A 115343-nucleotide genomic window follows, 5' to 3' on the forward strand; every position below is an offset into this window, starting at 1 on the left:
CTTAAATCTGTGTCCACCGCGTTCCAGCAATTGGCAGAAATGCCTGGAAGTCGGCGTAAGACGCGCCAACTAAGCAATTTTACGCTAACTCGAACTTTTTCCAGCGGGCCTAAGCTGGCTGCTTTTGACTTTGGAAATCAGCATGTTTCAATCATAATTAATACATAACAATCATCGACCTAATGCGTTTAGTTGTATTATTCCATTCACGAATAACATATCTGCGCAATCCGAATTGAACCCGCTTACGAGTGGCCGTATGATGGTCTTGTAAACTTTAAGGGAGATGAATGAAATGGCAGAACAACCATGGGATTTGCGTCGCGTGCTTGATGAGATCAAGGATGATCCAAAGAACTATCATGAAACTGACGTCGAAGTTGATCCAAATGCGGAACTTTCTGGTGTTTATCGGTATATCGGTGCTGGTGGGACCGTTCAACGGCCAACGCAAGAGGGTCCAGCAATGATGTTTAACAACGTTAAGGGGTTTCCTGATACGCGGGTCTTGACTGGATTGATGGCGAGTCGCCGGCGCGTTGGTAAGATGTTCCACCACGATTATCAGACGTTAGGGCAATACTTGAACGAAGCAGTCTCTAATCCAGTGGCGCCAGAAACGGTTGCTGAAGCGGATGCGCCAGCTCACGATGTCGTTTATAAAGCGACGGATGAAGGCTTTGATATTCGTAAGTTAGTGGCAGCACCAACGAATACGCCCCAAGATGCTGGACCATATATTACGGTCGGTGTGGTGTTTGGCTCAAGCATGGACAAGTCTAAGAGTGATGTGACGATTCACCGAATGGTCCTTGAAGATAAGGATAAGTTAGGGATTTATATCATGCCTGGCGGTCGGCACATTGGTGCGTTTGCGGAAGAGTATGAGAAAGCTAACAAGCCAATGCCAATTACAATTAATATTGGTTTGGATCCAGCCATTACGATTGGTGCAACTTTCGAACCACCGACCACGCCATTCGGTTATAACGAATTAGGTGTTGCTGGTGCGATTCGGAACCAAGCTGTTCAATTAGTTGACGGGGTGACCGTCGATGAAAAGGCGATTGCGCGTTCTGAATATACGCTTGAGGGGTACATTATGCCTAACGAACGTATTCAGGAAGATATCAATACGCATACGGGCAAGGCGATGCCTGAATTCCCGGGTTATGATGGTGACGCCAACCCAGCTTTACAAGTGATTAAGGTGACGGCGGTGACTCATCGGAAGAATGCCATCATGCAAAGCGTGATTGGACCATCCGAAGAACATGTCAGCATGGCGGGAATTCCAACTGAAGCTAGTATCTTACAATTGGGTAACCGTGCCATTCCTGGTAAAGTGACGAATGTTTATAATCCGCCGGCTGGTGGTGGTAAGTTGATGACCATCATGCAGATTCACAAGGATAATGAAGCGGATGAAGGAATTCAACGGCAAGCTGCCTTGCTTGCGTTCTCAGCCTTTAAGGAATTGAAGACTGTTATCCTGGTTGATGAAGATGTTGATATTTTTGATATGAATGATGTGATTTGGACGATGAATACCCGTTTCCAAGCCGATCAGGACTTGATGGTCTTATCAGGCATGCGGAATCATCCGTTGGACCCATCGGAACGCCCACAATATGATCCAAAGTCGATTCGTTTCCGTGGGATGAGTTCTAAACTAGTGATTGATGGCACCGTACCATTCGATATGAAGGACCAATTTGAACGGGCCCAATTCATGAAAGTGGCTGACTGGGAGAAGTATTTGAAGTAACGTCATCCATTGCACTTGATGAGCGTATTTTTATCGCATTGAACCAAAATTTAATCTTACAAAGAGCCGCCAGACCAACGGAAGTGTGCTGGTCGGGGGGCTTTTTGCTGTCAAAATTGAAGGGAGCATGTAGCTCGTGAACAAGAAAACGATTGGCTTTTTCAGCGGAATCGCCGTATTTGCCATTATTTACTTCTTGCCGATTGCCGGCTTGTCAGCTAAGGGTCAGATGGACTTGGCACTTAGTTTGATGACGGTCGTCTGGTGGGCCACCCAAATCGCGCAACCCGCGTTCGTTGGTGGGATTTACTTAATGTTGCTCATTATTATGAACGTGGCGACACCGTCACAGGTCTTCTCGTCGGCGTGGACTGGTTCAATTATGTGGCTCGTAATTGGGGCGTACTTGATTGCGGGAGCGGTTAATGAATCTGGTTTGGGTCAACGCATCGCGTACGCATTCATTATCAAGTTTGTGCGGAGTTGGAAAGGGATTGTGATTTCGATTTTTGCCCTGACCTTTATCCTCGCACTCCTGATTCCCCATCCATGGCCTCGGGCGTTCATGATTATGTCCGTCATTACGGTGGTCGCGGAAACGGCGAAGATGCCCAAACGCGATTTGGCTAAGCTAGGCCTCGCTGTCTTTGCTGCGTCCTGTCCACTATCCGGGGTCTTTTATACTGGTGACACGTCACTAAATCCGTTGGCAGTACAGGCCTCTGGTCAAAGCGTCAACTTTGTCTCTTACTTTATCTACATGGGCGTGCCCATGATCATTGCGGCCATCTTAACCATGTTTCTGTTCTTATTCCTCTTCAAGCCTAGTCAGGAAGTCCACATCGATGTGGAAGCGTTAAAGCAACAACAAGCCCAGTTGGGTGGTATGACGGGGAAGGAAGTTCGAACAATTATTTGGCTGATCATTGCGATTGCACTCTGGTTAACGAGTGGGATCACCGGTTTGGACGTTGGTTGGTTGACGTTGATCGTTGCGCTGATGATGAGTCTCCCGGTAGTTGGCGGGATCTTGACGGCCAAATCATGGGAAGGTGTTCCCGTGAACGTGCTCGTGTTCTTGACTTCGGCAATCGCAATCGGGAATGTCGGTGGTGTGACTGGCATGAATAATTGGATTGCGAAGACCTTGATTCCAAGCAACTTGCCAACTAATATTTATTTATTAGCGATTGTGATTACTGTTTTTGCCATGATTATCCACATGTTCATGGGTTCTGTCATTGCGGTGATGGGGATTACGATTCCGGCCTTCGTAGCGGCCACGGCTCATATGGGAATTTCACCCTTGGCCGTATCGTTACTAGTCTTCTCGGTGACAAACTTGCATTATATTTTACCGTTCCACAACCTCGCTGTCTTAGTTGGAAGCGACCCCGATACTGGTGGGGGTTACACACAAAAAGACGTGATGCGGTTAGGAATCCCACTGACGGCGGTTGTCTTTGTCGTTGCGTTAGTTGAGATGTTCTGGTTCCACCTCGTTGGGTTGGCATAAGCGGATAAGTTTAAAAAATACCCTTTTCAAACGGCCGGTTGGTCGGATGAAAAGGGTATTTTTTAAACTTGTTGATTTTCCTGGGCAGTCACCGTCAAGTAGTCAATTAAGTCGGTGAGTAACTGGTTCCCCGTTCGCTGGGGATATACAAAGTTCAGTTGACTGATGAACGGGATGGCGAGTGAGCGCATGACCACGTGTTCAGTCATGAACGGAAGTACCGATTGTTTAAATAAGAAAGTCACGTTATTTTGATTGAGAATGCCCAGGAGCGTTTCAATATGCGTACTTTCAAAGAAGAATTGGGGCGTCATGCCTTGCTGAGCAAAGAGTGCGTTGATCGGTTCGTAAACACCGGAGCCCGGTGGTAACGTTGCAATTTTCTGCCGCGCTAAGTCTTGAATCCGAATGACTGGCTGGGTAGCTAGGGGGTGATCACGCGGTAAAATAATTTTGAGTTCGTCAGCGAGTAGTGGTTGTTTTTGAAATTCGGTGGGTTGCAATTGGGTCGTCTGAGTATCGCGAATGATGGCCGCTTGTAGCTCACCACTCAGTAACCGTTTGACGATTTGGTCGCCCTCATCCTCGATGATTTTGATTTCAGTATCAGGATGCTGAGTATCAAAAGTGGCGATCTTTTTGGCAATGTTATATTGACCTGAGATTGGAATGGCGCCAATGATGAGCTTGGCAAATGTCGTTGGCCGATTCGGTGCCAAATCGTGCATCATGGTCTCATAGTCTGTAATCATTTTATGCGCATGATGATAGAACGTTTCACCAGCTGGCGTGATTTGTAGACGGCGCTTGTTGTGTGTATCTAGTAGTTTAATGTTCAGTTCGTTCTCAAGGGCTCGCATTCGTTTGGACAATTCCGATTGTGATAAGTGGAGTTCTACGGCAGCGTTAGAAATGTGGCGTAAATCGTACACCATCACGAATGCTTGGAGGTCATTAATGGTCATAGCAGTCACACTTTTCTTTAGGTTAAATTCTATTCTAACACCGATGGCGGGGCCCACCTAATTAAGTAACGGTATAAATTAGTATTAATATTGTGAGGCCGCTACGGTAATCGAAATATTAGTTATTTTTTTTATTGAGAATGGGTCACTAATGAAATCATGGTGCGGGTTAACATTTGTTAGCGGTGATGATTATTCGTTACCGTTTAATTGTGGATGGGGACTCGTGTTGAGGGAGGCAGTAATGACATCTAGATATAATTATTTTGGTGATGTGGATGAAAGTTGTTGAGTGGTTGGTGATTACAAATACGCTGAATCACTAGCTTTCCTTGCTTTTGAAATTGAATCCGGCAAAATGAAATAGTTCCAGCAGTTTCATATTGATCATCATGCTGGTCATGGCTGGGCAATACTTTTTAAAAGGGGATTAGTTTAGTATGTCAAAAGCGCTTAAGATAGTGATGGGAATCACCATGTTAACAGGGGGCATCATGGCCCAGAAAATGACGGTACATGCAGCCGAATCTAACACTCGAACCGGTCAGGCAGTAAGGATGAATGGCACGGTCAGTTTAGCAAGTCAGGTCGAAAATAACCCAGCTGTTAAGGCGGCCCACTACCAGGTAACGCAAGCGGTGCAAGCATTAACCATGGCTACTACGGCAGTCAAAACGGCTATGAGTGATCTGCAAGCGGCGCAAACCACGTTAGACGCTGCCAACAAAACGTTAGCCAAGAATCAAAAGATTCAGACGCATATGGGCGTACTTAAGCAAGCAGCCACTGACCGGCACGTCAAGGCAACGAAAGCACTTGATGAACAATTGGCAACTAAAAAGACAAGCCAAACTGCGGTAACGACGGCGCAAGCGGCAGTGACTAAGTCACAAGCTGCTGTTCAAGTAGCCCAGAGCAACTTCGATAAGGATAACAGTGCGGCCAACAAAGTCACGTTACAAACTACTCAGGCAAAGCTGGAAACGGTGCAAGAGACGTTAACAGCGGCACAAGCTAACCTTGATAAGACTAATGAGCACGTGATGATGGCAGAAGAAGAATTAGCCAACGCCAAAATTGAAGTCAGTGGCACGAGCCGCGACTTCCAAATGGCACAAAGAGATTATGATATTGTTCAGCCCCAAGCAGCAGTTAATCAGGCGAAAGCAGCGGTGACAGCTAAGTTGCAGCGCGTTGCGGGTACTCAAGATCAGGTCGTTACTGCACAGCGGGAATTGTCCCAAGCTCAAGCTGGATTAACGACCGTGCGCGCCCGGACCTTGGCAACCTTAACAGCAGCGGCCGAAAAGCCAATGACTGAAAAACCTGTGGGCGAACGACCAGTCGTTAGTCATTCAACTGGCACGTCAACCAGCACTAATCAGTCGGCGGCACCACAAGCGACCCCGGCCAAGCCCACTCTTAATCAGTCAAGTTCAGCTTCCGTCCCAACAGCGCAGCGGGTTGTTACGACGCAGCCACGACAAGCCACAACGGTATTGCGGACGACGACGAGTCCGGCAATGGCTAAGCCAGTGACTCAGCAGACGGTGCCAACGACCGCAACTAAAACGGCCACGTTACCACAGACTGGTGAACAAACCAATCGAGTTTTGACCGTATTGGGCTTCGTATTATTGGCCGCAACTAGCTTATTTGGTTTTAGCAAGCAACAACGGCGCCATAAAACAACTGATTAATTAACAAGTGTGTGGGCACAATTCGATTTCTCAATGATTATTTCGAAGTGCAAGACTAGTCCAATCGGTTACTTTAGTCTGAGCGACTAAATTGACGGCGGAATTAATGGCGATTTAAAAAAGTTCTTTCGGAGTTTTAGTTGTTCCTGAAAGAACCTTTTTGCTGGGAATGATTGGTATCGTTTAGTTAATAATAATATGCTAAGAACGCCAGTTTTTCGGCCGGAAATACTTGCTTGAAAGTAGCTGCTGGACTACTATAAACATGGTTTCAAAGAGCCCAAGAATTTTACTAAATAAGGAGTTGAGTTTGTGATGATGATGACGGGAATGATGGTTCTATTTGTATTGTTAGTTGGTTTAGTTTTAAGTGGGATTTTCTTCCGATATATGGATACAACTGCCGGTATCTCATTCAGCTCACTGAAGTTCGCTGATTTGCGGATGGAATTGTTAAACTTGGTACTCGTTATTGGACTATTGCTGTGGGCACTGGTTTTAATTCGTTAAAGCGACAATTAAACTTATCAACTTAGCTATTATTGCGAGTCCGGTTAACGCCGGACTTTTATTTTGGCTTGTGATTGACGAATTATGTTAGTGCGGCCGCCAAAATACTTGCGCTTCAACGTGGAACACCGCTATTATGGATAAGTGATTATTATCTAGAAGGGAATGAATAACTATGACGCAGTCGCCATATTGGCAACGGATCGCGGCCAAAGCTCAGGCCGCCCAGCGACCGTTTTTTAGTTTAGCACCGATGGAAGCCGTGACCGGCTCCGTTTTTCGCCGGGTCGTGATGCGCGCTGCGGCCCCCGATGTCTTTTATACTGAATTTACGAATGCGTTAAGCATTACCCACCCGAAGGCTAAGTTTACAACGCGGGGACGACTATATGTTGATGAGGCCGAGTCGCCCCGACCAATCGTTCAACTTTGGGGCAATAGTGGTGAGGACTTTACGAAAGCGGCCCATGAAGTGAAGAATCAAGGTTATCAAGCCATTGATCTTAATATGGGCTGCCCAGATATGGCGGTCATTAAAAATCATAGTGGTAGTGATTTAATCCGACATTTTGATCGTGCCAAAGAAGTGATTGAGGGCGCACGTCAAGCAGAGCTTCCCGTTAGTGTTAAGACGCGGTTGGGCTTTGACGATGTGCATGAGTACGAGACTTGGATTCCATTTTTGTTGCAACAGCAGGTTCCCGTGTTAACGGTTCACGTGCGTACGAAGATGGAGATGAGCAAGGTACCAGCGCATTATGAGTTAATTGATAATTTAGTTCAAATGCGTGATACTTTGGCACCAGCGACGCTATTACAAATTAACGGGGATATCCTGGATTATCAGGCTGGTCTGAAGCTTGCCAAAGCCCATCCAGGAGTCGATGGTATCATGATTGGCCGCGGTATTTTTCAGAACCCATACGCTTTTGAACCGATTCCCCAGCCTCATTCAACGCGTGACATGCTAGAATTGTTACGGTATCAAGTAGATCTGTATGATCAATTTATTGGCTTAGGTCTACAAGGGCATTTCGCACCGCTTCAACGCTTCTTTAAGATTTATGTTCGCGGTATGCGTCATGCGGCCGAATTGCGCAATGAATTAATGCAGACGAAGACAACGGATGATGTCCGTGCGATTATTGATCGCTTAGAGGCTAAGCTACCAGCGGATTAGGTCGCGTTATTTTAACTAAAACGGCTATATTTTTGCCATTTAGCTGTGCTTGATTAAAATGGTTTTAATGTCGAACGTACCGCATCTAAAGTCAACTGCAAATTAAATGCTAGCCTGTAAGTGGACCATAAAATAAGCTAGGTCCTTCAAGAAGTTAATTTCTTGGAGGACCTAGCTTATTTTGTGGTCTAAATTATTGTAAACCGGTCATCGAGTAAGGTAACTTGTTCAGGTGATAAGCCAACGATTTGAAGCTCACGTTGTTTAGTCACAAAAATGGCGCCGTAAATATCGGGTCGCTGAGTTGCCCAATCGGGAATCGGTTGGCCCGCAAAGAAGAGCCGCGTTGTTTCGATTTCACCATCAATGGAAGCTTTCGAGAAAACGGTGACACTTTCAAGGTCGTTTTGTCGGGGATAACCCGTTTGCGAATCTAAGATGTGGTGGTAGGACTGGCCGTTAAATTCAAGGTGCCGCTCGTAAATACCGCTGGTCACGGCCGAGCAGGGGCCAATCGTAACGCTGGCAATCGCGTTACCGCGGTCAGTGGTGGGATCTTGGATACCAACGCGCCATTGCCCATCCGGATGAAGTGGGGACGTCCCCACCATTAACAGATTACCACCTAGGTTGATCATTCCGGCCCGCTGTCCAAATGCTTCCCAGTAATCTTGAATGCGGTCGGCAATGTAGCCCTTGGCAATTGCGCCTAGATCCAGCTCCATTCCCGTGACCTTGAGAAGCACACTGAAATCAGCGTCATTACAAATGACGGCTTCGGGGTCGATCAAGGCCAATCGTTCGTTAATTGCAGACTGTTCAGGGACGTGCGCGTTAGTAAAACCAATGTGCCAGAGTTTCACGAGCGGACCAATCAACGCATTGAAACCAAAATGTTGTCGACTGAGTTCGACAGCTTGCCGAACGAGTGTATAGGTGGCGGCGCTCACTTGAACGGGGTGTTGGCCCGCCGCCTGGTTGATTGCCATGACCTCAGAAACAGTCCGGTTGACAGTCAAGCGGTCTTCATATTGGTCGATAAGATCGCAAGCAACTTGTAGGTACTGGTCACTATCACTACCAAAAAGGGTCAAATCAATGTCGGTACCGAGCGCGTGATGAGCTTGGTGTCGACGCTGCTGAGCGAGTGCAGGAATTGCTGTCTCGCCATTATAAGCTAAAGTTGTCATAAAACCAGTCCTATCTTTCATAAATGTCAACAAGTTCAGCAAACTGAACATTTATTCCCGCTCAGTTAGAAGTAGGCACAATTAAATCAGTTTCCCTGCACAGTGATCTAATTCGTGTTGAATAATTTGTGCTGTGAAGTCGTTGAATCGTTGTTGTTGCGGTTTAAAGTGTTGATCTTTATATTTCACCGTGATTTGGTGATAGCGGCTAGTCGGACGTTCACCAGGTAAGGACAGGCAGCCTTCCTTAGTCTCGTAAGTGCCGTGATGATCAATGATCTTTGGATTGATCATTGCAATTGCAAAGGGACCGAGTTGCACGACAATAATTTGTTTGTTGACCCCAATCATATTCGCGGCCATTCCAACGCAATTATCGGTGTGTGCGGCGAGGGTATCCAGTAAATCAGTCAAGACTTGAGTGTCTGCAGGGGTTGCTAAGTCAGCAGGGACACTAAGCGCGGCGGGATCATGCACAATTGGTCGAATCATTTGATGTTCCTCCATTGATTAGTCACATTAATTTAATTATAGAGAGCACGGTTGACAGAAGCAAGCCGTTCGCTAGTTGTCAGGCCCTAAAAAACACACCACACTCACACAAGTCAACGTGCAAATGTGGTGTGGCCTTCAATTAGTACGACAATTTAAATGTTGGCGTTAAGGTGCCCGCCTTTAAGGCGTCATTAGTTGTGGTGGGAACCTGGTTGTGTTCAGGCTGCCAATTTGGATCTTTAATCAGTGCGATATTAGTCCCTTGATAATTCATGGTCATTTGATTAGCGTCGTTGAGGGTCAGTTTTGCAACATTGTGATCGATTGTGAACGTGGCACGTGTATCACTTAACGTTAACGTTGCGCGACTACGAATGGGCGTATGTCCGCGTCGGAACCAAGCAACTTGATGATTGGTACTGAGGTACAGACTCATTGCTGGTCTAGCGCTGACCCAGCGACCTAAGAAATCCCGAGTCGTGACTGAGCGAACGGCGCTGACTTTTGATGTTGCTGGTTGAACGGTGGGCGTTTGTGTGTCAGTGGCAGAATGGCATCCTGTCAGTAGCCCTGTCAACAACAAGCCGACGATTATTCCCCTGCTTTTTTGCATAATTATTCTCTCCTCCAATGTCCACATCCCTCAATGAGGACTTAATTTCATTATAGCGAATCCGCCGCATGAGTTAAACAAAATAGTCATAAGTTAATCAGTTTACAACAACTTGGTTGTGTTCAGCTTAATTTTTAACGAATTAAAATTCGGTTTATGGCGTGTGAAAAATATTGAAAGCAAGCCGTATCAAGGTTGGTTCGGTAGTTAACGAGATTGATTAAATATTCTGATATTAGATAAAAAACAGTATAAAAAATATTTTTTGAATATTCCAAAGACGCACTAACCGGACGATTAAAGCGATTTGGTGTACACAACTGAAGGTGACAGTTAATTTTGGCAATGGGCAAGTTAATGGAAATGAGCTACTATATATAGTATTGATTCAAACAGAACGCACTATCAATTGTATTCAATCAATGACTTTGAAAAGTGGGGAATTAAGATGCTAACAACGACAACTAACGATATATTAGACCAATTACGGCCACTGACCGTCACAAAGCGGGGTGGCGCACAAACGCAATTTCATCCGTATAAAATTGACTTTGTCTTACGACGGTTGTTAGCGACTGATGACGAGGTACGGGTCGTCAAGCAGGCCCTTGTTGCCCAGTATCAAGATGCTGACAACATTGATACTCGGGAGCTACGTAGTACCATGATGCAGATTTTGAATGCGCAAGGCCTGACCGCGGCAGCTAAGGCATATCAGGATTACTTTGAAGCTGAACAGCAGCGGTTTGCGGCAGCAACTAATGTTCAAGGACGGATTGAAAAGTTGTTTGAGCGCGATGCCAGCGTTGTGCATGAAAATGCAAATAAGGATAGTACGATTTTTAACACGCAACGCGACTTAGAAGCCGGTGCTGCAAGTCGCGCCATGGGCTTGAAGATGCTACCAGATGTCGTGGCTAAGGCGCATCTGCGTGGCGATATCCATTGGCATGATCTCGATTATTCACCAGTCACGCCTGAAACGAACTGTTGCTTGATTGATTTTGACGGCATGTTCAAAAATGGGTATAAGATTGGGAACGCCGAAGTTGCCTCACCCCGGTCGATTCAAACGGCCACAGCGCAAATGGCGCAGATCATTGCCAACGTGGCTTCATTACAGTATGGTGGCTGTTCCGCTAACCGGGTCGACCAATTATTGGCTCCCTATGCGGCAATCAACTATCAAAAACATATGACTGATGCGAAAAAGTGGGTCCCTGCTGATCAGCGGGAAGCTTATGCGAAAGCCAAAACTAAAAAAGATATCTATGACGCGATGCAAGCCCTTGAGTATGAAATCAATACGTTATATTCGTCACAGGGCCAGACGCCGTTTACCACGGTCAATTTTGGTTTAGGAACTAGTTGGATTGAACGAGAAATTCAAAAGGCGATTCTCCAGATTCGAATCAAGGGACTCGGTAAGGAGCACCGAACTGCGATTTTTCCTAAATTGATCTTCACGATGAAGCGGGGGTTAAATTTAAGTCCGAATGATCCCAATTATGATATTAAAATGCTCGCGATTGAGTGTTCGACCAAGCGGATGTATCCCGACCTTTTAATGTATGACAAGATCAAGGAATTAACGGGGAGTTTTAAGACGCCGATGGGGTGCCGGTCCTTCTTACAAGGTTGGCGTGATGAAAATGGTGTCGAGGTAAACTCGGGCCGGATGAATTTGGGCGTGGTGACAGTCAACCTGCCACGAATCGCGTTAGCCGCACATGGGGACCAACAGTTGTTCTGGGAAATCTTCGAGGAACGGATGGCGACTTGTCATGAAGCACTCGCGTACCGTATCGAACGAACGAAGGAAGCTAAGCCGGAAAATGCCCCACTCTTATACATGTATGGGGCGTTTGGTAAGCGGCTACCAGCAGGTGGTAATGTCGATGAGCTCTTCAAAAATCAGCGGGCGACTATTTCACTGGGATACATTGGAATTTATGAAGTCTGCACGACCTTCTTTGGTCCGAACTGGGAACAAGACGAGCACGCGTTAGCTTTTGCGGAGACCGTGGTGAAAGCGTTACGGGATAAGTGTGCGCAGTGGGCGGCTGAAAGTGGCTATCATTATAGTCTGTATTCAACGCCGGCTGAATCGTTGACGGATACGTTCTGTCGTGACGATATTGCGAAGTTTGGCCGGATCGCAGATATTACGGATAAGGAATATTACACGAATAGTTTTCATTATGATGTCCGTAAGCACCCGACGCCCTTCGATAAATTAACTTTGGAGGAACGTTTTCCACAATATGCGTCAGGCGGCTTTATTCATTATTGTGAATATCCTAATTTGACTCAGAATCCTAAAGCCTTGGAGGCCGTCTGGGACTGGGCCTATGATCATGTCGGCTATTTGGGAACGAATACGTCGATCGACCAGTGTTTTAAGTGTGGGTTTAAGGGTGAGTTCAAGGCCACTGCCCGTGGGTTCGTCTGTCCAGAATGTGGCAATCACGACCCTAAATACTGTGATGTTGTTAAGCGGACGTGTGGGTATCTAGGTAACCCACAACAACGACCAATGGTACATGGTCGCCACGTTGAAATCGCGTCCCGTGCTAAAAATATGTCTCCGGAGATGATTAAGAATGCCGCGCGCTACGAAAGGACCAAACAATCCGATGCCCAAAGAATGGCTGGCAGAGGACTTAAGTGAACAATATGTTGCTGATTATAAGGCATTTAACTTTGTTGATGGGGAAGGAATCCGCTGTAGCTTGTACTTGAGCGGCTGCCCATTCCACTGTCCAGGCTGTTATAATGTGGCGGCACAAAATTTTCGTTATGGACAACCGTATTCACAAGAATTGGAAGATCAGATTATTGAAGACCTTGGGCAAGATTATGTGCAAGGGTTGACGTTGCTAGGTGGTGAACCGTTTCTAAATACTCAAGTCGGCATTCGGATTTGTGAACGCATTCGCTCCGAATTTGGACACACGAAGGATATTTGGTCGTGGTCAGGTTATACTTGGGAAGAATTGCAACAAGACTCTGAGGATAAACTGAAGATGCTATCATTAATTGATATCTTGGTAGATGGGCGCTTTTTACAAGATAAGATGGATCTCTCGCTACAATTTCGGGGGAGTTCCAATCAACGTATTATCGACGTTCCTAAGTCGCTAACAGCTGGTAAAGTCGTCATCTGGGATAAGTTGGTTAAGTGAAATTAAGACTGGTAAAAAGAGCGTTATGACGAGGTCGTCACGACGTTCTTTTTTGTTACGGTCAATATAACGGTTACATATAACCCTTAATAATTTTTTTAATTAAAGTCTGTAACTATGTCTCGATATTTTAGTTAAAAGCGGTTATACTTTACAGGAGTTGTCAATTTATATTGACATAAAGAAATCATTAAAAGCGAGGCTTCATGAATGTATCGTTTTTTTGTTCAACCCCAAGTTGATCACAGCCATCGAGCTGTTTTTGGTTATGAATTACTGTTACGTAAAGAGATGAATGGTCACTGGGCCGTTCCGAAGTCGTTCACTGAATTATCATTAGATAAACAAGCTGAATTATTAGAACAACTTGCTAGTCAATTGCAGACGAAAGCGACTAATCAGGTGTTAGCCCTTAATTTAAACCGGCAACAAGCTGAGGACGACCTGATGTTAGGGACGATCATTTACCTAAAAAAAAGGTTGAATCCGGCCGCGCTGACGATTGAGTTGACAGAATGTCCTTCATTAAACGAGATTCAAAAATATAGTCTCTTTTTCCACCAACATGATATTAAATTAAGCATTGATGACGTGGGGACGGGCACGAACACGTTTGAGAATATTCGCCACGCACTACCGTTTGTTGATCAAATCAAGTTTGCGATGCAAAACTTACGGATGAGTGGGCAAGCGGAGCGCATTCCTCATGAATTAGCATTTTGGCGTGATATTGCTCAGTCTTACCATCTGGAATTTATTCTGGAAGGTGTCGAAGACCAGGGTGATCAAAAGATGGCCGAACAACAAGGTATTGAATGGCACCAGGGTTACTATTATGGGAAACCGCGGTTAGTCGATGATGGTCGGCAATTGGTCAACGGCGGATGCTGAGAAAGGATCCTTACGATGACATGGTCTAATTGGCGAATTTCGCCGTTCGTAACGAGTATTTTCTTTATATTAGGTGTTCTAACACTTTACTGGGTCCTCTTTAATTGGATTACGACGTGGTTTCATGCCCGTCACATTAACATTGACGATGATACCGTCAATGCTTGGCACGGTGTGATTTACATGTTGGTCTTTGTGTTTGTCATGCAACTGTCGGTCGTCGGTAAAGCAGATAGTTGGGAGTTTGTTAACTTTCACTTGATTGCCGTCGTGTTCTGCTCGTTTTTTTTGAATATTCGAATGCCGTATTATTCATTGTTACCTGTGGTCATAGTGTACATGGTTTTCGACCAGTCGATTTTTTACTGGGAATCGTGGAGTTACGCCGTCGTGTTCGTGCTATTTTTCTGGAGCATGAATTATCTACGGCTGTGGGTACCTAAGCATCGGTATCCTTGGCTATATTACTATGGCGCGGTCGCTTTTTACGGCGGAATCTTGTGGGGCCTGATCAAGCTTAAATATTCGCTGGATTGGGACAATACTTTACAAGAATATGGCTACTTAATGATTTTTGCAGGATTATTGTACGCCTACGTTAATATGCTGACCCAAGATAGTGAGATTAAATTACGGTTGGCCCAGTTTGCGAGTCACGACGCTTTGACTGAGACTGAGAACTTTGCCGCTTACACGGAACATATCAAATATTTATTCGATGATAGTGCCAAGAACAATCTCAACTTATCGATGATGATGTTCGATATTGATCACTTTAAGCACGTTAATGACACGTACGGTCACCTTGCAGGGGACCGCGTTTTGCAAGAAGTTGCCGCCACGGTCACGACGGTCTTGGCCGCCAATGACGAGAAGGTCAAGCTGTATCGCACCGGTGGTGAAGAATTCAATGTCCTGTTTCCCGGTTATGATCTGGCTAGTACAAAAGTGATTGTCCGTCAGGTCTTTGAAGCAGTCAATCATCTCGTTGTTAAGTATGAAGACGAGGAAATCAATGTGTCGATTTCGGTTGGTGTCTCGACACTGCATCAAGCCGATGGTAGTCCGATTGATTTGTACAACCGTGTTGATCAGAACCTCTATTTTTCAAAGCGGCACGGGCGGATGCGTGTTACGGTTGAATAGTGGCTGAGATTAAAAATAAATAACGTTGACTTGTTGAGCTCCCGGAATAAAAGCCGGAAGCTCTTTTTTGCTCGCAATCGGTCTGACTGAAATTGTAGGCCTAACCGTCATTGCCTGATTGACGTATTGGGGAAACATGATGTCAAATCTACAAGATTGATTGAGTGCGACATTGGGGTTATGGTGGCCAATTTCAGCTATTTAGTAGCATCGTTCGTTAATTGAGTTTACGAATTAACGCTAACAGATGTAAACCTTAATCGAAACCGTTAATTATGCTGGCATTCTAGTTTAATTATGGTATGGTTTATGTTGTAAAGATAACAGTCAATGACTTAAACTAATTGACTTACATATTAAAGAAAACAAGTTTTTTACGTTACGTTTGTTAAGGTTATTTAAATACGAATGGTTGCCAATTTATAAAGTAAGGAAGTGAGAAGTGTGCCAGTGGTCATTAGCTCATTAATTCCCGTAGTTGCGCCGGTTAAACGCCAAGTGATCAATGTGACGACCCTTGCAAATACGGTTCACTTATATGGGTTACTAGGATTTAAGCAGCAAATTATACCGGCAACGGATCAAATTGTTGCGCCCTTTGCTGGGGTTATCACAGCCGTGGCAGCCAATCAACGGTTAATTGGCTTTCGAGCGGCCAACGGTCTGGTGGGCTGGCTACGGATTGGTCAATTAACCAGTGCTTTGGAATCGCCTACATTTAAGTTCAACGTTAAACCGGGTGACTGGGTGGTTGCTGGGCAGATGTTGGTTGAAGTGATTTCACTACTGACACAACGGCTCCAACCAGTTAAAACGACGGTGGTATTGACGATTAGACATGCGGTTGTTCGTGTTCGAGAACGGTTGCTGGCAGCAAGTAATCAAGTCGATCCGATGGGAACTGTTATCTCAGGTATTACGACCAGTATGGCTGGTAATCATCGGGTCGCAACGATCGGGCCACCCCAAGGTAATTAATTGTTTGACAATAAGCAATCGACGTCCTAGATACGGGGTGTGTCTAGACGTCACGCTTCGACGCAGCCCATTGAATGGGCAGTAGTGGCTGAGGTGTGCGTTTTAATAACGCAGTTAGGGGCAGTGCTGGACGCATGAACAGTACTGGTTCACAAGGTCGCCGTACTAGGAGGTACGGCGTCGCTGATGTTATAAGGTATTAAGATTAAGTAGTTGTGGGTAGCAGTAATTGGTCAGCGATTAAGTTTTGGCAGACTTATAAGCACAACTGCTATCACGGGTACGATTAATTGGGTGCTAACGTAAGTATGGTTACCTAGTTAATTAAGTTTCGTCGGTCAAAGGTTAGGCCGGTATTACCGAGATGGTTGTGGGGGTATAACTACTTCGGCGATCGTTTGATGTCGTGTTATGTTCAAGATAGGTCAATTATTTGGTTTAAGAACGGATCACTTGCTTTTACTTGGCAGTCCAGTTTATCATGACGGTAAATTGTGAAGGAGTGATTCGGCATGAATTCAGCGACATTTAATCAAACTGAATTAGCAAAATATAATGGTCAGGATGGTCAACCCGCATACGTGGCGGTTGATGGTGTCGTTTATGATGTAACGGGGGTTGCAGCATGGGCTGGCGGTAAGCATCATGGTAATCTTGCGGGGCAAGAATTAACTGCAGTCATCGACACCAAATCACCACATGGACGTAAAGTGTTAACGGGACTGACCGTCGTTGGTCAATACGTGACTAATTAAATTATTGAAGACTGGTTGATTGTGACCAGTCTTTTTTTGTGTGGATAGGCGGCTGTTGTGATTGCTTAAACGAGCTTTCACACCAAAATTTTTCGTACTGCGAGGCAAGTATTGACCAATTTTAGGCGGCTGTTTGTGGGTTTGAGACATTGTGTAAAATAAGTGCGTGATGATAATCGATATTCCAAGTAAACGAATAGATAACAAAAATACTAACTTATGATTAGTTAAGACCTGTAATGGTTGCTGGCACGTCTATTGACAGTCATCCACTGTTTATATAACAATACAAGATAAATTATATAAAGAGTTGAATGTTGTATGAAAAAGCGTGAAAATAGAATTGAATTAAAGGAAAGTTAATAAACTATATTTTAGGTGGGTAAATGATGGAGCGAAAACGGACGAATTTTAAAATGTACAAAATTGGCCGTCGCTGGGCGTTTGCATGTGCCGTTATCTTGACGATGGGCACAACAACGCTGGTGGCTCGGGCTGATGATGGAACGACTGCAACGGGGACTGATACGGCATCAACCAGTTCAAGCACAACCAAATCAGTCACGGCTAAGACACAAACTTTGAAGACTGCGGCCACAACTGAAGCGGATGTGACTAACCAAAATCAGCCGGTTTTAGATACCGATGGTTCGAATTCAAAGACTGCTGCTGGCACAGTGGCTGGAACTAAGGCGGCAACGGATACTGATACAAACGCTACCACCAATTTGGATGAGACAACTAGTGCCAATACTGAAACTGGTTCAGATACGACAGCTGGTTCAAAGACGGCAAAAGAGACGAATGCGACAACCGGTTCAGAGTCGACAAAAGAGACGTCGACCACAACTGATTCTGCCACTGCAACGGCTGCGCGGACAACAACCAGTTCTAATAAAGGTGCGACTACTGACTCAGCTACCAGCAATGATACCGCGGCAACGGCTGCTAAAACTACCGATGCTAGTGCTAAGATTGCCGGTACGACGACTAGTGATAGTGTAGCCCAGCAAACGACGACAACTAAAGACCAGTCGACGACAACTGCAACGCCCCAGACCGTCGCGGTGGCGCTTAGTCAAGCTGTGACCCATGCAAACGATGCCGTTGCCGATGGTGGTAATGTGACGGACGATTATCCGGATCTACATAACATGCTCGGGGTTTCGTCCCAATTCCATATTTTTGCACGGGAAGCGGAACTACATGCCCATACGAATGGGAACGTTGCGGTGCAAAACTTAGTGGGCAACGTTAACTTTGGTACGAACATTATTGAAGAATTATTAGATAAAGATATTTCGTATATTCAAAATATCAGTAATATTGCTGGGAGTTCGTTTGTTTCGGCTGGTGAGACGCGGAGCAATAAAGTTATCTTTGGCGAAAATATTGAGATTGATGTTTCGAATCCTAATCGGCCGATGGTCAACGGGGTCTATATCGACCATTTACTTGCCTCTGAAGTTTATCAAGACAAAGATGGTAACGTCTATATTGATTTTGACAAAGAGTTTGCTAAGTTGGAAAAATTGAGCGCTAGTCTTAGCGAAGCGTCCGCGAACGCCACCTATACGAGTGACAGTTTTGAAGATATGAATCAGCGGGTCATCGATGTGACGGATATGCAACCTGATGCGGATGGACACATTGTGATCAATCTGTCAGCGGATGTTTTAAACACGAGTACGCCGCTGACAATCAAGGGACTATCGGCAGATGCGGATGGTAATACGGTCATTATTAATGTTGATACGGCAGGTGCGACCAACTATCAAGTTAACTCGCAGATCAAAATCATTTATGATGACGGTACGGAGCGGAATAATAAAGAAACTGAAGACTTTGGTGATAACCATTTGCTTTGGAACTTCTATGATTCAACCGCGAGTGACAAGTTAGCAACTGGTGTCATTAGTGTCGACCGGCCATTTCAAGGCAGTATTTTAGCCCCAGCGGCGGAAATTGATGCAAATCAAAATATTGATGGCAACATCATTGCTAATAAAGTCAACGTGAAGGCGGAGACCCATCGTTGGGATTTACAGGATAATGTTGATAATGAAAATGATCCAGAACCAGTTCCGGACTATGAGAAACCGGTACATCCAAGTATTGATGCCGAATTACCAGATGGTGGCGAGGGCGAAGAGCCAGAATACGACAAACCGGTACATCCAAGTATCGATATTGAAATGCCAGATGATGGCGAAGAAGAAGAACCAGAATACGACAAACTGGTACATCCAAGTATTGATATCGAAATGCCAGATAATGGCGAAGAAGAAGAAGAGTACGACAAACCAGTTCATCCAAGCATCGATGTTGAAATGCCTGACTTTGACGAGATTTAGGACGAAGAAGAAGCTGAAGACGCAGAAGAAGAATTTGAAGACGATATTGAGGATGAAATCGAAGCTGGTGTGACGCCAGACGAAGTTGTCGACCAAATCGAAGAAGAAGTCGACAATGAAATTACAGCTGACTGGGTCACGGACGAAACTGCGACTGAATTGGAAACGGCGTTTGAGGAAGTTCAAAAAGAAGCAGTGGTTGGCGATCAGATTAAGGATGAGGAAACACTGATCAACTTGATTGACCGGGCAATCGCACAAGCTAAAGCGCATCATAATACGGCGTTAGTAGCGCAATTACAAGCTCTACGAACTAAGGTGGCTAGCGCGTTGGCAGTGGCTAAGGGGCAAGCATTACCACAGACTGATGAAGCGCCAAGTCAGATGATTAGTTTAGCGGGAATCGCATTAGCAAGTACATTAGTATTAGGTGCTGCAGCGGTTAGCCGGCGGAAGCGTCAGTATTAAGCTTAAAATTGTATTTTGAAGCAACTGTTGATTCGGCAAGTTTAATCTTGCGAATCAACAGTTTTTTTGCATAAAAAAGTCACTAAACCAAATTGGTCTAGTGACGCTCAATTCTCTCTACTCCATGACCGACCTAATCTCTTGACCCCAAATGCGCCACTAGTGAAACGTGGTATAAATGCTAACCCCCATTAGCATTTATGATATTTATTATAAATAATTCAGCACATTAGTCAACTTTTATTCGAATATATTTTTAATTTATGTTGAAACCTATTCACAGATAAATTTAATTGACCGACTGAATTGGTCTAAAGTAAGTAACCATAATAAAAAGCTGGATGGTCCGGATGACCATTCAGCTAAGTAATGTTGGTAAGGTTTAATTACGAATTAATTCATTGAAGTTAAATTCGTTCGGAATAAAGTGGGATTCAGTGTATTCAACCTGGCGTCCTTCATCGTTAAATGCGATGCTAATCATATTACCGACGCAATTATTATCACCGAGCGCTAGCTGAGCTTTGTCGAGTTCGTTGGCGGATTCGACTCGTAGCATTCTTTTAACGACAGCAATTTTCAGACCATTTTTTTTGAAGTGTTGATAAATTGAGTGTTGGGCAATGGTCTTAGTCAGAGTGGGAGTGCGCTGGGCGTTAAAATAGTTAATGTCCAGCACTGCCCGAATACCGTCTACGATCCGAACCCGTTGAATAGCATACACTGGAATACCCACTTCAAAAGCGGTATGTGTGCTAAGCGGCTGGTCAACGATTCGTTGCTGAAAGGCCACGACCTCGGTCTGATAATCGAGGTGGCGCTCCGCGTTGAGGCTCTGCAGACCGTTGAGATTATTTAAAGCCAGATTGAATTGCTGGGTTTGTGGCGTGTGCTCCAATAAGACCACCCCGCGCCCCTTAACGCTGTAAACTAGGCCGTCTTTGGCTAGTTGTGCGATTGCCTTACGAACAGCATAGCGACTGCTATCAAATTCTGTAATTAATTCGTCTTCAATGGGTAATCGCATCTTAACGCTGTAGTGTCCCGTGAGAATGCGGTCCTTTAAAACGTGATAGATGTCGCTGAATGTTTGTTTCCCCATTTTAATACCCCCGCTCATCATATAATTAATTTAATTATAGCAAATAATAGTCATTAGCGAGTAAACAAGCGAATAAATATCGATATTTATTCGAATAAAAATTGACAAGCAATCATGTGACCTACTATAATGAAAGCGAAATCAAGTCGGTAATACGGGAGTAGGAGGGGGAACATATGCAAGTTGAACAGCGCACATTAAATACTGCGGCACACCCATTTCAGATCACGGCGTATTGGTTAGACCAAATTAGTGATTTTGAAACAGCTGTTGATTATCCAATCATGATTATCTGCCCGGGAGGTGGCTTTACTTATCATTCTGGGCGGGAAGAAGCGCCAATTGCAACCCGGATGATGGCCGCCGGAATGCATACGGTGGTCTTGAATTACCAATTAATTGTGGGAGATCAGTCCGTCTATCCTTGGGCGTTGCAGCAATTAGGTGCAACAATTGATTGGATTACGACCCAGGCGTCCGCGCACCATGTTGATTGTCAGCGGATTATTCTTGCCGGGTTTTCGGCTGGCGGCCACGTGGTTGCGACTTATAATGGTGTTGCGACCCAACCAGAATTGCGCACACGGTATCATTTGGATCATTATCAAGGCCAGCATGCTGCCATTATTTTAGGCTATCCAGTCATTGATTTGACAGCGGGGTTTCCCACGACTTCGGCGGCGCGTAATCAGATTACCACGGATGCCCGGTTGTGGGCAGCCCAGCGCCTAGTCACACCAGCTAGTAAACCCGCTTTTGTCTGGCAAACGGCGACGGATGAGTTGGTCCCGCCAATCAATTCGTTAAAATATGTGCAGGCCATGCTACAACATCAGGTCGCAACTGCGTATCATTTATTTGGTAGTGGGATTCATGGGTTAGCGTTAGCCAATCATGTGACGCAAAAACCTGGCAAGGACAAGTATTTGAATGACCAGGCTGCAATATGGCCACAATTAGCATTGCGGTGGTTACAAGAACAGGGATTGTTAGCTGGTAATTATTGAAAATAAATCTGGGCGATCAGTCGTGCTTCACTGATCGCCCGTTTTTTGTCAACGATCCTGACACCAATTAATTTTCTGCGGTATAATAATACGAATAAGCTTATTAAGTAAGAAGGAGCGATTGAGATGGCAACAAATCAACACTTGGTCATTATTTCCTTAGATGCGTTAGGATTTCGTGATTTACGCGAACATCAAGCAGAATTACCCGTTCTGAGTGGATTGATGACCGGTGGTACTTGGGTCAAGTCGGTGACAGGCATTTATCCAACACTGACATATCCGTCACATACCACGATTATTACGGGACAGTATCCCAGCGTGCATGGAATCGTTAATAATACTAAGTTACAACCGACACGCCGTTCACCAGATTGGTATTGGTATCAAAAGGACGTTCAAGTACCAACACTATATGATTTGGCACGGCAAAAGAAGCTAACAACGGCGGCTTTTTTATGGCCAGTGACGGCTGGCAGCAAGATTACATATAACCTTGCCGAGATCTTTCCTAACCGCATTTGGACGAACCAAGTTCTCGTCTCGTTGAAGGCGAGTTCACCGCTCTTCTTACTCGCGATGAATCATAAGTATGGGCATCTTCGTAATGGGATTAAGCAGCCCCAACTAGATGAATTCATCACGGCTTGTGCAGTCGATACGTTAACGAATAAGAAGCCGAACCTAACGATGATTCACTTAGTCGACATGGATAGTATGCGCCATCGCTATGGTGTGCGATCCAGTGAGGCCATGGCAGCTTTACACCGGCTAGACCGGCACGTGGGCCAGTTGATTGACGCGACTAAAGCTGCGGGCACGTTTGCGGATACCAACTTTGTTATTTTAGGTGATCACTATCAAATCAATGTGGATCACATGATTCATTTAAATACGTTATTCGCTCAGCAGGGCTGGTTGACCGCACGTCAAGATCAGACGTTTGAAGATGACTGGTCCGTGATGGCGAAGACGGCGGACGGCTCAACGTACATTTATACGCGACCGGAATTTGACCAGTTAGATGAATTGAAGGCCCTGGTTAGTCAGGTGGAAGGTGTTGAGACCATCATTACTGGGGAGGCAGCTGCACGTCGTGGTGCCGACCCCGCTTGTGCATTGATGGTTGAAGCCCAGGAAGGCTATTATTTTACTGATGAAAGTCGACGACCAACTGTGGTTGAACCCGTCCATCCAGCGACACTCGGACAACCAGACCGTTACCACGGGGTTCATGGATATGACCCGACTAAGCCTGACTATCAAACGACCCTGTTATTCAATGGACCAGCAGTTAAAGCTGGTGGGACGATTGAAACGGCTAACTTAGTCGATGAAGCGCCGACATTTGCGCGGTTACTCGGATTGAATTTCGATGGCCCCATGCCGGGACATTGCCTCGATGGTGTTTTTAAAGACTAGACAAAAAAGAGAGAGAGAGGAAAAGCGGGCGGACATCAGCACCACTAATATTGTGGTTAGTGCTCGTTCCGCCTCCGATTGCGATCAGAGGTTCCCGCGAAGTAACTTAATGAAATTTAATAAACAGCAGTGGGGTTGGATCTTTTACGATTGGGCCAACTCGGGCTATGGCATTATTGTCACAACGGCGGTGCTACCCGTTTACTTTAAGGCAGTTGCCCAAAGTAGCGGTGTGACACCGGCTAATGCAACGGCTTACTGGGGTTATGCCAATAGTATTGGGACCTTACTAGTTTCGATTTTGGCGCCCGTCCTAGGTGCACTAGCAGACTATCCCCATGCCAAGAAACGAATGCTCAACATCTTTTCGATACTTGGAATGGTGATGACGCTAGGGCTGAGTGTTGCCCCGACTAGTGCCTGGAAGTGGCTATTAGGTATTTATATTTTATCAATTATCGGTTATTCCGGTGGTAATCTGTTTTATGACAGTTTTCTGACTGACGTGGCGCCAAACGATCAGATGGATCGATTATCGTCATATGGTTATGGGTTTGGCTATCTCGGTGGTGTCTTGGCGTTTATCTTATTCTTGGTCTTACAATTAACCAGTGGTTTTGGTCAATTATCAAGCTATGGGGTCGCGCGGTGGAGTTTTGTCTTAGCCGCTGCGTGGTGGATTATCTTTTACATTCCTTTGTTGAAAAACGTTCACCAAAAGTACGCGTTAGCACCCAGTGCACATCCGGTGCGTTCAAGTTTTCAACGGGTATGGTCGACTTTGAAACACATCCGGAATTATCGCGCTGCGGCGTGGTTCTTGGTGGCGTACTTCTTCTACATTGATGGAGTCGACACGATCTTTACAATGGCAACTTCGATTGGGATGGATATGGGAATTACGACGACCACGTTGATGATCGTCTTGCTGGTTGTTCAGCTAGTCGCGTTTCCGTTTTCACTGCTTTACGGGTGGTTAGCGAATAAAACGTCGACCCGGACGGGCATCTTGCTTGGCATTATTATTTATTTAGGTATCTGCTTGTACGCGTTGCGGTTGAATAGTACGACGGATTTTTGGATTTTAGCCATACTAGTTGGAACCAGTCAGGGTGGGATTCAAGCGCTCAGTCGTTCGTACTTCGGTCGTTTGATTCCTAAGACTAGTGGGAGTGAGTTTTTCGGCTTTTACAATATTCTCGGTAAGTTCTCAGCCGTGATGGGCCCCGTCCTAGTTGGAATCGTGACCCAAATGACGGGGAAGTCAACGATTGGTGCTGCTTCTTTAAGTATTTTATTTGTTGTTGGATTAGTGATTTTCTTGGCTCTACCGCATTTGAACCAGACAAAGTCGGTTTAAGCCAGGGGTTGTTTTATATCATGTAAAAAGAACTTCTTCTAATTTGGAGAAGTTCTTTTTACGTTGCTCAAGCTCAGACCATCATGAGTTATAAATTCATTTCCGTATTCCGCTGTAATACACGCAAGATGAGATAGTAGCCAATACCAATAAGTAACCAAATTCCGCCAATTTCTTTTGCTAATACGTTTAAATTAATCATAACGAAGCTAATAATGATAAAACCGATAATTGGTACAATGAGATGATGCCAATAGTCATGGGAATGTTGCTTGATAAAAAAGTGGTTAATAACGGCAATATGAATCACTAGAAAAGCGGTCAGGGCACCACAATTGACGATTTCAGAGAGTGTCCCACTGTCATTCATAAAAGTTAACCCGACAAGCAGTGAAATAACAGCTACTAGTAAGGTACTCATATATGGGGTCTTGAATCGGGGATGTACACGGGCAAGAACGTGTGGCAAATTGTGGTCACGGGCCATTCCGAATAGGATTCGTGAAATTGCAGCTTGGGCAGCTAATGCATTGGCAAATCCCCAAGAGAGAATGGTGACAATAGTGGTTAAATCAGTTAGGAATGGGCCACCGACCTTGCCGGCGACGACGTAAAATGCAGTATTTAGATCGTTAAAAGAATGCCAGTTAGGAATGATTAGAGCAGCTAAGTAAGTCTGAATGATGAATAATGCGCCTACAATTAATAGCGACCATAGGATACCTTTTCCCACAGCCTGATTACCACCAGTGGTTTCTTCCGCTAGGGTACTAATGCCGTCGAAACCTAAAAAGCTGAGAACTGCTACTGAAGTGGCTGTCATGACAAAATTAAGATTAAAGTGACTCGCGTCATAAAATGGTTTTAGTGTGAAACCATTTCCGATTCCCCGCATTAAGCCATAGCTCCCGAGGATAATGAAAAAAGCAAGTACAATTAATTCACCAATGAGAAAAATTCGATTTGCAATAGCAGTGAAGGCGATGCCTCCAACATTAATAAGGGTATTGATTGCAATAAAACCAACCAGCCATAGCCAAGTTGGAATGGTTGGTAGGAGGGATTTTAATGAATTGGCAGCGATGATGTAGAGTAATGCGGGGACAAAGATATAATCTAAAATAATCATCCAACCAGACAGAAAACCAATTGATTTATTGATGCCAAGTTTTGCATAGGCATAAACTGATCCAGCCACGGGAAAGGCCTGTGACATTTGTCCGTAGCTGAGAGCGGTAAAGAACATCGCCAGCATCCCAATGGCATAGGTCAACGCAATCATACCTTGTGAAACCGAAATAACAGCGCCATAAATCCCCATTGGTGCGATTGGCACCATAAAGATTAGGCCGTAAATAACCAAATCTTTAACAGATAGTGTTCGTTTTAATTCTTGTTGATAGCCAAATTCGTCAAGGTTAGTATTAGATGAACTAGGGGTGTGTTTTAAATCCATAGGCAATTTCTCCTCAGTATGGCATAAAGTCAGGGCATTGAGATGGTAAACGAGTGAGCGTAGATGTTTTCATAAAGTGGCACTGTGGTTGCTGGCGTTGACAATTAGTGAGGCGTCGTTTGTCGCAACTGACAACGGTGCTTTGTTAGCGGCCCAATTGATCAGAAAAATAGTTTCGTAGATAAGTAAAGAATACGGCTGGATTGTCGACCATATGATTATGCCCACTGTCCGGTGTTACGACTAACTTTGCGTTCGGCATGCGCTGTTGCATTCGTTCAGCCGTTGCTAGTGGCATGGTTTCGTGATCAGCAAACATTAACAGTGTCGGTACTTGGATTGTTGCAAGTGTATCCGAGAAGTCCCAGTCATCAAGTACCCCATAAACGACAAACTCGTTGTCGCCTTGAAAATGGTTGTAAACGGGCTTGGCTTGAATATCGAGTTGATGTTGCATCATACTGGGGTGACGACGATTGATATATTGGTGGTAGAGGTGTGTTATTAATTGGCGATAGTGGGGGTTATTCCATTGTTGACGTTTTTCAATTGCGAGCATAAAGGCATTTTCAGCTGGTGAAAACTCCGCGGTGCGAATTGCGTGCATCCGCTTTAAGTAATCGGCAATATTGTCGATCATGCTAATGATGATTAGCCCGTCAAGTTGGTCTTGATGATCTGCTGCGTATGTCATTGCGAGCATGCCACCCCAGGAGTGACCTGCGAGATAGCAGTGTTTATACCCTAATTGTTGGCGAACCTCATCAACCTCGCTCAGGTAATAATCTTCGGTGAGATACTGTTGTCGGATAGCATCGTCGTCCCAGTTAGGGGTGTCGGAGTATCACGAACCGAGTTGGTCATACATCGTCACCTCAATGTCGAGGTCGGCTAATTCAGGACCAAAACGTTCAAAAACTTCATGAGTATCTCCAGGGCCACCGTGAAGGCAGAGCAATTTTGTGCGACCGCCTAAGTTACTAGTGTGGCTCCAAAGATGATACCCATTACTAAGCGTTAAAATTCGTGTCACGTTTTTCATTAAAATGCCTCCTTAATTATTTGGTTGACATAGACGATACGCCAAAAACTAATTATTTTCAAATCTAATTTTAATAAAGACGTCTGCTCACCAGTATCAATACATACTAAAAATCATACATGTGGCCAGGTGTCACCAGTTTTTGATGGGGTCTGTGTGTGCACTTACGGCTCAACTCTTACGATTTGTAAACTAAGTAACTTAGTGCTAACTGAACGAGCACCTTCAAGGTTGAGTAACCCTGAAGAACCAGACAGGGCTATATCAAACGGCAGTTTCTCTGGGCCTTGCAGATTGTTGGTCTTTGGGACTGGCGCAAGTGAGACTGTATTATTCAGCAAGCCTTGGGTCAGTTAATCAGTATGTGTGATTAAGAAAAAGCCTGTTCCAGTCTGGCATAATTTATTGCCAGGCTAGAACAGGCTTTCGGTGTTAAAGATGTTTGTGAGACTGATGCGATTGGCGATAAGTCTGGGCTTGCTTAGTGCGAACGTTACGAATTGCAAATAACGTATTATCAATCCGGGGGTGATGATGTGTTTCTAAGACGCTGACTTCATCAAGCAATTGGTTGCCAATTTGCCAGTCGCCAAAGTAGAGATTCCAGATGCCAAGCCAGAATTGTTGGCTCAACCGCCCATCCCAGTTTAACTGGTGACTGTCGATGGCAGTGAACTTGGTTTTCAGATTTTGAGCAGATTGAAAATCATGAAAGTTCAATTTAGTTTGAAATAGTGATCCATAAAAATTGAGTAAGTCGTTGCTGACGTGAAAGGGATCGCCCCAAGCTGTTTGATAACTGGCACAATTGGCGGCCATACGGGTTGTCAGTGGTGTTAGTGCGGCCAAGCCGTCGATGGATGCAATAATTGGAATTAGAACGGGCACTAATTTTAGTTCCTGCAGGGTCCAAGTCTTGGCCTGGCGCAAGTGATCAAAAGCGGGCTGGGTCGTGGTTGTCACGCCGACTGAACGATGGTCATAGGATAGCATCAAGATGCTGGCATAACTGGCGATGAGTTGTTCGTAGGCGTGGGGGCTGTGTCGATGTTCGCGAATCCAAGTGGCTAGGGCGGGAAAATTTAGCGTTTCATAAGCGTGACGAATTGTCCAAAGGGCCTGGTCATATGCTGATGGCTGGTAGTTTTGGTGTATGAATCGTAACTCGTCGGCTGAAATTGCTAAGTTATCCAGAATTGCAAAGAGTTTACTGGCGCCAATATCGTTGGCACCACTCTCAAAGCGTGAGGCGAATGAGCGCGAGATAATACCGCTATACACTTCTTGTTGAGTTAAGCCCTTACTTAATCGAATCTGATGAATAGTTTCTCCGATGTTTGTCATCTAGCACTCCTTAATGTGGCATATATGCAACCTACTTGCTGATTGTACCACGGTAATGACGAGTAAGCTAAGTCCATTATCTTAATGGGAGATGGGTTAATGCTGACTTTATTAAAAAATCGGACCCTCCAAACGATTGCTAGTGCAAATTTTTTTACGACGCTGGGGGTGAGTCTGTTCAATATCATTTTACTCACGTACGCAAAGAATTTTCCAAATCCACATTGGTTTGTTGCCATCGTTTCGGTGGTGACAGTTGTGCCGTACGTTTTCGGGGGATTAACGGGGCGACTCGCTGATCAGACGCGCCGAAAAACTAACTGGCTGATTGGTACTAAGGTCGTTCAAGCGGGGTTATATCTCGTCTTGGCCCAAGTGATTACTCAGCAAACGGTGGTTGTTTTCTACGTGGTCGTTGCGATTAATTTTATTTCGGATCTACTAGGTCGATATGGTGGCAGTATTTTGACAATTGTTATTCAAGACCGGATTGGGCCTGACGATCGCCAACAAGTGATGGGGCTTAATGCGAGCGTAAGTACACTTGTTGAGCCACTGGGTCAAACACTAGGGGTCTTGATTATCGCCCAGTGGCATGATTATGCGTTAGCTGGAATAGTGAATGCGATGACTTTTATTGGGGCCGCTAGCTGCTTGTTGGCCGGACGTTCAGCGATTCAGTCGACTCCCAAAGTTGCTGTACGACCACGACATATTGAGGCCTGGCCCGTGATTCAGCGAGTGATGCTGACGACGACTAGAATGGGCGCAGTCAGTTATCTGGGTATTCTGATGATTTTAAACGTCGCAACGATGAGCATTGATGCGATTTTGAACTTAATGTTTATTGACTTGGCGGCCCGCATGCCCGTGAGCTATTCGGTCGCAATTTTAATGGTCAACGTGGTCTTTGTTACCGGAAGCGTATTGGGTGGCATTACTAAAAATACTTGGTTTGATCGGCTCTCATTGTTTCAATTGTTACTGGCAGCGATGCTAGCGCCGATGCTGACCTATGTGATTTTACTAGTCGTTCCACAACTAATCTTGATTCTTGGGGGCATGTTTGCAGTGGGCTTCATGAGTGGCAAACTGGACCCGAAGATGTTCGCCATCATGATGCCACAAATTGACCCGCACTTAACAGGGACGGTCTTTGGTACCATCAGTTCGATTGTGACGTTGGCGGCACCCGTTGGTAGCGTCGGCATCGTTTTATTATATAACTTAGTTGGTGCGACGGCGGCGTGTTCGGTGATGATTGGTGTGAGTGCGCTGGCGTTGATCTGGGCAGTGATGGCGCACAGGCAGTGATTAATTGTTAATCTTTTGTTATTGATATTTCAATTTGGTGTTAGGATGTGGCTATCAGCTTTGTGATGACTTACGAATGGATTTAGTGAAATGCAGTGCTCAAAAAGACATCTTGGGACGGCTGACTAACTGAAATGGTACATTAAGGAAAAGGACGTTAGTTTCGTCCGCTTCATTGGCACCATCGCAGCACAACAAAAGCGTGTCTAACCCCTAGCAAGTTGACTAGCTGGGGGTTAGACACGCTTTTTGATTAAATATTCGATAAGACCGTTGTGATGAATGAGGTCGGTCATCAGTTCATTGGTTAAACGTGGAATAGGGCCAAATGCGTCTTCAAATATTGCCCTGTTACACTAGTTGGATTTTGACTAACGGCTAATGGGGTACCGGTGGCGACAATGTTACCACCGTTGATACCGCCCGCGGGTCCCATATCGATAACGTAATCAGCGTTGGCGATTACGTCGAGATCGTGTTCGATGGCAATGACGGTTGCCCCTTGCTGAATCAGTTGGTCAAAGACTTTGACGAGTTGCTGAATGTCGAGCGGGTGCAAACCGACTGAAGGCTCATCGAAGACAAAGAGCGTTCCCGTTTGGCGTTTGCCAATGCGGGAGGTGAGCTTCAGGCGCTGAGCTTCGCCACCCGAGAGTGCCGGCGTACTTTCACCTAATAGTAAGTAGCCTAGTCCCATATCATGCAGAATCTGGAGTGTATTAGCGATGGCGGATTGCGCTTTGAAAATTGGTAGGGCCTCGTCAACCGCGAGATCTAAAATATCCGCAATCGAATAGCCATGCCATTTGACGGTCAGCGTCTGTTTATTGTAGCGCTTGCCGTGGCATTGGGGGCAGACTTCGGTGATGTCTGGCAGGTATTGCACATCTAAGGAGATTTGGCCCGTACCACCACAAGTTGGGCAAGCACCCGCAGCGACGTTATATGAAAATTGGCTAGCGGTCCAACCGTTTGCTTGTGCTGCTGGGGTGGCGGCGAATAATTGGCGTAGATGGTCGAGAATGTTGGTATAAGTGGCGACCGTTGACCGTACATTCTTACCAACGGGCACTGAGTCGACGGTAACAACGTGTCGAATGTGACCATTGTCAAAGGCCTTAACGTGGGTTGGGAGTGGTCGCTTTTTAGCTGTGGCAATCAGTGCTGGAATCAAACTATCTAGTACCAGAGTCGTTTTACCAGCGCCGCTCATACCCGTGACGGTCGTGAAACGGTTTTTGGGAATGCGCGCCGTAATGTCTTGGATGTTAAAGTGATGAGCCACTTCAATAGCAAGGGCCCCCTTTTTCCAGAGCGCATCGTCGGTTAATACGGGGCGTTCACGCAGCGTGGCAGTACCGGTGAGAAATGGCGCAATTAAGGACTCTTTGTCCTGCTTGATGGCTGCGACAGTGCCTTGTCCGACAACGGTACCGCCGTGCTTACCAGCCCCCGGACCAATCTCAATAATATCATCAGCTGCACTGATAATACTAGTGTCGTGGTCAACCACCACAACGGAATTTCCTTGGGCGACTAGCCCGCGGAAAGCTTTGATTAGGCCCGCCACGTTAGCTGGATGAAGTCCAACGGAAGGTTCATCAAGGATATATAACACGCCAGTCGTGGCGCTACGCAAAGTGCGTCCGAGCTGAATGCGTTGTAATTCACCAGTTGACAGGGTCGCGCCGGGGCGACTGAGTGTGAGGTAGTCGAGTCCAAGTTCTTCCATGGGTTGCAGGCTGAGTAGCAATTCATCAACAAGGGATTGTCCAAGATGATGCATCTTAGTAGGTAGCCACGGGACAATCGTGGCCGCAAAATCATGCAAGGCGGCGACAGTCATATCACTAACCGTCGCAATGTTTTGACCATTTAATTCGTAGTTAAACAACTGAGGATTGAAGCGTGATCCGTGACAATCTGGACAAGTATCAAACTTGTAAAAGCGATTCAGCCGAGTAATTGCCCGTTCATTTTTGGTCGTCGCCATACTATCTTCAACGGCGGCAAAGGCGTTCTCGTAGACAGCGTTGTCCATGTGAAAGATTTTACCTTTAGCGCTTGGAATGTTGATGGCAACGGTTTGCTTAGGACCATGCAATACGCGTGTTTTATCGGCTTCACTAAGGTCTTTATACGGAATATCGATGGGAATCCCAATTTCGCGTGCAACGATCGGCATAAAGTTACGTCCAGGCAGGTGCCAAGAAGCAACGGCCCCTTCTTCGATAGTTTGATTTTCATCCGCAATAATGAGTGCCGGGTCAATTTGGCGAACTTGGCCTAGGCCACCGCAAGTCGGACAGGCCCCACCTGAATTGAAGGCGAAATCTTCGGCGCCGGGCGCTCTGAATTTGACGCCACAAGTCGGACAGGTGACGTAACCATCATTTTCAGCCACATCGAGCGTTGGTGGCATGCGGTGACCATTGGGGCAAACTGCTGAGCTGAGTCGTGAGAAGGCTAGCCTTAAGATATTTAAGCTTTCAGACATGGTGCCGACGGTTGAACGGACGCCGGGAACCTGGGGGCGTTGGCGTAGCGCTAATGCGGATGGTAAGTATTGTACTGAATCAACACTGGCTTTGCCGACCTGATTGATTCGGCGGCGGGTAAAGGTTGACAGGGCGTTCAAGTAGCGGCGGGCCCCCTCAGCGTACAGGACGCCCATTGCGAGTGATGACTTACCGGACCCACTGCGACCAGTGATCGCAACAAATTCGTTGAGTGGAATGTCGATATCGATATTTTTTAAATTATTGACGTGTGCACCTCGCACTTGAATGTGAGTCGGTAACGTGGTTTGTGGCATGACTAAAACCCCTTTCGTGTCACTTTCTATGCTACAACAAAAGGACGGCTTTGCCTAAGAAAGCGGTGGCAGTATCTCGCGCCCCACGGCCGGGGGAGTATGATAAACTAGGGCTAACGATTATTGGAGGGGGCGATGGTGAGATGTCGAAGAAGCGACGATTAAGTTGGCTGAGCGTGCTCGGACTATTGGCAGGATTTTGTTGGTGGTTTAGCTTAGCAATGCGCGCAGCTGCGGATTATGATATTGACCAATATCAAGTTAATGTAGCCATTCAACGTGATGGTAGTGCGAATGTAACGCAAGCGATGACTTATCAATTTGATGACGATTATCATGGGGTATTTAATGTTCAAGATTTGAAAGGTATTCAGGGGGCCCAGTTGGAAGGGGTCACGACGCAACTGAATGGTGGGACCACGGTGACGGCGGCGCCAAGTGAAACGGGGGCCAACAGCACGTATCAGTTGACCCAAAATGCTGACCGGATGCGTGTCAAGCTCTACCGGCAAGTTCAAGAAGATGATAAGTTACGGGTTGTCTATCGGTATCGGCTTAAAGGGGTCGTAACGAACTATGCAGACACGGCCGAACTGAATTGGAAAGTGATTGGTAGTGGCTGGGATGTACCACTGAATAATGTCAAAATCGTGATTCAGTTACCTGCCAAGAATGTGAGCGCGTTACAAGCCTGGACGCACGGACCGTTGAGTGGTCAGACGAAAGTTGAGCGCGCGGCAGGCCGGGTGACGATGACGTTGGGACATAATCCCGCGAACCAATTCGTTGAAAGTCACCTACTATTTCCAACCACGGTCACGGCGACGAATACGCGGACGAATACTGCCAAGCGAAAAGCGACGGTCCAAAAACAAGAAGCTAAGTTGGCACAGGAAGCTAATGAAAAACGGCGACGTAATCAGTTACTGCGTCGTGTTATCTTTGGTGCCGCAGTGGCTGGTTGGTTATTGGTCATGATTGGCTATCTTTGGTGGCTGGCTCGTCATCCGGCTAAGCCACATCAGCAGCCGATTCCCATCAATCATTCATTTGACGTGCCACCAGTAACACCAGCAGTTGCTGAGTCATTGTGGGCACAGCGGTCGCCGAATACGGATGCTTTAACGGCTGAAATTTTGCGAGCAGCAGCTAATCACGAAATAACGATTGAAACGGTTGCGGGTCACCGAAAACCGGATGTGCGGTTAACGCAATTGAAACCAGTGACTAACTCATTTTTGGCTCACTGTTTTGATAAAATCGCGGTTGACGGGCAGTTCATGCTAACGGATCTCAAAAAATATGGGAAGCGTGATAAAGCTGGTCGGTTGGGCAAATGGTTTAGCCGCTGGCAGACCGAAGTAGACCAAGACGTGGCGGTCTATCAAGACGAAACTAATTATCGGCTTCGTAATCAATGGCTGATGGCAGCAGTTGTCGTGAGTGTTATGGGGATGATTGCCACGGGTGCTGGGTTATTAGTTAGTCCGAAGGTCGTGACCCTGATGGTGATTCCAGCGGTAGTGGCCGCGGTGGCTTTCTGGATCGGCTGGATAATTCAAAGGCGGCGGATTGCCATCAATACTGACGCAGGCTTGGAATTACGTAATCAAATCAATGGACTACGCCGCATGCTTAAGGATATTGGGCACTTTAATACGGCCCAAGTCGGTGATTTGATTTTGTGGGAACAAATCTTGCCATACGCCGCGGCTTTTGGACTAGCCAATCAAGTGACTAAGCAATTGGCGATTGATTTTGGTACGGAAGCATTGGCTACGGGGATGCTCGTGTATTACCCACTCTTCTATGCGAATGGTGGGCTGGACTTCGATTTGTCCGGTGCAATCAACGATAGTTTTAGTGGCGCCTTAGATGCCTCTGGAAGCGCTAGTTCGGCGTCGGGTGGTTCAGGCGGCTTCTCCGGCGGTAGTTCTGGTGGCTTTGGCGGTGGCTCCGGTGGTGGTGCCTTCTAACAAAGTATCAGAAAAGACTTGTACTTTGCGGGCATAATCGGTAGGCTAAGGGGTAGAAAAGGCTTACATGAAATGGATGATTAGTAATGACGATTAAATTAATAGCAACGGATATGGATGGGACGTTTTTAAATGATCATGGTGATTATGACCAGGAGCGGTTTGCCAACGACTATGCGGCGCTACAGCGGCGCGGTATTCAGTTTGTGATTGCCAGTGGTCACCAAGCGGCGGAACTAGCCACGACCTTTAGTGCTTACCCTGAAATGTGGTTGATTGGTGGTAACGGCGCGGAACTGTGGCAACGAGAAGCGGGACTCAAAGCTGCGACGTTCAGTCCCCAAGCGACTCAGCAAGTGTTAGCGGCCCTGGCACCGTATCCTGAATTACAAGTGGCATTGTGTGGCACCCAAACGGTCCATGTGTTGGCGCACGCGAACCCGCAGTTTGTAGCTAATATGCGTGACTACTATTACCAATTAGAGACATGTGCGGATTTAACCACAGTTACTGATCCGGTTGTGAAGTTCGACGTTATTTGTCCCGCGGCAATGACGGACCAGTTAGTATATGAACTTACCCCTAAGCTCGCTGGCATTGCCGTACCCGCTTCAGGTGGTCAGGGCAGTATGGACTTGATTCAGCCGGGAATGCACAAAGGCCGCGCCCTCAAACAGCTTGGTGAACAGTTGGGTATTCTGCCGGATGAGATGTTAGTTTTTGGCGACGGCACCAATGATTTTGAGATGTTTCACTATGCGACCCATGCGGTTGCAATGCAAAACGCGCCTGAAAATGTCCAAGCCAATGCGACAGCGGTGACAGGTACCAATGTGGACAATGGTGTATTGGATTATATTGAACAACATATTTTGAGTTAACTTTTGTGAGACCAGTATTTTGCTAACTTGGGTTACTTGGTGTGCGTGATGATCGTCAGACGGGGCTTTGGTCGCGCAAGCCTGTTCACTAGACATGGTTAAAACTGGTGTTTACGGGTGGGGTTAATTTGGATTGTTTATGAAAATGATGAGATGCTTTCAGAAAATCACGTATGGTTTTGATTGCCAAACGAGCTGAAAGCATGCTAAAATTAAAGTTATATAATTAACGACACAGAGGTCTGGAAGGTTTGTTTAATTCCGACCTCTTTTCTATCGGACAATTTCACTTTAAAAAAGAAGAGGTAATGGAATGCTCACCGTAAATAATGTTAGTATGCAGTTTTCAACACGTAAGCTTTATGAAGATGTCAATTTAAAATTCACGCCGGGAAACTGCTACGGCGTTATTGGTGCCAATGGTGCTGGTAAGTCGACGTTCTTAAAAATCTTGGAAGGTAAATTACAACCGACTACTGGGACGGTCTCGATGGGGCCTAACGAGCGGATGTCTAGCTTGAATCAAAATCACTTTGCTTTCGAAGATGAAGAAGTGTTAGCAACTGTTATTCGTGGTCACGAAAAGTTATACGAAATCATGACTGAAAAAGATGCGTTGTATGCCAAGCCTGATTTTAGCGATGAAGATGGGATTCGGGCCGCTGAATTAGAAGGCGAATTTGCCGAAATGGATGGCTGGAACGCAGAGTCGGAAGCGGACCAGTTGTTACAAAACCTTGGTATCGATGAATCAATGCAACACTTGAAGATGAGCGAGTTAACTGAACCGCAAAAGGTGAAAGTCTTATTAGGTCAAGCGCTGTTTGGAAGCCCCGACGTGCTATTACTGGATGAACCGACGAACGGGTTGGACGTCCAATCAATTAGCTGGTTGGAAGACTTTTTGGCTGGTTACGAAAAGACGGTCATTGTCGTTTCTCATGACCGGCATTTTCTAAATCAAGTTTGTACCCACATGTGTGACGTCGACTTTGGCAAGATCACACTATTTGTTGGGAATTATGATTTTTGGATGGAATCTAGCCAGTTAGCGGCCAAGTTGCAAGCGAATGCCAATGCCAAGAAAGCTGACCAAATTAAAGAGTTGCAAGAATTCGTGGCGCGATTCAGTGCCAATGCTTCGAAATCTAAGCAAGCCACCTCACGGAAGAAACAATTGGAGAAAATTACGTTGGATGATATCAAACCATCATCACGTAAATATCCGTTCATTAAGTTCACGCCAGACCGTGAAATCGGTAATGACCTTGTGAAGGTCGAGAATGTCTCCAAGTCGATTGAAGGCGTTAAGATTCTTGATAACATTAGCTTCACGCTCCGTCCCAATGAAAAAACGGCGTTGATTAGCCGCAACGATTTGGCAACGACAACGCTGATGCAAATTATTGCTGGGTCGATGGCACCAGATAGTGGCACGGTGACCTGGGGACAAACGACTTCGCGGACTTATTTGCCTAAAGATATTAATGAAGAATACGCGGGTAGTGAATTGCCAATTATTGATTGGTTACGCCAGTTTGCATCGAAAGAAGAAAGTGACAATACTTTTTTGCGAGGTTTCCTGGGTAAAATGTTGTTCTCTGGTAGCGATGTTGAACGACCAGTGAACGTGCTATCTGGTGGTGAAAAAGTACGGGGAATGTTATCAAAGATGATGCTTAGTCGGGCTAACGTCTTATTATTAGATGATCCGACCAACCATTTGGACCTGGAATCCATTACCGCACTGAATGATAGTCTGATTGATTTCAAAGGCGCCATCGTCTTTACTTCTCATGACCATGAATTTATTCAAACGATTGCCGACCACATTGTCGAAGTGAGTGCGAAAGGCGTTGTTGATCGTGGTGATACGACTTATGATGAATACTTGGCCCATGAAGCAACACAGGGCCGGGTGCAAGATCTTTATTAGTTAGTCGTGGAATCCGATAAATCTAAACAAAATCACGTGTGAGCGTCCCCCAATCTGGTATGATTAATGCATATCAGATTGGGGGATTTTTTTATGACGCCGGAAACCGAACAATTATTACGACGCTGGTACATGGGGCAGCTCATCGTGTTATTTGGCGCGGCCTTTATTCAACTATTTACGTTTGATGGTGGTGTGTTTTTCCCAGTTGGTGGTATGCAGTTGCTGATATGGGGACTGTTAGCCTGGTGGCCAGCTGCCGAGGAGGACCAAGCACAGTGGCGGCGTTTGCGACATGTTAATTATTATGTCCAAACAGTACTGCAGTTCACACTCTTGCCGATTTTACTGGCGAACCTCGTGGCTTGGTTAAGTCAGCTGTCATGGTTAGACGAGCAGGGATTGATTGCTGTGGGGATGGCTTATTTAATGGTCGCATTCGTACCGGTGGCAGTGGTGGTCACTAAACCGATCGAATCTGTGATTGGCCGGATTGCGGTCCTAATTACGGCTATTTTTAGTGGTGTCGTCAGTGCGCAGCAGACTTTTTTGATTTTACCGAATCTGCAAGCACCATCAGTATTCGAGATGGTCAGTGATACTGGTATTTTAGGCGCCCTGGGCTTTGTGATTGCTGTTGGGGTCTTACTGCGGGGATGGGGATTGACGGGCCCATCGTGGCGGTTTAATCGTCAGGCCCAAACTAGTTTAGTGGTTGGGCTGATCGTGGTGGGAACGGCTTTTAGTCTATGGAATGCCTTTAGTGCGGGTGGTTCATGGGCGACGACGTTCACACATTGGGACTTCCAGCTACGGTTAGCGACTTGGAAAATGTTTTTGAGTGGGTTAGAACCGGGAATCGCGGAGGAATGGTTGTATCGTTTTGCCGTTTTAACCTTGTTATTACAAGCTTTTCGGCATCGGCGTCGCCAACTCGACTGGGCAGTGTGGCTAAGCGGTGGCCTATTTGGAATGTGGCATATTACAAACGTTTTTGCGGGCCAACCCTTGTCAGCCACGGTTGAGCAAATCATTTTTGCAGCGACACTAGGCTGGTTTTTAGCCTCGACGTACCTGTACTCAGGTAGTATCTTGCTGCCGATGGTGATCCATGCTGCTATTGATATTTTGAGCATGATGGCATCAGGTAGCCAGACAATGGTTAAGCCGGATGCGTTCGAATGGCAAACAATCGGTGCTACTGTCATTATTTTTGTTGGCATAACGATTTATTTCCTGACCGGTTCTCGGCGACAAGTTATTCAAGCACATGTCAATCAACGGCTTTCAGTTCAATAAAGGCCGACTGTTAAGACCATAGTGGGCGACTTTGTTCGTTAAAGATAAACTGGGTGTCCGTAGCCAGAGACGATTAAGCAATACCAGGCTAACTTTTAGTTGGTTTAGACCAGTTGTAACATTTTTGTAATCTTCGTGTTATCTAAACGCAATGCTGGCTCGCTATACTAAAGACAAAGTTATGAAGCAATACATACGCTTTGTCAGCGGATTTAGGTTGGGAGCCGGATCGATTTACTTTGTCAGGACATTGTTAATAAGCAATTATTGATAGTGATAAGTAGCTCAGTTAGCTGAATCATAACGTTTGACAAGCATTTATACCTCTCGGGATGGGCTGGGTCCATGACGAGGCACATACACAATGGCAAGCTTGGGGTTTGCAAGTCGATCAGAGAAAGGGACGGTTGGTTACCGGCCCTTTTATTGTGGTTAAAATTTGCGAGAATTGGATTTAGGAGGACGAAATGAGAACGCTGCATAAAACGTTAACACGGTTATTACAGGCAGACTTGATTCCGATTGCGCATGTTTCATTTAATGAGATGTATACCGGCTATAGTCGCCGCTATGACACCGTAGTTTTTGTTAAAGTTTTCAGTCCGAATCACGAACGTAAATTTAGAACTGAGCAGCAAGTGACAGCGCAACTCACAGACCGGGTCTTAGCCAGTTTTCAATTAGCAAGTCGCGAGTGGGTGTTGGTGTTGCGAGATTGGCAACTAACTCCTGTACCGACAACTTTGACTCCAGCGCTCGTTTACCAAATGGGTCAGGTAGTCTCCAGATTTCACCACGCAATTCAACTTCCAACAACCGCAGACCTGATGCCGGTTCTGGATTTCGATGGGATGGCCGCCAGGGTTGAGCGGTTAAAGACTAGTCCCCATTACGACGCGCTGGTGTCCTTATTACCATACTTTCTCGACCACCGGACGATGATTATAACCGCACTAGCACCGCAACCAGTCATGACACTGCATGGGGACATGGGTACTCGTAACTTTCGCTACCATCATGGTCAGCTTGTTCTGATTGATTTTGAACGAGCCCGTCACGGGTACGCCCTCGAGGACTGTTTGAAATTCTTTTTTGAAGATCTTCAACAATCTGCAACGTTGATTCAAGCTTTTTGGGCTGGTTATGGGACAGACTTACAAATACCACCATTAGTGACACAGTGGTTACTGTTACAATGTAGTACTGGGATATTTACGTACGTTAATCAGATTACTGACCCCGATTTGAAGCGGTAGGAACTGCGATGCTGGCACAGGTGACTTTGCCAAATCATTGAGAGTGGAACGAAATAATTTACATTTGCCAGTAGATTATTATAATTAACGAATCAATAATAATTTGGAGATGGCAATTTGACTCAGTTTGAAACGGAACGGTTGATATTACGACCAATGACAGCGGCGGATCATGATGCGTTAGCGGACATGATTTTTGATCCGCAGGTTGTCGCTTATTTACGTTACCGACGGGTTCAGAGTCCGGCCGCGTTCGAGCAACTGTTTACGACGCACTTTTTGGCAGACACGACCACTGTTTTTGGCATTGAACGTCGCCGTGATCATCAACTGATTGGGTTTTATGAGTTTCATGGTAGTGGTGCGACTGGTGAATTGACGTACGCTTTAAGCCCAGCTGCGTGGGGGCACGGTTATGTTGCGGAAGCCGGCAATTGTTTGATGCATTATGGGTTTGAAACGCTGAACTATGAGACCATCGAGGCTCACTATGCGAGTGCCAACCCTAATTCTGGCCGAGTGATGGCTAAGATGGGCATGCAAGCGGCTGGAGAACTGCACACGTTTACCAGTGATAAAGGTGAAGTGATCCACGTCATGCGGTACTTACTGACCAAAGCAACCTGGCGCCAACTTAGTGCTTGACCTGAAACGCGTTTCAGCAGCTATACTAAAATTGCTGCGACAGCTTGCAACACACGCTTAAGACTTATGACCACCATTCTTTCAGCCAGAATGGTGGTTTTTTTAGCTGTCGTTGTCCCTAAGTGAGCTAAAGTCAAGGACGGCCAGCTTCGGTTCGCTGGAAAAGGGGCCGTTTAATGTAAGTTTATATGTCCACGAATGTGATTGTTGTTAGGGTGGTTTTTCGATATAGTAGACCTATGAATTGAGAGGGCGTGATCAAATGACGGCAACAATTACAATTCGACCGCTTCAGCGCGCAGAATTAACGACGCTATGGCAACTAGGTTTTAGTGATCCAAATGCGGAGTGGATGCGCTGGAATGGACCGTATTTTCATGACCAACTACCGATTCAAACAGACTTTGAGACAATTATTGGCCCCCGTGATTGGTTGATTCGACCGCGTAACTGGGTCATCACACGGGATGGTGTGATTGTCGGCAGTGTTAATTGGCACTTTGTGGATGGTTCCCTCAAACGCTGGTTAGAGGTAGGCATCATTATCTATAATCAGGAGCATTGGGGTGAGCATATTGGGCGCACCGCGTTGACTAAATGGTTGACCTACTTATTCCAAGAGGAGACGACTTTGCCGCACATTGGATTGACAACGTGGTCGGGGAATACGCGGATGATGCGGTTAGCGGAAGCCGTGGGATTAAAGCAGGAGGCCCGGATTCCACAAGTTCGTTATTGGCAAGGGCAGTATTATGACTCGGTCAAGTATGGGATTCTAAGGAATGACTGGCAAGTACAAAAAGATTAAAAGAAAACGTTTGTTCCCCTTGTGAAAGTACGGTATGATAGAACCGTACTTAAAAAAGACGGGGTGGAAGAGAATCATGGTGAAATTAATGCGACGCGTTGGCATAGCGGGTCTCTTGAGTTTGAGCTTACTGTTGGGTGGTTGTAGCTTGTTAACGTCTGGTACGGATACGACGAGTTCGACGACTAGTCAGCAGTCTGAATCCAGTCGTAATCAAACGACCAGTACGACTGGTAATACGCAACAAACTTACAAACAACTGGCAAAAATGACTTATCAATCGGGCAGTGCTGCGGCCATCAAAGTTAATAGCGGTAAGAGTACGCTGGCAGCGAGTCAGTGGAAAAATTCTAAGATTGATTACGGTAATTTAGATTCATTGAATCGGACAACCACGGACACGGCTTACTTGAGCAAGGCCAATTTAGGACGGTCTGAAGGACGGACGGCGCAAACGTGGAGCCCAACTGGCTGGCATAATCAACCGATTACCGTTAATGGTAAGCGGGTCTATCCGCAAAATCGCGGGCACTTGATTGCTTACACGTTATCCTTTAACTTGACGTCTAATGGGCAGTATCGCGCTGGTGAAGATGGTAGCTTAGATAACCCGAAAAACTTGGCAACTCAGACGGCCTACTCGAATCAAAAAACGATGCAGATTTATGAAAATCAGGTGCGCACGGCGTTAGAACAAGGTAAAAAAGTCATTTATCGTGTGACGACGGTTTTCCGTGGCAACGAATTGATGCCTCGTGGTTACTGGTCGCAAGCAGTTTCAACCGATGGCAGTGTCAATTTCAATGTCTATATTTGGAACGTTGAACCTGGCGTTAGCTTCGACTATGCTACTGGTCGCGGGAAAGCGGATTCGACGATGCAGGTTGCTGGGGCTGATAAAGTCAGCAGTAGTCAGAATACGAGTACGAGTCGCTCGTCTCAATCGACGACCACTAGTAAGCAAGTCGAGCGCGAGTTGGTTAAGTATGGTTACAAATATGTGAAGAAGGCGTTGAATTAAGCGGCAAGACAGTCATCTAGGTCAGCATAATGGGCACGGTCGGCTGTTAAACGTCGTTTTTTCATACAACAATTTAATCTAAATGTCCTGTTTTACGACAAAAGGTTCAAAGTAGGACTAGCAAAGTTTCACTGAGCGATTATACTGTAGTTATTCGAGTTACTTAACCGCCGTTAATTTGCTGATGTTTCTGTCATTATTAACAAGTAACGCGATGTCTTAGATCATGGGGCCTTCCCAAACACCTATGATTTTCCATACAACGGCTCCGGTTCCCAACCGGACGTTGCTATCAATCGTTTTGATTGCTAGTACTAATTACCCTTGGAGACGTCTGACTGCGTGGTCAGGCGTCTTTTTTTTTCGTCAAATGCGACAAAAATAATAATTTGTCGCGTTTATCGACAAAGTGGATTTAGGTGTTGCAAACGGATTCAAAAAGCTTTATCATTGATACATTCGAACATTAGAATATAAGAATATAGGAGGCTAATCGCATGGTCAGTAGGGAAGAAGCACTGCAAGAATTTCGAGAAACAATTCCGATCTTTGAAGTCTTAGCCGATGAACGGCGTCAACAAATCATGATTGAACTTTCGCAACACGCGCAGGGCATGACTGTTGGTGAATTAACTGAACGGATGCATATTTCGCAACCGGCCGTTTCGCATCAATTGAAGACGTTAAAGGAACGACACTTTGTCGCAGTTGAACATCAGGGGACCCGTAACTATTATCGGGTGACGTTTGACGCGCCACTAACGCAAGTTGAGCATTTGATTCACACGCTTAAGGAGGACTTGGAATTGAAACCGTACTTGCACTAAACTGCATGAACACCAGCAATCGTTGCACGGGGATGCAGCGGTGTTTTTATGGCAACTATATTCTTCTATTCGAATATAAGAATTTAAAAACGGGGTGATGGTAATTTCAATTCGTACGGAGCTGGATTTACAGCGGGCGATGTACCAATTGTTGGAGCAACGTTCAATCTCACAAATTACGGTTGAGCAGATCTGTAAGCAAGCATTTATACATCGCAGTAGTTTTTATCGTTATTATACGGATAAATTTGATTTGCTCAGGCAGATGGTGATGCACACGTTAGATGAACTATTGGCTGCTGAGCGAACTGATACGGTTGGTTCGGCAATTATGTCGACGTTTATCGGGGCGCACACGCAAGTTTTACGACATTTATTAGTGACGAACAATGAGGGTGACAATACCCGTTCTCAACAAGTGATCAATGACTGTTTTGTCACGGTCGCCGAGACGGGTGCGGATGATCGGGTTTTTGCGATGATTCGCCAGTCGCAGCATCCCGATTTGACGGCGTACTTAGTCAGTGGGGTCGTCACAAGTATTGTCCAGTGGCTCAATAACGGTCATCGTGATGGTCAGGCGACCAGCACGCAGGCGATGATTCAGGGGACGCTTGCGACGGTGTTTTCACTTGAGCAACACACAGTTTAATTATTTGAAGGAAGGTTTCAGGTTGTGAAAATGATACGCGACGAATGGCGGTCAATTCGTCATAGCAAAATACTATGGATTTCAGTTTCAGTCATGATTTTGATCCCGTTTTTATACAGCATCTTCTTCTTGAAGTCGGTGTGGGATCCATACGGGGATACGCAAAACTTACCAGTGGCTGTCGTTAATGAAGATAAGTCAGTGAACTATCAAGGCGAAAAGTTTGCAGTTGGTAAGCAAGTCGTGACGAATTTAAAGAAAAATAACGATTTAGATTGGCACTTTGTGTCGGCTAAAAAAGCCAAGCAGGGATTGAAAGACCGGAAATATTACACGGTCGTCACGATTCCTAGCAATTTCTCAAAAAATGCTACAACGATGACGGATACCAATCCGAAAAAGATGAACTTGCATTATGAGACCAACGAATCGTTGAATTATATTGCTAAAGTCATTACCGATACTGGTGTTTCACGAGTTAATAAGAGTATTCGGGCGCAAGTCACTAAGGCCTACGCATTAGCAATCTTCAAGCAGATTCGGACTGCCGGTAAGGGCTATCAAAAAGCCGCCGATGGGGCCACCAAGCTTAAAGATGGTGGTGTTGAACTGCAGGATGGCTTGACGACGTATACGACGGGTGTTCATACGTTGAAGAACGGGACGACTGAGCTGAATACGAAAGTGCAGCAATTACCTGCTGGGATTGCTAAGCTTGCTGATGGTGGTAGTGCGTTGAAGACCGGTCTGGATACGTTGAATAGTAAGACCGGGGCGTTAGCCAGTGGTGTTAGTCAGTTATCAGATGGTTCCGGGCAGGTTACTAGTGGGCTTGGAACGTTGAATGGTAAGACTGGTGCGTTGGCTAGTGGCGTCAGTCAGTTGAAAGATGGTTCCAGTCAAGTCACAACTGGGCTGACTACGTTGCAAGGAAAAGTCGTCCCAATGGTGAGTGGTGTCAGTCAATTGACAAACGGCTCAGCTCAAGTTTCTAATGGTCTACAACAACTTGACTCAAAATTACCGACAATGCAGATTGGATCGCAGTCGATTACCGAAGGATTGTTAACATTAGGCAATAAAGCCGGGACATTAGCTGGTGCTGTTAATTTGTTGACAGATGGTTCAGGCAAGGTCACGACTGGACTAAAGAATTTGAATGACAAAACCGGGACAATCAGTAATGCAACGGGACAGTTAGCAGATGGGTCCCAAAAGGTCAAAGTCGGAGTTGCCACATATACTGATGGTGTTTATCAGCTGACGACTGGTTTAACTAAATTAGATGGTCAAACTGGAAAATTGTCTAGTAGTGTTTCGCAGCTTTCTGATGGCTCAACAGAATTGGCTAGCGGAGTTGCAGATTATACAGCGGGTGTTGGTACCGCCAATGATGGTGCCAGCCTATTGAAATCAAATACTACTAATTTGAGTAGTTCTGTCAACGATTTAACAACCGGTGCGCAAACAGTCAATGCCGGTGTTAGCGATTTACAAACAAATAGTGCGAAAATTTCTGATGGCCTGGATCAATTGTCAGCCGCAGTAAATGATTCAGCGACTAAGACAAAAATCGAAACTTTGAAGACTGAAATGGCACAATTTGAACAGGCATTGGCAGCTAGTCAAAAAGAAATTGCTGCTAACACGAAGAGTAGTAATAATAACGATGCTTTAAATACCGCGTTAAAATCCTTATCAAGTAACGTAGATGCTTTAAATACTTCCCAGTCGCCAACGCAAGCTGATATTACGTCACAAATCAATAGTAAAATCGATGGCTTAAAATCTTCACAGAATTTAACTGATACTCAGGTTGCGGCAATTAAGGAAAGTCTAAAAGATGTTGGACAAAGCACGACGACGACTACTAATGCGCAACAAGTTCAAAATTTGCAGAGTAGTCTATCAAAGGTAGAGTCATTAGTTGCGGAGAACACCTCGGCAACAAGTAATTCTAATACTGACTTGGTAACTGAGTACGGAAAGATTGAAGCTGGGATGAATACCATTATTTCAGATATTAGTTCCACGACTTCAGGAATTAGTCAGCTTGCCAGTGGTTCAGCAGAATTAACCACTGGGTTGAAGGCGCTGCAAAGTGGGACTGATGGTTTAAGTAATGGATTGACAAAATTAAATATGCAAGTCCCAGGATTAGTTAGTGGAATTGAGTCGTTATCAACAGGTACAAGTAAATTGGCTTCACAGTCAGCTCAGCTGAATAAAGGTGCTAATAATTTGAGTACTGGACTCACCACACTTAATGGCGCGGTTCCCGAAATTACGGGCGCAATAGGCCAATTGAGTAATGGTAGTCAGCAATTGGATGCTAATTCAAATGATCTGAACCAAGGTACCACACAACTGGCGACTGGTGCTGCGCAACTGAATGGTGGAATTCCAACATTGGTTTCAGGTGTCGAGCAGTTGTTTAGTGGTTCCCAAACGGTCACGGGTGGATTGAAGACAGTCAACGGCAGTGTTCCCGCAATGATCACCGGTATAAATAAATTGAGTACTGGTTCTCAAACCCTCACTAATGGTATTAACACAGCACAAGGGGGAGTTAGTCAATTACTAGTTGGTTCTAACAAAATTACGACTGGGTTGGTAACTATGAATGGTCAACTCCCTGAGTTAGTTAGTGGTGTCCAACAGTTGCAAGTTGGCTCTGGCAAGGTAACAACTGGTTTAGTTACCCTTAATGGTCAAGTGCCAGTTCTGGTTAGTGCAGTTCAACAACTCTTTGCCGGTTCAAGTAAGGTCACAAATGGTTTAGTAACGTTAAACGGTCAAGTACCAGTCCTAGTAAGTGGTGTCCAACAACTTGACACCGGTGCCGGTCAACTAAACAGTGGTTTACAAACCTTACAAGGTAGTACCGGTCAATTAACGAGTGGTGTCAGTCAATTAAATGACGGGGCCACCCAGCTTGACAACAACTCTGCCAAACTCCTATCCGGGACAAAGCAGATCAAGAACGGTAACAAGACACTCGCGACTTCCTTACAAGAAGGTGCTGATCAAGTTAACGCGACACCATTAAAGAACGCGAATGCGAAAATGATGGCGGCGCCAACTAAGACGTCCTATAAAGACTACACGCACGTGCCAAACTATGGTCATGCGTTAGCACCTTACGTCTTGTCACTGGCCTTGTATGTTGGGGCAATCGTCTTCAACTTCGCTTATCCAATTCGACGGATTGCGGATGACGACGGCACGCCAACACAATGGTTCTGGAGTAAAGTTGCCGTTGGTGGTCCCGTAGCACTTGCGATGGCGGTCATCGAAGCGACAGTGTTATTAGTTGCTGGTTTGAAACCAATCAGTGTACCTGAATACTACTTGACGGCAATCATGATTGCCTTAGCGTCAATGTTCCTAGTCATGTTCTTATCGATGCTATTCGATAACCCAGGACGGTTCGTCGCAATGGTTATCTTGATGCTACAACTTGGTGGTTCTGGTGGGACCTTCCCGATGGAAATTACCAACAAGTTCTTCAACGTTATTCACCCATACTTGCCATTAACGTACTCGATTCAAGCGTTCCGGCAAGCCTTAACTGGTGGTTGGGGTAGTGGTATCTTCTGGTCATCAATCGTTGTCTTAGCAGGAATTACGATTGTGTCGCTGGGCTTACTGTGGGCTTCCATGGTCTTTCTCAAGCAACACGATATGCAAGTTCCAGCCGAGGCTGAAATTCAGATGAAAGCTGGTAAGTAATTACTGGTAATCATATTATCGCGCTTCCAAGACGAAAAACCGCGTCTTGGGGGCGCGGTTTTTTTCTCGAAAAGGGTTAAATTTTAATTTTACTGATACCATAATTCGAAGACATTACTTTTTTCTACGAGTGAGCGCAACTAATGAATAACTAGGCACATCTAATCGCGTACCAGGCTAATTGTGCGGCGATAAACCCGATTCCGATGCCATCTCCAAGGTATCTGATTAGTAATTTAGCCGCTGCCTTCCACGCCTTTCTTTGGATTAATCCTTGAATGCCTCCGCGTAACAATGCTTGGAAAGTTTGATAGCCAATCATGTCCAATAATTGATTTTTCATACAGGACCAAAAACTTCTAGTTTGAATACTATTTAGCTTGCCTTGGTTGAATTGCAAATTTCGCTTGTATTCATATTTCATTATCTCGTTGATATGCTGCAATTGGTTCTGGTTATTGGAACCGTATTTTGATACTAAAGCGTTCACATCTAAGTTTGTTGCTAATCCAGTCTGGGGATCATACTGAATGCTATTTGATACATCTGCTAATTCTTGAGCGATACAATCTATGGCTTGTTGTGACGATGATGTTGTATTGGCAGAAATTTTCAAAGTTATGGTAGTAGATATTAGGATACTGCTCAATAAAATAATGATCAAAGTAAATCTGTGAATGTTAGCTTGACTGGTATAATTCATTGAACTTCCTCCTTATTCCGGTAGTGTACATTTTTGAATTGCGTATGTATAATAAGACAAAACGAAACCGGTTTCAATAGATGGGAGTAGGATATGATGGCTGTTTTTAAATCAAGTTTCAAACAAAGCATGATTGTTTTTGGAATATCAGTTATTTATTTTTTTGTTTTACATGGTGGATATGATCTTCTCACACAATACAAATATTGGTTTACAGAATACTGTGCTAATGTTTTGGGTATTTCCATTATTTATTTTGTAATGTCACTAGTTTTCAATTATAGCATCATAATATGGAAACTCTATTTTAGAAAGCATTGAGATAGTAATCTGCTTAATAGTGTGTTTACTGACGCTAGAGTACGCAAAAAGGCCCAGGTCAAAGAAAACCTGAGCCTTTTCGATGTAGATTTAAAGCATTTAAATAATTAATCTCCAAAAATGCAGCAATCAATCCACTTTCAATACACTTTGACGTTATGGTGATTCATTCACCAATGCTAGAAATATTGATCTGAGCGATATGTAATCGTTCTTGAATAATTATATCAGTAATTTAGTAGAATTATCTTGGGACATATTGGACACATGCTTTCAATTGGTTGTGATCAGCTTGGTTGCAGCATGGCGCAATATGTCCTTTTATCATACATAAAAATGGTGTCGATGGATAAAATTCATCAATATTTTAAAGCTAAATATCTGAAAAAATAGATGACATATGATTATCCTATGCTATCATATAAGGACAAAGTATAATACCGGTAAAAATTGGGGAACGTATTATGAAAAGGGGTAGTTTAACTGTGTTACGTGCACTATCGTTATCGGCTGTAGGGCTGATTGTGTCAATTTTTTTCCATGTTGTAAATGCCAACTCGAGTACTTTTACAGAGCAAAGCGTTACAACTGAACAAAACGTGATTTATGACAAAGATGGCAATCAGGTTCCGCTATTTGATGCATCATCTCAAGAACCAGTTATCGAAGACCGGGGCCCGAAACAACCAACAGCCGTCAAGCGATTGGGTAAAGGGCAATCTTGCCAAGTAAATAAATTTTCTGGTTCAAGAATACGCTATGGCAGATATATGGGTGGTGTAACTGGAAACGCTAAGAACGTTAGCTTTTCAGAAAAAAAGGGTGCTTTTACAGGGTACATTACTGATCGTCCTGATCTAAGCACTGTGGCACAGTATTTTACAGCAACTCCAAGTGGCGGTCCTTACCACGCCGCCTTCCATGGTCTTCTTTACTTTGAGGCTGACAATCCAGTACCTGGTCCAAACTATTTTATGCAAGTTCACTAAAACCGTAATAATTTGCCCGCAACGGTATAAAGCCGACTATGCAGTCAGCTTTATGTATTTATCCAATACGCGTTGTGCTAGTTACTTTGTCATGAAACAATTATGACAGCTGACTTTTTCCGGTTGTTATCTGAAAGTATTAAAATCGGTGCTAATGTCTTGCCAGTGGCTAAGCCTAAGTTTGACGATTTGCTGAATGACTAGAATAACCTATCTAGAAAATAATAGTCGATTGCTGCATTCGGAGTTGTTCAGGTGTTAAAAAGGTAACTGCCAAAACGAAAATGTTGTGCGGTTGGTATTAGTGAAGTTAGGCGTTAGTTGGTAAATGGTTTTTTATATGGTACAAGAAAGGCTCGGGTACGCTAACCCGGGCCTTTTTGGTATAGTTTCAAAGTATTAAAGAATTAATCTCCAAAAATGCAGCAATCAATCCACTTGCAAGACTAACGTTGCTACCAGTCAATCCTAGTTTTGCCCTGCTTCAAGTCGTTTAACATGCAAAACACTAACCAAAATGGCGATCGCCAACACGAATAATAGCAAGAAATCCAACTTGCTCCCCATAATCGTTCCAGTTACGGTGGAATGATGAATTTCATAGCCGGCAATTACAGCGGACATAATACTGGTCCCGATTGAACCGGCGTATTGTTGCATCATACTGAACATCGAGTTTTGATCGGATTTTTGAGGCAGAGGGACGCGGGTGCTACCGTCCGAAATCGCAGTCCCAAAACCAGTATTAAAGCCGACGCGTAGTAGCGCGTAAATGACAGCCATGATGATGACTGTGAAATAATCGGTTGTCAGCCAGAATAATAGTAAGGCGGCGCTCGCCATGATGGCACTAAATGTTAATAAGGTCGTTGGGCCTTGTTTATCGTAAATTCGACCGGCGATTGGCCCAGTGATGGCGCCGACGATTGCGCCGGGAAGCATCATGAGCCCCGCCGTCATGGCCGAAGCCCCAAGGACGGTTTGGGCGAAAAGTGGCAGGACGAACGATAACCCGATATTAATGAATTGTAAACCAAAGTAATTAAATAGCCGAAGTCGCAAGATTGGCAATTTGAGAATTGAATAATCAATCAGTTGGCGACGCCCCTTGATGGCGTACGTCACCATTGCACCAATCATCACGATGCTCCACAGACACCAGAGGCCGAAGTTCGGCGACAGCCAGCCGTGAGTTCCCGCGTTGTTAAACGTGAACAACAGACTAGTGAAGGTGATGGCTAAAAGGATTGCGCCCAGATAGTCGAATTTTTTATTGCCAACACCTAAGGCCTTCCCCGAAATGTTGAACGCCCCTAAGATTGCCAGTAATGCCAATAACGGTACGATACCAACGAAAATTGCCCGCCATGACCAGACGCTAGTTAAAATCCCGCCATAAGTTGGTCCGAGAGCCGGGGCTAGAGACACGATGACACTAGCTAAACCGGTATAAGTTCCTAGTTGATTGCGAGGGACGTAAGTGAAAATCAACTGGAACATCAGTGGAATCGAAATCCCAGTGGCTACGGCCTGTAAAAGGCGGCCAGTTAATAATACGGAGAAATTCGGCGCTAACCAACAAAGAATGCCCCCAAGCAGACACACGAGGGCGGCAAATAAGAATAAGGGCTTGGGGTTAAACCGCTTTAGAACATAGGCCGTGGTACTCATGACAATGGTTGTCAGTAATAGGTAACCGGTCGTCAGCCACTGGACGGTATCTAGTGAAACCCCCATTGTTTTAATCAGCGTGGGGAACGTCACATTCATCGATGTTTCCACGAGAATCCCGACAAATGAGAGTAAACCAACGGATAAGATTGCCAGTTTGGTTTTTAAAGTGACGGTACTTGGTTGGGACACAATCAACACTCCTTATAAAAATAATTGGCGTATTTTGGACAGCTCACCAAGCCCAATAGTCGGTGGTAAAAATCAGTAATCTGAATTTTTACGATTGAAAGGGACGATCGTAATGACCGTCCCACTAACGTCCCCAGTTTAAGCTTATTTTCAATCTGGTGCAATCACTTTGCATTCGGGATGGAACTTATCATTAAGGGGTTTGCGCGAGGTATGGTATTATAAAAAGTTGTCTAATTAAATTTTAATTAAATTATTGGAGGTGCGCTGTGAGTATATTTTTGAAATTAGGCTGGTATTTTCGGCGTGAATGGAAGTTGTACCTCGCGGGGGTGCTTGGACTAGTTTTGACTGCCATTATCGGCATTGTGCCGCCCCGGATTATTGGGGACATCGTTGATGGGATTAATCAGCACAGCTTGACGGCGCACACGCTGACGGTCTATTTAGTTATTATTGGTGTGGCCGCCGTTGGTCAGTACCTGGCGCGTTATTTATGGCGGAATGCCATCTGGGGTGGTGCAGCCGGCCTTGAACGAACGCTGCGGGAACGACTCTTTTGGCATTTTATGAAGATGGATGCGACGTTTTATCAGCAATACCGTACCGGGGACTTGATGGCTCATGCGACCAATGATCTCACGGCGGTTGAACGGGTCGCTGGTGGTGGCATTCTCCAATTTGCGGATTCCATTATTACTGGTGGGACAACGCTGATTGCGATGATGACACTAATCGACTGGCGACTGACGCTGATTGCGGTGGTACCTTTCCCATTATTAGCGGTCGTGTCACGGTATTTGGGTAAAAAAATTCACGTCGCGTTTCGTGCCTCCCAAGCCGCCTTTTCGCGACTGAATAATAAGGCGCAGGAGAGTATCAGTGGAATCAAAGTGATCAAAGCGCTAGGTCAGGAAAAGGCCGATGTTGCTGATTTTAATCAACAGATTGATCAGACGATTAAGATCAATCGGCATGTCAACGTACTCGACTCGCTATTTGATCCCGCGATTACCATGATTATTGCGTTATCTTACGGCGCCACAATTATTTTGGGCGGGTTGTACGTGACCCACGGTGTCATCACAATCGGTAACTTGGTCTCGTTCGTCACTTATTTGGGAATGATGGTCTGGCCGATGTTTGCGGTCGGGATGTTATTCAACACGATGGAACGGGGAAACGCCTCGTATGATCGGGTCATGGAATTATTGAATCAGCAAAGTGCCATTATTGATGCCAAACGGGGCATTGAACAGCGCCCGCATGGTGATATTCAGTATCAAATCAAGCAGTTCAATTATCCCAACGATGCAGGAACCAGTCTGAGTAACGTGGACTTTACTTTGAAGGCGGGACAGACGCTCGGAATTGTCGGACGGGTTGGTGCTGGTAAATCAACGATTATGAAACTGATTTTGCGTGAATTTGATCAGTACGAGGGCCACATTACTTATGGTGGTCACGATATTAAGCAGTATGCGCTTGATAGTTACTTACCAGCCCTTGGTTATGTGCCCCAAGATAGTTTTCTGTTCTCGAATACGATTCGCGAAAATATTCGTTTTGCCGATCCGACTGTGAGTCAAGCCGTTGTGGAAGCGGTCGCCGCCAAGAGTGATTTGAGTGGTCAGATTGCCAGCATGCCCGCTGGTTACGATACCCAAGTTGGTGAGGAAGGTATCTCGCTATCTGGAGGGCAACGCCAACGACTAGCCATTGCGCGGGCCTTACTCATCAATCCTGAATTGCTGATCTTAGATGATGCGTTATCCGCGGTTGATGCCGAAACTGAGGCAGAAATTTTAGCTAATCTAAAGGCAGAACGAGCAGACAAAACGACGATTATCGCGGCCCACCGGTTAAGTTCGGTGATGAACGCTGATGAAATCATTGTGTTGGATGCCGGTCACGTTGTTGAACGAGGGACCCACGCGCAATTAATGACGCAACACGGGTGGTATCAGAAGATGTTTACGCGCCAACAATTGGAGACCAAAGTGGAAGGAGCGGTGCAATAATGGCAGCACGTCAATCGGTATGGGCACGTTCCATGCCTGTTAAGGAACAACTCACGGTTATTCGGCGACTATTGCCGTATGCGAAACCGTTCAAATGGTTTTTTATTGCGGCCATCGTTTTTTCCGGTCTGATTAGTGTGGTTAATATCTATCTACCGCGTGTATTACAGACCTTTATTGATCATTATCTCAAAACAGGACACGCCACGGTACCGGTCATGTGGTACTTTGCGGGCCTCTATTTCTTCGGCATGGTTGTGCGCGCGTTGATGCAGTTCGTACAGAACTTCAGTAGTACGATGGGGGCAGAATATATGCTTGAAAATGTCCGTCGACAAATGTTCGCCAAGTTGCATCGGATGGGCATGCGCTACTTTGATCAAGTCCCTGGTGGCTCAATTTTGTCACGCCTGACTAACGATACGATGTCGTTTTCCAATTTTTGGGCGTTGTTTAATACACTATTTACCGCCTTTTTTGCGGTGATTTCGTCGTTTGTCGCGATGTATCTCACCGATGCGCAGATTGCCTTGTGGTTATTGGTTTTCATGCCTTTTTTGGCTGTAACGATTTGGTATTATCAACGGTATAGCTCACGGGTTTACCGGCGAATGCGGGAACGGCTCAGTGAGTTGAATACCAAGTTGAGTGAAGCAATTACTGGAATTAGTGTTATTCAGCAATTTCGACAAGAACACCGTATCAATGGTGAATTTGATCATACCAATGATGCCTATTTTAAGACCCGCCAAGCGATGATCCGGACGAACTCATTATTATTAAGTCCACTGATCGACTTGTTTTATGCGTTAGGGACGGTCATGGTTCTGGGAATCTTCGGGGTTCGTGGACTCAATGGTTATGTGGCTGCCGGGGTCGTTTATGCGTTCATCACGTACCTGAATAACTTCTATAATCCGATGACGTCGATGATGGATAATTTGTCAGACTTTCAAGATGGCGTCGTCGCCGGATCACGGGTTTTAGGGGTCATGGATGATCCAACGATTGCCCCGGCCCAACACGCCGATCCTACGGCTAAGATTACGCGCGGTAAGATTGAATTTCGGCACGTCACCTTTGCCTATGACGGCCAGCATCCGGTCTTAAAAGACGTTTCATTCGTGGCTGAACCAGGCCAAACGGTGGCACTAGTTGGTCAGACGGGGAGTGGAAAAACGTCGACGATTAATGTTTTGATGCGGTTTTATGAGTTTCAGTCAGGAGAAGTTTTAATTGATGATCGCGACATTCGTGAGTATCCGGCTGAGGAATTGCGACAGAAGATGGGGTTGGTCTTGCAAGAACCGTTTATGTTTTATGGTGATATTAATTCCAACATCCGAATGTTTAACGATCAGATTTCAGATGAACAAGTTCAAGCAGCGGCACGGTTTGTAAAGGCCGATGACTTCATCAACGATTTACCTGAGAATTATCAGTCACGCGTCATTGAGCGCGGGGCCAGTTATTCTTCAGGACAGCGGCAATTGATTTCATTTGCGCGGACGATTGTGACTGACCCTAAGATTTTAATCTTGGACGAAGCCACGGCGAACGTCGATACTGAGACCGAAGAGATGATTCAGACTGGTTTGGATCGGATTCAGGAGAACCGCACGACGATTGCGATTGCCCACCGCTTGTCCACGATTCAAAATGCTGATTTGATCCTGGTCTTAAATCAGGGGCAAATCGTTGAACGCGGGTCCAACGATGAGCTATTGCAACAGCATGGTTACTACTATGATATGATTCAGTTGCAAAATTCCGCTCACGTCGATTAAAGTGTGGTATGCTCGATTTAAATTAATTGAGGTGATGCCGAATGCGTCGAAAATTATCGTTAATGGTCGTGATGACTGTTATTAGTACGCTGGTTAAAGTGGGCTGGCAATTAATCTTAGCGCGCCATCAAGCGCCTAAAAAGTTAAAAATTAAAGTAAAACTGAAATAAACATTGTCGTCGTGTCGGTAGCGATGCTTACGGCGATTCAATCAGTTGTCATGACCGACCGTTCTGGAAAAGGTGTAACTTCTAGAATGGTCGGTTTTGTGTTGAAAAATTGAGTTGGCGGAGGTGGTCGCGGTGAGTTGTGGTGGTGCCCACAAAACCGGTTTATCAGTGGTTCGTCCTTAAAATCGGTCGGTGACACTCACTGCAGGATGTGGCCTGGTATGCTTGCAATCGTGCTGTTCATTTTTGGCCCAACACCTGGAGTACGGTGCCACGCTTGGATGTCGCCAGGCACATTGAAAATAATGATTGGTGACTAATAACGGTCATTAATTCCTAAAACGACTGGATGACGGATAACTATACGGAATGGTTATAATTGATTATTTGAACTAGGTATTTTACTCTGCCAACGGATCGCGTTTTAATAAAGATGGTAATGAGTTAACGAAGGGAGTTGTGATGCAATGCAATATCGACAATTAGGAACATCCGATTTAAAAGTCTCGTCGATCGCACTTGGGTGCATGGGTTTTGGTGCGGGGACTGGAACGGCGCTTAATCAGCGCTCGTGGGCGGTTGGTCAAACGCAGGCGAACCAGGTACTTGATCGCGCGATATCACTGGGGATTAACTTTTTTGATACGGCGCCGGTCTATCAAGCGGGTGCGAGTGAACGTGTCTTGGGACAAGGACTAAAGAAATTTCAGCGAGATCAATTGGTACTGGCAACCAAGTTTACGAATCGGACAACCCAAGAAATCGAAAATCATGTCAGTGGGCGTGAACATGTCTTGCGGTCCCTCGACCAGAGTCTACAGAATTTACAGACAGACTATGTTGATTTATATATTTATCATATCTGGGACTGGTTAACACCAATGGCTGAAATCATGGCTGGGCTTAATGAAGCTGTTCAGGCCGGTAAGGTTCGTTACATTGGGATTTCTAACGCCTATTCCTGGCAGATTGCGCAGATCAATGCGCTAGCGGTTCGTTATGGTTATCCACAATTTGTCTCGATCCAGAGTCATTATAATTTGGTCTATCGCGAGGATGAACGGGAACTGTTCAGTTATGCTCATGAGAACGATTTGGCAACGACGCCGTATAGTCCATTAGCTAGTGGCCGGTTGGCACATCCTTTTGGCACCCAGACTACTCGGCGACAACAGGATACGTTTGCTGATACCAAATACCAAGCTACCAGCGAGATGGATCAACCAATTATTGATCGCGTTGAGGAACTGGCCCACCAACATCATGTTTCAATGGCGGCCATTAATTTGGCCTGACTACAACAACGAGTAACGGCGCCGATTATTGGGGCAACTAAGCCGCATCATTTAGATGCAGTGGCTGAGGCAGCGGGGTTGGCGTTAACTGCTTCGGAAATACAGTACTTGGAAACCCCTTACCAACCCCATGACTTGGAGGGCGTGATGGCACTTAACCGGTCACGAACTAATAATTGGAATCAGTATTCCGGACAGTAAGCGAACAAGTTAGTTGACTTAACGTGCAGTTGAAGTAATACACTGATCCTATCGTGCGACTAAAGGTCCACGTTTCAGTATAAAGGAGTTATTGAGATTAAATTGAAAACAATCACACAACAGTATTTAACGGGCGAGCGGGCACTCTTTAAAGCTCACGACCTTGAAATCGACAATACAACGTTTGCTGATGGTGAATCACCACTGAAGGAAAGTCGCGATGTCACGTTGAAACAGCCAATCTTTAAGTGGAAATATCCCTTGTGGTACAGTCAACATGTGACTGTGGATCAAGGTTTGTTTGAGACAATGTCTCGCTCTGGCATCTGGTACACCAAGGATATTACGATTACGAATAGTACGCTACAGGCACCTAAGCTATTTCGGCGGGCCAGCCAAGTTAAGTTAGCGCACGTTCACTTTTCAGATGCGGAAGAAACGTTATGGAACTGCCAAGATATTACGTTGAATGATGTTCAAGCAGCTGGTGATTATTTTGGAATGAATAGCCAGAATATTCGCATTGATGGCTTCAACCTCGTCGGTAATTACGCCTTTGACGGTGCTAAGAACGTTGAAATTCATCATGCAACGCTGATGACCAAGGATGCGCTATGGAATTGTGAAAATGTTACCGTTTATGATTCACAAATCATTGGTGAGTACCTGGGCTGGAATTCGAAGAATATTCGGTTCGTCAACTGTACGATTGAGAGCGATCAGGGCCTGTGTTACATGGATAATGTTAAGTTGGAAAACTGTACGTTACTCAATACGGACTTAGCTTTTGAATATTGTCGTAACATTGACGCTGACGTGGTTTCAACGATTGATAGCGTTAAAAATCCGCTTAGTGGTCGGATTCATGCGCAAGCCATTGGTGAAATCATCATGGATGATCCTGAAGTAGATCCTCATCAGACCCTGATTAGTGTTGACCATGAAAGCCGTGCACCCCATGCCGTTTGATTTTGAGACCGTGCTTAATCGGCGGCACACAAATGCCGTTAAGTGGGACGTCGCGGATGATGAGTTGCCGATGTGGGTCGCTGACATGGACTTTGAAACGGCACCAGTTATCAAGCAAGCGTTGATAAAACGCGCCCAGTTTGGCGTCTTCGGTTACGAAGAAGTCCCCATGGCTTACTATGAAGCCGTGGCAGACTGGTGGGCAACGGAACACAACTTCCGTCCGCAAATTGAGTGGTTGATGTTCTGCACCGGCGTCGTTCCGGCGATTTCATCAATTGTTCGTAAAATGACAGCGGCTGGCGATAACGTGTTAGTTCAGGCTCCGGTTTATAATATCTTCTATCATTCAATTGAAAACAATGGCCGGCATACCTTGAGTAGTGACTTAGTGGCACGTGACGCGTCGTACGCGATTGATTGGGACGATTTGACGACGAAACTAGCTGATCCGTTGACCACGATGATGATTTTATGCAATCCGCAGAATCCGATCGGCATCGTCTGGTCGCGTGCGACGTTGCAACGCCTTGGCGAGCTGTGCTTGAAATACCATGTGCTAGTCGTTACCGATGAGATTCATTGTGACTTGACCCTTAACGGTCACACGTACACCCCATTTTCATCATTGACTGCGCCAGTAGCACATAACAGTATCAGCTGTATCTCGCCAAGCAAGACTTTCAACGTGGCAGCCTTACACGCGGCAACGTTGATTATTCCCGATGCACACGTCCGCACATTAGTGAGCCGGGGCATCAACAATGATGAATTGGCTGAGCCCAATTCGTTTGCGATTCCAGCCAGCATTGCGGCCTATACTGAAGGCCATGACTGGGTAGCCGCATTGCGAACCAAACTAGCTGCCAATCAACGTCAAGTTCAGACTTACTTGACTGCTGAGTTGCCGCAAGTCAAGTTGGTGGAAGCCCAAGCGACTTATCTATTATGGTTGGATGTGCGTCAAGTGACAACCGACAGTGCGGCTTTGGCTGCTTTTATTCGCCAACGAACCGGGTTGTTTTTATCAGCGGGAGATGTTTACCGTGGTGATGGCAACCGCTTCTTGCGACTGAATGTGGCTTGTCCAACGACTACCCTGACGGATGGATTGGCACGATTAAAAGCTGGTATTACGGCTTACCAACAAGTTCAAGCATAGTTGACGCGTATGGGGTGCAATTCCATAATGATTTCGCTATCATTAAGATAAGCTGGTTTGGTCTAGATGACCGCTGACAGTCCGTGATAACGGACCAGATAAGTTGGTTAATTCAAACCATTATTAAAAGATGAGGTGGAGGATAGTTATGGAAATTGGAATTATTGGTGCCGGTACGGTCGGCACAGTATTAGCCAAGACCTTTGCGCGCGGTGATCATCAAATCAAATTAAGTCGGCACAGTGGTGCGGCTAGTTTAGCAACACGGCGCGCCGAGTTTGCTGCCAATGTGGCTTTTGTAGAAGTTGCTGAAGCCTTACAACAACCGTTAGTCATTCTTGCGGTGCCGTTTGAACAGGCGCCGACGGTATTAGCACAGGTCGCCGATTATCAGCAACGGATCGTGGTGGACGTGACGAACCAGTTTACGGCCGACTTTAAGAAAATTAAGACGGCCCCGTTGACTGGGAGTGAAGTCATTGCTCGCGCGGCGAACAATGCCCGGGTCATTAAGGCCTTCAATACGATTCCACCAGAGTTTATGGATGGGCACGTTGATGGGCCTGGAAAGCGGGTCTTGTTCTATGCGGGCGATGACGTGGCTGCCAAGAAAGAATTCGCTGCGCTCGTCCGGCCGTTGAATTTCCGCCCCGTTAACTTGGGCAAGCTTCGGCATGGCGGCAGTGTCATGCAAGTTGGCGGTGGACTAGGTAATACACACTTTGTTCAGATTGAAGAATAGTGGATTGTAAAAAGGGGTTCACTTTTGAACCAAAATAGCTAGTGCTGACCTTGTAAGAAAAGGTGTGGCTAGTGTCACTTTGATTGGGCCGTGCGGTGAGCATCAATTGACAGGTGTTCCTGCCAATCGTCGCCGCGTGGTTAAATTTGAATCGTGTTATGGGTCATGAAGCCTAATTCTTACTGTGTCGTAACTGTAAGAATGGGGCTGCATGGCTTTTTTTAATTGAGGTTAATTATTGTTTATACGGTTTGATGAGGACAATGGTATTGATACGAGTCTAGTCAATCAACTCCGCCCACTTAGCTACGGAAATATCCGATAGGCACAATAAGAGGAACGTGAAAATTCTTATGTCTTTACGCTATTTTGGTTAAATAAAAGTGTGAACATTACCTGCTTTATATCGTATGAGATGCAGTGTGCCCATTCAATAGGATTTGCAGATTATGTTAATGAATTTCGACTATACGCACAATACATATTATTATATTTAGCCACGGGTGTTCTTAGTTCCCAGCTACCTATATACTAGATCAAGCAATGATACTTTCAACTATTATCGAAATTTATTGGAATAATGCAGGTTTTCCACTTACAGCGCCTGAATTTAATCTCAGCTGTCAAAGTAGGTGCATGGGCAATAACCCTTGTCTGACCTGATGAATCATAATAGTGTTATTCTTCATGCGTATAATCATTTATTTTCTAATACCAAAAGCGTTGTGCTTCATTTCAATGAGAAATCTAGACACAACGTTTTTTATTAAATACTGCTATCTAAGCTAAGATACTTAGGTGACTTCAGAAAGGACTTTCTAAATTAATGTCTTCATATTCGAATGAGCTGCTCATGCTGATTTCTCGATCGATGCTATTCAAACAAGTTATCATACTTTTCGCTTATGGTTGCTTGTACTATTTGGTAACTCATTTTATAGATAAAAAAATTCAGCATAAAAAAAATTTCTTATTGAAATTAAGCCTAGTTAAACTCAAAAAAAGAAATAAGACAAGGTGGGAAAAAATACGATTGATAATGCAACTGTTCTTACTGGCATCGATACCGGTCTTAGTCTTTAGTGAACTCGTGCTAAATACTGATTACCAGTACATGCTTTTGGTTTCTTCTATTATGAAGTGTGTTGGTTTCATTTCTTTTGTAATTGCGTTTGTGGATAGTTTGGGTCCAATAAAGGAGATGCAGCAGTTGATTGCTGGCGCACAAAGCAGTGATACTTTAGACAGTGATAAAAAGGCGCTAGCGGTGACGAGCTTTAAAAAAATTAGATGGATGCTGATATTATATCAGGTATTAAAAGTACCCTTGCTTGTAATTTTTTTGAGCTTAAGTGTTGATTACCGGCGCGACGGCTTCTTTTCATAAAAATTTGAATATAACTCATTTTTAATCCCGTTCCTTTAGCTATTCTTCTCGCACGTTAATTGATAGCAAGCGTCAAGTCGATTAAATCTGAAAATCTTATCACCTGAGAAGAAAGGGCACGTTTTGACAGATTACCCAGATGAACTGCTATTAGTATTGTTTCACGGCCAAATCTTGAATTAAGCAACGACAACTGTTTTATATGAATTACTTTTCTTGCTGATTCGTCAAATGGTCTTTTTGTTGATTGGAAATCAAGGTAAGCAGATTATTGAGTTAAAAGCCGTCGATACAACTACTCCGCATAATACCTAATATGTTACCTAATATGTTAAATAGTTCAGTTTTTAAGATACGTTAGGCCTGCGCGCAGAGTTTGCTGATTATTTTTGCGTTTAAGCTGTTAATAACAGTTTTTGCAGTTGCTTAAAGTTATCCACAGTGTAAGTTGGGGCAATTGTTGTGTCGTTATGCACATGCTGTGGATTGTACCAGATACTAGGTAAATGGGCGGTGGCCGCTCCCGCGATGTCTGAACGCAGGCTATCACCAATCATGACGGTATTCGTGGCATTCATGTCTGGGTATTGGTCATGAATAGCGCTGAAAAAGTGTGGGTTCGGCTTGGCATAACCGATACTTTCAGAGATGAAGATATGATCAAAATAGGGCGTCATATGGGCACCTGCCAAGCGACTGAGCTGGGTGTGTTTGATACCGTTAGTGCCGACGAGTAAGGTCAGCCCAGCGTTGGTCAGCGTGCGCAAAAGTTCGTGGGCGCCGGGAATTACCTGATAACTGTGCGCTAATAATTGGTCGTATTCTTGTTGAACCGCAGGACCGTCAACGGTGATGCCCAGTGTGCCTAGAAAGACTTGAAATCGTTGGTCTAACAAGCTATCACGATCGGCACCTTGTTCGATTTGTTGCCAAACAGTTTCGTTATAGGCCTGATACTCATTTTCTGCACGGCGAATATCAGTGATGCCATGATGCTGAAAGACGGCTGCGAGGTTAGCCGCTTCAGCGCGGTCAAAGTCAAGGATGGTATTATCGAGATCAAAAATTGCGTATTGCATGGAACCACTACTTTCAATAGGTTTATTTAAACCATCATACAGCAATTTTGAATGGTGTGGTATGCTTAAAGTATCATACTTAAAAGGAAGTTAAACATGGAAATCGATAATGACCCAGCGTATCAACAAATGATTAATGGTGAATTGTACTTAGAATCACCAATCCTACAGCAACGTCGGCGAGACGTGCGGACGAAGTTAATGCAATATAATCAGATTGCTGACAATGATGACCGGAATACTAAGATGAAAAGCCTCCTACGTTCAGCCGGTGACCGGTTCTTCGTTGAACCGACCTTTGAATTCAGTTATGGCGTCAACATCCGTATCGGCAATCATTTTTATGCGAACCATGGGGTCACGTTATGTGATGAAGGACTCATTACGATCGGTAATGATTGCAAATTCGGTCCTAAAGTTGGCTTGTACACGCCTGCTCATCCATTAGATCCAACTGTGCGGCGGACTGAAGCGGAACGGACTGCACCGATTACGATTGGTAATGATGTTTGGATTGGTGGTAGTGCCGTGATCTTACCCGGAGTGACGTTGGGCAATAACGTGATTGTGGGTGCCGGGGCTGTCGTAACGCATTCGTTTCCAGATAACGTCATTGTAGTCGGTAATCCGGCGCGTGTCTTGAAACAAAATGCACCGCAGTCATAATTGACAATTATGCTCAAATTGATGAAAATAAGGGTGTAGTCAGATTATCAGAGAATGGGGAGTGGAGCCATATGTCAGAGATGAGTCCTAAGGAATTTAAGCACATCTTAGTCGGCGTTGATGATTCGGATGACGCGCAGTTAGCGTTTCGGTATGCCATTAACCGGGCCAAGAGTGACGGTGCTAAGTTAACCATCGTTTCAATTTTGGAACAGGATAATATGAACGTGTATGAAGCAATGAGCAAAGATTTTGTTCATGGCCAACGCAAGGATTTGGAAGAACACGTCCAGCAGTATCAGAAGTTGGCCCGTGACTTCGGGGTGACGGATGTTAACGCGGTCGTTGATGAAGGTGGCCCTGGTGAAACCATCGTGAAGACGGTGATTCCAGCGTTGAAGCCTGACTTACTAGTCATTGGCTCAGTTGCCAAGCATGGTGTTCGTAAATACTTCGGTTCGCAAGCCGCATATATGGCAAAACATGCACCGATTTCAGTACTGGTGATTCGGTAGTGATAAGATGAATTTTGATTGATCAGGCCTTCCGGTTATGGAGGGCTTTTTTTGTTGTGTCTTGAGTATCATTTTCCGGCGATGGTGTTGATGATGAATAATAGTGGTTGTGTCTTGAATACCGTTGTTATCAAAGCAGTGTTCATTTGAGCAAATCAGATGTTTGCTAGCTTCTATGACTTCGTGGTAAAGTGACCGTGACATGTCGTTGGGATTAACTGAAAATTAAGTTGTGATGGAAAGGTGTGCTGATAGATGGAAGTGAGTATTCGTAAGATTGGCAATGCTCAGGGAATCATTTTTCCCAATGAACTGAGCCTTGAAGTAGGGGCACGTTATAGAATTGAGCAAAGTGGTCCGGCACTGATTATGACACCAATCAATTCGGAACTTTTTGCTAATCCAGATGATTGGGTGGGTTTTCGTGACAGTATCTCCCAAGCAGACCGTGAATGGGACCAGTTAGCTGACTCCTAAAATGGTTAGTGACAGGCAATTATAGTGTTAGTTACTTAAAGCGCATCAGTTTTTTGATGGTACTAGTATTCTGATGATGTTAAATAGGATTGTTCAGTAGGGCGCTGGGCAATCCTTTTTTATTGAAGCGACTCTTTTTGAGGGATTGTTTTAACAAAGAGTAAAGGAGGTTAAGTATAACGGATAAAAAATAGTCATTGCACCACACGTTAGTGGCGACAGTACAAAGAGGACGGCGGCTTACATTTGATTTTTACAAAAAACAATTAGAGATACAATTAATATCAGAAAACCAGGTCTAGCGGTGGCCGATTTCCTGATATTGCTTTTCATAAGTAAAACTTATCAATGTGGGCTGAATTTGAAATTGGTCTAAAAGACGTTTGCTTGTAAGATATGACTTGTAAGTTAAGGTGAATCAAAACAAGTAAAGAGGTCAATGAATATGAATAACGAAGTAATTGTGCTTTTCGGTGCCGGCTCAATTGGTGAAGCAATTGTTCGACGTGTTGCTGCCGGTAGAAATTTATTGTTGGCAGACTATAATGAAGCAAAATTAGTTGAAATGAAACAACACTTGACGGAAGCTGGATTTAACGTTAAGACCATCCAAGCGGATCTTTCATCACGGGAATCTATTAAGACAGTGGTTGCTAAGGCACAATCGCTTGGTAAGATTATGGGATTGGTCAACGCGGCTGGCGTTTCACCATCCCAAGCGAGCCCAGAGCAAGTGCTCAAAGTGGACCTTTACGGGACTGCCGTTTTGTTAGAAGAATTTGGTCAAGTCATGGCTCCCGGTAGTGCGGGAATCGTCATTTCGTCCCAATCAGGACACCGATTACCCGCCTTATCACAAGCAGATAATCAAGCCTTGGCTATGACACCGACTGAAGAATTATTGGATTTACCAATTTTACAACCGGACGTGATCAAGGATTCATTGGCGGCTTATCAATATGCGAAACGAACCAATGTTTTACGGGTCGCTGCCGAATCGGTTAAGTGGCAAGCTCGCAGTGCACGGATCAACACGATCAGCCCCGGTATTATCATGACACCATTAGCCGTTGACGAATTGAACGGGCCGCGTGGTGCGGGTTACAAAAAGATGTTCGAGTCAATGGTTACGAAGCGTCCAGGAACACCCGATGAAATTGCCAATTTGGCGGAACTCTTAATGGATCGCCGTGGTGCCTTTATCACAGGGAGTGATTTCTTGGTTGATGGCGGAATTACCGCACAATATTGGTATGGTAATGTTTCAGAAGTTCGTAACAATGGCGTCCAGAAATAGAATTTTAAGGAGAGTTTATTATGAAAGCAGCAACTTTTATTGAACCAGGAAAAGTCGAAGTTAAAGAATACGACAAACCAACTATTCAAAAGCCAACCGATGCAATTATTCGGGTGCTCCGGGCCTGTGTATGTGGGTCGGATTTGTGGTGGTTCCGCGGGATTTCACAACGCCAAGCAGGTTCAACCGTTGGTCATGAAGCAATTGGAATTGTTGAATCTGTTGGTTCAGCCGTTAAAGATGTACAAGCAGGCGATTTCGTGATTGCGCCGTTCACCCATGGTTGTGGGCACTGTGCCGCTTGCTTAGCCGGTTTTGATGGGGATTGCTTAAACCAAGAAGCTGGCGGTAACGGTGGCTATCAAGGTGAATACTTACGCTTTACCAATGCAAACTGGGCGTTAGTTAAGATTCCTGGGCAACCCGAAGATTATTCTGACGACATGCTGAACAACTTTTTAGCCTTAGCTGACGTGATGGCAACGGGTTTCCACGCCGCAACTAGCGCAGAAGTCAAAAAGGATGATACCGTTGTTGTGATGGGTGATGGTGCCGTTGGTTTGAGCGGGGTGCTTTCCGCAAAATTGCTTGGCGCTAAGCGGATCATCGCAATGAGTCGCCATGAAGATCGGCAAAAGTTAGCAAAAGCATTTGGCGCCACGGACATTATCGCTGAACGTGGTGATGAAGCAGTTGCCAAAGTGATGGCTTTGACCGAAACTGGGGCTGACGCGGTACTTGAATGTGTAGGTACTGAACAATCCGTTGACACAGCAGTCAAAGTCGGCCGTCCTGGTGCGGTTGTTGGTCGCGTTGGGGTCCCACAAAAGGCTGAAATGAATACCAATAATCTTTTTTGGAAGAACATTGGCTTACGTGGTGGGATTGCTGCTGTAACGACGGATGACAAGCAAGTTTTGTTAGATGCTGTTTTGACGGGGAAAATTCAGCCCGGCCAAGTCTTTACGAAACGGTTTATGTTAGATGATATTCAAGCTGCGTACGAAGCAATGGACCAACGGACGGCGATTAAGTCATTGGTCATTGTCAGTGATAAATAGGAGGAAAATATGAAGAAAGTTTTAATTATTGGTGCAACGGGGACTATTGGCGGTGTAGTTCGACAAACGCTTTTGAATGAAACCGATAATCAGTTAACGTTGTTTGCTAGAAGTGCCAATCGATTAAAGACTAGTGAGCGTGAAAGTGTTATCGCTGGCGATGTTACTAAAGATAGTGACTTAGACAAGGCGATTGCAGGACAAGACGTTGTTTTTGTTGCCTTGAGTGGTTCTTTAGGTCGCTTTGCCCAAAAAATTGTTGCGGCAATGGACCGGAATAAGGTTTCACGATTGCTGTTTATTACTTCAATGGGTATTTATGATGAAATTCCCGCTTCGGTTGGTGCTAGTGGAAATTTAAGTAGTAATCCAATGCTACGCACTTATCGGGAAGCCGCCGATGTTGTTGAAGCTTCTGATTTGAACTACACCCTGATTCGTCCGGGCTGGTTTACTGGTGGTCCTGTTGATTATGAAATCACGAAAAAAGGCGAACCATTTGGTGGGCATGATGTCTCAATCAATTCAATTGCGGATTTTGTCAAGAATGCGATTGTCGATAATGATTATTATGCACATGATAGTGTTGGACTAAATGCAAAATAATATTCAAAAGGTCATTGGCTAGATTGCTAGTGGCTTTTTTCGTTTATAAGCATGGTAGGGAATCGGTTTAGGTTCTGCTGCAAAACATTTCTCAAATTGTTGATTAAGGTTATACTAATTAAAATAATATGACAAATTTGAACATTCAAAGATAATTTTGTAAAGGTTGAGGTGCCATTAATGTTTCAACAGATGCAGTATTTTATCGCAATCGTTAATAATCATAGTTTTACTCAAGCGGCCGTGGACTGCCACATTTCGCAGTCAGCGATTTCTCAGCAAATGAAGGAGCTAGAAAGTCAACTTGGTGTGAAGTTATTGAATCGGAAAGGACGCAGCTTTGAAGTTACTGAAGCGGGTCAATACTTTTATAGTCATAGTCAGGATATTTTGGTGGATGTGGACCAACTTATAAAGAAAACCATCAAAATTGAAAAGAATGATGAGGTCGAGTTGCGGGTTGGCTATTTAAGAAGTTTTGGGACTGCCGAGTTTTTACAAACTGTTTCGAAGTTTACTCAGGAGTTTCCTAAAGTGAAAATCAAAATTAGTAGTGGCACGCACGAAGAACTCTATGAATTATTACAGACAGGAAAAATTGATTTGAATTTTTCTGATCAACGGCGGGCCTTATCCAATGAATATCAAAATGAATTTTTGACCGCTAGTGAGTTTATGGTTGCCGTTAACAATTCGTTGCCAGTTGAGGCACAAAAAATCGACGTTGCTGACTTAGTGGATATTCCTTGTATTTTGATCATTGATGGCAATCAGCAAGTCTCAGAAAAGGAGTACTATCGCAATGTTTTAGGTGTCAAAAGTGAGTTTGTGATTGCTAAAAGCTATGACGAGGCACAAATGTTGATCGCGTCTAATCAGGGGTATTTGATCATCAATCAGCGGATGAGAACACAATTAGATAAAGATATTGTTAAAATGATTTCCTTGGTTAAAGGGGACCGAAAATTGATTCAGAACTATTACGCTTATTGGCAAGCTAATAATTCAGGTTATTATATCGAAACTTTTGCTGAATTATTGAAACAAACCTTTGCATAATTTTTACTTATGAATGACCCTTGATTTCTGAATGGTTTTGGCATAGAAAAGTTGGTATCATGCTTGATGTAAATAAAGAAAGCGTGGTAAGAATGACGGATAAAGAAATAATTATTAAATTGTATCGTGATGAAAATATTGCTATGGTTCAGAAAAACCTCAGTCGGTTAAATGAAATTTTGGCACCAACTATGAAGTTAACCCACATGACGGGGTATGTGCAGTCTAAATTAGAGTGGATTGACCAAATTCAAAATGAAGAAATGCAATATTTTGCTTCAAAAGAAGATACCATCAAAGCTATTCAAATTGAAGGTAACCGGGCAAGTTTAATTGGTCAGAACCAAGTTCAGGCAAGAATTTGGGGTGGGGGTACGCATACTTGGCGGTTGCAGATGCAGATGTTTTATGAGAAGAAGAATGGTGATTGGGTCATTAGTGCGCAGAAAGCCAGTACCTACTAAAGCGACTAGTGATTAGTGGTCAGTAAAACGGACGCATTAGGAAAATAGTATTTGTTGGCTTGGCTAGACTGTCAACTAAAGGCAACACGCCTGTGCTTTGTGACAATTCCTGAATAGAATATATTAAGCGAACCATAATACCTTTAATTTCTGATGACTGTGGCATATAACAATTATGGTGATTAAGACCAATGTTCGATATTATACATCTAACGCTACTAATGAAGAGAAATACACAATGATGGTGTTAAGCTTACCATCAAAAGACGTGTGGTGACTTGATGAGTATTCAGCATGGCGATTTTCGCTAATTCTCGGTTAGCCAAAATGAACGAGCTGTTGCCGCACAATAATTAAGGTCGGGATAAGGATGCACATCTGATTCTTATCCTGATTTTTTGTTTGCCAGCTATATGTTTTAAAATGATAGTTGTTTCATTCTTGATTACAATTCTACTCAAATTCATATTAAACAAGTCCTAGAGTCCGTTTGTCCGGCCAAGTTTTTATGCTAAAATAGTTGAATAATCTAAAAAAACTAACGGAGAATTAACCATGAAATCAATCACCTTACACTTAGTCGTTGCTGGAGCAACGTACTTTAATCAACTTGACCGGTTCCAGGGTTGGAGCGGCACGCCGTTGACGGCGACTGGCGAGCAGGCGACGGCCAAGGTTGCGCAGCAGTTGGCGTCGACAACGTTTGATACCGCCTTCGCTAGTGATACGAGTCGGGCGATTCAGACTGCGCGCATTATCTTAGACTCACGAGCACAACCCGTTAAGTTACGAACGGTAGTCGCGTTACGTGCGCCATTCTATGGCGGTTTTGAAGGAACTGAACGCGCGGCGGTTTGGTCAGGGTTTGCGACTAAGTTGGGTTATCAGAGCGTGGCCGCTTTTGCTGCGGATCAGACCCCCAGTGAGTTACAGACATTGTTGCACGATCACGATGCGGATGGATTGGCGGAAAGTGGCCAGGAGTTCTGGGATCGCTATCAGAAGGGGCTACAACAGGTTATGACGGCAACGCCTGATCATGGTCAGGTCTTGTTGGTTGTGGACGGCGCAACGTTGCGAATGATGCATTACGTCGCAACTGGTCGTGCGGCAACGAGACAGGCATTGGCACCAAGTGTGGTGACAACGATGGTTTACACTGGGGATAAGTTGATTGTACCGGTCACGGAATAAGTTATCCACTGTGGACAACTAGCGGCTTGCGGTTTATACAAAAGTGCGCTACTGTGAAAATTGAGTTTAAAAATTTTAACGAGGAGCTTTTAAAATGCAAGTTAATGTTATTACGAGTACGGTGGCCGGCCAAGAGACGGTCGCAACTGCGGATGTGCAAGCTTTCATGGCCGCCATGGAAAAACAATTGGGCGCAGATTTCAACTTCACGTTAGATACAGATTATGGTCAGAGTTTGACGGACCATAGCGCGGACGTTTACCTAGTTTATTTTGGCTCCCAAGCGAACTTATCCCCAGAACAACGGTCCCAAATGATCATCTTCTATTCCGATGAAGATGTGGCTAACTTAACAATCGGACGTTTTGTGGATATGCTACAACAGTTAAACAAGCAGTAGGCACTGCGTTAATCACAAGTTAGGAAGTGGCCCCATGCAATTACTGATTTTAGGTGTTATTGCAATTGTTATCTTTATCTTAGAAGAGTACCTGTTTACGGCTAGTCGCTACTTTTGGGTCGGCGGTATCGTTCCGGTTTTATGGACGGTTTTTTTGGCGTACCTTGTCGTGGTCAATGCCATGAACTTAACGGTGCGCGAGTATGCTTTAGCAATTATTGCGGTCATCATTCCTTATGTTTGTTGGGGTAACGGCTATCAGCGGCATCAAAGGCGGCAGTCATGAAAATCCAACCCCTAGCGGCAGCTCAAATTCCACGGGATTTACTGTTATTAGCCGATCCATCTTGGGCACAGGTCACAGCGTACTTATCGACAGGCCAATGTTATGGTTATCAACAAAATGGACAAGTGGTGGGTGTTGTCGTGTTGACAACGTTCAAAACAGGGGTGTGGGAAGTTAAAAATATTGCGGTGGCGCCCGCCTATCAACATCGCGGCATTGCTAAGGCCCTACTAGCAACGGCGATTGCGGTCTGCCAAGCAGCGCCAACCTGTGATGAACTGCAAATTGGCACTGGTAATTCATCGTTGCGGCAACTAGCGATTTATCAACACGCTGGTTTTGAGATGATTGCGGTGTGGGTCAACTTTTTTGTAGATAACTATCCAGACCCGATCTATGAAGCTGGCTTGCAGTGTAAAAGTATGGTGCGATTGAGTATGTCAACAACCGGGGAGGTGGCACAACGTGTGGAAAACGAGTCATTTACTAATTAGTTGGTTTTACGGTGCAATCGCCGTCTTCATTATCATGTTTTTTACGGCCCGTCAGGAAGTCAATCGGATCGTGTTAGAATTTAATCCGTTCGTCATTTACAGTATTATTTGTGCGCTCGTGCTGTTTCCAATTGTGAAGTATCGTTGGCCGCGGGTGTTTCAAGTCTGGCGTAAACAACCCAAGGAAACACCGTCAACGCGACCAGACGATGAGCAAATCATTCAGGACTCTGGCCGACCATGGTCAGTAGCAGCCAAGCGGACAAAGCCCAAACCCGTTCCAACCGCATTAACGCCACAAGTCGAGGCTAAGAGTGACTTCATGGATGGTTTTATCAACTTCTTTAAGAATATTTTGATGGCAGTGATTTTGGTTCCTTTAAGCCCGATTATTTGTGGGTATTTTGGGGTCCGGGATTGGCGTCAGCGCCAAAAGTAGTCGAAACTGATAATCTGTTCAGGAAACTGATCAAATGAGTGGAAGACTTATGCAGATACTGTTGATAACGACATTGAGTTATCAACTGTGGATAAAAGTCTGGTTAACGAAAAAAACGAATCAACAAGTTGTTCATAACTTTGTTGATTCGTTTTTTTTGTTAGTTTTGAAAATGATTGATGTATTGTTGCCGATTCTGCCTAATGACGCCAATGATCTTACATCGGCAATAAATGAGGACAATGTAAATACAAACGAGTCATTTGTATAATAAAAAAGCAAGTCGCAGTTAACGACTTGCTGATAAGGTGTTCAAATCTTAAGGTTGGTAGTTATTAATATATTGTTTGCGGTTCTGCCATGGCCATGCTTTGACGACCCCAATCATCTTGCTCTTAGGAACGAGCCCCCAGTAACGGCCATCGTTAGAAACGCTCCGGTGATCACCAAGGACAAAGTAGTAACCCTTCGGCACCGTATTGTTGGTCACGGACTTGGCCCAGCCTTGATCATGGCTCAAACTATTGAGTGTCCAACCAGTGAACTTGCTGTGACTATTAGCCATGAAGGACCCAGTCGTCTGTTGATACTTATTTTTGAGATAGGTTTGCTTGACTAATTTGTTGTTCACGTAAAGTTTACCGGAACTTGTGTAGCGGACCGTATCCCCAGGCATCCCAATGACCCGCTTAACATAAACGGCGTTTTTGTCGGTTTGGTTCGGATCGAGTCCGTAGGCGTTGAAGACGACGACAGAACCTGCTTTGATTTTGCTAGTCTTAAAAGCTACGACGCGTTCGTTATTTTGTAAATTCGGTTGCATCGAAGTCCCATCGACTTTGACCATAGTAAACCAGAACTGACGAATCAGTAAGGCGATGATCAAGCCAATCGCAATCGGGACCACCCAGCTCATAATGCTTTTAAATGTTTTCAATGGTTAAAACTCCCTTAATTGTGTGTATACCTCTCATTATAAACGATAATGATTTTTTCGCAGTATAAAAAAGCTTAAAAGTTCAACGATACTCAAAATGGGGGCGGTTGCTTTCGAGAATGCGTGTTCATGGTGATAATTGCGTGCTATGCTGGTGAAAGTAAAATGCGATTGATGGGAGGAACTGGGAGTATGAAAACACAGAAAGAACGAATGCTGGCGGGTGAGTTGTACGTTGCTGATGATCCAGAATTAGGACGTGAAAATCATCGTGCCAAACGGTTAGTACGGGAATTTAATCAAACAACCGAAGCCCAACCAGAAGAACGGCAACGATTGTTAACGGCAATGTTCAACAAAATTGGTGACGGGGGCTATATCGAACCGCCATTTCATACCGACTATGGAAGCAACACGACAATTGGCAAGCACTTTTACGCCAATTACGATGCGATTTTTATTGATGTGGGTCGGATTACGATTGGGGACAACGTCTTTATGGGGCCGCGGGTCGGCTTATATACGGCGGGTCACCCCATTGACGCCGCCATTCGTGCTGAACAACTCGAATATGGTTGGCCAATTACGATTGGACACGATGTTTGGTTTGGGGGCAACGTGGTCGTTAATCCGGGTGTCACGATTGGGAGTAATGTCGTGATTGGGTCTGGTTCCGTGGTTACTCATGATATCCCGGATAACGTGGTTGCGGTCGGCAATCCTTGCCATGTCTTACGAGAAATCACCACCGCTGACCATGAATATTGGGCTCGGCAACGGGCCGCCTATTTTGCTGATCGTGATGATGATTGATAGAAATTAATTGTACTGTGTTCATGTCATTAAAGTTTGGATTAGAAATAAGGCCGCGATATTTTTAATAATAGACATTACACCCCCTCAGCCTTAAAATTAACTTAGAAACAGGATAAGAAAGAGGCGGTAAGCGCAATGCTAAAAGATGATCAGATCGTGTGGGCAATTCACCAAATGGAAGCAGACATCGGACCAGTGGGACCTTCCCTGGACTCGCGGACGCCGTTTCAGTATTTGATTTCAGTAATTCTGAGCGCTCAGGCGACCGACGTCTCGGTTAACAAGGTGACGCCGGTGCTGTTTGAGAAGTATCCAGAACCAAAGGACTTGATGGCTGCCGATGTTGCGGATGTGGAAGCAATTATCAAGAGCGTCGGATTATTTCATAATAAGGCCCGCAACATCATTAAAACGGCGCGTATTGTCCATGAAGAATTAGCCGATGTCGTGCCTACCGATCGTAAAGGCATCATGGCGTTACCAGGTGCGGGCCGTAAAACTGCCAACGTGGTATTGAGTGACGTTTTTGAACAACCGACGTTTGCTGTCGATACACACGTCTCGGCAATCTCGAAACGCTTGCACTTTGTCGCTCAGACCGCGACGCCGTTACAAGTTGAACAAAAAATCGTGAGTGTGTTGGCACCGGCAGAATTACATCAAGCCCATCACACGATGATTGAATATGGGCGGAAGTATTCGATGAAGTTGACGCCAGACAAAGAGGTTTGTCAATTGATCATTGACTGTGACAAGTTGAATGAGGAAAATGAAGCGCTGATCTAGTAGCGTGGGGCGACAGCGAGCATGTTTTAGCCATTGGTAGAACTGCCTGTAAGTCTTGCTAGACGTGTAATCAAAGCCAGGTTACGCTAAACAACCGCTTTTCCGACAGGCCGAAGTTGGCTGCCCTTGACCTTAACTGGCAGTCCTATTTTTAACATAATACGTACTGACGCGAGCATTAAGACGAGTGGTGGTCTTGATGTTCGCGTTTCTTAGTTTGTTCACGGTCGTGTTTTTCGATGCGTCTGAAAAATAGGCTATTCAGAAAGTAAGTAAAACCGAACATAAAAACAATTAGCATTAAAACAGTCGCAACGGCTTGGGCAATCATAGTTGAACCTCCTCGGATAACGGGTGACAACACTGGAATTATCAGTGTCAGTGACTGTTGTCATTGTACGGGTAATGCGGGGCAAAATGCAAGCGGTGGCTTAAATGCTAACCGTGAATCTTGAAAATACGGTATGATAATAGTAACCGATTACATAAAGGAGGCTAAATTAATGGCATACATCGAAGTGCAGCAGGCAACGCGCCAGTTTAAAAATGGTGAGCAGATCACCGTTGCTAATCGCGATATTTCATTTGAAGTTGACCAGGGAGCGGTCGTTGTGATTTTAGGCCCGAGTGGTGCGGGTAAGTCTACGTTACTCAATATTTTAGGTGGCATGGACAGTCCTACGAGCGGTCGTGTACTGGTGGATGGTGTGGACATTGCGCAATTCAACTCACGGCAATTAACGACCTATCGTCGGCAAGCGGTCGGGTTCGTTTTTCAATTCTACAACCTGGTTCCGAACTTGACGGCGCGTGAAAACGTCGAGTTGGCGTCGCAAATCACCAAAGATGCACGCGACGTTGATGAGACGTTGGCCTTGGTAGGACTGACGCACCGGGCAGATAACTTTCCAGCTCAGCTGTCCGGTGGTGAACAACAGCGGGTCGCAATTGCGCGGGCAGTTGCGAAGAATCCCATATTATTACTCTGTGATGAACCAACTGGTGCGCTCGACTATCAGACGGGAAAGCAAGTCTTACAGGTGATTCAAGATGCGGCTAAGCAGACGCAGACAACGGTCATCATTGTGACGCATAATAGTGCGATTGCGCAGCTGGGTGACCAAGTCATTCGTATCAATGATGCTCAAGTGCAGTCGGTTGAGCATAATGCTCATCCAACGCCTTTGGCTGAGATTGAATGGTAGGTGCAGCGATGACAGCAGCTTATTTTAAAACAATTATGCGTGAGATTTGGTCGTCGAAAGCCCGTTTTGCTTCAATATTACTGATCATTTTCTTAGGGGTTGCTTTTTATACGGGAATTCGGGCGACCGGTCCGGATATGTCACAGGCAGCTAATGATTATTATGCGAAGCAAAAGCTGGCGACCAATAGTGTCCAGTCGACAATGGGGCTGACTAAGGCCGATACACGAGTACTGAATCAACACCGCTCACAGCTCACTTACCAAGCGACACGCTACGCTGATGTTAATCAGTTGAACAATAGTCAAGTCGTGCGGGTGATGGCGTTACCGACAACCCAACGACTGAATCGGTTACGGATCGTTAAGGGACGGTTACCGCGGCATGCCAATGAGATCGTGTTAGACGCGCAAGCACAGCGATTGCAGCCGAAGCTAAAAGTCGGTTCAACGTATCGAATTAGTAGTACGGCTAAGCGCAATGCACAGTTCACGCGGCGAGCATTCAAGGTCGTGGGGTTTGTCAATTCACCAATATATGTTGAAAATACGAATCGTGGCGTCACCAACGTTGGCAAAGGGACTTTGGACTACTTGGTCTATGTCCGTCCGCAGGTGATTAAGTCCAGTGTGATAACTCGCATTGACGTGCAATTCAAAAATTTGCGGGGCATCACCCCCTACACGGCGAAGTATCGGCGTTTGAATCGCGAGAACACCGCGCAACTCAAACACTGGTTAAAACCACAAGCGCGTAAACGGCAGCAGACATTACAAGCCCAGGCCCAGGCTAAGCTGAAACCATTGCAGCAGGCGATCCAGCAACTTGCTAGTCAAGTACCAGCGGGAACGGCACAACTAGTCAAGTTACAAAGCCAATTAAAACGTGCGCAGGCCCAAGTCGCGGCCATCACAATGCCGACTTATTTGTATACTGACCGTACGGATAATCCGGGTTACACGGAATATCACGAAAATACACAACGGGTCGTGGCACTGTCGACTGTTTTTCCGCTGTTCTTTATTGCGATTGCCGCGCTAATTTGTCTAACGACGATGACGCGGATGGTTGAAGAATTGCGGCTACAGATGGGGACGTTAAAGGCCCTCGGGTATACGAATACCGCGGTCGGTAGCGAATTTATGATTTATGGTGGTTTAGCCGCGCTGATTGGGACCGCGCTAGGCGTCCTGTTCGGCGTCAATTTTTTCCCGCGGTTTATCGCGCAGGCCTATGGTAGTATGTATAATTTGCCCGCAATCAACGTTCAATACATTTGGATGGACATTGGTATCACCTTAGCCATTGCGTTGTTGTGCACGTTAGGGACGGCACTGGTCGTGCTCCGAGTGGATTTAAACAGTTTACCCGCGCAGCTCTTACAGCCACGAGCACCTAAGGCCGGTAAGACTTTGCTATTAGAACGCTGGCAATGGCTATGGCATCGGCTGAGTTTTAATCATAAAATCACACTTCGTAATCTATTTCGGTATAAGCAACGGTTGCTGATGACCGTGCTCGGTATTGCGGGCTGCATGGCAATGATGATTACGGGGTTTGGCTTAAAGGATTCCATTGGTGATATTAGCGTCAAGCAATTTAACGAATTGTGGCACTACGATGCAGTGGTGACGCGTAGTGGGAACGAAACGGACCAACAACGGCAAGCACTCAGTCGTGGTCAACTTTACCAGGCTAGTTTGAAATTACAGGCCAAGCAGGTGACGGTCAAACAGTCCGGGGTAGCAGAACAGACGGCTACGCTCGGTATCCCGGCACCCCACCAATCGCTAAGCAAGTTCGTGGTATTACGGCACCGACAAAGTCATCAGGCTATTCATATCGGTGATCGCGGTGCGGTCATCGATGAAAAATTAGCTAAGTTATATGGCGTTCAGGCGAGCGATGATTTAACGATCAAGTTGGCCGGGCAAGCCACCAAGCGGATTCACATCAGTGCGGTGGCTGAAAATTACGTCAATCACTTTATCTATATGAGTCCGACTTATTATCGACGTGTCTTCAAGCAGGCACCAGTATATAACACGAACTATGTCCGGTTTAAGCAGGCAACGAAAAAGCAAGAAAATGCTTATGCGGACCGGCTATTGGAACAGGCGGGGGTTCAGAACGTGACACTGATGAGTACAGAGAAAGCCACTAATTTTAAAATGCTGGATAGCATGAACTTAGTCGTATTGATCTTTGTCATCTCGGCGGGGGCACTAGCGCTAGTAGTGCTCTATAACTTAACGAATATTAATGTTTCTGAACGGATCCGGGAATTGTCGACAATCAAAGTGTTGGGCTTTTACGATGGTGAAGTGACGATGTATATTTTCCGTGAGAATCTGATATTGACGGTTTTAGGCATTATTGCCGGTTGTTTCTTGGGTAACTGGTTGCACGCGTATATCTTGCAAACGGCTGAAACGAACGCGTTAATGTTTTCACCAACGATTCATCCGTTGAGTTACGTTTACGCGGCATTATTGACCCTGGCCTTTAGTCTATTGGTCATGGGAATGATGCATCGTAAGTTAAAGCGAGTCAATATGCTGGATGCACTGAAATCTGTCGATTAAACGTGTCTGACAACGGTCAACGGTAGCCGAAGTGGTATAATTAAATTGATTGGAACAGTTTAATTAAGGATGACTAGGGGATGAATGGCATGGCAGAAACGGCACAGTTAGAAGCTGCTGTACAGGCATTAAGTGATATTGTAAAAATGAATACGGTAAATAACCATGAGCAATTGGTGGCGGATTATTTGGTCACACTTTTAAAGCAACATGGTATTGAAGCACAATCAATCGAGTACGCTCCCGGGCGGGTGAACTTGGTGGCCGAAATTGGTGATGGTCACGGTCCAGTCGTCGCGTTGGATGGCCATGAAGATACGGTGGCGTTGGGTGATGCAGATAAATGGCACACGGACCCGTTGGCAGCAACTATCAAAGATAATCGGTTGTATGGTCGCGGTGTGACGGACATGAAGGCTGGGCTAATGGCTGAAGTCTTCGCGATGATTGCATTGCACGATCAAGACGTCCCACTCCATGGCACGGTGCGGTTACTCGCAACTGTGGGAGAAGAAGTCGACCATTTAGGCGCTGAACAATTGACGGAACTCGGTTACGCCGATGATATTCAAACGTTGATCTGTGCGGAACCAAGCGGTGCGGACAAACAACTTTTACTGACCAAGTCGATTCAAGCCATGTTAGGTGTTGACGGCGATACGGCGCAACGGATGGCGGATGCTAATCCGACGACCGAACAACACTTCATCGAATTAGCGCATAAGGGTTCACTGACTTATACGATTAAAGCGCAAGGGGTGGCGGCCCACAGTTCGATGCCAGCGATTGGTCAAAACGCCATCGATATGTTGATGACTTACTATCAGAAACAAACCGCCTATTTTGACAGTTTCAAGACTATTGTTAATCCCGTATTGGGCCCAACCGTGCCTGTCGTGACGTTAATTAGTGGTGGCGAACAGGTCAACACCGTCCCAGCCAGTGCCAAAATGTCAGTAAAAATTCGGACGATTCCAGAATTACGGAATGACCGCTTGATTAAGGATTTGGAAGCCATCATTGCTGAATGCAATGCAGATGGTGCCAACTTAACGATGGACATCGCAAGTTCGTTCTACCCAGTGCATACGCCGGAAGATAGCCAGTTGGTCCAGTTGGCGAAGAAGGTTGGGGAACAAGTCTTACAACAACGGCTCCCGTACTTTGGTGCTCCTGGTGGGACGGACGCATCGTCTTATATTGTAAAGAGTCCTGATATGCAAGTGATTGTCTTCGGACCCGGCAATATTACAGCGCACCAAGTTAATGAATATGTTGATTTGGATATGTATGGGCGCTTCATCGAGATTTATCAAAAAATGATTACGGAATTGCTGGCTTAACGGAAACGTTAATAATCGTGAATTAAATTATGCTGGAAAAGGTTTCAAAAAAAGTAATAGTCGTTTCAAGAATTGATTCTTGAAATGACTATTACTTTTTTGAGCAAGGCGACTGAACCTCGGTGTATCTAACTTAATAATGATTGTGGTGACGGTTGTGCGTTATTCAGGTTATTCGTGATGCCCAAACCGTTGCAAGTAACTCGAAAAATCTTCGTGATCCTGGGTAATACCAGCTTCCTTTTCTTCATACCAATTAATTTTGTCGTTGAGAATCTGTAGATGATGCTGGACTTCGTTGAACTGGACGAGAAAGTCTTCTTTAACGTGCTTGAGCAGTGCTAATCGCTTGGGAATCGTGTCGTCGCCGGCTGCGCGCCAGGTAACGTATTGCTGCAATTCGCTAATACTCATACCCGTTCCTTTAAGATGTAATAAGAATTTGACCCAGTTAATATCGGCAGTCTCATAATAGCGCCGGCCATTGTCTAAGCGATGTGGTTCAATCAAGCCCGCTTTTTCGTAGTAGCGTAGTGTGGGGGCGCTGAGACCAACGGCTTTAGCGAAGTCACCGATTGAATAACGTTCTGTAGTAGTCCTTACCAATTTTAAAATTCTCCTTATTCTAACTTTTATTTGAAGTAACTTTAGCAATAACAATACCACGAAATCCTATTTTAGCAAGTTTAAACTTTATTGTTGACTTAAAGTGTACTTTAAGTTGTAAGCTGTATTCATCAATCAGTTAGCAAGCAAATAATTAAGGAGTGTTTTTAATATGACAACAACTAATAATAGCGGCCTATTTGGATTAGGTGTAAAGAATGAGGCCTACCAACAATATTTTATCGGTCAAAGTTACCTGAATGCCTTAGCCGGTGATGAGCAGGTCGACGTGAATGTTTCCAACGTGACGTTTGAACCCGGCTGTCGGAATAATTGGCATATCCATCATAACGGATACCAAATCTTATTGGTGACGAGTGGTGAAGGTTGGTATCAAGAGGCTGGTAAGCCAGCCCAGTTATTACATCCCGGCGACGTGGTCACAATTCATCCTGGTGTGAAGCATTGGCATGGTGCAACAAAGGATAGTTGGTTTGCCCACATCGCGATTACTAAGGGAACTAGCGAATGGCTCGAACCAGTTGACGATGAAGCGTACGCAAAATTATAAAAGTTAAAGCAGTTATTGAAGGAGGAAACTAATATGACAGTTAAACAAACCGCAGGACGCGACAATTTAGGCAAATTAGCACCACAATTTGCCGCGTTAAATGATGATGTGTTATTTGGTGAAGTCTGGTCACGCGAAAGCGCACTAAGTTTACATGATCGGAGCATGATTACGATTGCATGCTTAATGACTAGTGGTGATTTTCCACAATTAAAGGCGCATTTTAAGATGGGCAAGGATCATGGTATCTCAAAGGATGAAGCCGTTGAAATCGTTACCCACTTGGCTTTCTATGCGGGGTGGCCTAAGGCGTGGTCAGCACTGGCGCTGATTAAAGAAGTTTACGGTGAATAGGAGGAATAGTTAGATGACAGTTAAAAACAAAGTCGTTGTGATTACGGGGCCCTCGTCCGGAATTGGGGCGACGACCGCTAAGCAATTAGCCAGTAATGGTGCTAAAGTCGTATTGGGCGCACGGCGTGAAGAACGCCTGGCTGCTTTAGTTGATGAAATCAAGGCAGCTGGTGGACAAGCGGCCTATCAGGTGACGGATGTAACGAAGTCGGCCGATGTACAAGCACTGGTTAAGCTAGCGCAAACGCAATTCGGTGGGCTTGACGTGATTTTCAATAATGCTGGGATTATGCCGACATCGCCAATCAGTGCCTTGCACACGGATGAATGGGACCAGATGGTTGATATTAACATCAAAGGCGTCTTGAACGGGGTGGCAGCGGTTATGCCAATCTTTACCGCTCAAAAATCTGGTCAGATTATTACGACATCTTCAGTGGCTGGGATTAAGTCCTTTGCTGGCTCCGGCGTGTACGGTGCTACGAAGTTTGCGGTTCGTAATTTGATGGAAGTCATTCGGATGGAAAGTGCCCAAGAAGGTACCAATATTCGAACGGTCAGCTTATATCCAGCGGCCATCAATACGGAATTACTGCACACGATTACGGATAAGACGGCCAAACAGAATATGACTGATTTTTATCAACAAGTGGGAATCAGTCCAGCAGCCGTTGCGAACGTGGTCAACTTTGCCATTGACCAACCAGAAGATGTTAACGTTAACGAATTTACGATTTATCCGACGAAGCAGGCTTAACTTGATTTAGCTGTTGTTAACGGTTGTTTGAGCTAGTTGCCGATAAGTCGAAAATGTGAATTCAAAAAATACAAGCACCCGGTCTAGCGCATAATGGCGTTGCTAGACCGGGTGCTTGCTGTTGTTATAAATATTCAACTAGTGGGCCTACTTCAACCGTAAGCCGCGCTTTAAGTTGCCCCAGAAACCGAGTTCATCCGTTTGTAACATTAGCCCACCATAGATTCGGCCAATGTAGATCATACTTCCAATGATTGTTGCAATGAGAATCAGGAGTGACACGATTGCAGCGGGCATCGTTGCCATGCCGTTAATGAGGCGTAATGGCATGAAGTATGATGAGAAGAACGGAATATATGAGAAAATCTTAACGAAGAGATTGGTGGGTGTGTTCTGAAAGGCTAGGGCCATGAAAAACGCTAGCATACTCAGATAGATGACCGGTTGTGCTGCCTTGCTAGCATCCGCGACCCGGGTCACCAAAGCACCACAGAAGGCCGACGCTACGGTGTAGAGTAGTACGGCCAGTAATGCAAACAACAAGTTGATTGAGACCAAGTTGTGAATTACTTGATTGATCAGATCGGTATTCTGTTGCCAAAAATCAATTGTGAGTGAGCTACGTTTAACGAATTGCATGACGGCAAAGCCACCCACTAAGTAGACGAGCAGCTGAGTCACAATGACTAGTAAGACACCGTAAATTTTACCATTGAAGTATTTCCGCGGTGTCGTACTCGAGAAGATGACTTCCATAATCTTGGTGCCTTTGTCTGCGGCAATTTCTTGGGCTGTGATTGCTGAATAAGTGGTCAAAATCAAGTAGACAAAGAAGACGACAATATAGAAGGAGACCGTTTTAGCTGTTTTATCTGAAGCAGCGTGTTTCTGTAATTGTTCAGTAAATTTTGGCTGTACAGCCAACGCCTGGGTCTGCTTGGCACTTAGTTGTGCGCGCTGTACGTTACGTTGGCTTTGGGCAGTGGCTAAGAACTGCTGAATCTTAGCCTTGTCACCGCTGCTGACAGCATTAGGACCAGTGAACTGCGCTTGCAACTGTTGATTCTTGGTTGTTAAAACGAGGTAGCCGGCGATGTCATTGCGCTTTGTCGCCGCCTTAGCGCTGGCGAGTGTTTGGTATTTATTAGCGGTAGCCACATGACTCTGCTTAATGAAACTTGTGCGTAATTGTGGGCTAGTGCTAACGACCGCGATGTCATTCTTACTAGCGCTGGGTGCAGCAAAATAAGAAAAGGCGGCCACGAACCCGAAGAACAAGAAGGGCATAAAGACGAGTGACAAAAAGCTCCAGGACTTGATCTGCCGCAAGTAGGTTTCAAAAGTCACAATCCAAGTCTTATTCATGGTTAACACCTCCCGCTTCAGTTCGGAAAATCTCATCCAGCGTTGGTGGCTGCTGACTGAACTCTTCAATATAATGACCAGCAGTGACTTGATCAAAAATCGCTGGGCCAACTGAAGCATCTGCAAGTTCGAGTCGGAATCGACGGGCACCTTGTTGAGTAACGGTGGTGACTCCTGGTAGATCGGCCAGTTGCGCTTGTGACCAGTCAGTCGTCAAGAAGAGACGGGTCCGGCCAAACTGGGCGCGAACATCTTCAACGGTACCCTTAAGGACTGCTTCACCATTACGTAGCATAACGAGTGAGTCACAGATCGCTTCGACATTACTCATATCATGACTGGAAAAAATAATCGCGGCGCCCCGTTGCTTAGCATCTAAAATAGCTTGCTTGAGTAGGTCGGCGTTGACCGGGTCCAAACCACTGAACGGTTCGTCTAAGATAATCAGTTTGGGATCATGAATTAAAGTACAAATCAGCTGGACCTTTTGTTGGTTCCCTTTAGATAACTTATCAATCTTATCGGTCGGCTGCCCCTTGACCGCAAAGCGCTTCATCCATGCGGCAATTTTGCCCTTGGTCACCCGTGCCGGCTGATTTTTCAAACGGGCCAAGTACACGATTTGTTGTGTGATGGTTAATTTGGACATTAGGCTACGTTCTTCGGGTAAATAGCCGATTTGATCGTAGTCATCAGCGGTCAACGGTTGCCCATTCCAAGTAATTTGACCGTCGAATGATAGAAAATTTAAGATGCTGTGAAACGTGGTTGATTTCCCCGCGCCATTTTGACCAATCAATCCCATGATTTCCCCGTCATGGACGTCAAATGACACGTCATTTAATGCTTGAACAGTCCCGAAACGCTTCTGAATATGTGCGATGGATAGCATGAGTTTGTCCCCCCAATTCTTGAAATAAAGTCATTACGTGTTGTGCGAGCTAATTAGTCATGAAATAGGATTAAAACGTGCCAAGTTTAGATTGTTATTCGTCAGCCGGTGTGCGTCCTATGCCGACCTCCGGGGCTGGGTGCCAATTGCTGGAACGCAGCCGACGTCGATTTGAGCCCGTGCACAACCCGCCCGGTCTCAAATACAAGTCTTATTCTAAGCCGGAAGTAACCCACTTCCAGCTAAGAATAATTTGGCTACTGAGCATTGTCACCCAGCCCCTCCGGTCGGGAACCCGCTCGAATGGCTGATAAATGGCCACTTAACTTGGTGCAATTGGTCGTTGGCTATTTTGATACAGGAACTTTGAGTGAAACATCAGAAGGTATTCTCTACTTTGTCGAAACGTTCAATTATTATGACTGGTAACTCAGAAATAGTGAGCTATCACAATATCTTTTTCAGTCTGACAGTTGATTGACAAAATTGTTGTTTATGAAAACAATGACGAATTCACCAAAAGTTGGGTACGCACATGTCCGCCATTCGAACACTGTCCCGACTGGAAGGCGTTTCGGCCAATGCTCAGCGGTGAAATTCCACTTAGCAAGCGTCCTTGGCTTGGTTAGTGGAAGACCAGTATTTAAGACGTGGTCTTCGGCTTAAATCTGTGTCCACCGCGTTCCAGCAATTGGCAGAAATGTCTGGAAGTCGGCGTAGGACGCGCCAATTAAGCAATTTTACGCTAACTCGAACTTTTTCCAGCGGGCCTAAGCTGGCTGCTTTTGAACTTACACAACTTGGCACGTTTTAATCCTAATTAGGCCTAATAACTATTGGCACAATTAGCAATCATTGTTTGATTTTATGATGACATAGTTGATTCGGTGTGACAAGGGCGTGCGCTTGGTTCTAAGTGAAGCTTATTTGGGCAAGCGGGCGTTTTCAAGAGCTAATAGGGCGCGTTTCATTGGCAAACCACCACGATAGCCGCCAAGTTGACCGTCTTTGCGGCGGATACGATGGCAGGGGATCACAATAAGGAGTGGATTTTGACCAACGGCGCTGGCGACAGCTCGGACTGCGGTAGGGTGATTGATCATTGTGGCGAGTTGTGAATAAGTTGCAGTTTGACCGTATGGAATACGGGTTAAAGCTTGCCAAACTTGGTGTTGTAAAGGGGTGCCCGTCGTTTGGTCGAGGGGTATGTCAAAATGCTGGCGTTGACCAGTTAGGTAATCATGTAATTCTTGACAGGCCTGTTGATTAGCTTGTTGATCATAATGAATATTAGCGGATTTGAAGAAGGCTTGCCATTCGTCGCGTGGACCGTTGGCACGGCCGACAAAGGCTAAGCCGGTGGGCGTTGTGCCCAGCCAGTAAGTTTGCTGGTTAATGGTTGTTTGGGTCAATGTTAAGTGCATGTGTGAGCCCTCCGTCTCAATTAGGATAGCGTTAGTATAACAGAATTGGTGGTGTGACGACCTGATTAAATCAGAACATCACTGCTATATCTTAATGAAAAAAGCCAGTGCGAACGATGAGTCGTCCGCGCTGGCTTTGATGTCAATGATAAAGCTTGAATTTGATAATTGCAGATGCTGATTAGTACCAGCCGTTTGCTTGCCAGAACGCTTTAGCAGCAGTCCATGAGCCGTAACGGCCAGCGACGTATGCGTCGGCAGTCGCTTCTTGGTTGGCGGCAGAATAATCGCCATTTAAGAGGGATTGACCAAGTTGATATTTACCATAGTAAATACCGTTGGTTACGGTGTAGGAGCCACCAGATTCGCGAGCAGCAATCCAGGCCTTGGCAGCAGCCTCAGATGTACTAGTCGAGCTGGTTGTCGTGCTTGTTGTTGAACTGGCCGTGCTTGAGCTAGCTTGACTGGCAGCTGTGCTGCTAGTACTTGCACTACTAGTTGCGGCTGAACTAGCGGTGGTCGTCGTGCTTTGACTGGTTACCGTTGTACTTTGACTAGCCGCACTTTTTACTGAACTAGCACTGGCTTGACTAGTACTGCTTTGGCTAGCGGCCGACGTTGCACTCTGGCTCGTCGTACTAGTGACTGAACTAGCACTGGCTTGACTAGTACTGCTTTGGCTAGTGGCCGACGTTGCACTCTGGCTCGTCGTACTAGTGACTGAACTAGCACTAGCTTGACTAGTACTGCTTTGGCTAACGGCCGACGTCACGCTTTGGCTCGTTGCACTGGTAACTGAGCTGGCGCTGTTTTGACTCGTGCTGCTCTGGCTAACGGCTGATGTGCTGCTTTGACTGGCTGCACTGGTAACTGAGCTGGCACTGGCTTGACTCGCTGTGCTTTGACTAACCGTTGACGTGGCGGTAACGGTGCTAGTAGGACTTTGAACGGCGGCACTAGTTGTTGTAGTTGTCGTACTTGGTGTGGCTACTGAAGTGGTGGCCCGTGTCATTTTAACTGTCTGGTGTTTGTTAACTTGTAGTTTGTCCCCGACGTAGATTAAGTTGACGTTCTTCAAATGGTTCAACTTTTGAACGGCGGCAACGGTTGTTTTGTGAGTGTCTGCGATTTCACTGACAGTGTCACCAGCCTTGACCGTCACCGTATCGGCCTTAGCAGCAGTTGCACCAAGGGCAATGGCACCAGTTGTTGCTAATGAGGATAATAATAGGTGTTTAATTTTCATATAATTGATTCACTCCCAAACTAGATTAGACTTCCCTTAAAGTTTACCATCATGTAAGCGGTTCGTTAAGCGCAATTTGCTTACTGACGGACTTTTTAGAAAATAAAACATGCCCGATTAAGACATAGTGTAACAGATTAACGCTTACATTACCGCTAATTTGCAATGCAATCTTAGTGACGAGTGTGTCAATGTAGTGACCTGCGTAACGTGATTACGTTGACGGTGGGGGGCATGGTAGAATTGGACTTTTGAAAAGCCCTCCCAAATTGACTGCGGCTTGCACGTGTTCGACTTTACCAGCAGACCATTTGCATAGTGGTTGATGAAGGACTGCAATAAGGGCCGATCATGGGGGGATTGCCAGTTTGCAGTCAGGCAAGTCCGATGCACCTATATGGCAACAGAAAAACGCGGCCCCATATAGGACCGCGCTGATTGTATGTTCAGTTGTGCATGAATGTGTTTAGTAATAACCGTTGGCTTCCCAGAAGGCCTTGGCCGCTACCCATGAACCGTAGCGTGAAGCCACGTATTGGTCAGCGACGGTTTCCTGATTAGAAGCTGAGTAGTCACCGTTTAGAAGTGACTTGCTGAGTTGATACTTACCATAATAGTTCCCGTTAGATGCGGTATAGGAGCCACCGGATTCCTTGTTGGCAATCCAGGCTTTTGCGGCAGCTTCAGCACTACTTGATGTGCTAGTTGTTGATGAACTGCTGCTAGTGCTCGTTGTGGTGCTGCTTGAAGTGGTAGCACTACTGCTGGCTGCCGTACTTGTGCTGGCGGCACTGGAAGCAGTGGTGTTGCTCAACTTCGTCATAGATGCGGAAGTGGCGGTTGAACTTGACGCCGTGCTAGCTTGGCTCGTTGCAGAACTTGAAGTGGCACTGCTAGTTGACGAACTGGCGGCACTGCTTGAAGCAGCACTGCTGGTTGATGAACTGGTGGCACTGCTTAAGGCCGCGCTGGCGGTTGACGTGCTGGTCACGCTACTTGAAGCAGCACTTGTGCTTGATGAGCTGGCAGCACTACTTGAGGCGACACTTGTCGTTGACGAACTGGTAGCCGTGCTAGCTGCTGACGTACTTGTACTGCTGCTAACGGATGCGCTGCTGGCACTTTGGGTGCTAGTACTGTTGGCCGTTGAACTGGCAGTACTGGTCGAACTAGCCGTACTTGAAGCAGCACTAGTTGGTACTTGGGCAGTAACCGTGGTTGCGTGGTGTTTGCCGTTGACTTCCAGTTTGTCACCGATATAGATCAAGTTAACGTTCTTTAAATGGTTGGCTTTTTGAATCGCTTTGATGGTCGTCTTATGCGTTAAAGCAATTTCACTGACAGTATCGCCAGCTTTAACGACAACGGTATCGGCATTAGCAACGGTAGTACCTAAAGCTAACAGACCGGTAGCTGCCAATGAAGTTAATAGGGCATTTTTAATTTTCATAAGTTAATCAGTCACTCCTATAAAAGTTGTGTTGTTATTTCGATTGAATGGTGATTAGTATACCGACCGCAGATTGCAAAGCAATAAATAACAGATTACGGTTTGAGCCAATTTTGTAATAAAGTAACATGGTGTAACAAGTTAACACTTTCATCATGTTTTCGCCACATTATCATCACACTCGCGGTAAAATTCAGAAGGTAACTTAAAAAATGGTTTAAAGCTGTGAGCGATATTCTTATTAATTCAGTAAAATTTGTTATAATCGAGACCGTTAAGCAGAACGTCGTGTAAGGGAGCGAGTAATAATGTATTATTTTGTGAATACCAGCATTAATCCGAAAAAATCGGGAATTGAACATGCTGAGATGAAACGGCTGGCACTTTTTAACCAGCATCACGTTCCTGCTAAGATGGTCACGCGATTTTTTTCATTATCGTTACACCAGACACTGACAGCAGCAGGGATTGCGGCTGAAAATCAAATTAATCTGTTTGATTTCATTCAGCATTCCAGTGAACGGTCAACGACTAAGATGACGATTGAAGACCTGCATCTAGCACCGGACTTGCGGGTGCAACCCGTTGGGCGTCATTATGAAGTTTATCAAAATGACCAATTATTAATGAAGGTCAATACATTTCTGAACACTCAAAAACAACTGAACAATATCCAATATTATGATCAAAATGGTAAGTTAGTGAAGACCGATTGGTACGATACCCGGGGATTTAAAGGGCTTGAACAGTTCTATGCCGCTGATGGACAAGTAGCAAGTGAACAAGTCTTTAATCCGGACGGGGAGGTCGTCTATCAGACATTTCATATGGCAGATCGACAAAATCAGGTCCAAAATTCACTTTATCGATTCATTAATTATGAGGGGCAAGACTGGTCATTTGCTGGTGAAACGGCAATGACAACCTTTTTCCTCGATGAACTTAATCGGAGGACGCCGCATGCGGTCTTTGTCATTGATCGGACGTATGAGTTGGCTTACGCCGCACTTCACATGCGAACTAAAGCGTTTAAAGTCATGCACTTACACAGTAATCACGTTAATGATCCAGCACATCCGAAGACGGCTAGTCTCAACTTTAATTATGCTTACGCGCTCAATAACCTAGACCAATGGAATGGCGTTATTGCGTCGACTAAGCAACAAACTGCTGACTTTCAAGCCCGCTTTGGCAATCAACCCGCCGTTTATACGATTCCAGTTGGGATTGTCGATGACGCGACTTTGAATGCGCCCAAGCCATCTTTTGATCAGCGCACCGCAGGCAAGATTATTTTTGTGGCGCGTTTAGCCGAAGAAAAGCAACAAGATCAGGTGATCCGGGCATTCAAAAAGGTATTGGCCCAAGTGCCGAATGCGACCCTTGATTTCTGGGGCTATGCAAATGGAGATACCGGCAAACAACTGCATCAACTTGTGGAACAGCTGGGACTGAAAGCGGCAGTTACGTTTAATGATTATACGACCGATTTAACAGCTGTCTATAATGATGCGCAGTTGGCGATGTTAACGTCGCGGGCAGAAGGTTTTGCACTTGCCTTGCTTGAAGGCCAGGCCCACGGGGTGCCCCAGATTGCCTATGATGTCAAATATGGGCCACGTGATATTATTCGGGACGGTCACGATGGTCAATTGGTGCCGGTCAATGATGAAAATGCGTTGGCTACGGCGATGATCGACTTGTTAACGCAGCCGAAAAAGTTAGCCATGTATAGTCAACAGGCTTATCAAGATGCCCAACGCTTTAGCACAACGGCTGTTTGGCAACAGTGGCAACCACTCATGAAAGCCGCAGCCGATTTTTATCAAGTTGAGGGGGCAACACAGCGATGAATTTTTTTGTGAACCAATATTTAATGGCGTTAAATTCTGGTGTGGAACATGCCGAATTTAAACGGCTCCAGTTGTTTAAAGATCATCAGGCACCGGCTAAACTAGTAACGCGTCAATTCGATGGTTTGTTACATCAGAATATGCGGCGCTTCAATATTGCCGATGATCAGATGGCCAACTTGTTTGACTTTTTTCGTGAAACGACCAGCTTTTCCAGTCGGGTCATCAAGATGGCTGATTTGAACTGGCCAACTGCCTATGACATTAAGCCGGACCCCAATGTCAGTGAGGTGCGAGCTGGTGATCGGCTGGTTGCTAAGGTCCACTTTGTCCCCAGCACGGTGGGGCATGTGTACTTCATTGAAATTTTTGATCACTTCAATAATCTTGTTCAGCGTACTGATTATGATGAACGGGGCTTTAAGGCCCGTGATGAATTCTTCTCGTCAGCCGGGGAACCAATCACGGATATTTTCTATCGACCAGATGGTAGTCGGATGGCCGAACAGTATTATACGCATGATAATAATGGGACTAATTATGTTTCGTTGTGCCATCTTATCAATTATCATGGCCGTGACTACTACTTTAATGGTGAACAAGAATGGTACCGGTTCTTCTTAGATGAACTGAACAAGCAATATGATGAAAACAACGTCTTTATTGCGGATCGGCCGTTAGCTGCTCAGTGGCCGGTGGTGAACATGCAGACGGCGGCTAAAAAATATTTGTGGTTACCCACGCCACATGCAGTCGATCCGCGTGATCAAGTCTATTCTAATTTGAATAACGCGTATGTTTATGGCCTGCACGAGTTTCTGAGTGCTTGGGACGGTGTGATTACGAGTACCGAACAACAGAAGCAAGATTTGACGCAGTGGCTCGGTGGTCAACCGAGTGTCCCAATCCTGACGATTTCAGCGGCCGTTGTTTCCAAACAGCAAGCTCAGCACGCACCAATTGCGATCAGTGAACGTCATGCGCATGAAATTATTTATACCGGCCGTTTGGATGCGGAACGGCGCGTCGATCAGCTGGTGACAGCTTTTGACCAAGTGCACCATAAGATTACGGATGCGACCTTAGTGATTTACGGGTATGGTGGTGAACTTGACCGTCTAAAACAGCAAGTGTCCCAGTTGCACCTAGAGACCGCCGTGACTTTTGCTGGGTATCAACCGAACTTAACAATGGCTTATGATCAAGCCGGTGCTTACGTTTATACTGGTGAAAGTGATGCGCAGCCATTATCGTTAATTGAAGCCCTTAGTCATGGTGTGCCAGCAATTGCTTATGATATTAACTATGGTCCTAAGGATGTTTTGAAGGATGGCAAGAATGGTTATCTGGTCACGGATGGTGCCGTCAACCAACTAGTCAGAGCGCTGACCCGAACACTTGAAAGTCCGCAACGTCAGCAACGACTTAGCAAGGGTGCCTATCGGAGTAGTGAACAATATAGTGATGAACAAGTTTGGCAACAGTGGCAGCCGGTTGTTCAGTGAATATCAAAAATGGTCTGACTTTAGTGGTCAGACCATTTTTTAAACGCTAATGTCAAAAAGACCTAATAACAACGGCGGGGATTGCTAATCTGACCACGTTGTTAGGTACTGGGTAATTGCAGTCTGTACGGGGCGCAGTGCCGCTGCCGGTTGCGTGTTAGTCAGTAAAAAGAATTGGCGTTGGTAATGAGCACTTAGCTGTTCGATGGGAATCTCGTTGCTTAAAACGTGACGTGAAATAATTGTTTGGCCGATACCATGAGCGAGGAGGTCCGCGATGATTTGGTTACTGTGGATGACCATGACTTGTGCTGGCTGAATGTTGCGGGCTTTTAAAAAGGCGTTGGTATAATGACGCACACCGGAATTAGGTTCACGTAGCAGCCAGAGGGGACTGGCAAAGTCGCCCGCATGGACGAGCTCATCGTGACCAAATGGCAAGCGATTGAGCTGGTCAGTAACGAGTGGCTTTTCAACTAAACCAAAGTCCAGTTTGTGTTGGGACATAGCGGTCAAAATTTCGGCCGAATTGGCAAGCGTCACTTGAAAGTCAAAGCGATCACTGACGGCACTCAAATTGGCTAATAAGGTGGGTAGAATCAGACGCCCGGTTGTGTGTGAGGCACCAATCCGGCAAGGAACTTTCACTAAGTGGCGTGGTGATTGCACCGCTGTTTTGGTAGCGGCCCAAGTTGTTAACAGCTTTTGAGCCTGTTGATAGAGGAGCTGACCACTGGCAGTAGGAACGATTTCTTGGCGCCCGTTACGTGTTAAGAGCGTGGTTTGTAAATCGGCTTCAAGTTGTTTGATTTGTGTTGAGACGGTCGGCTGGGAAATAAAAAGTTGCTCGGCGGCATGGGAGAAGTTGCGAGTTTCGTATACCGCACAGAACGTTTCCAATTGTTTAAACATTGTGTTCACCCCTAACTATTATGTTTATTAATAGTAACTATCATAATAATTTATTTCTCAAATGTAAATAACTTTCGTATACTTAAAAGCATCGAGATAGAGATGGGAGAAAGCGAATGAAGGTCAAAGGGATTTTACCGGGGTTAGTGACCAGTCTGGTCATTGCAATTATTAGTCAAGGATTGGCGCAATTTGTGCCAGCGTTAGGTGCGGCTACTATCGCGATTCTATTAGGAATCATTGGTGGCAATACGTTTCTGAAACAACCGCAACTTGGTCGGGGGACTAAGTTCGCAGAAAGTAAGCTGTTGGAATATTCCGTGATGTTGCTCGGTGCGACGATGACGGTACAGACAATCGGCAAAATTGGTGGGTTCGGTGTGCTCTTTATTCTTTGCCAAATGACGATTACGATCGTTGGGGCTTTGTGGTTAGGGCGTAAGCTGGGTTTCAGCCAGTCGGTACGTATGCTGATGGCCGGCGGTAACGCCGTGTGTGGGTCGTCGGCGATTGCATCAATCGCCCCCGTTATTGACGCGGATGAAGATGATAAGGGGACTGTCATTACCTTAGTTAACTTGATGGGGACAGTGCTGATGTTAACGTTACCGGTCTTAGGAATGGCCGTGTTTGGTGGCAGTGTCATTCTTAAAGGGGCGTTGATTGGGGGAACTTTACAATCAGTTGGGCAGGTAGTGGCCGCAGCTAGTATGATTAATCAAACAACGGTTCAATTTGCAACGATTTTCAAAATTATGCGGATTATGATGCTAGTCGTCGTTGTTTTGATTTTTGGCCGGTTACACCAACGCACGATTGAAAATGAATTGGCTGAGGATGCTGTCGTCAGTGGTAATGGGAACGGTCATTGGTTACCATGGTACGTGGCCGGGTTCTTAATCTTATGTGCATTGAATAGCTTGATTTCGTTACCAGCAATTATTGGCGCAACGGCTCATACAATCAGTAGTTGGTTTGAAATCATTGCGTTAGCAGCTATCGGGTTACGTTTGAATCTTGTTAACTTTATGAAAGCTGGCAAGCGCTTAGCACTGTATGGCTTAGGCGTGGGGACGATTCAGGTCGTCAGCGCCTTGATTTTAATTACGTTATTACTGCAACATTAATTGGGTTTTGATACACTTAAATCGCAATCATGGTTAATCATTCAATTAATCATGATTGCGATTTTTCATCTAAGAGAGTAGGAATGTTCATGCTAACTTATCGAGTCACACCAGCGATTGAATTGCGAGAACCGCTACCCCAAAGCGATGCGCCGGCATTACTAGCATTATTAACCGCTAATCGTGCGCAGTATCAGTATTATTTGCCATGGGTGGCTAAGATTCAAACAGTGGCGGATGAACAACGCTTTTTAACTTTTGCACAAGCTCAGTTACAACAAGCGCAAGCGCTCAACCTAGTCATTGTCGTTGAACAACGGGTTGCGGGAATGGTTAGCTGTGACCACTTCGATGATAACGACCACAGTGCCAACATCGGCTATTGGTTGGGACGACCATTTCAGGGACGCGGCGTCATGACGGCTGCCGTCCGTGGCGTTTGTGATTTGGGTTTTAATCAGTATCATCGGCAATGTTTGCGGATTCGTGCGGCGGTGGACAATCAGGCAAGCAATGCGGTGGCGCAACGGGCGGGCTTTGACTTTTTGATTCAGCATCCAGGTGGTCAGCACTTATTGGATGGCGATCATGATGAGAATGTGTATCAGGTTTCAGCGGTTGATTGGCTGGCGAAGCGCCACAAGTGATGACGATTAAACAAAATAAAACTGACTAGCCAAGATGGTTAGTCAGTTTTATTAACGTCTAATTTTTAACTGTCACCACTTGCCACGTCTTAGGAATTGTAAACAAATATTGGCGTTGAACAATTTTTGTCTTGGTATTTCCTAGGCTGAATAACACGTGTGTCAGGTGATTTTTGAACTGCCAAGTCGTGGTCTTTAGTTGAACCTGCGCGGGTGAACCGCTAGTCAGTTTAGTTGTTGTGGTGGTTGCGGTCACCGTGTGACTGACTTTAGTGGCGGCTGCAACCCGGTAACTGATGACGCGTTCAGACCCTGTTCCGAGTTGCTGGACCCGCAACGCTACTTGTTTGGATTTTAGCGGGGCTAAGTCTTGAATCTGCGTGCGGGTGACCTCGTGCATGCCCCAATGGTAATTGTCGTTTAGGACGAGGGCGATGAGGCTAGCGGCAATAATCAGGCCACTAATAATAATGGCAATGAGACGGTTGCGGCCTGCTGGTGAAAAAATCATCGTGCCAGCAAAGACAAGGGTTGCAAGAATTAGTAAGACAATGATCATGCGGCATCATCCTCCTGACTAATGGTTTTTGAATGATTGGCTTTTAAGAAGAAGGTAATCCCAAAGCCAATCGCACAAAAAATGAGTGAGACAACGAACGCCATGTGATAACCAGTTAAGGTTGCGGTGATTCCGTCCTGACGGTATTTCAAAGGTGCCTGTGTCAGTAATTGATGTCCCGGCATTTGCCACTTAGCGACGCTGGAGTAGACACTGATTAAAACGGCCGTCCCCATTGAAGCTGCGACTTGACGTAGGGTGTTGTTGGCGGCGGTCCCATGGGAAATCAGCCGGAAAGGTAACGCATTGATCCCGGTCGTTGTGACGGGCATGGTAACCATGGTCAGGCCAAACATCCGAATGGCGTAAACAACGATGATCCATAAGATTGGGGTCGTGGCACTAATTGATAGGAAGAAAGCAGTTCCTAGCGTTAGGAGTAACATCCCCGTCATTGCTAGTCTGCGGGCACCGATATGGTCAAAGATGCGACCAGTAATGGGGCTCATAATCCCCATCATGATTGCGCCAGGTAATAAAATCAATCCAGAGTCCATTGCTGAACGACCGAGGACCGTTTGAATATACATTGGCAAAATCATTTCGACGCCCATCATAGCCATGTAAGCGAGGGCGGTCAGGATTGCGGATAGGGTGAAAGCTGGAATCTTAAAGACACGTAATTCCAATAATGGCTGATCCATGTGAAGTTGCCGCCAGACGAATAGACCAATGAAAATCAGACCAATGACTAAAGTTGTGAGAACGACTGGGTCGCCCCAACCAGCATTACCAACGGATGAAAAACCGTATAACATACTGCCAAAACCAATTGTTGAGATCAAGACTGACCACCAATCAATTGGTTGTTTGGAAGTTGGTAAGACTTTCCGCAAAGTGAAGAATGAAACGATGATGACTAGGATATTGATTGGCAGGATGAATAAGAAGAGTGCCCGCCAGGAATAGTTATCAATAATCCAGCCAGAGAGTGTCGGTCCGATGGCGGGTGCTAAGCCAATAACAATTCCGGCTGTCCCCATTGCGGAACCCCGTTTTTCGGGTGGATAAACTGAAGACATGATTGTTTGAAACGCTGGGGCGGAAATTCCGACGCCCATTGCTTGAATCATTCGGGCAATCAGCAACATCTGAAAGTTGACGGCAAAGTACGCCAGCGTAGTTCCCAGACCAAAAATAAGCATGGCTGTTAAGTACAAATACTTGGAATTGATTCGGGTCAGTAACCAGGCACTGACGGGAATCATGATTCCCATGATTAACATGAAACCAGTGGTCAACCACTGAACAGCGGTTGCTGAAATATGAAAATCGGCCATTAACGTTGGAAAAGCTGTCGTTAATAGTGTTTGGGTAATGAAGGTGGTGAACGTCCCGACAAGTAAAGTCAATACAAGCCAAGTCCGGTGATAGGGCTGGCCGTTGGCATCAAGCGGCAACGTTGAATTTTGAGTTGGCATAATACCGTCCTTTCTTTTATAAATTCTGTAATAATGCACAATCAATAAGTATATCACGATGCAAGTCCTAGGCCTATTAATTGGTACTGGGGCGGTCTGCTGAGTGTTCGGTGTCGTGGTAAAATAAAATAGATAATATTAGTTAATTTGTGGTGAGTCGTGCTAATGATAGCCAGCACAATTCATCGACATTCAGTAAGAAAGCTAAAAAATATGACCAAAAAATATTTAACATTTGATTGTTACGGGACGTTAATTAATACTGAGCCGCTGTATCAATGGGTGGCTAATTTAGGATTGGCGATTGGTTTAGACCCACTAACGGTTCGCAAAGCCTGCGCGACTTATGAGGACGAGCCTGCCAGTGTCAATCCTTATCTAGATTATTCAACATTAGTCCGGGCTGATCTTAAGCATTTAGATCGATTGTTTGAACAGAGACACTTCTTTGAAAGTCATTACGTTGAATGCTTGGAAGTGCAACGACACCTATTACCATACGCCGATGTTATACCGACCTTAATAGCCTGGCAGCAATTGGGCTATCAATTGATTATTATGTCGAATTCTTCCTGGGATGTTATGCCGGCCAACATTGCTGCTTTAAAGGTGCCGTTCACAGCGATTGTTACGGCTGAAGACGTTCAAGCTTACAAACCAGCGTCAGCTTTCTTTGAAACGGTTCAAGAGCGTTTTAAGTTAACGGCAGATAATCATTGGCATATTGCACGTGGCTATGAATCCGATGTTGTTCCAGCCAGTGCTATGCAGTGGCCGATGATTTGGATTAATCGTGATCAGCGACAACCGACTAGTTCTGAACGGCCGACCCATATGGTTACTGATTTGGCCGCTGCTAAGCAGTGGGTTAACTAGGTGTGCGCGGTAGTGTCCCCGTTGATCAACAGTTAAAACACTGGTTGATCATCAGGGTTGAACAAGCTTTCTAATTTTGACTAAGCTGTTAAATCTCAAAATTGGAAAGGAAATTAACGTGAATTCAAAATCTTTAAATAAAAGTACGGTCCTATTAATGGCGATCTCCGCAGCCATTGTAGTGGCTAATATTAATTATATTCAACCGATTGAGGCGGACATTGCGCAACAGTTTAATCTCCCAAACGCCGTTATTGGCGCGGTGGCAATGCTGACGCAGTTAGGCTATGCCTTTGGGTTGCTCTTAATTGTACCCATGGGTGATATCATGAATCGCCGAATGTTGATTATGCGCTTACTGGTACTCGCAATCATTTCAGCGTTACTAGCCTTCGTGGCTCCCAATATTTGGGTGTACGCCTTGGCAAGCTTACTGATTGGGATAACCTCGGTGGCACCACAAGTTATTATTCCGTACGCCGGCTTTCTCGCACCTCGTAATCAGCGTGGTCAAGTCTTGGGCAACGTCCTGAGTGGCTTGCTCGTGGGGGTTCTCTTGTCACGAACTGTCAGTGGGGTACTTGCGAGCTATTTGCCTTGGCAGATGGTCTATCTGATTGCCGCTATCTTGATTGCAGGATTGTGGCTCGTCTTGTGGCGAAAATTACCGCATGATCCCGTGACGACACATACCACGAATTATAAAGCCATGATTCAGACAGTACCTCAGTTAGTAAAACGCTATCCGGTTTTGCGAGCGTCGGCTGTTAACGGATTTGTCTTGTTTGGTGTTTCTAATATTTTCTGGGCAACACTCGTCTTTTACTTGCAACATCAATACGGGTGGGGAAGTCGTGAAGCTGGTCTGCTTGCGTTGCTAGGTGTTACCGGTGTGTTAGCAGCCCCTTTAATTGGCCGTCTAGCTGATCGTTTTCGGCCCCGAACGATTATCGGCTTGGGTCTAGTGTTATCAACATTAGCCTACGTAGTGTTTTGGCTGAGTGGTACGCATTTGGTGGGGTTAATTATTGGTATTGTCATTCTTGATTTAGGTACTCAATTCGGGCAGGTCGCGAATCAGACACGGATTCAAAGCATCGATGTCCATGCCAGTAGCCGTTTCAATTCGGTATTCATGTTTGGCTACTTCATGGGTGGCGCCCTAGGTTCATTTTGTGGCAACGTCTTATGGGATTTAGCTGGTTGGAACGGCGTCTGCGGGTTAGCGGTCGTCGTGTTAATGATTGGCTTTTATGCCCACTTTGTTCATTATCCACGGGTGGTGACACGACAAGCGCAACATTAGCAGTGTATTAGTTAATCGGTCATGAATCATGATTAAAACGTGTCAAGTTTAGATTGTTGTTCGTCAGCCGGTGTGCGTCCTATTCCGACCTCCGGGGCTGGGTGACAATTGCTGGAACGCAGCCGACGTCGATTTGAGCTAACGCATAACCCGCGTCATCTCAAATACGAGTCTTATTCTAAGCCGGAAGAAAATCACTTCCGACTAAGAATAATTTGGCTACTGAGCATTGTCACCCAGCCCCTACAGTCGGGAACCCGCTCGAATGGCTAATGAACGGCCACTTAACTTAGCACAATCTGTTGTTGGCTATTTTGATACGGGAACTTTAAACGAAACGTTAGGGTTGTATTAACCACTTTGTCGAGACGGCCAATTATTACGATGTTGATTGAGGAATAGTGAGACATCCTAATATCATTTTCACCCTGACAGTTGATTGATAAAATTATTGTTTATGAAAAACAATGACGAATTTACCAAAAGTTGGGTACGCACATGTCCGCCATTCGAACACTGTCCCGACTGGAAGGCGTTTCGGCCAATGCTCAGCGGTGAAATTCCACTTAGCAAGCGTCCTTGGCTTGGTTAGTGGAAGACCAGTATTTAAGACGTGGGCTTCGGCTTAAATCTGTGTCCACCGCGTTCCAGCAATTGGCAGAAATACCTGGAAGTCGGCGTAGGACGAACTTGAAAAGCATGTTTACGCCCACTCGCACCTGTTTCCAGCGGTTTTTAGCTGGCCGTTTTTGAACTTAAAAAACGACACGTTTTAATCATGATTAATCCTAAAATGACTAGCACGATACCTGTTGTTAAGTAGGCTGTTGATGTTTGTGTAATAACTTAATGATTGGTATAGGCGCTGGCAGTAGGGGACAGTTAATTAATATGAAGTATGCTGATGATGAGCTTAATGAATATTAACCATAATTGGCGTTGAACTTAATATTAGTCGTAAATCAATTAAAAGGATTGTATTTCAGAGAAAATGGTCTAAACTCTAATTATTCATGTTAGAAGATGTAACATGAAATCTAAATAAGAGGGTTTTGCTATGCGAATTGAAGCTGATTGTATTGGTAAGTTAGCTGTTCCGGATGATGCTTTGTATGGAATTCATACGTTACGTGCCGTTCATAATTTTCCGATTACGACGGAATTGATGCATCCACTGATCATGCAAAGTCTTGTTCAAATCAAGAAAGCGGCGGCCAGTGTGAATGCGGCTGCCGGAACTTTGTCTAATGATAAGGCACACGCCATTATTGCGGCATGTAATCAGTTACTACTGGGGCGTTACGCGGATAACTTCATTGTGCCAGCGATTCAGGGGGGTGCTGGGACCTCGGCTAACATGAACGTCAATGAAGTGGTGGCTAATTTGGCTCACCGATTGATGCCGGCAGTTGCCGTTCATCCCAACGATGATGTTAATCAATCACAATCAACCAATGATACTTTTCCAACGGCCGGTAAAATGGCGCTTTGCATGCAACTCCCAGGACTATTAACGGCACTCAGCCGGTTGGTACAAACGTTACTGGTTAAATCGCAGCGTTATCAAGATGCCATCAAAGTTGGCCGAACTCAGCTTGAAGATGCGGTACCGACGACGTACGGGCGGACCTTTCATGCTTATTACCAATTATTCAAGCGTGATTTGACCCGTGTACGGCAGGCGGGCGAACATCTCCGAATCGTAAATTTGGGTGGGACTGCAATCGGTACCGGCATCAACGCGACTCACACGTATCAACAACAGATTTTAGTGAAATTAAATCAAAATACTGATTTAGATTTAGTAGCCGCACCAGACTTGATCGATGCAACGCAAAACTGCGATTTGTTCGTGGAATTCTCTGCGGCCATGAAGACGTTAGCCGTTGACCTTTCCAAGTTTAGCAATGACTTAAGATTGCTGGCGAGCGGCCCACAAGCTGGCTTTGGTGAATTGAATTTGCCCGCGCAGCAAGCAGGTTCTTCTATTATGCCAGGTAAAATCAATCCGGTTATTCCGGAGGTTGTTAACCAAGTTGCGTTTGAAGTGATTGGTCACGACACGACGGTAACAATGGCAGCGGAAGCAGGCCAATTGGAATTAAACGCTTTCGAGCCGATTATGTTACGGGCATTGCTAACCAGTGAGCAGCATTTACAGCAGGCCTTGACTACATTAGTCGATCACTGTGTGCGGCAATTGACGGTCAATCGCCAACGCTGTGCAGATCAAGTGGCACATTCGGCCATTACGGCAACTGTTTTGGCGCCATACCTTGGTTACGAGACGACTACCGCGCTGATTAAAGAAGCGCTCACCACTAACCAAGCAATTCCTGAATTATTACATCGACGTCGCTTGCTTAGCGATGCTTTGGTCGAGCAGCTGTTTTCGCCGGCCGGACTAACTCAGCCACGCCCAGAGGTTATTGAACAACTACGAGCGGTTGCAAAGTAGCCACTGTTTTGCAGTGCAATTTATGGCTGAGATAGGCTAGTGCTGAAGGTTGACACCAGCCAGTTTAAAGCCAATGGACGTCGCACGACTTAGCACAAACTAAAGTTAGCGCGCTTTCTGCCAATTACTAAAACGCAGTGGATCCAAGTTTAAGCCGTATCTCAAATGCTAGTCATTAAAAATGAGTCACCAGAATGAAAAATTCTGATGGCTCATTTTTAGTTGTCGTTTACTTAGTCTTAGCTAAAAGCAGTGAGACACATTAGTGTAAGTTGACCAAAGCAAAAACGATTGGAATGGTAACGACACTTAAAATCGTTGAGATGCTCATTAGGGCAACGGCTGGCCCGGGATCACCGTGGACTTTGAGCGAGAACAAGACGACGATTCCGGCGACTGGGCAAGCAGCCATTAACACTGTGGTGAATAATGGGATGCCAGTGATACCCATTAGCTGGAGGACAACAATCGCCAAGTATGGAAACAATAAATTGCGCAATAAGATGACTAACCAAAGACGTTTATCGAGTGTTGCACGGTTAAGTTTAACGTCTGCCAAACTATTCCCAATAACGATCATGGACAGGGGTGTGTTGACCGAACTGACATATTTAATAGCGCTATTGGCAATCGTTGGCAGTTGCAGCGAGGTTACGAAGATCAGTAGCCCAACAACAATGGCGATGATATTCGGATTAAAGACGATCTGTTTAAGATTATCCCGCCGATTGCCCTGTTGTCCGGTGAAGAGGGTGATACCGTGAGTCCAGCTAAAAATATTGAAGGCCGCTAACGAGGCAACAGCATAGAATACGCCAGTTGCACCGAATAGGGAGCTGGTTAATGGAATCCCCATAAAACCGGCATTAGAATATACGGCACCGTAACGCATAATGCGCCGCAAATTCTGGTCAGAGACGCGTTTGAATAGTAATTGTGTCACAATGATCATGAGCACATAAATGATCACAATTCCAGCAATGACCCGGGCTAACATTTGCAAGCGGTCGGCTGAAAATGTCTTTTCAAAGGCTTGAATAATCAAGCAAGGTGACACAATGTATAACAGGATATTGGTTAAATCAGTTGAAGTCTGGGCATGCATGAAGCCGAGCTTGTTAACGAGCAGGCCGACGAGCATGAGAATGAACATCAAAATGATTTGACTAGTTAGTTGCGTTAAATTCATTTACTTCAGTCCAATAAATTAGAATACTCTCATTATTGAGGCTTGGCCTGAACTTTGTCAAGATTCATTTAGGCCGGATGATGCGCCTGGACAATATCCACGTGATGTTTGAGATGGGGAAAAACATGATGATCAGACCACCCCATGATGGCACCTTGAGCAATTAAGGCAAAGACCGTCCCGAAGCCAATGGCGCGCAAATGACCTGTGGCGAAGAATGAAACGACGATAATCGTCAGAGGTGGCAAATAACTGGTCCACTGAGCAATAATAGCGGAGCCATGTAAAAACCGAAAGCGTAAGATATATGATAAATCATCGTTCGGATGCTGAATTAAATTACAACGCTGGTAAATCGAGACGGCGGCCGCAACGCCTAATAGCCCAAGCACGTTTAGAATTAAGCGTGGTAACAGGGACAGGGCGGGAATCTGTAGCCAATCCCAAAAGTAGCCGATAAATTGGACCAGGTAACTAAAGGGCACGATATAGAGCAAGTTGGAGATAAACCGCCGCCGATCAAAGTGACCTAACAGAAGTTGGTTGAGAATCGTGACAACCACACCGTACAGTAATAAGGTGGTTCCTAATGAAATATGGGTCCAGTCAGCTAGATTAACGCTGGAGCCAGTCCAGACGGCGCTGCCTAGGCTGGTGGCGATGGTGAGCGCGTTGGCAGCAGAATTCAGAATAATGGAAAAGACTAAAAAACCAAAACGTTGACGAAAATCAGGAATGTTCAACACGACTAAGCGACCTTTCAGTTAACAGTATATGAGTTATTATAACCGCTTTCATAAGTAGATGTCACGGCTAGACTCATAAAAATATGCTATACTAATTGCACAATAGATTTTACGGTTGAAGGACACTTCAAGAATCCGGACTACTTTTGGGTTGGGTAGTCAGAGCTTGCAGTGCCCTTTTTTAGGAGGTTTTTAATGGATTACGTTGGTAGTTTAGCGTTGATTTTAATTGTTACGGCGGTTGCGGGTCACCTGAGTGTCCGAATGGGCCTACCCGCGGTGATTGGCCAATTGTTAAGTGGAATTATACTTGGTCCAGCCGTATTAGGTTGGGTCTCAGCAACAAGTTTTATCAAAGACTTCGCGGAGCTTGGCGTGATTATTTTAATGTTCATGGCCGGCTTAGAGAGCGATTTGAAATTGCTGAAGAAGTATTGGCGTCCTAGTTTGTTAGTTGCGGTCCTGGGGGTCATTCTACCCGTTGCGGTGATTGACTGGTGTAGCCAACTATTTCACCTTAACGCCACTGAAAGTTTGTTCTTGGGCGTAACCTTCGCGGCCACATCGGTTTCGATTTCAGTCGCGGTTCTCAAAGAGTTAGGCGCCCTCGATGGTAAAGAAGGGACGACGATTTTAGGTGCAGCGGTCGTTGATGACGTCCTGGCTGTTTTGATTCTGAGTTTGATGATCAGCTTATTTGGCAGTGAAGTCAGTGGTGGCGGTAGTCATGCCTCAACCAACTTGGGACTCTCGCTGGCGATTCAGTTGGCGTTCTTTGTGGCGCTGTACTTTGTGGTCAAGTGGGTAGTGCCACATTTAATGGCCGTGGGGCATGCCCTACTGGTTCCAACATCCATCACGCTGATGTCACTAGTGATTTGTTTTGGACTCTCATACTTAGCGGACGCAATCGGTTTAAGTGCCGTGATTGGCGCGTTTTTTGCCGGTATCGCCGTTGGTCAGACGGACTATCATGAAGTTATCGATGAGCATATTCAACCCATTGGTAATGCTGTATTTATCCCAGTCTTTTTCGTTAGTATTGGGCTGAATATGTCATTCAATGGTTTCTTGAACGATTTTTGGTTCATCGTTGTGATTACCGTTGCGGCAATTGCCACTAAGCTCATTGGTGCCGGGGTCGGCGCACGGTTAGCGGGTTTTAATTGGTTAAGCGGCTATGAGATTGGCGCCGGCATGGTGTCACGTGGGGAGATGGCCCTGATCATTGCACAGATTGGTTATCAAGGCAAATTACTATCAGCTGATCGTTATTCGGCAGTCATCACGGCAATCATTTTAACGACGCTGATTGCACCACTATTACTTCGTCAGGCGGTTAAACGCCAACGTGAAGCTTAAAGCAATTGAAAATCCCAACTTGTTTGCGTATTGCAAACGGGCTGGGATTTTTTAATCACGACATTATTCAGTTGTTAAACGTTGATAGTGGACTTCGGCGAGCTGACCATATCGATTGGTGTCAACTAATTCAAAGCGCTGTTGCTGGTCAATTGCTTTAAATAAGGGAATACCATCACCCAAAATGACTGGTGCAATCTGGATGTAGAGCTCATCAACTAAATCCGCAGCTAACAGCGGCATTAAGACGCCAGCACCGCCAACAATCCAAATATTTTTGCCAGCGGTACGGCGCAAGTCTTCGACGATCTTCGTGACGGGGGTATTGGTGAACTGGGTGCGTTCATCGCCGGTGTGGGGGTGGAAAGTCATGACAATATTGTGGGTCGCCGGATTATATGGATTAATGAGTTGATCAGTGGTTTGTTCCATCGTGTATTCGTAAGTATGGCGGCCCATGATGGCGGTATCAACTTGCTGCATAAATGCTCCGGTGGGGGCATCGTTGGCACCAGCTGTTTTGAACAGCCAGTCCAGCCGATTATCCTTAGTGGCTAAACAACCGTCAATTGAAATGGCCCCATAAAACTGAACTTTACGCATGATTCGACACCTACTTTATCTTTAGTAGTCATATTGTACCATGTTTTCCGGTCATTCACTTGCTGAACTCCGGTAAAAGTTCAGTAACATAATTAAATAATTGGTTCGAAATGGGAGGTAGGAAACTACTTAAGGTGTCGCTGGGAGCGTGTGAATGCTGCAAATAATGATGTTGTGGGGCTAATGAGAATGAGTATCCACAGCGGGTTGAGCAGGTCGTGGTGATCATTGTCGGAGAAGTAGCATACGGGCAATCAAGATGTGAGTTGAAGTAACGATTGGTGGTTTTCAAGGGCCCTACCGTCCGCTATAATTGGATTAGCATTTCATCACATACAGTTTGACCTAATTAGGCGAGCTGGCCTGGTTCGTAAACTTCCCAGGATAAAAAACCAAGAACTTCAGTTATCGGAGGTAAGAGAATGAATGCAACGCGTAACGTTATTATTGACTGTGATCCCGGGATCGATGATAGTTTAGCACTATTATTGGCTCTTAAATCACCGGCACTTAATGTGATTGGGATTACAATTGTTTGTGGGAACGTGCCAACCCATATCGGTGCGGAAAATGCACTGAAAATTTTAGATTTGGCTGACCGATTGGATATTCCAGTCTATTTGGGCGCTAATCGCCCATTGGAAGTCGCCTACACGAGTGCGCAAGACACCCACGGCGATGATGGCTTAGGGAATAGTCAGATTCCAGCGGTAACGGCGGTACGACCGATTCAAGATGCCGCTGGTTTTATTGAAGAGACGCTGATTGAAGCACCTGATACTTCGATTTTAGCGTTGGGACCGTTGACGAACATTGCAACGGTACTGCAACGTGATTCACGCTTATTTGAACAAGTCGATCAATTTACACTGATGGGTGGAAGTTATCGGAGTCACGGTAATTGTTCGCCAGTGGCTGAATACAACTTCTGGTGTGACCCGGATGCGGCCAAGGTCGTCTTTGACTTGATGCCTGTTCCCATTCAGATGGTTGGTTTAGACGTCACGCGTAACATCGTGTTGACACCCAGTTTATTAACGTATATTAAAGACGTCAATCCAGCAATGGGGGCGTTTATTGAGAAAATTACAACCTTTTATTTTGACTTTCATTGGGAATATGAACGGGTTATTGGTTGTGTGATCAATGATCCGTTGGCCGTGGCCGGAATGCTTGACCCAACGATTCTGAGTGGCTTTGAAAGCTACACGACGGTTGTGACGGATGGTGTCGCGCGTGGGCAGTCAATCGTGGATGATCATGATTTCTGGCACAACACACCCAATAGTCAAATCATGACGAAGGTTGACGTCGTAGCTTTTTGGCGGTTGTTCTTAGCGACTGTGGTCGGTGCGGCTGATCCTGATTTAACGCAAGTCTTGCACCAATTGGTGAGTGCATGAAGAGAATAAAAACGCGGGCAATTACGTTATTGGCGCTCTGCATTGCCCTGAATATTGTTGGCAGTAACATTGCCTTGATGTTAAAATTACCGATTTATTTAGATTCAATTGGTACCGTTTTGGCTGCTGCTGTGTTTGGACCACTGGGTGGAATGTTGGCCGGGGGTGCCACCGGAGTTATCGTGGGTGCGACGACAGACCTGTACTCGCTGTTCTTCATGCCCGTTCAACTGCTGACTGGGTTAGTTGCTGGTCTGCTATATCGGCGAATCAAGCCGGGCACGTGGCGGTCAAATTGGTGGCTAGCTGGTGTTATTTCACTTCCCGGAACACTTTTATCCACGGCGATTACGGTCATCTTATTTCATGGCATCACGTCGTCTGGTTCGAGCATGCTAGTCCAATTATTATTAGGTACCGGTATGGGCAAAGCGATGGCCGTCTTCTTGATACAAGTGGGAACGGATTATTTAGATCGGTTTATCACAGTGTACGTGGTCGCACTTGTTTACCGCGCATTGCGATATAAATTGCCGCAAGCTAATTAGTTGAACGGATGACTTGGTGTCGGATGACTAAATCTAAGCATGTTTACGCTAACTCGCACTTTTTCCAGCGGGCCGAAGCAGGCTGTCTTTGAGCTTGGTAAATTCTAGTTTTCGATTCGTAGTATCTGATGAGTCGTGTGAATATGAACAGTAAAAATGACCTCACAGGAACATTCCTGGCGAGGTCATTTTTACTGTTATGAGGTTAAAGTGCAGTGGTTAGTAGCACTACGAGTCGCGGCGACTCATCTTACCATCTTCAATTTGATAGACCACGTCACAGTCATCAATCAGCCGTTGGTCATGGGTCACCATTACGATGGCCTTTTGGTGCTGATGAGCTTCGTTGGCGAGGCGCTTGACGACGTCGATGGAGCGGGGCGTGTCCAGGCTGGCGGTCGGTTCGTCTGCGAGAATGACGCTTGGATCATTGTAAAGAGCGCGGGCGATGGCAACACGTTGGCGTTCACCACCGGAGAGGTCACTTGGGTAGGCATCCCGAACTTCAGTAAGGGCTAACTCTGCTAGTAATTCATCGGTGCCTGCTTGATCAAATTTGCGCCGGGCCATTTTATCGACGAGCTTGAACTGTTCACGAACCGTCAGGAATGGAATCAGATTGGAACTCTGCAAGATAAAGCCAATTTCATTGAAACGGTAGGCTAAGCGCTGTTTTTCCGTTTGATTCGATAGTGGTTGTCCGTTCAGAATAACTTGACCACTTGTTGGCGTTTGTAGACCGGCAGCAATCGTCAAAAAGGTGGATTTACCTGAGCCAGAGGGGCCGATAATCGCGACGAATTGGCCAGCACTGACTTCGAAATTGGCATCAGTCAAAGCGTTAACAGCGGTATGACCGTGACCAAATTGTTTATTAATATTTTGTAAGGCTAAAACTGGTTGACTCATTGATATCATCCTCCTTATCCAATGGCAACGACGGGGTCAATCTTGGCGACAGTCCGCCATGAGAGTAAGGCACCGACGACTGCGGCTAACAAGAGCGCCACGCTATAAATACCAAATTGTGGCCAGTCAATGGCGAATGGTAATCCGGCGGGCATGATTTGCGCGAGGCCTAACGTAATTAGAAGGCCGATGCCGATACCAATGATTGCCATGACAACACTTTGAGTGAGTAGGGCAGCCAAGATGTGTTTGGTACCAATACCTTGTACTTTTAAGACCCCGAACAAGGCTTGTTTTTGAAGGGTCAGAACGAACATGAAAATTCCAATCACGGCTAGGGCAATTGCGAACAAGAAGTAAATCATCGTGTTGAGTGTCAACTGCTCAGCGCTGTATCCTGGTAATTTTTCAATAAACGTGGCAATTGATAAACGTTGCATGTTGCCATGATGTTGAGTCTTAAAATGACTCTTTTTAGTCACAAAGGCGTTGACCGGTTGTTGATCGCCACTGGTGATGGGATTACCTTTGAGACGATTGAGCGTGGCAACGTCCGTGTAGACCGTTGGCGCAATACTATAGGTACTAGCTTTGAAAGTACCAACGATTGTTACCTTTTGATCAGTGGTCCCAATGCGAACTTTCTGACCAATCCGATAGCCTTTGTCTTTTAATCCCGCGGAAATCAATAATTGATTCTTGCCGTTGATTCGGTGTCCTGAGATGACTTTTGGCATCAGAAAACTATCGCGAGTGGTCCCAAAAGCGCTAGCGTTAGTCTTTTGACCATTACTGGCAGTTCGTAAAGTACCGGACAGACTAGCTAAGGGTGCGACGTCCTGACCTTTGATTCGATCTTGGTCTGCTAGTTTTAATTGGGATGCTGATAGTGTCTGATTCGCATCTTCGTTCAAATAAACTGTTTGAGCATGCCACTGGTCAACAGCCTGACGATTACCATTGGATAACCCGTTAGCAAGGCCCGCTAACATAAAGACGACGAGGGCAATTAGTAGCAAAACCCCGCTAAGTAGCCCATATCTGAGTTTTTCGTGGGCCATTTCTTTTAAGCCTAAATACATGTCAATTCCTCCCTTTTAATTTCATTTATCAAGTGATAAATCAATGTGGTAATCGTATCACGTTCATTTTTGTAAATCAAATTTTTTATTTAATTACCAGGCTAAATTATTTCGAAATGGGTACCAAGGCTGGTATGATTAATTTATTGAATAGAGAGGCAGGTAATTATTAATGGTGAACAAGCAGTTCAATCATCGGGCCGCAGTTATTGCTGGTGTGACTGGTGGTGTGATTTCTGGTTTAGTTAAGTTAGGGTGGGAGAATATCCTACCGCCACGAACGCCACAGCGGGATCAAACGAATCCCCCACAACAATTATTGCAACAAATTGGGATTCCCGCCAGCGTTACGCATGCAACGTATTCATATTCTGGTCATGATTTACCAGGTGTCAGCTATGTCATGCATTTCGGATTCTCAACGACGTTTGCTGTGGCCTATAGTTTATGGGCTCGCAAGCACCCCCGGGCAAAAGGTGGCAGCAGCGCGTTGTATGGGTTAGGTATCTGGACAGCCTTTCACCATGGTATCTTGCCAGCACTGGGGACCGTTCCCGCTGCGAAGGATCAACCAATGACCGAACACGTGTCAGAAGCCATTGGGCATGTTTTATGGATGTGGACCGCTGATTGGGTTAGTGCCGCTGTCTATGACCGGATGACCCGTTCCAAATAGCGGTTTAAATCGGTTAGTGAGTGACGACATGATGAGGTGTTGTAGCCGCAGCCGTTGAATAAAGTTGTTGCTTGAAAAACTAGCTTGGTTAGGAATGATTACAACTACTAACCAAGCTAGTTTTAATTGTCGCTATTTTGGTTAATGTTCGGATTCTGATGGTAACGGAAATAGTGATTCACCGCGACAATTACGTGATTATGAGGAAAGCAACTGAGATTAACGTCTATTACAATGGGACCATTTGATTTTAATGATTGATTTTTTAATTTAATTCTCATATTGACTGAAAATGTGCTAAAATATTAATATTGTGTGCAATATTTCATAAAAACATCCATAAATGAGAATGGGGCGGAAGTAGCTTGGAAAAGCAGGGAAAGATGAAGCGGTATCGCCAGTTCCGATTGAGCTTGGGCTGGCAGATCTTAATTGGGCTAGTGCTTGGAATTGTATTAGGGGTCGTCTTTTATGGCAATAAAACGGCAATTACTGCGATGCAAAACATCGGGACGATGTTCATCAGTCTGATTCAAATGATCGTTTTACCAATCGTGGTGGCATGTCTGATTACCGGGATTGCTAATATGGGCGACCTCAAAAAGTTAGGTCGGATTGGTGGTAAAACCATTATCTATTTCGAAATCATGACGACGATTGCGATCGCCTTAGGGTTGTTAATGGGTAACATTTTTCATCCTGGTGACTATATCGATATTCATCAACTACATGCGTCGAATATTAGTCAGTATGTGCAAACCGCTAAGACGGTCTCACACAATGGTATTTGGTCGACGGTCATGGGCATTATCCCGACTAACGTCTTTAAATCATTGTCAGCTGGTGACATGATTCCAGTCATCTTTTTTGCCGTTTTCTTTGGTTTAGGGACGGCGGCTATTGGCGAACAAGGCAAAATCATTCTGGACTTTATGAACGCTGTCGCCGAAGCTATGTTCAAAGTGACGAACTGGGTCATGCACACGGCTCCGATTGGCGTCTGTGCCTTAATTGGGGTCACGGTCGCTGAAATGGGCTTGAAGGCGCTGGCCCCGTTAGGCTATTTCATTATTCTTGCTTATATTACCATGGCAATCTTTATTGTGGTTGTGATGGGCATTGTTGGTAAGTTATTCGGTTTAAATATTTGGCACCTACTACGGGTCATTCGTGATGAAATGGTGCTTGGCTTTTCAACGGCGAGTTCTGAAGCGGCCTTGCCCCGCATTATCGATAAGATGGGGAAATACGGTGTTAGTGAAGGGATTGTCTCATTTGTGATCCCAACTGGGTATACGTTTAACTTGGATGGCTCCGCAATTTATCAATCGTTAGCGGCGCTTTTCTTAGCTCAGGCTTATGGGATTCACCTGTCACTCAGCCAGCAGATCACTTTATTGATTGTACTTATGATTACGTCAAAGGGGATTGCTGGTGTGCCAGGGGCTTCGTTTGTTGTCTTATTGGCGACGATTTCAACGATTGGCGTGCCAGTACAAGGACTCGCTTTTATTGCGGGAATCGACCGGCTAGTTGACATGGGACGAACCGTGGTTAACGTGGTCGGCAATTCATTAGCTGCGGTGATTATCGGTAAGTCAGAACATGAATTTGATACGGCCAAAAGTGATCAGTATTTAGCTGAGATTCGGGCGGGGCATGCGCGCGCAATTACGAAATAATTGCTAACAGCTCTGTCAGTTGGTTCTGCATTAATAATGCGATGGCGATGATCACTGATGATTGATAGGCCCAAAAGTTGCATTTCAGAAATTAATTTCTGAAATGCAACTTTTTTATGATATCTTATTCTGGTTACAGCAATTACTTCAGCGATTAAGTTATGATAAGACCTATAGGGGAGGAGGGTGATCGGATGACAACTGATTTTTCGATTGGGCAACTCGCACAGTTATTTGATATCCCAGTGGCGACTTTACGCTATTATGACGAGATTGGGTTATTGACGCCGGCACGAGTCAATCCGCATAGTCACTACCGATATTATGGGACGCCTCAGTTCGAACGGTTGAGTACCATTAGATATTTGCGAGCACTCGGCTTACCATTAGCTACGATTGCCGATTTTTTTGCGGCCCGTGAACTGTCCAAGCTGACGAGTATGTTAACGACCCAACAGCAGCAGGTTGAGGCGCAATTGCGATTATTAACGGCGGTACAACAACGGATCAATACACGCTTGGCCCAGATTAAAACGGCCCAAAGTGCCAATTTTGATGTGACTGAATGCGTGACGTTACCTGAAAGAGCGATGGTGGCTTTACGTCAGCCTTATCGCCCTCAAGATGATATTGAACTTGTTATTGCTAAGCTACGCGCACAGACCGGCGCGACGAACGAAATCTTTCTCGGCAAGGTTGCGCTGATGCTCGACCAGCAAGCCATCCAAGCCGGACATTTTGACCGCTATGCGGGAATTTGTTTATTATTTGAACCGGGTGATACGGTGCCACCCCATCAAGAACACTTGGCGGCTGGTAGCTATGCGCAGCGGATTTTTCACGGCACTCATTTGGATGCCCCGATGCAGTATCGACAATTGTTAGCGGATTGTCGTGCTCGCGGCTGGCACGTGGCGGGAACAGCTATTGAGACAGCACTGATTGATTATGGGATTACAGATCAGGTTGCACAGTCGGTGACGCAGATACAATTACCAATCAAGACTTGACCCTCAAGTAACTTTAGACTTTATACTAAATGATAATTAATTATTTTAAATTGAAATAAGCGCTAGAGATTAAGCTATTGATTAGGAGTGGCGATATGATTGGGACGATTTTTAATACGAGTATGATTTTAGCTGGTTGCTTGGTCGGCAGTATCTTTAAAAAAGGAATCAAGCCAGCTTACCATGCGATATTATTACAAGCACTAGGGCTAGCGGCTTGTGTCATCGGCATTAATGCGGTCGTGCAACGGATGCCGCAGAGTAAGTACCCGGTGCTTTTTATTGTGAGCTTGGCGATTGGTGGATTAATTGGTCAAGCTTTGGATATTCAAGGGCATTTTGACCGCTGGGTGGGCCGTTTGGCGGGTGGCAACTTAGCGGAAGGCCTAGCGACTGCGGTGTTACTGTACTGTATTGGATCGTTATCGATTTTGGGGCCGATTGAGGCAGCCTTAAAGCATGATTACACCTTTTTATTTACGAATGGCATGTTAGATGGCATCACGTCGATCGTATTAGCATCCACTTTCGGATTTGGCATCGCGATTGCGGCGGGCGTCTTGTTTTGTTGGCAGGGGAGCCTGTATGTTTTAGCATTAATTTTGAAAGGTGCGTTGAGTGCAGCGTTACTGAATGAAATTACCATTGTTGGTGGTATCTTGATTCTAGCATCCGGCTTAGGTATGTTGAAAATCAAGCAATTCAGTACGTTGAACCTATTACCAGCCTTGCTAGTGCCACCAATCGTAATTAGCGTGATGCAATTATTTTAACTAGTGGGCCAATGGTGAAGTCAATTAAGTCTTTTGATTGATAAAGTAAAAGCCACCAACTTAGGACAATCAGTGAAAGCTGATCATTTTAAGTTGGTGGCTTTGTGTATAATGCATCGATTTGAGAGATTGGCATTAAATATGGTTAAAACGGACTGTTTTTTAAATCAAAAGCAACCAGCTTAGGCCCGCTGGAAAAAAGTCGAGTAAGCGTAAAATTGCTTAGTTGGCGCGTCCTACACCGACTTCCAGGCATTTCTGCCAATTGCTGGAACGCGGTGGACACAGATTTAAGCCGCAAACCACGTCTTAAATACTGGTCTTCCACTAACCAAGCCAAGGACGCTTGCTAAGTGGAATTTCACCGCTGAGCATTGGCCGAAATGCCTTCCAGTCGGGATAGTGTTCGAATGGCGGACAAAGATGTACCTAAGCTTTTGATGAATTCGTCGTTGCTTTTCATAAACGATAATTTTGTTAATCAACTGTCAGACTGAAAGTGATATTGAGATAGCTCACTAATCCTGAATTGGTGTAGTAAGATGTAATCTCTCGACAAAGTGCTAATGCACCTAACACTTTGTTTGAAGTTCCAGTATCAAAATAGCCAACGATAGATTGTGCTAATTTCGGTGGTCGTTCATCAGCCATTCGAGCGGCTTCAACCCGTGGCCCCTCACAGGCTTGAGACTGGAGGGGCTGGGTGACAATGCTCAGTAGCCAAATTATTCTTAGCTGGAAGTGGGTTGCTTCCGGCTTAGAATAAGACTCGTATTTGAGATGACGCGGGTTGGGCGTTAGCTCAAATCGACGTCGGCTGCGTTCCAGCAATTGTCACCCAGCCCCGGAGGTCGGCATAGGACGCGCACCGGCTGACGGAAAATAATGCAGTTAAACAGTTTGTTTTAACCATAATTCATGTCAACACGCACAATAGATGTCAAAGTAAGACACTGGTTAGATTAAGTGGTGTTTGATGCTGAAGAGTTGACGATTGCGTTCCAGATGACGGTGAATGTGATCGATGAGGACGTCGTGCGACCAATCGGTAGTTGTGTTAAGTGGCGGAACGGGAAAACGTTCATCGATATCGATTGTCGGTGGCGTGATGGCACAGTTGGCGACTAGGGCGATGGCGAGGCTCGTAGGTGTGTGCTGGTACATGAGGTCATTTCGAATCGCAAACCTGATGTGCTGCTGGTTGGCTAGTTTAATGTAGCGATTCAGGATGTCTTCATCTAGCAAGCCATGTAGGAGTAGCTGGTAATCAGGATGGGCCGCCATTTCACTTTTTAGTTCGGTTGAGTAGTCACGCATGAGTGCTTGGGTGAAAGTAATGCCCACATCGATTCGTTCGTGAAACGTGCCAAGGTTACGGTGTTGTTCATCCGGATGTAGTACGGGGGCCCCGAATATTGCGGATTGTAAGTGTTTATCCATTTGGTCTTCAGAATTAGCCATGCCGGTCAGGTCCTTTCACAATTAACCATAAGATTTAACTGCTTTTACTACTATCGTAATAAAGAAAGCGCTTTAATCAACATAAAATTTTCTAAAGCTGATTAGAAGCCAAATCTTTGGATGCCACTAGGCTTGAAACGGATGACAGATAATCTAAGGACGCAACGGATTCGCCGGGGCCAATTTAATGCTGTTTTGAAAACAAGGACTCGGTGCTTCATAAAATAAAGAAGGTGCCCAGAATTAGGAAAGGTGGCTTCATCGGCAAATAACGAATATTCAAGGCCATTTTGGGAAAAGCCAGCCTCGGCCAGACAATCTCAATTATAATCTAAGTAACGGTCAGGGCTAATTCAACAAATTGATAATAAGGTTACTAATATATCAATAAACTTATTAAAGCAGTGTGTTGCTTAATGATTAACCGGGCTAACCTTAATCCTTGTCAGCATTGACTTACGGCTGATTATACAAGTCTTTTTTTTAAGATTGTAAAGGTGTATTATTGATTCGTCCATGGTATGATACTACATAGTATGTTAGTAAAGTAGTCAATCAAATTAAAAGAGAAACGGATGGTAACAAATGCCAAGACATTTACGGAAACGGCGCCGGTCCTGGACGCTGATCATAATTGCCATGGTGCTTTTGGGGGTCATTGGATTTACAAGCACACAAGTTTCTGACTGGATTGATGCATCGTTTACAACTAAACAAACGGATGCAGCTAAGTCTAGTTCCCAAACGAAGCCCAAGTCGGTCAATCAGGTCAAGTTGGACGTCCCGCTAGTGAATCAAATGACAACACCACATTTATACAATGGTTGTGAAGTCACATCGTTAACGATGTTGATGAATTACGCGCATATCAATGTCACTAAAAATGAATTAGCGGCAAAGATTACGAGTGTGCCACTCACTTATAGTGACGGCGAACATGGGAATCCAGAGTATGGGTTTGTTGGGGATATTACTGGTAACGATCCTGGGTTAGGTGTCTATCATAAGCCAATCTATAAATTGGCGAAAACTGAGACTAGTCAGGTGAAGGACTTAACGGGGGCAAACTTTGATACTGTGATTGAACAGTTAGAACAAGGACGGCCCGTTTGGACAATTACGACGGCTTCGTTTGCACCGGTCAGCACGATGCAAACTTGGCAGACACCACAGGGCTCCGTTAAAGTGACTTATGATATGCACAGCGTGGTCATTGTTGGCTTTAACCGGACTAAAAAGTTGATTTATATTAACAATCCGTACGGAGAAAAACAGCAGGCAGTCAGCTGGAAGAATTTTGAGGCTGCTTATAATCAGATGGGCAAGCAAGCCATTGTTCTGACGTTACCACATTAGTTAGTTAACAACATGCTATTGTGAACCAATTAGTTTAAGCAACTAATCTTGGTCAAGATGAGCCAAAATCTTGATGAGGATTAGTTGCTTTTTTTTGTGGCGGTATTTTCGAATGAAACGGTTGTAATATCCCGTGGTATGGGTAGTTCGGGCACCGGAAAGCGGGTGAGAAACTGTTAACAATATCATGATTGTAACCAAACTGTAATTCAAATATCAGCCTTTC

102 protein-coding genes, 2 pseudogenes and 1 riboswitch are annotated in these 115343 nt (G+C 45.3%); of the genes and pseudogenes, 74 read left to right on the forward strand and 30 right to left on the reverse strand.

The features are described 5' to 3' along the window. Nucleotides 1-295: 295 nt before the first annotated feature. Both MMY95_RS02685 and MMY95_RS02690 read left to right on the forward strand, forming a co-directional pair. Complete coding sequence (locus tag MMY95_RS02685) at nt 296-1768, forward strand: UbiD family decarboxylase (protein ID WP_241277487.1); 1473 nt, start codon at nt 296-298, stop codon at nt 1766-1768. Nucleotides 1769-1904: 136 nt separating this feature from the next. Further along, nucleotides 1905-3284 (forward strand): SLC13 family permease, encoded by a 1380-nt coding sequence (locus tag MMY95_RS02690; RefSeq protein WP_003642213.1) that lies wholly within the window; start codon nt 1905-1907, stop codon nt 3282-3284. A gap of 62 nt (nt 3285-3346) precedes the next feature. Here the strand turns inward: MMY95_RS02690 and MMY95_RS02695 are convergent, their stop codons facing one another. Further along, nucleotides 3347-4249 carry a LysR family transcriptional regulator gene (locus MMY95_RS02695; protein ID WP_003642212.1) on the reverse strand — a complete coding sequence of 301 codons (903 nt, stop codon included), beginning with the start codon at nt 4247-4249 and terminating at the stop codon, nt 3347-3349. A gap of 440 nt (nt 4250-4689) precedes the next feature. Here MMY95_RS02695 and MMY95_RS02700 point away from each other — a divergent pair, with 440 nt between their 5' ends. The 3 genes from MMY95_RS02700 (at nt 4690) to MMY95_RS02710 (ending at nt 7639) form a co-directional block, all read left to right on the forward strand. Further along, a complete protein-coding gene (locus MMY95_RS02700; protein ID WP_027821774.1) occupies nt 4690-5949 on the forward strand; it encodes an LPXTG cell wall anchor domain-containing protein in 1260 nt (419 codons plus the stop codon). 315 nt (nt 5950-6264) lie between these two features. Further along, entirely contained in the window at nt 6265-6459 is a 195-nt protein-coding gene (locus MMY95_RS02705; RefSeq protein ID WP_003642209.1) for a hypothetical protein, read from the forward strand. A 175-nt stretch (nt 6460-6634) separates the two neighbouring features. After that, nucleotides 6635-7639: a tRNA-dihydrouridine synthase family protein gene (locus tag MMY95_RS02710; protein WP_003642208.1), complete on the forward strand. Its 1005-nt coding sequence runs from the start codon at nt 6635-6637 to the stop codon at nt 7637-7639. Between the two features lie 188 nt (nt 7640-7827). On the opposite strand, the gene MMY95_RS02715 is transcribed toward MMY95_RS02710, so the two are convergent. The 3 genes from MMY95_RS02715 to MMY95_RS02725 all read right to left on the reverse strand — a co-directional run bounded on the left by MMY95_RS02715 (nt 7828) and on the right by MMY95_RS02725 (nt 9937). Further along, complete coding sequence (locus tag MMY95_RS02715) at nt 7828-8829, reverse strand: FAD:protein FMN transferase (RefSeq protein ID WP_024521854.1); 1002 nt, start codon at nt 8827-8829, stop codon at nt 7828-7830. An 81-nt stretch (nt 8830-8910) separates the two neighbouring features. Then, nucleotides 8911-9321: a peptide deformylase gene (locus MMY95_RS02720; protein WP_003644790.1), complete on the reverse strand. Its 411-nt coding sequence runs from the start codon at nt 9319-9321 to the stop codon at nt 8911-8913. Nucleotides 9322-9463: 142 nt separating this feature from the next. Then, nucleotides 9464-9937: a lipoprotein gene (locus MMY95_RS02725; protein WP_003644789.1), complete on the reverse strand. Its 474-nt coding sequence runs from the start codon at nt 9935-9937 to the stop codon at nt 9464-9466. A gap of 448 nt (nt 9938-10385) precedes the next feature. Here MMY95_RS02725 and nrdD point away from each other — a divergent pair, with 448 nt between their 5' ends. The 7 genes and pseudogenes from nrdD (at nt 10386) to MMY95_RS02760 (ending at nt 19714) form a co-directional block, all read left to right on the forward strand. Further along, nucleotides 10386-12608, forward strand: coding sequence for an anaerobic ribonucleoside-triphosphate reductase (gene nrdD / locus MMY95_RS02730; RefSeq protein ID WP_053267040.1), 2223 nt, complete (start codon nt 10386-10388; stop codon nt 12606-12608). Continuing rightward, nucleotides 12541-13122 carry an anaerobic ribonucleoside-triphosphate reductase activating protein gene (gene nrdG / locus MMY95_RS02735; protein WP_241277488.1) on the forward strand — a complete coding sequence of 194 codons (582 nt, stop codon included), beginning with the start codon at nt 12541-12543 and terminating at the stop codon, nt 13120-13122. The genes nrdD and nrdG overlap by 68 nt, the downstream gene beginning before the upstream one ends. A 210-nt stretch (nt 13123-13332) precedes the next feature. After that, nucleotides 13333-14013 (forward strand): EAL domain-containing protein, encoded by a 681-nt coding sequence (locus MMY95_RS02740; RefSeq protein WP_003644870.1) that lies wholly within the window; start codon nt 13333-13335, stop codon nt 14011-14013. Between the two features lie 15 nt (nt 14014-14028). Then, nucleotides 14029-15159, forward strand: coding sequence for a GGDEF domain-containing protein (locus MMY95_RS02745; RefSeq protein ID WP_003642201.1), 1131 nt, complete (start codon nt 14029-14031; stop codon nt 15157-15159). Between the two features lie 444 nt (nt 15160-15603). Next, nucleotides 15604-16137, forward strand: a complete 534-nt coding sequence (locus MMY95_RS02750; protein ID WP_003644869.1) for a PTS glucose transporter subunit IIA — start codon at nt 15604-15606, stop codon at nt 16135-16137. 512 nt (nt 16138-16649) lie between these two features. Then, on the forward strand, nt 16650-16892 hold the full coding sequence (locus MMY95_RS02755) for a cytochrome b5 domain-containing protein (RefSeq protein ID WP_003642199.1): 243 nt from the start codon (nt 16650-16652) through the stop codon (nt 16890-16892). Between the two features lie 389 nt (nt 16893-17281). Continuing rightward, nucleotides 17282-19714: pseudogene (locus MMY95_RS02760) on the forward strand (collagen-binding domain-containing protein). A gap of 382 nt (nt 19715-20096) precedes the next feature. On the opposite strand, the gene MMY95_RS02765 reads toward MMY95_RS02760, so the two are convergent. Continuing rightward, complete coding sequence (locus MMY95_RS02765; protein WP_011101975.1) at nt 20097-20816, reverse strand: UTRA domain-containing protein; 720 nt, start codon at nt 20814-20816, stop codon at nt 20097-20099. A 176-nt stretch (nt 20817-20992) separates the two neighbouring features. Between MMY95_RS02765 and MMY95_RS02770 the strand changes: the two genes are divergently transcribed. The 3 genes from MMY95_RS02770 (at nt 20993) to MMY95_RS02780 (ending at nt 24605) form a co-directional block, all read left to right on the forward strand. After that, nucleotides 20993-21823: an alpha/beta hydrolase gene (locus MMY95_RS02770; protein ID WP_003642196.1), complete on the forward strand. Its 831-nt coding sequence runs from the start codon at nt 20993-20995 to the stop codon at nt 21821-21823. A 126-nt stretch (nt 21824-21949) separates the two neighbouring features. After that, a complete protein-coding gene (locus MMY95_RS02775) occupies nt 21950-23245 on the forward strand; it encodes an ectonucleotide pyrophosphatase/phosphodiesterase (protein WP_027821778.1) in 1296 nt (431 codons plus the stop codon). Continuing rightward, on the forward strand, nt 23226-24605 hold the full coding sequence (locus tag MMY95_RS02780; protein WP_072533423.1) for an MFS transporter: 1380 nt from the start codon (nt 23226-23228) through the stop codon (nt 24603-24605). Before MMY95_RS02775 ends, MMY95_RS02780 begins: the two co-directional genes overlap by 20 nt. An 88-nt stretch (nt 24606-24693) precedes the next feature. On the opposite strand, the gene MMY95_RS02785 is transcribed toward MMY95_RS02780, so the two are convergent. The 3 genes and pseudogenes from MMY95_RS02785 to MMY95_RS02795 form a co-directional block, all read right to left on the reverse strand. Then, complete coding sequence (locus MMY95_RS02785; RefSeq protein ID WP_202861150.1) at nt 24694-26061, reverse strand: APC family permease; 1368 nt, start codon at nt 26059-26061, stop codon at nt 24694-24696. Nucleotides 26062-26206: 145 nt separating this feature from the next. Beyond that, nucleotides 26207-27103 (reverse strand): annotated as a pseudogene (locus MMY95_RS02790) (proline iminopeptidase-family hydrolase). A gap of 432 nt (nt 27104-27535) precedes the next feature. Beyond that, a complete protein-coding gene (locus MMY95_RS02795) occupies nt 27536-28447 on the reverse strand; it encodes a helix-turn-helix transcriptional regulator (RefSeq protein ID WP_053267036.1) in 912 nt (303 codons plus the stop codon). Between the two features lie 99 nt (nt 28448-28546). Between MMY95_RS02795 and MMY95_RS02800 the strand changes: the two genes are divergently transcribed. Then, a complete protein-coding gene (locus MMY95_RS02800) occupies nt 28547-29761 on the forward strand; it encodes an MFS transporter (RefSeq protein WP_088467698.1) in 1215 nt (404 codons plus the stop codon). A gap of 307 nt (nt 29762-30068) precedes the next feature. Here MMY95_RS02800 and MMY95_RS02805 read toward each other — a convergent pair whose 3' ends face one another. Further along, the gene (locus tag MMY95_RS02805; RefSeq protein WP_202861149.1) at nt 30069-32576 is read right to left on the reverse strand and encodes an excinuclease ABC subunit UvrA; all 2508 of its coding nucleotides are present in this window, start codon (nt 32574-32576) and stop codon (nt 30069-30071) included. Nucleotides 32577-32719: 143 nt separating this feature from the next. Here MMY95_RS02805 and MMY95_RS02810 point away from each other — a divergent pair, with 143 nt between their 5' ends. The 11 genes from MMY95_RS02810 (at nt 32720) to MMY95_RS02860 (ending at nt 47609) form a co-directional block, all read left to right on the forward strand. Further along, nucleotides 32720-34552, forward strand: coding sequence for a DUF2207 domain-containing protein (locus tag MMY95_RS02810; RefSeq protein WP_047673965.1), 1833 nt, complete (start codon nt 32720-32722; stop codon nt 34550-34552). Nucleotides 34553-34638: 86 nt separating this feature from the next. Beyond that, nucleotides 34639-35433, forward strand: a complete 795-nt coding sequence (locus MMY95_RS02815) for a Cof-type HAD-IIB family hydrolase (protein ID WP_202861148.1) — start codon at nt 34639-34641, stop codon at nt 35431-35433. Nucleotides 35434-35746: 313 nt separating this feature from the next. Beyond that, the gene (locus MMY95_RS02820) at nt 35747-37369 is read left to right on the forward strand and encodes an ATP-binding cassette domain-containing protein (RefSeq protein WP_003644778.1); all 1623 of its coding nucleotides are present in this window, start codon (nt 35747-35749) and stop codon (nt 37367-37369) included. 93 nt (nt 37370-37462) lie between these two features. Beyond that, nucleotides 37463-38668 carry a CPBP family intramembrane glutamic endopeptidase gene (locus MMY95_RS02825; RefSeq protein WP_087509018.1) on the forward strand — a complete coding sequence of 402 codons (1206 nt, stop codon included), beginning with the start codon at nt 37463-37465 and terminating at the stop codon, nt 38666-38668. 467 nt (nt 38669-39135) lie between these two features. Continuing rightward, on the forward strand, nt 39136-39924 hold the full coding sequence (locus tag MMY95_RS02830; RefSeq protein WP_053267185.1) for a phosphotransferase: 789 nt from the start codon (nt 39136-39138) through the stop codon (nt 39922-39924). A gap of 117 nt (nt 39925-40041) precedes the next feature. After that, a complete protein-coding gene (locus MMY95_RS02835) occupies nt 40042-40569 on the forward strand; it encodes a GNAT family N-acetyltransferase (RefSeq protein ID WP_003642184.1) in 528 nt (175 codons plus the stop codon). Nucleotides 40570-40831: 262 nt separating this feature from the next. Continuing rightward, nucleotides 40832-41377: a GNAT family protein gene (locus tag MMY95_RS02840; protein ID WP_053267186.1), complete on the forward strand. Its 546-nt coding sequence runs from the start codon at nt 40832-40834 to the stop codon at nt 41375-41377. A gap of 76 nt (nt 41378-41453) precedes the next feature. Next, nucleotides 41454-42398 carry a DNA/RNA non-specific endonuclease gene (locus tag MMY95_RS02845; protein ID WP_053267187.1) on the forward strand — a complete coding sequence of 315 codons (945 nt, stop codon included), beginning with the start codon at nt 41454-41456 and terminating at the stop codon, nt 42396-42398. A gap of 497 nt (nt 42399-42895) precedes the next feature. Next, nucleotides 42896-43225, forward strand: coding sequence for a metalloregulator ArsR/SmtB family transcription factor (locus MMY95_RS02850; RefSeq protein ID WP_241277489.1), 330 nt, complete (start codon nt 42896-42898; stop codon nt 43223-43225). Between the two features lie 97 nt (nt 43226-43322). Beyond that, entirely contained in the window at nt 43323-43877 is a 555-nt protein-coding gene (locus MMY95_RS02855; protein ID WP_003644854.1) for a TetR/AcrR family transcriptional regulator, read from the forward strand. A gap of 24 nt (nt 43878-43901) precedes the next feature. Continuing rightward, nucleotides 43902-47609: a YhgE/Pip domain-containing protein gene (locus tag MMY95_RS02860; protein ID WP_104795928.1), complete on the forward strand. Its 3708-nt coding sequence runs from the start codon at nt 43902-43904 to the stop codon at nt 47607-47609. 151 nt (nt 47610-47760) lie between these two features. On the opposite strand, the gene MMY95_RS02865 is transcribed toward MMY95_RS02860, so the two are convergent. Continuing rightward, nucleotides 47761-48312, reverse strand: coding sequence for a hypothetical protein (locus tag MMY95_RS02865; protein WP_053267189.1), 552 nt, complete (start codon nt 48310-48312; stop codon nt 47761-47763). An 806-nt stretch (nt 48313-49118) separates the two neighbouring features. Here MMY95_RS02865 and MMY95_RS02870 point away from each other — a divergent pair. After that, the gene (locus tag MMY95_RS02870) at nt 49119-49622 is read left to right on the forward strand and encodes a hypothetical protein (RefSeq protein WP_003644851.1); all 504 of its coding nucleotides are present in this window, start codon (nt 49119-49121) and stop codon (nt 49620-49622) included. 468 nt (nt 49623-50090) lie between these two features. Here MMY95_RS02870 and MMY95_RS02875 read toward each other — a convergent pair whose 3' ends face one another. Continuing rightward, nucleotides 50091-51485 (reverse strand): MFS transporter, encoded by a 1395-nt coding sequence (locus MMY95_RS02875; protein ID WP_053267190.1) that lies wholly within the window; start codon nt 51483-51485, stop codon nt 50091-50093. Between the two features lie 269 nt (nt 51486-51754). Here MMY95_RS02875 and MMY95_RS02880 point away from each other — a divergent pair, with 269 nt between their 5' ends. The 9 genes from MMY95_RS02880 (at nt 51755) to MMY95_RS02915 (ending at nt 61219) form a co-directional block, all read left to right on the forward strand. Next, nucleotides 51755-53506, forward strand: a complete 1752-nt coding sequence (locus MMY95_RS02880; RefSeq protein ID WP_016511510.1) for an ABC transporter transmembrane domain-containing protein — start codon at nt 51755-51757, stop codon at nt 53504-53506. Further along, nucleotides 53506-55293 carry an ABC transporter ATP-binding protein gene (locus MMY95_RS02885; protein WP_241277490.1) on the forward strand — a complete coding sequence of 596 codons (1788 nt, stop codon included), beginning with the start codon at nt 53506-53508 and terminating at the stop codon, nt 55291-55293. Before MMY95_RS02880 ends, MMY95_RS02885 begins: the two co-directional genes overlap by 1 nt. Before the next feature lie 41 nt (nt 55294-55334). Beyond that, the gene (locus MMY95_RS15865) at nt 55335-55463 is read left to right on the forward strand and encodes a hypothetical protein (protein WP_003642173.1); all 129 of its coding nucleotides are present in this window, start codon (nt 55335-55337) and stop codon (nt 55461-55463) included. 467 nt (nt 55464-55930) lie between these two features. Beyond that, a complete protein-coding gene (locus MMY95_RS02890; RefSeq protein WP_241277491.1) occupies nt 55931-56758 on the forward strand; it encodes an aldo/keto reductase in 828 nt (275 codons plus the stop codon). 60 nt (nt 56759-56818) lie between these two features. Next, nucleotides 56819-56959 carry a hypothetical protein gene (locus tag MMY95_RS02895; RefSeq protein ID WP_241277492.1) on the forward strand — a complete coding sequence of 47 codons (141 nt, stop codon included), beginning with the start codon at nt 56819-56821 and terminating at the stop codon, nt 56957-56959. Nucleotides 56960-57061: 102 nt separating this feature from the next. Further along, nucleotides 57062-57928, forward strand: a complete 867-nt coding sequence (locus tag MMY95_RS02900; protein ID WP_003644845.1) for a DUF3737 family protein — start codon at nt 57062-57064, stop codon at nt 57926-57928. After that, complete coding sequence (locus MMY95_RS02905; RefSeq protein WP_053267191.1) at nt 57918-59090, forward strand: MalY/PatB family protein; 1173 nt, start codon at nt 57918-57920, stop codon at nt 59088-59090. The genes MMY95_RS02900 and MMY95_RS02905 overlap by 11 nt, the downstream gene beginning before the upstream one ends. 148 nt (nt 59091-59238) lie before the next feature. Beyond that, entirely contained in the window at nt 59239-59832 is a 594-nt protein-coding gene (locus MMY95_RS02910) for an NAD(P)-binding domain-containing protein (protein WP_011101953.1), read from the forward strand. A 1039-nt stretch (nt 59833-60871) separates the two neighbouring features. Then, nucleotides 60872-61219 (forward strand): hypothetical protein, encoded by a 348-nt coding sequence (locus MMY95_RS02915; RefSeq protein WP_224272124.1) that lies wholly within the window; start codon nt 60872-60874, stop codon nt 61217-61219. Between the two features lie 395 nt (nt 61220-61614). Here MMY95_RS02915 and MMY95_RS02920 read toward each other — a convergent pair whose 3' ends face one another. Beyond that, nucleotides 61615-62298 carry a YjjG family noncanonical pyrimidine nucleotidase gene (locus MMY95_RS02920; RefSeq protein ID WP_003644842.1) on the reverse strand — a complete coding sequence of 228 codons (684 nt, stop codon included), beginning with the start codon at nt 62296-62298 and terminating at the stop codon, nt 61615-61617. Nucleotides 62299-62394: 96 nt separating this feature from the next. Between MMY95_RS02920 and MMY95_RS02925 the strand changes: the two genes are divergently transcribed. The 13 genes from MMY95_RS02925 (at nt 62395) to MMY95_RS02985 (ending at nt 71256) form a co-directional block, all read left to right on the forward strand. Then, entirely contained in the window at nt 62395-62964 is a 570-nt protein-coding gene (locus tag MMY95_RS02925; protein ID WP_003644841.1) for a sugar O-acetyltransferase, read from the forward strand. A gap of 71 nt (nt 62965-63035) precedes the next feature. After that, nucleotides 63036-63479 carry a universal stress protein gene (locus MMY95_RS02930; protein WP_241277493.1) on the forward strand — a complete coding sequence of 148 codons (444 nt, stop codon included), beginning with the start codon at nt 63036-63038 and terminating at the stop codon, nt 63477-63479. Between the two features lie 255 nt (nt 63480-63734). Then, complete coding sequence (locus tag MMY95_RS02935; protein ID WP_003644840.1) at nt 63735-63956, forward strand: hypothetical protein; 222 nt, start codon at nt 63735-63737, stop codon at nt 63954-63956. A gap of 439 nt (nt 63957-64395) precedes the next feature. Further along, nucleotides 64396-65253 (forward strand): SDR family oxidoreductase, encoded by an 858-nt coding sequence (locus MMY95_RS02940; protein ID WP_013355875.1) that lies wholly within the window; start codon nt 64396-64398, stop codon nt 65251-65253. A 20-nt stretch (nt 65254-65273) separates the two neighbouring features. Then, the gene (locus MMY95_RS02945) at nt 65274-66314 is read left to right on the forward strand and encodes a zinc-dependent alcohol dehydrogenase family protein (protein WP_003644838.1); all 1041 of its coding nucleotides are present in this window, start codon (nt 65274-65276) and stop codon (nt 66312-66314) included. Nucleotides 66315-66323: 9 nt separating this feature from the next. Continuing rightward, on the forward strand, nt 66324-66920 hold the full coding sequence (locus tag MMY95_RS02950) for an NAD(P)H-binding protein (RefSeq protein WP_003644837.1): 597 nt from the start codon (nt 66324-66326) through the stop codon (nt 66918-66920). 180 nt (nt 66921-67100) lie between these two features. Then, entirely contained in the window at nt 67101-67979 is an 879-nt protein-coding gene (locus tag MMY95_RS02955) for a LysR family transcriptional regulator (RefSeq protein WP_015380811.1), read from the forward strand. A gap of 59 nt (nt 67980-68038) precedes the next feature. Beyond that, the gene (locus MMY95_RS02960; protein WP_016527292.1) at nt 68039-68443 is read left to right on the forward strand and encodes a nuclear transport factor 2 family protein; all 405 of its coding nucleotides are present in this window, start codon (nt 68039-68041) and stop codon (nt 68441-68443) included. Nucleotides 68444-68998: 555 nt separating this feature from the next. After that, on the forward strand, nt 68999-69637 hold the full coding sequence (locus tag MMY95_RS02965) for a phosphoglycerate mutase family protein (protein ID WP_015640883.1): 639 nt from the start codon (nt 68999-69001) through the stop codon (nt 69635-69637). 94 nt (nt 69638-69731) lie between these two features. Beyond that, a complete protein-coding gene (locus MMY95_RS02970; protein WP_003642142.1) occupies nt 69732-70037 on the forward strand; it encodes a hypothetical protein in 306 nt (101 codons plus the stop codon). Between the two features lie 34 nt (nt 70038-70071). After that, a complete protein-coding gene (locus tag MMY95_RS02975; RefSeq protein WP_003644834.1) occupies nt 70072-70323 on the forward strand; it encodes a hypothetical protein in 252 nt (83 codons plus the stop codon). Next, entirely contained in the window at nt 70320-70817 is a 498-nt protein-coding gene (locus MMY95_RS02980) for a GNAT family N-acetyltransferase (protein ID WP_003644833.1), read from the forward strand. Before MMY95_RS02975 ends, MMY95_RS02980 begins: the two co-directional genes overlap by 4 nt. Beyond that, entirely contained in the window at nt 70789-71256 is a 468-nt protein-coding gene (locus MMY95_RS02985) for a hypothetical protein (RefSeq protein ID WP_003644832.1), read from the forward strand. Before MMY95_RS02980 ends, MMY95_RS02985 begins: the two co-directional genes overlap by 29 nt. A gap of 319 nt (nt 71257-71575) precedes the next feature. Here the strand turns inward: MMY95_RS02985 and lepB are convergent, their stop codons facing one another. Beyond that, on the reverse strand, nt 71576-72193 hold the full coding sequence (lepB, locus tag MMY95_RS02990; protein ID WP_003642138.1) for a signal peptidase I: 618 nt from the start codon (nt 72191-72193) through the stop codon (nt 71576-71578). Between the two features lie 192 nt (nt 72194-72385). On the opposite strand from lepB, the gene MMY95_RS02995 reads away from it, so the two are divergent. Continuing rightward, complete coding sequence (locus MMY95_RS02995; protein WP_003644763.1) at nt 72386-73006, forward strand: sugar O-acetyltransferase; 621 nt, start codon at nt 72386-72388, stop codon at nt 73004-73006. Between the two features lie 138 nt (nt 73007-73144). After that, a complete protein-coding gene (gene nth / locus MMY95_RS03000; RefSeq protein WP_003642136.1) occupies nt 73145-73795 on the forward strand; it encodes an endonuclease III in 651 nt (216 codons plus the stop codon). 178 nt (nt 73796-73973) lie between these two features. Here nth and MMY95_RS03005 read toward each other — a convergent pair whose 3' ends face one another. Further along, nucleotides 73974-74126, reverse strand: a complete 153-nt coding sequence (locus MMY95_RS03005; RefSeq protein WP_164878061.1) for a hypothetical protein — start codon at nt 74124-74126, stop codon at nt 73974-73976. A 172-nt stretch (nt 74127-74298) separates the two neighbouring features. Between MMY95_RS03005 and MMY95_RS03010 the strand changes: the two genes are divergently transcribed. The 3 genes from MMY95_RS03010 to MMY95_RS03020 all read left to right on the forward strand — a co-directional run bounded on the left by MMY95_RS03010 (nt 74299) and on the right by MMY95_RS03020 (nt 78928). Next, nucleotides 74299-75000, forward strand: a complete 702-nt coding sequence (locus MMY95_RS03010; protein ID WP_053267194.1) for an ABC transporter ATP-binding protein — start codon at nt 74299-74301, stop codon at nt 74998-75000. After that, nucleotides 74994-77585, forward strand: coding sequence for an ABC transporter permease (locus MMY95_RS03015; protein WP_104795923.1), 2592 nt, complete (start codon nt 74994-74996; stop codon nt 77583-77585). The genes MMY95_RS03010 and MMY95_RS03015 overlap by 7 nt, the downstream gene beginning before the upstream one ends. An 80-nt stretch (nt 77586-77665) precedes the next feature. Further along, the gene (locus tag MMY95_RS03020; protein WP_053267196.1) at nt 77666-78928 is read left to right on the forward strand and encodes an ArgE/DapE family deacylase; all 1263 of its coding nucleotides are present in this window, start codon (nt 77666-77668) and stop codon (nt 78926-78928) included. A 171-nt stretch (nt 78929-79099) separates the two neighbouring features. On the opposite strand, the gene MMY95_RS03025 is transcribed toward MMY95_RS03020, so the two are convergent. Then, nucleotides 79100-79534 (reverse strand): MerR family transcriptional regulator, encoded by a 435-nt coding sequence (locus tag MMY95_RS03025; protein WP_003644827.1) that lies wholly within the window; start codon nt 79532-79534, stop codon nt 79100-79102. A 172-nt stretch (nt 79535-79706) separates the two neighbouring features. Here MMY95_RS03025 and MMY95_RS03030 point away from each other — a divergent pair, with 172 nt between their 5' ends. Genes MMY95_RS03030 through MMY95_RS03040 form a run of 3 tightly spaced genes read left to right on the forward strand, consistent with a single transcriptional unit; the run spans nt 79707 to nt 81216 of the window. Continuing rightward, nucleotides 79707-80105: a cupin domain-containing protein gene (locus MMY95_RS03030; protein ID WP_003644760.1), complete on the forward strand. Its 399-nt coding sequence runs from the start codon at nt 79707-79709 to the stop codon at nt 80103-80105. Nucleotides 80106-80138: 33 nt separating this feature from the next. After that, on the forward strand, nt 80139-80459 hold the full coding sequence (locus MMY95_RS03035) for a carboxymuconolactone decarboxylase family protein (RefSeq protein ID WP_003644826.1): 321 nt from the start codon (nt 80139-80141) through the stop codon (nt 80457-80459). Nucleotides 80460-80472: 13 nt separating this feature from the next. Then, entirely contained in the window at nt 80473-81216 is a 744-nt protein-coding gene (locus MMY95_RS03040; RefSeq protein ID WP_202861143.1) for an SDR family oxidoreductase, read from the forward strand. 147 nt (nt 81217-81363) lie between these two features. On the opposite strand, the gene MMY95_RS03045 is transcribed toward MMY95_RS03040, so the two are convergent. Further along, nucleotides 81364-82581 carry an ABC transporter permease gene (locus tag MMY95_RS03045; protein ID WP_003642127.1) on the reverse strand — a complete coding sequence of 406 codons (1218 nt, stop codon included), beginning with the start codon at nt 82579-82581 and terminating at the stop codon, nt 81364-81366. Continuing rightward, entirely contained in the window at nt 82574-83473 is a 900-nt protein-coding gene (locus tag MMY95_RS03050; RefSeq protein WP_003642126.1) for an ABC transporter ATP-binding protein, read from the reverse strand. The genes MMY95_RS03045 and MMY95_RS03050 overlap by 8 nt, the downstream gene beginning before the upstream one ends. A 303-nt stretch (nt 83474-83776) precedes the next feature. On the opposite strand from MMY95_RS03050, the gene MMY95_RS15870 reads away from it, so the two are divergent. Continuing rightward, a complete protein-coding gene (locus tag MMY95_RS15870; protein ID WP_257883922.1) occupies nt 83777-83902 on the forward strand; it encodes a hypothetical protein in 126 nt (41 codons plus the stop codon). A gap of 494 nt (nt 83903-84396) precedes the next feature. Here MMY95_RS15870 and MMY95_RS03055 read toward each other — a convergent pair whose 3' ends face one another. From MMY95_RS03055 to MMY95_RS03065, 3 genes are all read right to left on the reverse strand, one after another. Continuing rightward, entirely contained in the window at nt 84397-84897 is a 501-nt protein-coding gene (locus tag MMY95_RS03055; protein ID WP_003644756.1) for a methylated-DNA--[protein]-cysteine S-methyltransferase, read from the reverse strand. Nucleotides 84898-85078: 181 nt separating this feature from the next. Further along, nucleotides 85079-86143 carry a LysM domain-containing protein gene (locus tag MMY95_RS03060; protein ID WP_053267199.1) on the reverse strand — a complete coding sequence of 355 codons (1065 nt, stop codon included), beginning with the start codon at nt 86141-86143 and terminating at the stop codon, nt 85079-85081. A gap of 466 nt (nt 86144-86609) precedes the next feature. Beyond that, complete coding sequence (locus MMY95_RS03065) at nt 86610-87593, reverse strand: LysM domain-containing protein (protein WP_202861141.1); 984 nt, start codon at nt 87591-87593, stop codon at nt 86610-86612. A 308-nt stretch (nt 87594-87901) separates the two neighbouring features. Between MMY95_RS03065 and MMY95_RS03070 the strand changes: the two genes are divergently transcribed. Then, entirely contained in the window at nt 87902-89446 is a 1545-nt protein-coding gene (locus MMY95_RS03070) for a glycosyltransferase (protein WP_104795919.1), read from the forward strand. Further along, nucleotides 89443-90951, forward strand: coding sequence for an accessory Sec system glycosyltransferase Asp1 (gene asp1, locus MMY95_RS03075; RefSeq protein ID WP_047673899.1), 1509 nt, complete (start codon nt 89443-89445; stop codon nt 90949-90951). Before MMY95_RS03070 ends, asp1 begins: the two co-directional genes overlap by 4 nt. A gap of 84 nt (nt 90952-91035) precedes the next feature. Here asp1 and MMY95_RS03080 read toward each other — a convergent pair whose 3' ends face one another. Next, entirely contained in the window at nt 91036-91863 is an 828-nt protein-coding gene (locus MMY95_RS03080; protein WP_003642119.1) for a LysR family transcriptional regulator, read from the reverse strand. Between the two features lie 116 nt (nt 91864-91979). Here MMY95_RS03080 and MMY95_RS03085 point away from each other — a divergent pair, with 116 nt between their 5' ends. Together MMY95_RS03085 and MMY95_RS03090 are read left to right on the forward strand one after the other, a co-directional pair. Next, a complete protein-coding gene (locus MMY95_RS03085; RefSeq protein WP_003642118.1) occupies nt 91980-92990 on the forward strand; it encodes a putative sulfate exporter family transporter in 1011 nt (336 codons plus the stop codon). Between the two features lie 83 nt (nt 92991-93073). Continuing rightward, the gene (locus tag MMY95_RS03090) at nt 93074-93637 is read left to right on the forward strand and encodes a GNAT family N-acetyltransferase (protein ID WP_063485507.1); all 564 of its coding nucleotides are present in this window, start codon (nt 93074-93076) and stop codon (nt 93635-93637) included. 58 nt (nt 93638-93695) lie between these two features. Here the strand turns inward: MMY95_RS03090 and MMY95_RS03095 are convergent, their stop codons facing one another. Together MMY95_RS03095 and MMY95_RS03100 are read right to left on the reverse strand one after the other, a co-directional pair. Then, nucleotides 93696-94196 carry a DUF4811 domain-containing protein gene (locus tag MMY95_RS03095; protein ID WP_053267203.1) on the reverse strand — a complete coding sequence of 167 codons (501 nt, stop codon included), beginning with the start codon at nt 94194-94196 and terminating at the stop codon, nt 93696-93698. Next, complete coding sequence (locus MMY95_RS03100; protein ID WP_053267204.1) at nt 94193-95677, reverse strand: MDR family MFS transporter; 1485 nt, start codon at nt 95675-95677, stop codon at nt 94193-94195. The genes MMY95_RS03095 and MMY95_RS03100 overlap by 4 nt, the downstream gene beginning before the upstream one ends. Before the next feature lie 213 nt (nt 95678-95890). On the opposite strand from MMY95_RS03100, the gene MMY95_RS03105 reads away from it, so the two are divergent. The 3 genes from MMY95_RS03105 (at nt 95891) to MMY95_RS03115 (ending at nt 100317) form a co-directional block, all read left to right on the forward strand. Beyond that, nucleotides 95891-96553: an HAD family hydrolase gene (locus tag MMY95_RS03105; protein ID WP_241277495.1), complete on the forward strand. Its 663-nt coding sequence runs from the start codon at nt 95891-95893 to the stop codon at nt 96551-96553. Between the two features lie 118 nt (nt 96554-96671). After that, nucleotides 96672-97859 carry an MFS transporter gene (locus MMY95_RS03110; RefSeq protein ID WP_011101930.1) on the forward strand — a complete coding sequence of 396 codons (1188 nt, stop codon included), beginning with the start codon at nt 96672-96674 and terminating at the stop codon, nt 97857-97859. Nucleotides 97860-98916: 1057 nt separating this feature from the next. After that, nucleotides 98917-100317 (forward strand): aspartate ammonia-lyase, encoded by a 1401-nt coding sequence (locus tag MMY95_RS03115; protein ID WP_003642112.1) that lies wholly within the window; start codon nt 98917-98919, stop codon nt 100315-100317. Nucleotides 100318-100579: 262 nt separating this feature from the next. Here the strand turns inward: MMY95_RS03115 and MMY95_RS03120 are convergent, their stop codons facing one another. Next, a complete protein-coding gene (locus MMY95_RS03120) occupies nt 100580-101506 on the reverse strand; it encodes an AEC family transporter (RefSeq protein WP_003644751.1) in 927 nt (308 codons plus the stop codon). A 68-nt stretch (nt 101507-101574) separates the two neighbouring features. After that, nucleotides 101575-102252, reverse strand: coding sequence for a hypothetical protein (locus MMY95_RS03125; protein ID WP_003644810.1), 678 nt, complete (start codon nt 102250-102252; stop codon nt 101575-101577). Between the two features lie 195 nt (nt 102253-102447). On the opposite strand from MMY95_RS03125, the gene MMY95_RS03130 reads away from it, so the two are divergent. Next, complete coding sequence (locus tag MMY95_RS03130; protein WP_047673889.1) at nt 102448-103614, forward strand: cation:proton antiporter; 1167 nt, start codon at nt 102448-102450, stop codon at nt 103612-103614. Nucleotides 103615-103677: 63 nt separating this feature from the next. Here the strand turns inward: MMY95_RS03130 and MMY95_RS03135 are convergent, their stop codons facing one another. After that, nucleotides 103678-104217, reverse strand: a complete 540-nt coding sequence (locus MMY95_RS03135) for a dihydrofolate reductase family protein (protein ID WP_241277496.1) — start codon at nt 104215-104217, stop codon at nt 103678-103680. Between the two features lie 357 nt (nt 104218-104574). Then, a riboswitch (PreQ1 riboswitch) is annotated at nt 104575-104619 on the forward strand. 20 nt (nt 104620-104639) lie between these two features. Between MMY95_RS03135 and MMY95_RS03140 the strand changes: the two genes are divergently transcribed. After that, on the forward strand, nt 104640-105620 hold the full coding sequence (locus tag MMY95_RS03140) for a nucleoside hydrolase (protein WP_076662066.1): 981 nt from the start codon (nt 104640-104642) through the stop codon (nt 105618-105620). Then, on the forward strand, nt 105617-106168 hold the full coding sequence (locus tag MMY95_RS03145; protein WP_015380784.1) for an ECF transporter S component: 552 nt from the start codon (nt 105617-105619) through the stop codon (nt 106166-106168). The genes MMY95_RS03140 and MMY95_RS03145 overlap by 4 nt, the downstream gene beginning before the upstream one ends. Nucleotides 106169-106396: 228 nt before the next feature. On the opposite strand, the gene MMY95_RS03150 is transcribed toward MMY95_RS03145, so the two are convergent. Next, a complete protein-coding gene (locus MMY95_RS03150; protein WP_003642105.1) occupies nt 106397-107077 on the reverse strand; it encodes an ABC transporter ATP-binding protein in 681 nt (226 codons plus the stop codon). Between the two features lie 14 nt (nt 107078-107091). Beyond that, nucleotides 107092-108159, reverse strand: a complete 1068-nt coding sequence (locus tag MMY95_RS03155) for an FtsX-like permease family protein (protein WP_003642104.1) — start codon at nt 108157-108159, stop codon at nt 107092-107094. A gap of 172 nt (nt 108160-108331) precedes the next feature. Here MMY95_RS03155 and MMY95_RS03160 point away from each other — a divergent pair, with 172 nt between their 5' ends. The 4 genes from MMY95_RS03160 (at nt 108332) to MMY95_RS03175 (ending at nt 112300) form a co-directional block, all read left to right on the forward strand. Beyond that, nucleotides 108332-108835, forward strand: a complete 504-nt coding sequence (locus MMY95_RS03160; RefSeq protein WP_003642103.1) for a DUF1440 domain-containing protein — start codon at nt 108332-108334, stop codon at nt 108833-108835. Nucleotides 108836-109218: 383 nt separating this feature from the next. Beyond that, nucleotides 109219-110517: a cation:dicarboxylase symporter family transporter gene (locus MMY95_RS03165; protein ID WP_003644750.1), complete on the forward strand. Its 1299-nt coding sequence runs from the start codon at nt 109219-109221 to the stop codon at nt 110515-110517. 194 nt (nt 110518-110711) lie between these two features. Further along, nucleotides 110712-111527, forward strand: coding sequence for a MerR family transcriptional regulator (locus MMY95_RS03170; RefSeq protein ID WP_053267208.1), 816 nt, complete (start codon nt 110712-110714; stop codon nt 111525-111527). Nucleotides 111528-111622: 95 nt separating this feature from the next. Next, complete coding sequence (locus MMY95_RS03175) at nt 111623-112300, forward strand: DUF554 domain-containing protein (protein WP_003642100.1); 678 nt, start codon at nt 111623-111625, stop codon at nt 112298-112300. Between the two features lie 477 nt (nt 112301-112777). On the opposite strand, the gene MMY95_RS03180 is transcribed toward MMY95_RS03175, so the two are convergent. Together MMY95_RS03180 and MMY95_RS03185 are read right to left on the reverse strand one after the other, a co-directional pair. Next, entirely contained in the window at nt 112778-112951 is a 174-nt protein-coding gene (locus MMY95_RS03180) for a hypothetical protein (RefSeq protein WP_072540867.1), read from the reverse strand. A gap of 306 nt (nt 112952-113257) precedes the next feature. Then, nucleotides 113258-113761: a YueI family protein gene (locus MMY95_RS03185; protein ID WP_053267209.1), complete on the reverse strand. Its 504-nt coding sequence runs from the start codon at nt 113759-113761 to the stop codon at nt 113258-113260. Nucleotides 113762-114346: 585 nt separating this feature from the next. On the opposite strand from MMY95_RS03185, the gene MMY95_RS03190 reads away from it, so the two are divergent. Further along, the gene (locus MMY95_RS03190; protein WP_241277497.1) at nt 114347-115117 is read left to right on the forward strand and encodes a C39 family peptidase; all 771 of its coding nucleotides are present in this window, start codon (nt 114347-114349) and stop codon (nt 115115-115117) included. Nucleotides 115118-115343 lie beyond the last annotated feature (226 nt).

This window comes from Lactiplantibacillus sp. ME-2 (assembly GCF_022549155.1).
Classification (GTDB): Bacteria; Bacillota; Bacilli; order Lactobacillales; family Lactobacillaceae; genus Lactiplantibacillus; species Lactiplantibacillus plantarum.

Excerpts from the sequence above, each read along its gene's own strand:
- MMY95_RS02685 (WP_241277487.1), top strand. The coding sequence starts at position 296 with ATGGCAGAACAACCATGGGATTTGCGTCGCGTGCTTGATGAGATCAAG.
- MMY95_RS02695 (WP_003642212.1), bottom strand. The coding sequence starts at position 4,249 with ATGACCATTAATGACCTCCAAGCATTCGTGATGGTGTACGATTTACGC.
- MMY95_RS02700 (WP_027821774.1), top strand. The coding sequence starts at position 4,690 with ATGTCAAAAGCGCTTAAGATAGTGATGGGAATCACCATGTTAACAGGG.
- MMY95_RS02705 (WP_003642209.1), top strand. The coding sequence starts at position 6,265 with ATGATGATGACGGGAATGATGGTTCTATTTGTATTGTTAGTTGGTTTA.
- MMY95_RS02710 (WP_003642208.1), top strand. The coding sequence starts at position 6,635 with ATGACGCAGTCGCCATATTGGCAACGGATCGCGGCCAAAGCTCAGGCC.
- MMY95_RS02715 (WP_024521854.1), bottom strand. The coding sequence starts at position 8,829 with ATGACAACTTTAGCTTATAATGGCGAGACAGCAATTCCTGCACTCGCT.
- MMY95_RS02720 (WP_003644790.1), bottom strand. The coding sequence starts at position 9,321 with ATGATTCGACCAATTGTGCATGATCCCGCCGCGCTTAGTGTCCCTGCT.
- MMY95_RS02725 (WP_003644789.1), bottom strand. The coding sequence starts at position 9,937 with ATGCAAAAAAGCAGGGGAATAATCGTCGGCTTGTTGTTGACAGGGCTA.
- nrdD (WP_053267040.1), top strand. The coding sequence starts at position 10,386 with ATGCTAACAACGACAACTAACGATATATTAGACCAATTACGGCCACTG.
- nrdG (WP_241277488.1), top strand. The coding sequence starts at position 12,541 with ATGCCGCGCGCTACGAAAGGACCAAACAATCCGATGCCCAAAGAATGG.
- MMY95_RS02740 (WP_003644870.1), top strand. The coding sequence starts at position 13,333 with ATGTATCGTTTTTTTGTTCAACCCCAAGTTGATCACAGCCATCGAGCT.
- MMY95_RS02745 (WP_003642201.1), top strand. The coding sequence starts at position 14,029 with ATGACATGGTCTAATTGGCGAATTTCGCCGTTCGTAACGAGTATTTTC.
- MMY95_RS02755 (WP_003642199.1), top strand. The coding sequence starts at position 16,650 with ATGAATTCAGCGACATTTAATCAAACTGAATTAGCAAAATATAATGGT.
- MMY95_RS02765 (WP_011101975.1), bottom strand. The coding sequence starts at position 20,816 with ATGGGGAAACAAACATTCAGCGACATCTATCACGTTTTAAAGGACCGC.
- MMY95_RS02770 (WP_003642196.1), top strand. The coding sequence starts at position 20,993 with ATGCAAGTTGAACAGCGCACATTAAATACTGCGGCACACCCATTTCAG.
- MMY95_RS02775 (WP_027821778.1), top strand. The coding sequence starts at position 21,950 with ATGGCAACAAATCAACACTTGGTCATTATTTCCTTAGATGCGTTAGGA.
- MMY95_RS02780 (WP_072533423.1), top strand. The coding sequence starts at position 23,226 with ATGGTGTTTTTAAAGACTAGACAAAAAAGAGAGAGAGAGGAAAAGCGG.
- MMY95_RS02785 (WP_202861150.1), bottom strand. The coding sequence starts at position 26,061 with ATGGATTTAAAACACACCCCTAGTTCATCTAATACTAACCTTGACGAA.
- MMY95_RS02795 (WP_053267036.1), bottom strand. The coding sequence starts at position 28,447 with ATGACAAACATCGGAGAAACTATTCATCAGATTCGATTAAGTAAGGGC.
- MMY95_RS02800 (WP_088467698.1), top strand. The coding sequence starts at position 28,547 with ATGCTGACTTTATTAAAAAATCGGACCCTCCAAACGATTGCTAGTGCA.
- MMY95_RS02805 (WP_202861149.1), bottom strand. The coding sequence starts at position 32,576 with ATGCCACAAACCACGTTACCGACTCACATTCAAGTGCGAGGTGCACAC.
- MMY95_RS02810 (WP_047673965.1), top strand. The coding sequence starts at position 32,720 with ATGTCGAAGAAGCGACGATTAAGTTGGCTGAGCGTGCTCGGACTATTG.
- MMY95_RS02815 (WP_202861148.1), top strand. The coding sequence starts at position 34,639 with ATGACGATTAAATTAATAGCAACGGATATGGATGGGACGTTTTTAAAT.
- MMY95_RS02820 (WP_003644778.1), top strand. The coding sequence starts at position 35,747 with ATGCTCACCGTAAATAATGTTAGTATGCAGTTTTCAACACGTAAGCTT.
- MMY95_RS02825 (WP_087509018.1), top strand. The coding sequence starts at position 37,463 with ATGACGCCGGAAACCGAACAATTATTACGACGCTGGTACATGGGGCAG.
- MMY95_RS02830 (WP_053267185.1), top strand. The coding sequence starts at position 39,136 with ATGAGAACGCTGCATAAAACGTTAACACGGTTATTACAGGCAGACTTG.
- MMY95_RS02840 (WP_053267186.1), top strand. The coding sequence starts at position 40,832 with ATGACGGCAACAATTACAATTCGACCGCTTCAGCGCGCAGAATTAACG.
- MMY95_RS02845 (WP_053267187.1), top strand. The coding sequence starts at position 41,454 with ATGGTGAAATTAATGCGACGCGTTGGCATAGCGGGTCTCTTGAGTTTG.
- MMY95_RS02850 (WP_241277489.1), top strand. The coding sequence starts at position 42,896 with ATGGTCAGTAGGGAAGAAGCACTGCAAGAATTTCGAGAAACAATTCCG.
- MMY95_RS02855 (WP_003644854.1), top strand. The coding sequence starts at position 43,323 with ATGGTAATTTCAATTCGTACGGAGCTGGATTTACAGCGGGCGATGTAC.
- MMY95_RS02865 (WP_053267189.1), bottom strand. The coding sequence starts at position 48,312 with ATGAATTATACCAGTCAAGCTAACATTCACAGATTTACTTTGATCATT.
- MMY95_RS02885 (WP_241277490.1), top strand. The coding sequence starts at position 53,506 with ATGGCAGCACGTCAATCGGTATGGGCACGTTCCATGCCTGTTAAGGAA.
- MMY95_RS15865 (WP_003642173.1), top strand. The coding sequence starts at position 55,335 with ATGCGTCGAAAATTATCGTTAATGGTCGTGATGACTGTTATTAGTACG.
- MMY95_RS02890 (WP_241277491.1), top strand. The coding sequence starts at position 55,931 with ATGCAATATCGACAATTAGGAACATCCGATTTAAAAGTCTCGTCGATC.
- MMY95_RS02905 (WP_053267191.1), top strand. The coding sequence starts at position 57,918 with ATGCCGTTTGATTTTGAGACCGTGCTTAATCGGCGGCACACAAATGCC.
- MMY95_RS02910 (WP_011101953.1), top strand. The coding sequence starts at position 59,239 with ATGGAAATTGGAATTATTGGTGCCGGTACGGTCGGCACAGTATTAGCC.
- MMY95_RS02915 (WP_224272124.1), top strand. The coding sequence starts at position 60,872 with ATGCAACTGTTCTTACTGGCATCGATACCGGTCTTAGTCTTTAGTGAA.
- MMY95_RS02920 (WP_003644842.1), bottom strand. The coding sequence starts at position 62,298 with ATGCAATACGCAATTTTTGATCTCGATAATACCATCCTTGACTTTGAC.
- MMY95_RS02925 (WP_003644841.1), top strand. The coding sequence starts at position 62,395 with ATGGAAATCGATAATGACCCAGCGTATCAACAAATGATTAATGGTGAA.
- MMY95_RS02930 (WP_241277493.1), top strand. The coding sequence starts at position 63,036 with ATGTCAGAGATGAGTCCTAAGGAATTTAAGCACATCTTAGTCGGCGTT.
- MMY95_RS02935 (WP_003644840.1), top strand. The coding sequence starts at position 63,735 with ATGGAAGTGAGTATTCGTAAGATTGGCAATGCTCAGGGAATCATTTTT.
- MMY95_RS02940 (WP_013355875.1), top strand. The coding sequence starts at position 64,396 with ATGAATATGAATAACGAAGTAATTGTGCTTTTCGGTGCCGGCTCAATT.
- MMY95_RS02945 (WP_003644838.1), top strand. The coding sequence starts at position 65,274 with ATGAAAGCAGCAACTTTTATTGAACCAGGAAAAGTCGAAGTTAAAGAA.
- MMY95_RS02950 (WP_003644837.1), top strand. The coding sequence starts at position 66,324 with ATGAAGAAAGTTTTAATTATTGGTGCAACGGGGACTATTGGCGGTGTA.
- MMY95_RS02955 (WP_015380811.1), top strand. The coding sequence starts at position 67,101 with ATGTTTCAACAGATGCAGTATTTTATCGCAATCGTTAATAATCATAGT.
- MMY95_RS02960 (WP_016527292.1), top strand. The coding sequence starts at position 68,039 with ATGCTTGATGTAAATAAAGAAAGCGTGGTAAGAATGACGGATAAAGAA.
- MMY95_RS02965 (WP_015640883.1), top strand. The coding sequence starts at position 68,999 with ATGAAATCAATCACCTTACACTTAGTCGTTGCTGGAGCAACGTACTTT.
- MMY95_RS02970 (WP_003642142.1), top strand. The coding sequence starts at position 69,732 with ATGCAAGTTAATGTTATTACGAGTACGGTGGCCGGCCAAGAGACGGTC.
- MMY95_RS02975 (WP_003644834.1), top strand. The coding sequence starts at position 70,072 with ATGCAATTACTGATTTTAGGTGTTATTGCAATTGTTATCTTTATCTTA.
- MMY95_RS02980 (WP_003644833.1), top strand. The coding sequence starts at position 70,320 with ATGAAAATCCAACCCCTAGCGGCAGCTCAAATTCCACGGGATTTACTG.
- MMY95_RS02995 (WP_003644763.1), top strand. The coding sequence starts at position 72,386 with ATGAAAACACAGAAAGAACGAATGCTGGCGGGTGAGTTGTACGTTGCT.
- nth (WP_003642136.1), top strand. The coding sequence starts at position 73,145 with ATGCTAAAAGATGATCAGATCGTGTGGGCAATTCACCAAATGGAAGCA.
- MMY95_RS03005 (WP_164878061.1), bottom strand. The coding sequence starts at position 74,126 with ATGATTGCCCAAGCCGTTGCGACTGTTTTAATGCTAATTGTTTTTATG.
- MMY95_RS03010 (WP_053267194.1), top strand. The coding sequence starts at position 74,299 with ATGGCATACATCGAAGTGCAGCAGGCAACGCGCCAGTTTAAAAATGGT.
- MMY95_RS03015 (WP_104795923.1), top strand. The coding sequence starts at position 74,994 with ATGGTAGGTGCAGCGATGACAGCAGCTTATTTTAAAACAATTATGCGT.
- MMY95_RS03020 (WP_053267196.1), top strand. The coding sequence starts at position 77,666 with ATGAATGGCATGGCAGAAACGGCACAGTTAGAAGCTGCTGTACAGGCA.
- MMY95_RS03030 (WP_003644760.1), top strand. The coding sequence starts at position 79,707 with ATGACAACAACTAATAATAGCGGCCTATTTGGATTAGGTGTAAAGAAT.
- MMY95_RS03035 (WP_003644826.1), top strand. The coding sequence starts at position 80,139 with ATGACAGTTAAACAAACCGCAGGACGCGACAATTTAGGCAAATTAGCA.
- MMY95_RS03040 (WP_202861143.1), top strand. The coding sequence starts at position 80,473 with ATGACAGTTAAAAACAAAGTCGTTGTGATTACGGGGCCCTCGTCCGGA.
- MMY95_RS03045 (WP_003642127.1), bottom strand. The coding sequence starts at position 82,581 with ATGAATAAGACTTGGATTGTGACTTTTGAAACCTACTTGCGGCAGATC.
- MMY95_RS03050 (WP_003642126.1), bottom strand. The coding sequence starts at position 83,473 with ATGCTATCCATCGCACATATTCAGAAGCGTTTCGGGACTGTTCAAGCA.
- MMY95_RS15870 (WP_257883922.1), top strand. The coding sequence starts at position 83,777 with ATGGCTGATAAATGGCCACTTAACTTGGTGCAATTGGTCGTTGGCTAT.
- MMY95_RS03055 (WP_003644756.1), bottom strand. The coding sequence starts at position 84,897 with ATGCACTTAACATTGACCCAAACAACCATTAACCAGCAAACTTACTGG.
- MMY95_RS03060 (WP_053267199.1), bottom strand. The coding sequence starts at position 86,143 with ATGAAAATTAAACACCTATTATTATCCTCATTAGCAACAACTGGTGCC.
- MMY95_RS03065 (WP_202861141.1), bottom strand. The coding sequence starts at position 87,593 with ATGAAAATTAAAAATGCCCTATTAACTTCATTGGCAGCTACCGGTCTG.
- MMY95_RS03070 (WP_104795919.1), top strand. The coding sequence starts at position 87,902 with ATGTATTATTTTGTGAATACCAGCATTAATCCGAAAAAATCGGGAATT.
- asp1 (WP_047673899.1), top strand. The coding sequence starts at position 89,443 with ATGAATTTTTTTGTGAACCAATATTTAATGGCGTTAAATTCTGGTGTG.
- MMY95_RS03080 (WP_003642119.1), bottom strand. The coding sequence starts at position 91,863 with ATGTTTAAACAATTGGAAACGTTCTGTGCGGTATACGAAACTCGCAAC.
- MMY95_RS03085 (WP_003642118.1), top strand. The coding sequence starts at position 91,980 with ATGAAGGTCAAAGGGATTTTACCGGGGTTAGTGACCAGTCTGGTCATT.
- MMY95_RS03090 (WP_063485507.1), top strand. The coding sequence starts at position 93,074 with ATGTTCATGCTAACTTATCGAGTCACACCAGCGATTGAATTGCGAGAA.
- MMY95_RS03095 (WP_053267203.1), bottom strand. The coding sequence starts at position 94,196 with ATGATCATTGTCTTACTAATTCTTGCAACCCTTGTCTTTGCTGGCACG.
- MMY95_RS03100 (WP_053267204.1), bottom strand. The coding sequence starts at position 95,677 with ATGCCAACTCAAAATTCAACGTTGCCGCTTGATGCCAACGGCCAGCCC.
- MMY95_RS03105 (WP_241277495.1), top strand. The coding sequence starts at position 95,891 with ATGACCAAAAAATATTTAACATTTGATTGTTACGGGACGTTAATTAAT.
- MMY95_RS03115 (WP_003642112.1), top strand. The coding sequence starts at position 98,917 with ATGCGAATTGAAGCTGATTGTATTGGTAAGTTAGCTGTTCCGGATGAT.
- MMY95_RS03120 (WP_003644751.1), bottom strand. The coding sequence starts at position 101,506 with ATGAATTTAACGCAACTAACTAGTCAAATCATTTTGATGTTCATTCTC.
- MMY95_RS03130 (WP_047673889.1), top strand. The coding sequence starts at position 102,448 with ATGGATTACGTTGGTAGTTTAGCGTTGATTTTAATTGTTACGGCGGTT.
- MMY95_RS03135 (WP_241277496.1), bottom strand. The coding sequence starts at position 104,217 with ATGCGTAAAGTTCAGTTTTATGGGGCCATTTCAATTGACGGTTGTTTA.
- MMY95_RS03140 (WP_076662066.1), top strand. The coding sequence starts at position 104,640 with ATGAATGCAACGCGTAACGTTATTATTGACTGTGATCCCGGGATCGAT.
- MMY95_RS03145 (WP_015380784.1), top strand. The coding sequence starts at position 105,617 with ATGAAGAGAATAAAAACGCGGGCAATTACGTTATTGGCGCTCTGCATT.
- MMY95_RS03150 (WP_003642105.1), bottom strand. The coding sequence starts at position 107,077 with ATGAGTCAACCAGTTTTAGCCTTACAAAATATTAATAAACAATTTGGT.
- MMY95_RS03155 (WP_003642104.1), bottom strand. The coding sequence starts at position 108,159 with ATGTATTTAGGCTTAAAAGAAATGGCCCACGAAAAACTCAGATATGGG.
- MMY95_RS03160 (WP_003642103.1), top strand. The coding sequence starts at position 108,332 with ATGGTGAACAAGCAGTTCAATCATCGGGCCGCAGTTATTGCTGGTGTG.
- MMY95_RS03165 (WP_003644750.1), top strand. The coding sequence starts at position 109,219 with ATGAAGCGGTATCGCCAGTTCCGATTGAGCTTGGGCTGGCAGATCTTA.
- MMY95_RS03170 (WP_053267208.1), top strand. The coding sequence starts at position 110,712 with ATGACAACTGATTTTTCGATTGGGCAACTCGCACAGTTATTTGATATC.
- MMY95_RS03175 (WP_003642100.1), top strand. The coding sequence starts at position 111,623 with ATGATTGGGACGATTTTTAATACGAGTATGATTTTAGCTGGTTGCTTG.
- MMY95_RS03180 (WP_072540867.1), bottom strand. The coding sequence starts at position 112,951 with ATGGCTGATGAACGACCACCGAAATTAGCACAATCTATCGTTGGCTAT.
- MMY95_RS03185 (WP_053267209.1), bottom strand. The coding sequence starts at position 113,761 with ATGGCTAATTCTGAAGACCAAATGGATAAACACTTACAATCCGCAATA.
- MMY95_RS03190 (WP_241277497.1), top strand. The coding sequence starts at position 114,347 with ATGCCAAGACATTTACGGAAACGGCGCCGGTCCTGGACGCTGATCATA.